This is a genomic window from Nocardia spumae (assembly GCF_020733635.1).
Lineage (GTDB): Bacteria > Actinomycetota > Actinomycetes > Mycobacteriales > Mycobacteriaceae > Nocardia > Nocardia spumae.
In genome coordinates this window covers 518,421-633,763 of sequence record NZ_JAJFZL010000001.1, presented here as the reverse complement: position 1 = coordinate 633,763, position 115,343 = coordinate 518,421, and the positions used below count along the sequence as shown (strand labels likewise).

Genomic DNA, 115,343 nt, shown 5'->3' with positions numbered 1-115,343 from the left:
GAATCCGCCGCGGCGCCGGCGGGCGAGGCGAAATCCGGCGACAGCGACGCCGGCGCCACGAAGTCCGAGGGGACCGAGGCCGGCGAGCCGAACTCCGGCGACAAGGACCAGGCCGCTTCGGACGCACCGGCCGAGGGGTCCGCGGCGGATTCCCCCGCGACCTCATCGGCGGAAAAGAGTTCGCCGGCAACCGGTTCCGCCGCCGCGGGTAATGCGAAAACGGCCGCCATTCCCACGTCCGCGGGTGCGGGGAAGGGCGCCGCGGCGAAGGACGCGAACAAATCCGGCACGGACACGCCCGGCGCGAAGAACACCGGTGGCACGAGCGCTCCCGCCGCGGCGGGTGCGACCGGCGCGGCGGCGAAGGCCGCCGACGCCGCCGCGGATGCCGGCCCGGCCGCGAAAGCCGCCGCGACCCCGGCGAAGACCGAAGCGGCGAGCGGCTCCGATGCGGTCGCGGATGCCGTGGACGACTCCAGAACGGTCGCGCTGCCCAAGATCTCCCCCGCCTCCGGCGGGACATCGCGCCGACAGCCGGGCGGGCCGCAGCAGACCGGACCGGCAGCTGCCGCGAAGACGCCGAAATCTCCGGCGCCACAGAACATTCCGTCGGTATCGAACCCCTCCGACGAGGCGACCACCATCCTGCCGGTACAGCAGCCGGATCAGGCGATCACCGAGAAATTGCGCGCCGCGCCGGGACAGCAGGGTTCCGGGCCGGAGGGTGCGCGCCCGGATGGTCCGAACCGCCCGGGCCCCGGCGGCCCCCAGGGCGGTCCGGGACCGCAGGGCCCGGGCAGTACGCCCGGCGGACCCGGTCCCCAGGGCCGTCCGGCCGGTCCGGCCGGTCCGGCCGCGGGCCTGGGTGCGGCCGCGGCAGGCGCCGGTGCGGTCGCAGGCGGTCCACCACCCACCCGGGGACCGGCGGGCGGCCCCGGCCCCCGCGGTCCGCAGGGCCCGGGTGGGCCGGGTGGGCCGGGATACCAGGGCCCGAACGGTCCTGTGCCCCAAGGACCTCCGGCCGGACAGCGCCCCGGTGGCGCACCGTCGCCCGCCGATACCAAGATGACCGAGCCCGCGCAGACGCTGTCCGCGCCGCCGGGTGCCGCACCCCGCCCGATGCCGCCGCGCACGGTCGCCGCGCCGCAGCGGGTACCGGCCGCGGAACCGGCGGCCGAGGCCGCGGGCGGCGGGCCGGGACGCGGTAGGCGCGGACTGGTGCTCGCGGGTGCGGCCGCGGTGGTGGTGGTCGTCGCGATCGTCGTGGTGATCGCCATGGTCGCCGGCGGTTCGGACAATTCACCGGAAGCGAAGGTCAAGGGCGCGGTCAACAGCTACACGGATGCGCTGGCCTCCGGGAAACTGACCGATCTGCAGGCCTCGACCTGCGGCAAGCTGCACGACTTCTACCAGAACATCGCACCCGATCAGTACGCCGGCGTGCACCAGCTGGCAGTGGATCAGAAGAAGATCCCGAAGGTCGCCGGGGTGGATGCCGTGCAGATCACCGGCGACAAGGCCGTCGCCCAGGTCGACGTCTACACCGACGCCGATCCGAGCAGGTCGACGGCACGCTCCTTCGATCTCCAGCAGACCGACAGCGGCTGGAAGGTGTGCGATCCGGCGGCCGCGACCCAGTAGGTCCGGCTGATCCATGATGCTCGTCACTGCGCTGTGACATCGCGCCCGCGATCCGCGATGAACGTCACAGATACCTGGTCAGCGCTGCTGGGCGCCGATAGCATGGCTCGGATTGTCGACACCCACCGCTGACCGGATTCTCCGGAGGTGGGCGTCACCGCCGTTTACGCAGTAAGAATTCGAGCAGGGAGCAAGGGACATGCCGGAGCTGGCACCCGACGCGCCGGCATCCACGGCACTGGCCGGTCGGCATTACCGCATTCGGGACCACTACGAGGTCGGCCGGGAGAAGGTCCGCGAATTCGCGCGGGCGGTGCAGAACCACCATCCCGCCCACCACTTCGAGGCCGACGCCGGCAAGTACGGCTGGGATTCCGTGGTGGCGCCGCCGACCTTCGCTTCGGTGATCGGCATGGTCACCACGCGGGCCCTGCTGGACGACGTGCTCAGCGAATACGACCTGTCGCAGATCCTGCAGACCGATCAGACCTTCCACATCCACCGTCCGATCGTGGCCGGGGACGTCCTGCGCAGTGAGGCCGAGATCGAGTCGATCCGCCACCTGCGCGGCAACGACTTCATCACGGTGAAGGCGACCGTCCTCGATGCCGAGGGAGCCGTCGTCCAGGTCGGCGCCGCCACCCTCGTGGCCCGGCTCGGCGGCGCGGTCGATGCCGATATCGTGCGTCAGGTCGAGGGTGTGGTCATGCACCGCCGCGATCTCGGCGCCGCGGACCCCGAGGTCCTGGTCCCGATCCCCGGTTCCGAGGCGACCGCCGAACCCACCCGCACCCCGTCGCGCCGCGACACCGGTCAGAGCACCCTGCCGCGTTTCGACGACGTCGCTGTCGGCGACCAACTGCCCACGGCGACAATGCGTCTCACCCGAGGCGATCTGGTGAACTACGCCGGTGTCGCCGGTGACCCCAACCCGATCCATTTCAGCGATCACGCCGCCACCCTGGCCGGACTGCCCACGGTGGTCGCGCACGGCATGCTGACCATGGGCCTGGGCGCGCACTATCTGACCTCGTGGCTCGGCGACCCCGGCGCCGTGCGGTCCTACAGCGTCCGGTTCGCCGGATTCGTTCCGGTGGACGCACAGTCGCCGGCCTTGATCGACTTCTCCGGCAAGGTCAAGGCGCTCGATCCGGAACGCCGTACCGCGACGATCCTGCTGGGCGCCACCTGCGCGGGCAAGAAGCTGTTCGGCCGGGCGCTGGCCGAAGTCGCACTGGCCTGACCGATCGCGTGCCCGGCCTGAGCGGCTACCGCAGCCGGGCATGCATCAGGTAGACGTTGTAGTCGCTCCAGGTGCTGATGGTGAAGTAGAGATCCGACGGCGTCGACCACGGGTGGATGAATCCGCCGTAGAGCTCCGGATATTGCGCCGACACGTGCAACAGCGGCGTACTCGGCGACCAGTCGCCCTGGGGTGAATTCGATTCCCGCAGCACGATCGCCGTCTTCGCGGTGTCCAGGTAGCTCATCTGCCATTTTCCGCGCGCGCTGTCGTAGCGCACCGACAACTCACCGGCCGGACCGTCGACTATCGGTGTGGCGGAGTCGGATCCGCCGACCGGCGTCCAGTTGCCCTCGCGCCAGTACTGGTAGGCCGTGGTGTTGAGCACCTGCTCCTTCGGCACCCGGGCCAGGCCCACCGAACCGAGCCGGGTATTGGGTGTGCCGAACAGATAGACGTAATCGCCCTGCGGAACCATCGCCGACACCTGGAAATTGGACAGCCCGAAGATGTTGTCCCAGTGTGTATGTGGATCCTTGGTCCAGGTCCGCCCGTGGTCGTCGGAATAGGCGATGCCGCCGTAGTTGGTGTAGAAGGTGCCGGGGATGCTGTTCCAGGTCCGAATCGACATGTAGCTCATGAACTGCCGGATGCCGTCGGCCGAACCCTGGTGCGGCAGAGTGAAACCCGAGGTCGGGATCGTGGTGATCTCGATATTGTCCTTCTTGCGACTGGACAGCACCTCGGCGGCGTGGCACCGATCGTCGGTGACCATACGGTCGATGATCAGGCCCTTGTCCAGCTCCCGATTGGTGCTGAAGGCCAGTAGATTGCTGCGCCAGTCCTCCCCCATCCCGCCGGGCGGATGGAAACCGTGACCGACGGTGTCACCGAACGCCGTCGCGATCTCCCCGGGCGCGCTCTCCCACATGATGCCGAGGTCGGTGCCATTGACCTGCCAGCGTTTATCGGTGCGGTTCACCGAATTCGCGCCCGTCTCCTTGGAAACCTCGCGGACCGCACCCACCCTCGGCGCCGGCGGCGCGGCGACCCTGGGCGCCGGTTCCGTCGGTGGTTCGACCCGCGGCGGCGGGGGCGGCCCGGGCTCGGGCTCGGGCGAAGGCCCCGGCGGCAGGGCGAAGTAGAACGGCTGCGGCTTCAGCAGCACCTCGGGCAGACCCAGCCGGCTCAACAGGCCGGGGGCGGGTGGCGGGCCGTCGGTCAGATCGGGGCACGGGCTCGTGCACGGATCGACGGGCAAGTGCATATCGGTGCGGACCGGGGTCGCCGCGGGCGGGCGCTGATCGACGGTGACCACCGGATACGGAATCGGCACCTCCAAGGTCTTGGGCACCACCGACTCGTGGACGGGCACCGGATCGGACGCACACGGTCCGGTGCCGGGAACCGTTGCGGCCGGTTCTCTTTCGGGTTCCGCGACGGCGGCCGGCCCGGGCAGCCCGACCAGCAGTCCGGCACCGAGCAGCACCACACCGACCGAAGCCTGCACGCGCACACCCATACGGAACCCCTCGCGAATGCGATCGACTGTTTCGCCCGCGTCCTCACCCCGCTGGCATGATTCGCAGCCGACCCTACCCGGACGACGCTCGTCATCGGCGTTTACCGACGAGACACGAGTGTCATTCGGTTTCCGCCTCGAAACTCAGCAGTGTCGACCCGATCCGGATCAGCTCGCCGCCGAACAGCATCGTGCCGCCGTCCACGACCTCGTCGTCGACGTAGATCCCGTTCGCCGAGGCGAGGTCCTTGATCAATATGCCCGCCCGGCTGGGCAGTACATGCGCGTGATAGCGGCTGACCTTCGGATCGTCGAGAATCAGATCGTTGTCGGTCATACGGCCGATCTTCAACCCGCCCTTGGCGATCGGCACCGCCCGGCCGTCCGGCATCCGCAGCCGCCCGGCCCGGGCGCTGCGCGGAGTCTCGGTGACGGTTTCGGTCATCGCCTTCGCCATCCGCTCGACCTGAGCGATCGCCAGCGTATTGAGTGGCTCCTGGCGCAGGACCCGCTTCTCCAGTTCGACCAGCGCCGGTCCGGGATCGATCCCGAGCTCGTCGGCGAGCACGGTCCGGACCCGGCGGCAGGCCTCGAGGGCGTCGGCTTGCCGGCCGGACAGGTACAGCGCGGTGATCAGCTGCACCCACAGCGGTTCCCGCATGGGATGGGCCGTGGTCATCGACACCAGTTCGCCAACCACCGAAGAGGCTCGGCCGCAGGCGATCTCGGCATCGATGCGTGCGGATGCCACCAGCAGCCGCTCCTCGTCCATCGCGGTGGCGAAGGTGTCGGCGAAGCGGGTTCCGGACAGGTCGTCGAGCGCTGTGCCGCTCCACTGTTCCAGTGCCGCACCGAACATCCGCGACGCCGTCTCGTGGTCACCGGCCGCGGCCGCCTCGGCCGCGGCCTTGCGGGTGGTCTCGAAGCGGCCCAGATCACAATCGTCGTCGGCCACCTCGAGCCGATATCCCGAGGACTCGGTGCGCAATACCGCGGCCGGATCGATCCCCGAATTGCGCAGGGCCTTACGAATATTGGAGACGAACACCTGCAGACTCGCCTGATAGGAGTCCGGCGGATCCTCGTTCCAGACGATATCGGCCAGTGCCTGCGAGGACACCGCTCGCCGCCGGTTGACCGTCAGCGCGGCCAGCAGGGCCCGTGGTTTCGGCCCGCCCACCGCGACGGATTCCCCGCCGACCAGTAGTTGCACCGGGCCGAGCAGCCTCAGGTCGAGACCGGTCGGAGACGGTGTAACAGGTTGGGGGCCGGTCGGATTGCTCACAGGTCCCGCGCTTCGTGCCGGCCGGGTCGCTGCCGGACCCGGCGAATTGCCCATGTGCTCACAGCAAAGATCATCGCGTGCGGTCCCGCTCGGGACAACCGGCGATGGGGGGTGATGCGCCGAGGGTGCGGTGACCGGACGGTCACCGCACCCTCGGTCGAGCGCCGGCTCAGCCTACTTCGCGCTCACCGATTTGCCGGCCGAACGCAGGTCGTTGCAGGCCTCGACGACCCGCTCGGACATCGCGGCCTCGGCCTTCTTCAGGTAGCTGCGCGGGTCGTAGACCTTCTTGTTGCCGACCTCACCGTCGATCTTCAGCACGCCGTCGTAGTTGGCGAACATGTGGCCGGCCACCGGGCGGGTGAACGCGTACTGGGTGTCGGTGTCGACGTTCATCTTCACCACGCCGTATTTCAGCGAATCGTCGATCTCGGACTTCAGCGAGCCCGAACCGCCGTGGAAGACGAAGTCGAACGGCTTGGCGCCATCGCCCAGGCCCAGCTTGGCGGCGGCCACGCGCTGCCCTTCGGCCAGCACCTCGGGCTTGAGCACCACATTGCCCGGCTTGTACACGCCGTGCACATTGCCGAAGGTGGCGGCCAGCAGGTACTTGCCGTTCTCGCCGGCGCCGAGGGCGTCGATGGTCTTGGCGAAGTCCTCGGACGAGGTGTACAGCTTCTCGTTGATCTCGGCCTCGACGCCGTCCTCTTCACCACCGACGACACCGATCTCGACCTCGAGAATGATGTTCGCCGCGGCGGTCTGAGCGAGGAGCTCTCCGGCGATTTTCAAGTTCTCGTCGATCGGAACGGCCGATCCGTCCCACATGTGGGACTGGAACAACGGGTTCTGCCCGGCCTTGACCCGCTCGGCGGAGATGGCCAGCAGTGGCCGGACGAAGGTGTCCAGCTTGTCCTTGGGGCAGTGGTCGGTGTGCAGGGCGATCGTGACGTCGTACTTGGCTGCCACCACATGGGCGAACTCCGCCAGCGCCACCGCACCGGTGACCATATCCTTCACACCCAGACCGGAACCGAATTCGGCGCCGCCGGTGGAGAACTGGATGATGCCGTCACTGCCGGCCTCGGCGAAACCGCGGATGGCCGCGTTGATCGTCTCCGACGAGGTGCAGTTGATCGCGGGGAAGGCGAAGGAGTTCTCTTTGGCCCGACCGAGCATCTCGGCGTAGACCTCCGGAGTCGCGATGGGCACTGAGTGACCTCCGTAAGTGTGCTGCGAACAACAATTCTGTCAGTGCATACCCTAAGTTCACGGTCCGTCGCCGCGAAAGGCGGGATCAGGTCGTCGTGGTATCTCCCAGCCCTGTCCGAAAATCGCCACCTCCTGAGAGGTTCCCGTGAGGTTCGGTGCGATCGGTAGGTGACCGGTACTGTGGGGCCCGTGACCATGCTGGCCATAACGAACACTCTCGCCGACGGATTCTCCGTCAAGCAGCTGCTCGACCCCATGTACCTGCTCGAACACACATGGCTGTCGAATGCGGTGCTGCCTGCCATTCTGGTCATCGTCTTCATCGAGACAGGGTTGCTGTTCCCGATCCTTCCGGGTGATTCGCTGCTGTTCACCGGCGGTCTGCTCGCGGCGACCGAGAATCCCCCCGTCTCCATCTGGGTCCTGCTGCCCGCGGTGGCGCTCACCGCCATCGCCGGTGATCAGTGCGCCTATTGGATCGGCCGGGCCATCGGGCCGGCGCTGTTCCACAAGGAGGATGGGCGCTTCTTCAAACAGCGCTACATCACCGAGACGCACGCGTTCTTCGAGAAGTACGGTCCCAAGACCATCATCCTGGCGCGGTTCGTCCCGGTGGTCCGCACGTTCATGCCGGTCCTGGCCGGTGTGTCGAAGATGGACTACCGCAAGTTCCTGACCTTCGACATCATCGGCGGCGTGCTGTGGGGCGGCGGCGTCACGATCCTCGGCTACTTCCTGGGCAATGTGTCGTTCATCCGCGATCACATCGAGGGCATCTTCCTGCTGATCGTGTTCGTCTCGATCCTGCCCGCCATCATCTCGGTGGCGAAGAAGCTGCGTAATCACGAACCCGTGCTCGAGGTCGAGGAGCCCGAGTTGTCCGTGTCGACGAACGAACCCACGCACTGACACCATTGCCTGCCACCCCGTTACCCCTCGCTCTGGGCGGATTCGATCCCCTGCACTCCGCCGGGCCGGCACTCGTGTGGACCGTGGTCCTGGTCTTCGTCTTCCTCGAGTGCGCGGTGATCATCGGGCTGTTCCTGCCCGGCGATTCGATGTTGCTGACCGCGGGCATCATCTTCGCGTCCCACGAGACCGGGCACACCCAGGTGTGGGGTCTGGTGGTGGCGACCATGATCGCGGCGATCGCCGGTAATCAGGTGGGGTATGTGATCGGCGCGCGAACCGGCCATCGCCTGATCGCGCGGAAGAACGGCAGATACGTCAATGCCGAGAATCTGGCGCGGGTCTCCGACCTCCTGCATCGGCACGGGTTCGCGGCCGTGCTGGTGGCGCGCTGGATTCCGTGGGTGCGCACGCTGTGCCCGCTGGTGGCCGGCGCCGCCGGTATGGACCATCGCCGCTACACCGTGGCCAGTTCGATCGGCGCGGTGATCTGGGCGCCGATTCTGCTGCTGCTCGGCTATTACACCGGCGGCTATCTGAACAAGGTCTCGTGGCTGATGCCGACGGTGAGCGGATCGCTCGTCGTGGTGTTGATCGTCGGCACCGCCCTCGGACTGCGGCAATACCGCGCCGAGATGGCACGGCCGACCGAGGACTTCGATCTCGATCTGGAGTGCGCTCCGGGCGAGGAGCACGCGGACACGGTGCCGCTGCGCACCGTGCGGTCCGAGCGCACGGTATCCGCGAGTCACACCCGCATCGTGTGGACCGACCCGCGGCACTGATCCACCGGCCCTAGAGTCCGGCGGCGGTCACCACCTGCGCCGCTTCCATCAACATCCAGCCCGACAACTGCACCGACAGATCACGCTCGGGAGTGCGCGACGGGCTGACCGAACCACCCGGAGTCGGCCGTCCCGCACCGGCCGTGCCGTGCGGCAGCCGGGCAGGGATTGCCCAGTCGGGCCCGAACAGCGGATCCCCTTCCACCTCGAGCCGGTGCTCCCAGGCCGCGCGGGCCGAAACCTTGACGATCGCGGCGGCCGATTGCCGGGCCAGGCGCTGCGTCGCGTCGTCACCCGGCAGCATGATCGCGACCAGTGCCAGATATCGGGCCAGGATCCCGTTGAACAACCCGCCGTCGCCGCCACTGCCGCCGGTGATCACCTTCTCGGCCGTCATCCGCTCCTCGACCGCGTGCGTCAAGCGCACCACCCGCTCGGCATGACGGATGTCACCGGTGTGCACGGCGAGTTCGGTTTCCAGTCCGAGCACCACGCCCTGACAGTAGGTGAACGTCGGCCGTTCGATCCGGCCCCCCGGCAGATGGATGCCGTCGAGAATCAACCCGGATTCCGGATCACGCAGAGTCGCATCGATCCAGTCGGCGATCCGCGCCGCGCGATCGTGATGACCCAGCCGCGCCAAGGCGATGGCGGTGGGACCGTTGGCGGGCGCGTTGAAATAGTCGTCGCCCTTACGCCACGGCACCGCACCGATCTCCGGTTGCCAGCCGGCCGTCAGCTGCTGCTCCAGCGCACTCAGCCCACCGCGGAGCTCGGAGCTGCCTCCGCTACGCTCGGCACGCTCCAAAGCGATTGCGAGCCACGCCATATCGTCGTAATAGTTGTTGGTCCAGCCGGTGATATTGCGCAGCCGATGGGTGCGGGCGAGGGTGGCGACCCGCGCGGTGCGGTCCGCGGTCGCCGCGCGATCGACGGCATCGACCGCGCAGTCGATGAGATGCGCCTGCCACCAGTAGTTCCAGGTGAAGAACAGCCGCTCGGCCGGGGTCGCGGGCCAGCCGACCACCCCCAGATCGGTCCCGGGCAGCAGCCACAGCCGCCGCAGATGCCGCGACACGACAGCGGATTCGGCCGCGTCCGCTCTGCGTCCCCAGATTTCGGCGCCCGGCTCAGCAGCGGAATCGACTCGTGCGCGCCCCCGCCGCAGAGGCGGACGCGGTTGCACGTCGTCGCTCCGCGAGTTCATGGGTACATGGTGCCAGTTCCACCCTCGATTTCGCGCCCGATTTGTTACGCGATCGAACCGTATCCGCGATCTGCCGGGGAGATGTCCCATCGGCCGGTCACCGGTCCGGCGGTGCCACGGCGGCCCGGTTCAGCCGAGCGGCCAGCACGCGACAGCGCTCGCGGTACTCGGCAGGCTCCTCGATGACGAAATCCGCTTCCAGGACACCGAGATTGAGGATCAACCACTCGAAGGAGTCGACCCAGGTGGTCAGCAGGCACCGTCGCGCATCGATCGATTCGATATCGCAGTCCTGGAATCGCAGCATGTCGGCGACGGTCGATGCCGGCGCCTCCACGGTGGCCACGACTCGATGCCGGCCCGCGGTGAGCTCGCGGCGCAGATAGGCCGCGGCCGATTCCGCCGGCAGCGGCCGGGGTTCGAAATGCGTTCCGGCGCAGACGATATCGCTGACCCGATCGAGGCGGAAGGTCCGCCAGTCGGCACGATCACGATCCCAGGCCAGCAGGTACCAGCGCAGATGCCGATACACCTGCCGATAGGGCTCCACGCGGCGGTGCGTAGTAGTACCGCCGCGGCTGCGGTAGGTGAAGTTCAGATGCTCGTGGTCGACCGCCGCCCGGGCGACGGCCGCGAGCCGTGCCGCATCGACGACCGGCGCCTCGACGGCGGCGGCCTCCACCGTCGCCCGCACCGCAATCGTTCGCGCCCGCAGGCGTTTCGGCAACAACTGGTCGATCTTGCCGAACGCACGCGCCGCGGCGACACCGATATCGGCACCGGACGGTGGCGCGGCATCGCGCTCGGCGACGCCGGGCTCCGGCGATCCGGTGGCGGCGAGCATTCCCAGCCCGACCACGGTGGCGATCGCCTCGTCGTCGTCGAACACCAGCGGCGGGAGCGTACGTCCCGCCGAGAGCCGGTAGAACCCGCCCGGACCGGGCTGGGTCGTGACCGGATAACCGAACGCGCGCAGTCGCTCGACGTCGCGACGGACCGTGCGCGGACTGGTCTCCAAACGCGCGGCCAGCTCGGCGCCGCTGAAACTGCGGCCCGTCTGCAGATATGCCAGGAGGTCGAACAGCCGTCCGGTGACAGTCATACCCCCAGCATCCGCCAATTGCGGCCGGAAAGTGACCACATCTGCTCCTAGCGTCGGTTTCATGACCTCGATCCGCATCCGCGCCGCACGCACCAACAACCTCGACAATGTGGATATCGACGTACCGCGACGAAGCCTGGTGGTATTCGCCGGGGTGTCCGGCTCCGGGAAGTCGTCGCTGGTCTTCGACACCATCGCCGCCGAAGCCGGCTATCAGGTCAACGAGACCTATCCGCCGTTCGTGCGCAACCGGCTACCGCGCTGGGACCGTCCCGATGTCGATCTGATCGACGGCCTCTCCCCGGTGGTGGTCATCGACCAGAAGCGCCTGGGCGGCAACATACGCTCGACCGTCGGCACCATCACCGACGCATATACCTATCTGCGACTGCTGTTTTCACGTATCGGACAGCCCCATGCCGGGGAGTCGAACCACTTCTCGTTCAACGATCCGGCCGGAATGTGCCCGGCCTGTTCGGGATTGGGGGAAACACTGGTCACCGACGTCGAACGGCTGCTGGACCCCGAGCTGTCACTGGAACAGGGAGCGATTCGGCTGCCGGGTTTCGCACCCGGGCAGTACTGGTACCGCCGATACACCGACCACGATGCCTTCGACCCGGGCGTTCCGGTGCGAATGTGGAGCCCGGCCGCACGCGCGGCGCTGCTGCACGGCAGCTCCGCGGCGGCGCCGGAACTGGGTCTGCCCGCGGACTACGAGGGAGTGGTGGCCCTGTTCGAGCGAATCCACCTGCACACCGCGGACACCCTCTCCGACCGCAAACAGGCAGTGCTGCAACGCTTCACCCATTCGGGTCCGTGTACGGAATGTGGCGGTGAGCGACTGAACCCGGCGGCGCGCGCGGCCCGGGTCCTCGGCCGCGGCATCGTGGAGATGAGCCGGATGGAAATCAGCGAGCTGGCCGAGTTGATTGCCGATGTGCGGGCGCCGGAGGTAATTCCGGTGGTGACCGCACTGCGGGAGCGGCTGTGCGCACTGGTCGCGATCGGGCTGGGCTATCTGTCGCTCTCGCGGCCGACGACCACGCTGTCCGGTGGCGAATCGCAGCGCATCAAAACCGTGCGGCACCTCGGGAGCAGTCTCACCGAAATGCTGTACATCTTCGACGAGCCCACCGTCGGACTGCATCCGCACGATGTGCGATCGATGACCGACATCCTGAAATCGCTGCGGGACCGGGGAAACAGTGTACTGGTGGTGGAGCACGACCCGGCGGTGCTACGCGTCGCCGACCGGATCGTCGAGGTCGGCCCGGGAGCGGGCACCGCGGGCGGGCGGATCGTCTTCACCGGAGATTTCGACACCCTGCGCGCGGCCGATACACCGACCGGTCAGGGCCTGCGCCGGCGGCGTCCCCGGCGGAAACCGCGGATACCGACCGGAAAACTGAGGGTGGACAACGCGACCCGCAACAACCTGCGCGACATCTCGGTCGATATCGCGACCGGTGTCCTGACCGTCCTGACCGGAGTCGCCGGATCGGGGAAGTCCAGTCTGGCGCGGGAACTGACCGACCGTTATCCGGCCACGGTGGTCGATCAGCGCGCGGTCAGTACCAACCGCCGCTCCACCCCACTCACCTACGCCGGCATCGCACCGGCGATACGCCGGTTGTTCGCGAAGCGGCACGGTGTGAGCGAAGCGCTGTTCAGCGCCAATTCCGAGGGTGCCTGCCCGGCGTGCGGCGGTGCCGGGGTGATCTACACCGATCTGGCGTTCATGGACGGCAGGGAGACGCCCTGCGAAAGCTGCGGCGGCCGCCGATTCGGCGCTCGTGCCCTCGGCTACACCGTGGACGGGCTGAGCATCGCCGATATCGACGAATTGACCATCGCGGAGGCGAATCACCGGCTGCCGGTACCGGCCGTCGCCCGCGCGCTGCGCCACCTCGACGAGGTCGGCCTGGGCTATCTGCGCCTCGGCCAGTCGCTGACCACCCTGTCCGGCGGCGAATGCCAGCGGCTGAAAATCGCCAAGGAGCTCGCTCGCGCCGACAGCAACACCCTCTACGTCCTCGACGAACCCACGACGGGACTGCATCTGCGCGATATCGACACCCTGCTCGAACTGCTCGACCGCCTGATCGACAAGGGCAACACCGTGGTCGTGGTCGAACACGATCTCGATATCGTCCGGGCGGCGGACCGCGTCATCGATCTCGGTCCGGGGCCCGGACGGCACGGCGGCCGGATCGTCTTCGAAGGCACCCCGGATCAGCTACTGCGGTGCGCGGAGTCGGAAACCGCGGCCGCACTGCGCGAGCGGTGACCGCTACCAGGCGCGATCGAGATCAGCGTGTTGAGTTATCCACGCGTGCATGGCGATTCCCGCGGCCACGCCGGCATTGATACTGCGGGTGGAGCCGAACTGCGCGATGGACACCGTCATGCGCGCGGCCTGTTTGGCGGCCTCGGTGACACCCGGGCCCTCCTGCCCGAACAGCAGCAGGCAGTCGCGGGGCAATTCGACGGTCTCCAGCGGGACCGAACCCGCGACATTGTCCACCGCGACAACTGTCAGATTCGCGCCGTCGGCGAAATCGAGCAGTTCGGCGATATCGCTGTGATGCACGATGTGCTGATAGCGGTCGGTCACCATGGCCCCGCGGCGGTTCCAGCGGCGCCGGCCGACGATGTGCACCGCCGCCGCGGCGAAGGCGTTGGCGGTGCGCACGACGGTGCCGATATTCGCGTCGTGCCCGAAGTTCTCGATCGCGATGTGCAGCGGATGGCGGCGGGTGTCGATATCGGCGACGATCGCGTCCCGGGTCCAGTAGCGGTAGGCGTCGACGACATTGCGGCGGTCGCCGTGCGCGAGCAGCTCCGGGTCCAGCCGGGGATCGTCCGGCGGTTCGGTGCCGAATTCGGTACGCCACGGGCCGACTCCGTGCGGATGCTCACCCCATTCGGTGGGACCGGGTCCGTGCTCGTCCGCGCTCACGAAGATGCCGCCGCGGCGTGGAAGTGACCGTGGGGCATCGGCGTAGGCGGGTAGTGCACGCGGGTCATCGTAGCGGCGCGCGGCACCGGCGGATGCGCTCGCGGTAGCGTCGGGGCGAGAGTGGTGCTGTCCACACCGTCGATTCGCCGGTCTCCTCCCTCGCCCCGGGGGTGGGCCCGCGACCAGCATGGAACCTATGACCGAGACCTTCGCCGAACCGACGCTCGTCCTCGACCGTCCCGACGCGCCCCCGCCGACCGCGCGATCGGTGCTGCGGGCGATCCTGCGCGGCCCGTTCGAGGCGCGGACCTGGAAAGAGCTGGCCTATCTGATCGTCGCCGTGGTGCTCGGCGGAATCGTCATGGCCTATCTGTTCGCCGGGTACGGGGCCGGACTGTGGACCTCCCTCATCCTGCTGGGCATTCCGCTCCTGGCCGGCGTGCTGCTCGGCGGCCGGATCTGGGGACGGATCTACCGTGCGGTGGGCGCCACACTGCTCGGCGCCGACCTGCCCGCCCCGCCGGATTTCCGGCCGCAGCCCGGATTCCTCGGCTGGTTGCGCGCCGCCTTCACCGACCGCACCTCGTGGCGGGCACTGGCCTTCCTGATCGTGGAAGCGACGCTCGGTGTCTTTCTGGGCTATTGGGTGCTGATCGTGATCGCGATGACCGTCTTCACCGCCATCTCCCCGATCCCCTGGGTGCTGTTCCATCCGACCAATGTGGACTCGCGAGGTCGCGAACATCATTCGCTGGCCCAGTTCGGCGACTATTTCATCGACACCTGGCCGCGCGTGCTGGGGATGGCGGCGGTGGGGATCATCGGCTGCTTCGCGCTGCCGTGGATCGTGCGCGGGGTGTGCTGGATTCACCGCGCCCTGATGCTGGCGCTGCTGACGCCGACCGCGCGTGATCGACAGCTGGTCGAACTGCAGGAGAGCCGCCGTGTCGCGGTCGAGGACTCCGCGGCGACCCTGCGCCGGCTGGAGCGCGATCTGCACGACGGCACCCAGGCCCGGCTGGTCAGTATCGCCATGGCCCTGGGGCGCGCGGAGGAGCGGATCGCCTCCGGCGGCGATCCGGCCGCCCTGATCGCCGACGCCCGCGCCGGGGCCAAGGATGCCCTCGCCGAACTGCGAGAACTGGTGCGCGGCATCCACCCGCCGGCGCTCGAGCTGGGGCTGGAACCGGCCCTGGAGACGCTGACCGCGCGCTGTGCGGTACCGGTCGAATCGCGCGTCCACCTACCGCAGCGGCCGAGTCCGGCCATCGAGGCGATCGCCTACTTCTCGGTCGCCGAACTGCTCACCAATGTGGTCAAGCACTCCGGTGCGAATGCCGCGTGGGTGTCGGTGGCACCGGCCGGTTCGTCGACCATGATGGTGAGTGTGCGCGACAACGGTCACGGCGGAGTGCGGCAGCCGGGTGCACTCGCCCCGGCCGCACCCGACGATGCGCCCACCGAGCGCCTCGTGGGCGGCGGATTGTCGGGACTGGCGGCCCGCGCCCGTGCCGTCGACGGCACCCTGACGGTCGACAGCCCGGCAGGAGGCCCGACGGTGGTCACCATCACGCTGCCGATCGCGGGCCCGCGATGACCTCCGCTCCCACCGCACTGCGCATCGTGATCGCCGAGGACAGCGCCATTCTCCGGGACGGGCTGGCCGGATTGCTGAGCGACCGCGGGCACGAGATCGTCGCGATGGTGGGCGACGCGACCCGGCTCACCGATATCGTGGCCGAGACCCGGCCCGATGTCGCGGTGGTGGATGTGCGGATGCCGCCGTCGTTCACCGACGAAGGCCTCCTCGCCGCCATCGCCCTGCGCCGCTCGTTCCCGGGAACCGGTGTGCTGGTGTTCTCCCAGTGGGTCGAAACCCGCTACGCCACCGAACTTCTCGCCGGCGGCGCGGGTGGCGTCGGCTATCTGCTCAAGGACCGGGTGGCCGATGTGCGCGAATTCGTCGACGCCCTGCACCGCGTCGCGACCGGCGGCACCGCCCTCGATCCGGAAGTGGTGAGTCAGCTGATGGGCGCTGCGCGACAACAGGATTCACTGGCCCGCCTGACTCCCCGCGAGCGCGAGGTCCTGGAACTGATGGCCCAGGGCCTGACCAACGCCGCCATCGCGGGCGCCCTCACCGTCACCGAGCGGGCGGTGGAAAAACACATCGGCAACGTCTTCCTGAAACTCGACCTCCCACCCTCCGACACCCACCATCGCCGAGTCATGGCCGTCCTGCGCCTGCGCGGCTGAGGGCGTGCGAGGCGAGGCGGGCCGACCTGCGACAACCTGCTCCGGTGGAACTCCGGTGCCGTGCTATCGGCCGTGGAGATCCTGTCGCCGGGATCCCGACGGACCGACCGGGTCGCCTAAGTTCGCGGAGTACGCCGAGGCCGGTGTCGACCGGACCTATCCTGGAGATACACGCGGGTGGTGGAGGCGGTTATGGACCACGCACGCATACTTCGGACCGTACTCGGAGTCACGGTCGGGTACGTGATCGTGCTCGCGGTGTGGCTGGGGTGGGTACATCAGCACACACCCCCGGGTACCGAGCCGTATCAGATCATGGCACTGGTCGGGGCGTTCGGGTCGTGTGTGGGGATCGGGATGATGGTCGCGCAGCGGCCGTCGCGGTCGGACCGGCGGCTGTTGCGGCACGGTTTGGAGGGGTGGGCGATCATCGAGGGCGTGCACCCGTTGCGGCCCACCGATCACCACACCGAACTGACCGAACTCGATCTCGAGCTGACCGTGCCGGGGTCGGAAACCTACCGGGGCACGGTGGTTTTCGATGTGGCGCCGATCGATCAGCCGAGAATGCATGTGGGCGAGACGATCTCGATCCGGGTGGATCCGGCGGACCGCGATCGGATCATGCTCTGTCTCTGATGCCCGGCGGTATCTCCGAGGCCGGCGGCGGGCGGTGAATCAGTCGAAATGGGTGGGGGCCGTCAACAGATACTGGGCGCCGGCGTAGGTGGCCAGGATGAACGCCTCGGCGGCGCGGCGCGAACGCGGGGTGCGGGCGAACAGGCGCCGCAGCACGATCGAGCCGTCGGACAGCGTGAACAGCAGCGCCCCCAGAGCCAGCCGACTGCGCGGGTCGCGGTTCGGGACCACGGTTCCCGCAACGGTTTTCGCGCCCGGCGCCAGCGCCGGATCGGAGGCCAGCGCGGCCGCGGCGCCCAGCGTCGCCCCGTAGGCCGTCAGCGGCGCCGCGATCTTCGGAGCCCGGGCTCGCAGCAGCGCACCCGCCCCCAGCCAGGCCAGTACCCGGGGCGCCACCACCGCGGCCCGTGGCCGTCCACCCCGCCGCCACCACAGCGCGGAGTATCCGGTCTGCATGATCGCGAACGCGGAGGCGCCCGCGACCAGGCGCCGATCGTCGTCGGGATCGATCAGCAATACGTCACCGACGGTCGCCGCGGCCAGCGATCCCAGCAGCACCCGTCGTTCGGTGTCCGGTAGCGCACCGCCGCTGTGCAGGACATCGGCGGCCAGCAGCGGCATCATCAGCGGTTTCGCCGCCCACTGCCAGCGGTCACGGCCGGTGGCCGCACCGGCGACGGTCACCGCGGCGGCCGCGACGAACCCAGCACGGAAGGGGCGCGGCATCAGAAACTGGGCTCGATCGGCTTGGGCGGCAATGTGACCACCTGCCCGGCGTAGCTCAGTCCGGCCCCGAAGCCCAGCAGCAGGGCCAGCTGTCCGCCCTTCGCCTTACCGGTGACCAGCATTTCCTCCATGGCCAGCGGGATCGAGGCGGCGGAGGTGTTGCCGGTGTTCTCGATATCGTTGGCCATGGGGATATCGTCGGCCAGGCCGAGGTTCTTCTTCATCAACTCGTTGATGCGGGCATTGGCCTGATGGGGCACGAAGACCTCGATATCCTCCTTCGCCACACCCGAGACCTCCAGCGCGGTCGACAGCGCCCGTGGCAAGGTGACAGCGGCCCAACGGAATACTCGCGGCCCCTCCATCCGCAGCGCCATCCGGCCGACCGGCTCCTCGGCCGGGTCGGTGCCCTGTAGCGCCTCTGCCCTGTTCATGTATGCGAGAAAGTCGACGTCCTGGGCGATCGCCTCGGCGCTCTCACCGTCACTGCCCCACACCGTCGGGGAGATGCCGTTCTGGTCGCTGGGGCCGATCACCACCGCGCCCGCGCCGTCACCGAAGATCATCGCGGTGCCACGATCGGTCGGATCGAGCCCGACGGTCATGGTCTCCGCGCCGATCACCAGGACGTATTCCGCCGAGCCCGCCCGAATCAGGTCCGCCGCGACGCCGAGCGCGTAGCCGAAACCACCGCAGCCGGAAGTCAGGTCGAAGGCCGGGATGCCGTTCATCCCCAGATCGAAGGCCACCGAGGGAGCGCCGTGCGGGGTCAGCTTCAGCCAGCTGGAGGTGGCCAGGATCAGCGTGTTGATCTTGGAGCGATCGATCCCACTGTTCGCGATCGCGCGCTCACCAGCGGCGACCGACATACTGCGCAGGGTTTCGTCCTCGCCGATCCAGCGGCGATTGCGGATGCCGGTGCGTTCGAAGATCCATTCCGGAGTGGAATCCAGGACCTCACAGACCTCGGCGTTACTGACGACGCGTTTCGGCCGGTATGCGCCGATGCCGAGCATCGCAACATTTGCGCGACCCTCATTGACTGCAATGCTCACCACTGGTGACTCACTCGACCCTTCACGCTCGGACACAAGATGCGTCCAGGCTAACCCAGGCCCAAATGTCAGCCCAGAGCCAGATCCTTGAGCCCGAGGATCGAGCGGTATTCCAGCCCCTCGGCGGCAATGACCTGGTCGGCGCCGGTCTCACGATCCACGACGGTGGCCACGCCGGCCACGGTGGCGCCGGCCTCACGCAGGGCCCGCACCGCGGTCAGCGGGGAGTTTCCGGTGGTGGTGGTGTCCTCGACCACGAGCACCCGCTTACCCACGATGTCCGGTCCCTCGATCTGGCGCTGCATGCCATGTGTCTTGGCGGCCTTGCGCACCACGAAGGCGTTCAGCGGGCGGCCGGGCGCGTGCAGCATCGCCAGAGCAACCGGATCCGCGCCCATGGTGAGACCGCCGACGGCCTCGAAATCCCAGTCCGACACCAGCTCTCGTAACAGCGTGCCGATCAGCGGCGCCGCCTGATGGTGCAGGGTCGCCCGGCGCAGATCGACGTAGTAGTCGGCCTCCTTACCGGAGGACAGCGTCACCCGCCCGTGTACGACGGCGAGCTCGCGGACCAGCTCTGCCAATCTGTCTCGGTCGGTGGTGGATTCGATCATGTGGGTTTACGTCCTTCCCCGTGCGTTGAATATGCCTCGGTTGAGCCGGGTCACCGCACTGCGCGGAATCAGTCCCGCCACCGCGGTGAGCGCCTTGTACTGCACTCCGGGCACACTGATCACCCGGTCCTTCTCCAAATCCCGCAGCGAACCGGAGACCACCTGATCCACGTCGAGCCACAGCGGTTTCGGCAGCGACGACATCGCGATTCCGGCGCGCTCGTGAAACTCGGTGTGCACGAATCCCGGGCACAGCGCCTGCACCCGGACTCCGGTCCCGGCCAAGCCACCGGCCAGACCCTCGGTCAAGGATATGACGTAGGCCTTGGAGGCCGAATAGGTCGATCCGCGGCCGGGCACCAGCCCGGCCACACTCGCCACATTCACCACCGAACCCTTGGCCGCGGCGATCATCGGCGGCAACGCGGCGCGAGTCAATTGCAGCACCGCGGTGACATTGACGTCGAGTTGGGCCTGCAATGCGGCCGGCTCCACCGTCCAGAATTCGCCGGTGAGCCCGAACCCCGCGTTGTTGACCAGGAATTCGACGCCCGCGCCGAGCCGCTCGGCGACCCGGTCCCGGTCGCTGGCCCGCGCGAGATCGGCGGGCAGGACCTCGGCGCCGGTACCGAACCGGCGGCCCAACTCGTCGGCGAGCGCGCCCAGCCGTTGTTCGTCCCGGGCCACCAGTACGAGGTCGTAGCCGAGGGAGGCCAAGCGGGTGGCGTAGGCCTGGCCGATACCGGAGGTCGGCCCCGTCACCAGCGCGACCGGGCGGCCGGCTCCGGGAAGTTTGGCGGCGGCCGAATCGCCGGACGGTGCGGTAGCGGGGCTATCGGTCATGGATCGTCAACCACCTGGTGTCGGGCGGACAATTCGAACTCCCCGACACCGGCTCGTACAACGGACCGGTCACCGGGGTGCGGGGCCCTGATAGGGACGGAACCCCGGGTGGAACGGACCGCCAGGACGCTTCGGTAGCTCGTCCTCGGCCGGGGGATCGTCGAAATCCTCTGCGGCCGAATCGGGTTCGTCACCCTCAGCGTATTCCTCGGCGGGCGGCCAGTTCCGGCGAACCCGATTGCGCGGATCGGGCACCACCGCCAGCGCTGGGCGGCGCGGCGGTTGCGGCTCGGAGTCGCCCGCGATATCGCCCACCGGCGGCGCCGCGATGACACCGGACTCGCGATCGGCCGCGTCGTGGGTGGCCCGGTCGTCCGCACGCAGCGGCTCGGCCGCCTCACGGCGAACGGGACCCGCCGCCTCGCGACCGTGACCGGCTACCTCGTCCTCGAGCCGGCCGCCGCGCGCGTCCGGCTGGCGAGGCGGAGTGGGCCGAACCTCGTCGCGGGGACGGTCGTCACGCTCCGGGCGGAAGGTGCCGTCGCGCTCGGCGCGGAAGTGGTCGTCGAAACGATCGGGGGCATCCTCGCCGAAGCGGCCGTCGAACCTGTCGTCCGGGGCGTCGTCGACATCGTCGTCGAAGTGCTCGTAGCGGTCGCCGGGGCGATCGTCGTAGTCACCGGGACGACGATCGGCGGCGGGGATGATCGCCTCGCCGCGATAGCGGTCGCCGTACTCGGCATCGGCGCCACCGGGGCCGCCCTCGACACTCTGCGGGCGCGGGCGGCCCGGATCGTGCAGATCGGACTCCACGCGGCGATCGCCACCGGCCACCGGCGGCAGCACGTGCAGCAGACCGGACAGCCGCAGCACGGAATCGATCGCGGCCTCCCAATCCTTGGCGGCGGTACCGACCGGCAGCATGCCCAGGGTCCAGTTGCCCTCACTCCAGAGCTGCTGCACCGTCGACGGCAGCGTCTCGATGAAGTGGACCATCCGCTGATCCACCGCATGGCGCGCGATATCGGGGTTCGTCGCGAACACCACGCGATCACCGATCGCACCGAGCAGTTCCAGATCGGCGTCCTTGGGCGGAGAGGCGGTCTTGAGGCGGAGGTCGATATCGATGTCCGAGCCGATCTGGCGGCGCACCGCGACCAGCGTCGCGGCATCCTCCAGATCGAACAGGACGAACTTCTCGCCCTTGCGATTGCCGGAGACCACATCGATCGCGGACAGATACCCCAGTTTGGCCATCGCGCCCCGCCGCCAGGTGGATGCCAGCGACGGTTCGACCGAAACGTAGGTGTACCCCTGGGATTTGGCCCAGACCTGCCGTACGTGTCCGGTCCGCTGCCGCTGCACGCGATCGAAATACAGCAATACGATCGCACCCACGAGTGCGATCGCCGCGAGGCCGAACCAGATTGCTGCTGTCATCGCCCCCGAGTCTAGTTGGTGCGGACACGATTGCTCGCGCCCGTTCGCCCCGCGGTTCGCGACATACCGCGGCCCGCCGCCGACGTGCCACCGCGCACCCCGAGGTTCTCGCCCGGGTCACCACCCAGGCGAACATTCCCGAGACGGTACTGGTTGGCGAAACGCCGCCGGAGCGAAGCGCAGGCAGACCTAGCGCGGCAGCTGGGTGCTGATGATGATCTTCGCCGTGATCGCGCCGTCGGGGCCCTTGTCGCCCTGCACCACCACCATGTCCCCCTGGTGCAGGTCCGACACCTTTCCCGCGCCCGCCGAGATGATCTGGGTATCGGCGTTGGTATGCACGGTGACGGAGGATCCGAGCAGGGACTGGATCACGATCGTGGCGCCGTCGTTGGTCGTGACCGTCCCCATCGTCGCGCCGATGCCGTCGATATCGCCCAGGCCCGGAAGCTGCGGCAGGCTCGGCTGCGCGCCGGAGGGGTTGGGCGGGACGATCGGGACGCGGGTGGGGGCCGGACGACCGGTCGCCGCGTCGGTGGAGGACGAGGAGTCGTTACCGGCGAGGAGCAGTCCGGCGGCGATGCCACCGAGCACGACCAGGACGAATACCGCCGCGGTCAGGGCTATCCACAGACCGGTCCGGCGGCGCGGTGACTCGACCGGCAGTCCGGTCGGGCCGACCGCTTGCCGCCGGCCATCGGCCCCGGCCGGACCGGAACCGTAGGGGGGATATCCGCCGGATTCGCCGTATCCGGATTCGTACCCGCCCCACTGACTGTCGTAGGGCGGAATCTCCCGGGTGGCGTTGGGCCCCGGCGACTGCTCGAAGTACTGCCGGCCCTGATAGTCCGGGTGCTCCGGGAACTCGTAGGCCTTGGTCTGCTCGTAGGGCCCGGGATGTCCGTAGGACAGCGTGCTCTGATACGGCTCGGGGCTCCGACCGTAGGCTTCCGAGTATTCCGTCGTGTGCGTCGGCGTATCGCCCGGATCCCGGCCCGACGCACCGAGCTTCTCGGTCGGTGTATCGGGCGAATCCGGTCGCTGCGCCCACGGGTCGCTCGGATTCGTCATGCCCACCAGGGTAGGTGCAGACGCGCGGAGTGCGAGTCGGTTTCACTCACACTCCGCGCGTGCCGGGTCCTCATCGGCCTACGATCAGCCCGTCACCGTCGGGGGCGACGTTGACCTTCACCAGGTCACCGTCGGTAACCTCGCCGGCCAGCAATTCCTTGGCCAGTGAATCACCGATGGCCTGCTGGATCAGCCGGCGCAGCGGACGGGCGCCGTAGACCGGGTCGTACCCGCGCACCGCCAGCCAGAACCGTGCCGAATCGCTGACGTCGAGCTTCAGCCGCCGCTGCGACAACCGCTTCTGCAGCTGCGCCAGCTGGATGTCGACGATGTCCTCGAGCTGTTCCTCGTTGAGCGCGGAGAACATCACCACATCGTCGAGCCGGTTGAGGAATTCCGGTTTGAACGCCGACCGCACGGCGTTCATCACCATGTCCTTGTCACCACCGGCGCCCAGGTTCGAGGTCAGGATGAGGATGGTGTTGCGGAAGTCCACCGTGCGGCCCTGGCCGTCGGTCAGCCGTCCCTCGTCCAGTACCTGCAGCAGGATGTCGAAGACGTCCGGATGCGCCTTCTCGATCTCGTCGAACAGCACCACGGTGTACGGGCGTCGTCGCACCGCCTCGGTGAGCTGGCCGCCCTGGTCGTAGCCGACGTATCCGGGCGGGGCGCCGACCAGGCGAGCCACCGAATGCTTCTCGGAGTACTCGCTCATATCGATGCGGGTCATGGCGCGCTCGTCGTCGAACAGGAAGTCCGCCAGCGCCTTCGCCAGCTCGGTCTTACCGACACCGGTCGGTCCGACGAACATGAACGAACCCGTGGGCCGATTGGGATCGGCGACCCCGGCCCGGGCGCGGCGCACCGCATCCGAGACCGCGGTGACGGCTTCGGACTGCCCGACCACCCGATGCCGGAGTTCGTCCTCCATCCGCAGCAACTTCTGCGTCTCGCCCTCGAGCATGCGGCCGACCGGAATGCCGGTCCACGACGAGACCACCTCGGCGATATCGTCCGGGCCGACCTCCTCCTTGAGCATGACCTCGTCCTCGAGGCTGCCGCTGCCCGCCTTGCCGGCGTTCTTCTCGGCCTCGGCGAGCTGCTTCTCCAGCTGCGGGATGCGGCCGTAGCGCAGTTCGGCCGCCTTGCCGAGATCACCGTCGCGTTCGGCTCGCTCGGATTCCCCGCGCAGCGACTCCAGTTCCTCCTTGATGGTCCGGACCGAGTCGATGGCCTGCTTCTCGTTCTGCCAGCGCGCCATCAGCTGATTGAGCTTCTCGCGGTCGTCGGCGAGTTCCTGGCGCAACTTCTCGAGCCGCTGCTTGGACGCCTCGTCGGTTTCCTTGGCGAGTGCGACCTCCTCGATCTCGAGCCGGCGCACGGCCCGCTCGACCTCGTCGATCTCGACCGGCCGCGAATCGATCTCCATCCGCAACCGCGACGCCGACTCGTCGACCAGGTCGATCGCCTTGTCCGGCAGGAAGCGCGAGGTGATGTAGCGATCGCTGAGCGTCGCCGCCGCCACGAGCGCGGAATCGGTGATCCGCACGCCGTGGTGGACCTCGTAGCGTTCCTTGAGTCCGCGCAGGATGCCGATGGTGTCCTCGACCGACGGTTCGCCGACCAGCACCTGCTGGAACCGCCGCTCCAGGGCGGCGTCCTTCTCGATGTGCTGACGGTATTCGTCGAGCGTGGTGGCACCGACCAGGCGCAGTTCACCGCGCGCCAGCATCGGCTTGATCATGTTGCCGGCGTCCATCGCCGATTCACCGGTCGCGCCCGCGCCGACGATGGTGTGCAGCTCGTCGATGAAGGTGATGATCTGCCCGGCACTGGATTTGATCTCCTCCAGCACCGCCTTGAGCCGTTCCTCGAATTCACCGCGATACTTCGCACCGGCCACCATGGCGCCGAGGTCGAGGGAGACCAGCTTCTTCCCGCGCAGGGATTCGGGGACGTCGCCGGCGATGATGCGCTGAGCGAGGCCCTCGACGATGGCGGTCTTACCGACACCGGGCTCACCGATGAGGACGGGATTGTTCTTGGTGCGCCGGCTCAGCACCTGCACCACCCGCCGGATCTCGGTGTCGCGGCCGATGACCGGATCGAGTTTGCCGTCACGGGCGGCGGCGGTGAGGTCGGTGGAGTACTTCTCCAGCGCCTGATAGGTGCCCTCGGGGTCGGCCGTGGTCACCCGGGTGTTGCCGCGCACGGCGGTGAACGCCTCGCGCAGGGCGTCGGCGGTCGCACCGTATTTGAGCAGCAGCTGGGAGATATCAGAGTCGCCCTCGGCCAGCCCCACGACGACGTGTTCGGTGGAGACGTATTCGTCGCCGAGTTCGGTCGCCAGGCGCTGCCCGGCGGTGATCGCGGCCAGGGCCTCGCGGCCCAGCTGCGGCTGCGTGGTCGCACCGGTGGCGCGGGGCAGCCGGTCGACGATGTCCTGCGCCTCGCGTCGCACCGTGGCCGGGTCGACCGCGACAGCCTTCAGCAGGGGGGCGGCGATGCCGTCGGTCTGATCCAGCAGCGCCACCAGCAAGTGCGCCGGGCGAATCTCCGGATTCCCGGCGGCCGAGGCCGCCTGCAGGGCCGCCGTCAGCGCCGCCTGTGTCTTGGTGGTGGGGTTGAACGAGTCCACGATCACCTTCCTACGTGTCGTATCGCGTGGTTGCCGGTCGGGTTCGTGCCGGTCGGATCGGGACGAGGCGCCGGACGAACTCTTCTGGACATTTCAACGCGGTAGGAGTTGAGTCTGTTCCGCTCAAGTTTGACATATTTCGGGATTCCGCGACGGAATGTGCCCAACGCTACGCGCCGGTCCGGAACCCGAGGCCGCCGTCCACACGTTTCACCCGCGACAGTGCTGGGTAACGTGTTCCGCCCATAACCGTGCGACCACCGCCTTTTCAGGGATACTGGTCTCCGGAGGCCGGCGATCGCCGGTGGCACAGCCCGCGGCACGGCTGTCGGATCGACCCGGCGGCACCGTCGCCGGATCACACCGAAGGAAAGGAAGCTCGACGTCGTGGATGCGCGTTCGGCAGCGCTGGTCCGCGCAAACTTCCGGTCGATCACCGAGGCCCCGACCGGGCCCGAACGATTGATCAGCGCGTTTTACAGTCATCTGTTCGCAGAGTCCCCCGGACTGCGCGATCTCTTCCCGCACACGATGGATATGCAGCCGAAACGGGTGGTCGCCGCCATCCAGTTCGTGCTCGACCATCTGGAGAACTGGGATCGGGCACAACGGTTCCTGGAGCAACTGGCTCTCGACCACCGCAAATACGGGGTCGAGACGGAGCATTACGATGCCGCCGGGCGCGCACTCCTCGCTGCGTTCCACAACTACAACGGCCCCTTCTGGAGCCGCGAGCTGGAGGCGGGGTGGCGCGATATCGCCATTCTGGTCTCGGCTTCGATGGCCATCGGCGCCAATTCCGATACCTCGCAACCGTATTGGGAGGCGAAGGTGGTCGGCCACCGGCGGGTGCTCGACGATCTGTCGATCGTGCGCCTGCAATCCGAGGAGCCGATCCCGTATCAGGCGGGCCAGTACGTGCCGGTGTGCATTCCGCAACGGCCGAAGATGTGGCGGTACCTGTCGCCGGCCATCCCGACCAATCCCTACGGGGAGATCGAATTCCACGTCCGCAAGGTGCGCACCGGCTGGGTCAGCCCCGCCATCGTCGGTGAGGCCGAGGTCGGCGACATCTGGCAGATCGCGAGTCCGCTCGGCGGTCTGCACGTCGACACCGAATCGGGCCGTGATGTGCTGATGATCGGCTCCGGCACCGGCATCGCGCCGTTACGGGCCCAACTGATCGAGATGGGGCGGCGCGGCGTCAATCCCCGGGTGCACTTCTTCATCGGCGGTCGCTACCCGTGCGATCTCTACGATGTCGAGAACATGTGGCAGCTGTCGCTGAGCAATCCGTGGCTGACGGTGGTGCCGGTCTGCGAGAGCGAATCCAACCCGTGGTGGCATCCGCATCCGCCGGCCGATCCGCCGTTCGGTATGCACCGCCGGCTGATCGGGAATCTGGGCGCGCTGGTGGCCAGCTTCGGATCGTGGTCGGATCGCCAGATCCAGATCGCCGGTTCGGCGCGCATGATCGCCGACACCAAGCGGGCACTGCTGGCAGTGGGCACACCGGAGCACGTGATCATGACCGATCCCGTGTAAGTCGGGCGAGATGCGGCAACCGGTAGGCAACCGGGCACGGACGGCGTAACTTGGTGACGTGCCGGAATATGCGGAACCGGTATCGGTACAAGGGGTTTCGGGCGCGGGGTATCCGCGGGCCAGAGGAGGCATGGTGAGCGACCGGCTCGCAGCGGCTCGCCATGCCGACCGGGCGCGGATGTCCCGGAAATTACAGGAGGAATGGTGACGCTGGGACCGGACCAGACCGGGGAGATCCGGCTCGATGCGCCGACGGAGTGGTCATCCACCGTGGTCGGCCACCACCGATTGCGCCACGATCTCGCGGTGATCCGGCTGATCGGCGAGTTCGTCCCGTTCGAAGCCGGGCAGTCGGTGGATGTGCAGGTCCCGCAGCATCCGGGCATGCGCCGCCGGTTCTCCCCCGCGCTGCCGCCGTCGCTGGACGGCAAACTGGAATTCCATATCCGCACCGTGCCCGGCGGCTGGTGCAGCGGATCGATCGTCAGCGATACCCGGCCCGGGGACGAGTGGCGGATCAGCGCACCCGCGGGCTGGCTGACCGTGGATGCCGACACCACCGACCTCGTGATGATCGCCGGCGGAACGGGTTTGGCACCGATGCGCTCGCTGCTGCTGGACTTGTCCCGCCGCCCGCAACCACCACGCACCCACCTGTTCGTCGGCGGCCGCACCCCACGCGACCTCTACGCCTCGGACATGCTGTATCTGATGGCCGGTGACATGCCCTGGCTCACTGTGATTCCCGTGGTGGAACGCGCCGACGATCCGAACTGGGTCGACCAGTGGTACGAAAGTTGCCGCGTGGACGTCGGATTCGAGGTCGACGAGATGATGGAGGGCACTCTCGCCGACGTGGTCGGCGATATGGGACCACTGCTGCATCACCAGGTACTGGTGTGTGGGTCGCCGGGCATGACCCAGGCGACACTGGACCGGCTGGTGAATACCGGAACTCCGGCGGACGCAATCTGTTTCGACGGCTTCTGAGCTGTCACATCGGTTGGTCCAACGATCCGGCACTGTCCTGGATGCGACGTTTCGGCGGCGTGTGAGGTTCGATCGAGTCAGCTGTCCGGCTCGCCGCGGAGCTTTTTGCTGTTCGCGCACCCAATCCTTGTGCTCGGTGCCCTCGAAGTCCTGGCCGCCGAATCGGTCCGACAGGCGGAATCGTCGCTCTTCCGGCACGTCAGCGCGGGCTTTTCGAATGCAGCGAAGGCGGCATTGATCTCGGCCATTCCTTCGGGGGCGCAGCACATACGCTCACCGGCGGATCGTACGACGCATGACGCCTCGAAGAGCGAAACGGTCTGTTGCCGAACCGAATGCGGAAAGCGGTCCTCATCACGCAGTCACAAATCGGCTCCAACGATGCGGCTGATCTCGTGGATCGCGACAGCGCGGGAGCCCGCAGGGGATCGAACGCATACCAGGGTGAGGTGAAGCTAGACTCATCTGCACGTTTCGTCCGAAATGAGGGGGGGTAAATGACCGACACCTTCAGAGCAGACCTGGATCAGCTGAATCGACTCAGCACCTCGGTCCGCGATCTGGCACGCACCGTGGGTGAGGTGAAATGCGAGAAGGGCGCGGCGGAGGCGTTCAACACCGGTAAGCCCGGTGGTGTCATGTCAGCTCACGAGGCAGCGATCGCGATCACGAAGAACGTGCTGCACGACGCACTGGTCAAGGGCGCCAAGGCACGACTGGAGGGCGTTGCCGATGCGATGTCCACTACTTTCAAGGCCTATCAGGCCAAGGATGAGCACTCCCGGGACGCCCTTGTCGCCACCCTGCGCCAGAGCACGGGCGCCTGGACGTCGGGAGCGGGCCAGTGAGCCTCTTGCCCGACCAGATCCGCGCCTGGCGTCCACATGACCTGGTCGAGGTCGCCACCGAGTGGAACACACTGGCCGACAAGCTCGACCAGAAGTTCACCGACTACCACGACGCGTTGATCCGCACCTCCGACGGCGGGTACTGGGAAGGCGCCGGAGCCGACGCCGCACAACAGTCAGCGCTCGACGACCGCAAACACATCGGCGAGGCAACCGAAGCCGTCCGCGGCCTGGCCCGCCTGCTCAACGACCAGTGGTACGGAATCGAGGCCCCACTCCAGCGCGCCAAGACCGCACTCGACGCCCTGGCCCGCGAAGGGTTCCCCCTCGCCGTGTCCGCCCCGGTCGCGGACCACTACGAGATCAGCGACAACACCGTCATCAGCGGCAAACCCTGGGGCGAGTTGGACGCGGCCAAAAAGGCCGAGATACAACAACTCCTGTTCGACCTCACCGACGGCGCAGCGGCAGCGAAGTCCGCCAACGACGCGCTGTGCAACCAGCTCAACACCGCCGCAGCCGGGCTACCCGCACAGTTCACCAGCGCCTCCGCACTGGGAACCGACCAAGCCAAAGCCGACGCCACAGACCTCGCCGCGGGCACCATGAGCCCGGACGACATCGCCCGCTTGATCGACGCCGGACAACTGTCACCCGAACAGCTTGCCGATCTCCAATCCGGTGGCGCGGCAACGATACCCGCCTCCCAGATGCAATACCTCACCGAACTGTCACGATCCCTGGACGGCAAAAGCCCCCAGGAGATTGCCCAGATCATGGACAAGCTGCCGCCCGACGGACGTCAAGCCCTCGCCAATGCCTTCCAACTGGTTTCCAACGAGCGAGTCGACGGCGGTTCGGCGGGCAAAGGCAACTTCGACAAACTTCCCAAAGAGGTTCGCGACTCGCTGACTCGCAAGGATCTGGTGAGCCAGGACTACACCTCGCGCACCAAATCCATCAACCTCAACGGTGTCGCCGACAACCAAACCATCGCGAATATCGTTGCGGCAGGCGACGACCGCTACAAGCAGGGCAGCACGCTCGACAACCACCTGATGGATGTCGGCCGCCAATACCTGGACGCCCAAGTCAAACACGAGCAGAACCCGCACAAGAACCTCGAGGCCCTCACCGCCGACGGCTATGTTCCCACCAATGGCCGTGTGACAGAACCGATCTTCCAAGCAGTCGGCCCCGATAAATTCGCTGTCGAGGCTGCCGTCACCGACAAAGCTCACGGCAAGGATTTCGTCACCGATGTCATGACTCACGAATGGAGCGACGACGGCAAAGCCGCGTCGAGCATGTTCAAGTTCAATGATGGCGACGCGGTGGTGACGGACCCGAGCAACCGGGCCGACGTCGCGACGGCCACGCGCGCGGGCCACATCATGAGCAAGTTCGGCGAGTATGCCTCAACCGAGGATCAGTGGAAGAAGTTCGCCGACGTCGGTGGTAACCAGTCCGCCGGGGAAAGAAATCCGGATCTGGTTCGCCAGCTGTCCCACAGCATGTCTCCATACATCGACTCACTAGCCGGCCAACCGCGTGAAGAGCTTCCGGGATTCCGAACTCGTACCGACGACGGCAAGAGCTGGATAGACCCCGCAGATAACCAGACATACGAGGGTTCGGAACGGATGTTCGCATTGATGAACACCGACAAGGAGGCAGGCGAGCAGTTCACCGGTGCGGCAATCGATCGCATCCTGCAGAACGAAGCCGAGTACGCCCGCGATCCGCACCGACCGGATGCAGACTCCGACTTGGCGACTGCGGGACGAATCAATGCGCTGTCCGATCGCGGGCTGCAGGACGGTATCCAGGCTTCCAACGAAAACAAGCACGATATCGCCAAGGAAGCCTACGACCGCAAAGCCCGCGTCTACGATGCGCTCAAAGCCGGGACCCAGTTCGGACTCACCATGACCGGCACCACCAACCCTGAATTCGCACCGGTCACCGAAGCCACCAAGAGCATCATCGACGGAGGAGGCGATTCGCTCAAGAGCGCGATTATCGGGTCTGCTCCGGGGGATACCGAGAATGCGAAGCTCGTTGCTCCGAACTTCTCCCAGCGCAACTATGAAGTCTTGAGCCGGATGGAAATTCCTCCGGAAGTCCAGAAGAATTACTCGATCTTGTTCGATCATGGCGTACTGAAACCCTGGACAGTAATTTTAGGTGATGGCTCTTATGAAAACCGAGACAGAAGTGATGTAGTCGATAAAATGATGAGCGAAGTGGGAAATCCTCAGGTTTTCCGAAACGCTTATGACGACGTGACTCGCACAGCGGCAAGGCCCAAGTGATGAAAGTCCGCTGCCTCATCGCTCGTACGGCCATTACCTTTATGCTCGTTGGAGCAGCGGGATGTTCGTCTACAAAAACACCCCCGAATTCGGAGAATTCCAAACAAGAACCCGCGATCTCATATACGCATGTATGGTCCGCAGACCAGGGCATTGACCTGTTCTCCCGTGGAGCAGAGCTGATTCGTGGCACATTCGAGGCCGGTTACCTCACGCAGTTCGTGGGAGTCGGCAAGTCATACCCCGGCTACACCGAGGCGGTCGGCGAACCTGCTTCATGGCGAGACGAGAACAAGTCGGAGAGATGGGTATGGTCCGAACCGGATCCGTACGTCAAAATGATCAAACCCGGGACTTACTACAGCCATATCGTCAACTACTCGGCAAGCGACACGCAGATCACCGCAGATGTATGTAGCTACGGACTCTCCGTGGCGCACAGTTCCCATCCAGATTCCCCGTGGGTGCTGGACGACTCGGCGCAAGTTCAGCTAACGAATATCGGAAATACTCCCGGGTTGCCTGGAATCCCCGACGACGACCCGGCAGGACACGCCACCAGCGGCCATCGGTCACCCAACTGGAACATATTTGACAGTTGGCATGTTACCCGGATCAAGAAATACGCGGATGGCGCTATCCCAGCTGCATGCGCCGACTGGTGGATACAACAATTCCCCACCTTTTCGCGATCGCCGGACGGTAACTTCGTCACGTCACCCCCGGACTTTCAAATACCAATCCATCCTGTCGCAGTGCAGTACCCGGAATGGATCGGGCCGTCCGAACAGCGATAAGGAAGTCCCGAAGCACTGAAGTCGACACGACAATGTGCGGGATGGGAAACCCTCAGATTTTCCAGATGGCTTACGATGAACTCACTCGCACAGCCTCGAGGCCAAATAATGAAATTGCATCGCCGCCACAACATGACTTTTTCGCCCATCGCTCTCATGCTCATTCTGGCCGTGGGCTGTTCATCGACGAAACAATCCTCCCATGCGGAACATACCCAACCGGAGCCCGCGATTCCGTACACGCATGTATGGTCCGCAGACCGGGGCGTTGACCTGTTCTCCCGTGGAGCAGAACTCGTTCGTGGCACATACGAGGCCGGTCGTTACACGCGTTACGTGGGAGTCGATCGTTCCTACCCCGGCTACAACCGGGCCGTAGGCGCTCCAGTCTCCTGGCACAATGAAGACAAGTCGGAAAGGTTGGTGTGGTCCGAGATCAATGACCCTGCCAACCCAGGGAGATGGACCTTCTACAACTACATCACAAACTTCTCTGCCAGCGAAACCCAAATCTCTGCAGATGTGTGCAGCTATGTCATCCCATCGGCAGCGGGGAAGCCAGATTCCCCTTGGGTGCTGGACGATTCGACGCAAATTCAGCTGACAAACACCGGAAAAACACCTGGGCCGCCGGGAATTCCCGATGGCAACCAACCAGGACACGCCACCAGCGGCCACTGGTCACCTACCTGGAATATATTCGGCAGCTGGCAGGTCACCCGCATCAAGAATTACGTGAACTATGCCAACCCCGATGCATGTATGGATTGGTGGATACAACAATTTCCCACATTCACCCGTCCACCGCATGGCAAATTCGTGACCTCACCACCGGACTATCAACCCCCAATCCATCCTGTCGCAGTGCAGTATCCCGAATGGATCGGCCCGTCCGAACAACGATAGGCGTGACAGCGTAGAACCACCCCAGCCAGAGCATCACCCGGGGCTCCCGCACTGTTGCGAGGATTTCTCATACGCGGTCATGCTCGAACCGCGATCCCTGAGGGATGAGGCTTACAAGAAAGAGTTCGAAGGATTCCAGTTCTGATCCGGTAGGAAACACTGATACCACAGGAGCAGTGCCCTAACTTGCTCGCACAGATCACCACGAACGCCCGGGAATCACTGAGGACCCCGGCACCCACCACCGACATTCGTCGGTAGTGGGTGCCACATCCGCTGAGCGCGGCTGGTCACGAGCGGTGGACGCGTCCTGCCTGCAGACCTGCGTTGAACGCATCCCACTGGTCGGCGACAAGAATCAGCGCCGGTCCGGTAGGATTTCTCGAAGCACGAACGCCGACAGGACCGTTGGTGAGCCAGGCGACCTCTACAAACTTCAAACCCTGTGTGTGGCAATAGTATTCGCCACCATCACGCGCTCGCTGTCATTCCCGCACCGGGATGGCATCGAGCTCGAGCAAGTTCGCCGTCGGCTCGAACCCGTGCCGGATGCCCTTACGCCAAGTCGAGAGCACCGTACGATGCGTTTTTCACGAAGGCGTCCCACTCGCCGGGAGTGAAAAACAACGCCGGACCGGCCGGGTTCTTCGAATCACGGACTCCGGTCAGTCCACCGTCCAGGAATGCTACCTCTACGCATTCCTTTGCTCCACCGCTGCGGCTGCTCTTGAACCAGTTCGCTTCGGACAGATCAATATTCATGCTTGCACTCCCTTGCTCCCACCCGCAACAGGTCCCTGGACGCGGCTTCACCCAGCGCTGCTTGTCGAAGCTGCGCATGAGCCTGTGCGTACCGTTCAACGATAGGTCGCCGGTCGGCATCCCGGCTGAATAGGGAAGTACCCGAACACTGACGTTCGGTCGAGTGCTGACATCGACCAGATGACGCAGCTGCTCGGCCATGATGTGACGGCTCCCGATAACACGATGCAATGCGCCCTCGGAAACCACCACGTCGATCTCGACCGGCATCCGCTTTCGAAAGATCAGATGCTGGCGATGTATTCGAGGCGCTACCCTCGCTTCGATCTCCTTGTCGGACTCGTCGGGAAACGCATCACGAACCAGCACCCGAGCATAATCGACGGTCTGCAGCAGCCCGGGCACGAGGTCGGGCTGATATGACGTCAACCGACGAGCCGCAGACTCGAGCCCCATGTACACACTGAAGGTGGGCGGTATCGAACTGCCGAACTCGTGCCACCACGACTTCTCCGCCGCCTCCTGCGCCAGCCCGCGCAGTCCATCGGCTTGTCTTCCTTCTATCCCATAGATTTCGATCAGGCCATCAAGATCGCGGATGCGAACTTTCTGGTTCTGCCCCTTCTCCAGACGCTGCAGGCTGCTCTTACCCCATTCCATCAGGGCTGCGGCATCTTCCAGGCGCATCCCGACTGCCTCACGGGCTTCACGAAGGTAGCGCCCCAACTGGCGGCGGGTGATGCTGCTGTCACGGTCGGTCATGGTGTTCCCCCCTTCGGGTGGTCATCGGCTCCCGAATCGGGAACCATTTCGCATGCGTTTCGGGAACCACCCTGCGCGTTCGCACCGATTTTCCGGGTCCCCATTTTCAGCCTCCACAAGGCTTCTACGCGCTGTTTCCTGTGTGCGGCCGAATCACCCCGCCGCCGCGTCGCCACTACGCGGACCGTGATCGCCACCGGATCGCTACCCCAACGACATTCGTGAGGTACCCATGAATCAATCGCCGGTTTCGGAACCGACCGATAGTGCGTACGGCAGACGCGACTTCTACCGAAAACGGTACGGCCTACCAGCCTCGGTTGAACCCTATGCTAACCGCATCGTCGTGAAAGTTGGTGTTATAGCAGCGATTACGATGCCGGAGCCTCTCGGCGGGCGTGTTTTGGACGCACTGACCGCACGCGGCACCGCGACCGGCCCGATCATCCTGCACACCCACAGCCGGCGATGGACCTTCCTGCTGGAACCGGATATCCCGTTCGAGGACTACGAACTGTATGCCGAGATGTATCGCCGCTCGGTCACCATCGCGCCGATCGGGGCCAGCGTCGCTCTGCCCGCGCCGACGGATCCCGAGGACGGCTATCGGGTGTGGAAACAACTGCCGCCCAGCGATTCTCGACCGTCGGCGGCTCTGGTGATCGAGCTCATCCGCGACTTCGCCCGGCAGCACTACCTCAGTGCGGGAGCAGACCTCGCGGCACCGGATGAGGTGAACTGATCATGTTCGTGATCACGACTGCGCTGATGGTGACCATGTGCGGCGTTCTCATCGGTGTCGGCTGCTGGTGGCCACCACGCGAGCCGGGCCTGACCGTAGCCACCGTCCAGCGACGGCTGGCATTCGAAAGTTACTGCCACCACCTGGAATCGCAATGGCCCGCGCGCACCGACACCGAACGCGACTACGAGCTGGTCCTGTCCAGACTGCATGAGATGTCGGCCGCGGATACCCGGCGGACGCTTGCACGGGAGTCGGGCCGCAATACAGGCCACCGGCTGGGAGCACGCCTCACCAACCCTTCAGTACTGCGACGGCACTCGGCTGGGTGTGGCAAACACTCTGCTGGTCCTGTCGCAGCCCGAACAGATCGTGCAAACCTCGACGAGATTCCGCGAAAACCCCATAATGAGGCGTGGTTTGCACGATTAGTTCGGGGATCACGTGGCCGGGGAATGCCGTTGCGGTATTGGGTAGAGGCGATCCGCCGTGATTCGCCGACCAGGAATCCGGGAGTAGGCCGTGAGTACACCTGCGAACAATGATCATCTTCACCGACGGCGTGAGCACACTCTCGAAGACCCCCGCATGACGCCCGCTGTGATGATCGCGTCCGAAGCTTCGCTCGCCGCGGCGGGTTCAGGCTGCAATGATGCACGGTATGAGCGCTCCCGACGGTCGGCGCGTAACGGCCGAAGAGTTCGCCGCAGGAGCAACCTCGGGCCTCGGTGACATCGAAATCGTGGACGGCCGTGTGGTCCGCATGATGGCACAGAGTGCGGTGCACAGCCGGGTGGTATGCAGATTGGCGGGGCTGCTGGAGGCGGCCAGGCGCGACGGGGGACCGTGCATGGTGGTCGATTCCGACGTGGCCGCCCGTTTCGCCGATGCCGAGTCCAGCGCGGCCGATCGGCGGTTGAACATCCGCTACCCAGACATCTGGATGCGGGACTGCGAGCCCTACGACGTGAATACCGTGCGGCAACACATTCTGCTGATTGTCGAAGTGACCTCGGAATCGACCATCGATGCCGATATCACCGACAAACGCATTCAGTACGCATCCGCGGGCATTCCGCGATATCTGATCGTCCGGCTCGATCAGAAGGAAGAACGGATCGAGGAGATCGAGGAATACCGCCTCGACTGGTCCGGCCGCCGATACCGGGCGCATGCGGTGCACCGACGGGTTCTGCTGCTCGACGAGCCCGTCGAAGTGACCATCCCCTTCGACGTTCTGGAACAGCCCTGAGATAGCGAACAGCGCTCCCGGGATGTCCGGGAGCGCTGTCGCACAGCCTATTTCGCCTACCGCCGTTTGTTGCGCGGTTGCCACACCACCAGAGCGGTGCTGTGCTGGGGCGGAACGGACCGGTGACCCGAGCGCAGCCGATCGACCTCGGCGGTCAGTTCACCCACGCGCTGCTGTAGCGCTTCGACCTGGTTGGTCAGTTCGATGATCCGTTTGACTCCGGCCAGGTTCACGCCCTCGTCCTGGGACAGCCGCTGCACTTCGCGCAACAGCTCCACATCCCGGGACGAATAGCGCCGCCCGCCGCCCGATGTGCGTTGCGGCGTAACCAATCCCAGCCGGTCGTAGGTCCGCAACGTCTGCGCGTGCATCCCCGCCAGCTGAGCCGCCACCGAGATCATGAAGTACTCGGTGCCGGTTGCCCGGTTCTTCGGATCACCGTTCATTACGCACCTGCCCAACCGGCACGGGGGTCGAACCCGCCGACCTTCTCCGCCTCCGCGTAGCGCCGCAGCGCCTCGGCGGCGTCGTCGTCCAGCTTCTGCGGTACCGCGACCTTCACCGTGACCAACAGGTCGCCGGCGCCGCCGCCGCGCTTGGGCACACCGCGCCCACGCACCCGCAACGTCCGGCCGTCGGCGGTGCCGGGTGGCACCTTGACCCCGACTCTGCCTTCCAGTGTAGGCACGGAAACCGTTGTACCCAGCACCAATTCGCTGTAACTGACGGGCAGCACCAGGGTCAGATCGTCGCCGTTACGGCCGAACACCTTGTCCTGGCTGACGTGCACGGAGACGTACAGGTCGCCCGCGGGGGCACCCCGCAGACCCGCCTCGCCCTGTCCGGCCAGCCGGATCCGCTGACCGTCGCGCACCCCGGGCGGGATACGCACGGTGATGGTGCGAGTCCGATTCTGGATACCGGTGCCATGGCAGTCGGTGCACGGATCGTCGATGATCGAGCCGGTACCGCGGCAGTCGTCGCAGGGTTCGCTGAACCCGAACGCGCCTTGGTTACGGCTGATCACGCCGCTTCCGTTGCAGTGCGGGCACACTCGCGGGCTGGTGCCCGGCTTGGCGCCACTGCCGTGGCAGGTGGTGCACGGCGACGGACTGGTCATCCGCAGCGGAACGGTGACGCCCTGTGCGGCCTCGCGGAAGCCCAGGGTCGTCTCGGTTTCCACGTCGCTGCCGCGCCGCGGCCGCGAGGTGGTCCGGGTACCGCCCCGGTTGAACAGGCCACCGAGGATATCGCCCAGGCCACCGTCGCCCGCTCCGGCGTTCGCGCCGCCGAAGATGTCACCCAGGTTGAATTCGTTCGAGAATCCGCCACCGCCGGTGTAGCCGCCGCCCGGGGCGTAGCCGCCGCGGCCGAAACCGCCGCTGGCGAACAACCGCCGAGCCTCGTCGTACTCCTTGCGCTTCTCCGGATCGGCCAGCACGGCATGCGCCTCGCTGACCGCCTTGAAACGCTCCTCGGCCTTGGTATCTCCCGGATTCTTGTCCGGATGCAGATCCCGGGCCAGCTTGCGGTAGGCCTTCTTGATCTCGTCGGAGGACGCGCTGGAGGAAATACCCAGCTCTTTGTAGAAGTCCTTTTCCAGCCACTCCCGATTCACCGGGCATCTCCTCCTTTCATGCCGTCGCGCGGCACAGCCGGCGGCTGTGTGTTACTCGGCACCGTCGGCATCTCGGCCGGCATTCGTAGTGTCCGATGTTCCGAGCAGATCCGCCACCCCGTCGGTGACGCCGACCAGCGCGTGGCGCAGGACGCGATCACCGAAGCGGTAACCCTTGCGCATGACCACACCGATCACCGGGTTGTGGCCCTCACCCTCGTGCTGCACGGCCTCGTGCAGGGTCGGGTCGAAAGGTTCACCCTCGACACCGAATTCCTCGAGGCCCTGCTTCTGCAGCGCGTCGGCGAGCTTGTCCGCGACCGACTTCAGCGGTCCGGACTCGAGATCACCGTGGGCGCGGGCGCGATCCAGATCGTCGAGTACACCGAGCAATTCGGTGACCACGCCGGCCTTCGCCGAATCGATGGCGGCCTTGCGGTCGCGGTCGACGCGGCGTCGGTAGTTGGCGTATTCGGCGGTCAGCCGCTGCAGATCAGCAGTGCGCTCCGACAATTCGGCGCTGATGGTGTCGGCGAGAGCCTCCTCGCCGGCCGAGGCCGCGGCGTCCTGGTCGGACGCCGCACCCTCGCTCACATCACCCTGCACTGCACCGTTCGGATCGATCTTGCGGTTGTCGACGATGGTGACCGGCTCCTCTTTCGGGTTCTGTTCGGTCACTTCTTCTCCGGCTCTTCCACGACCTCGGCGTCGACGACGGTGTCATCGGAATCGGAAGCGCCGGCGGCACCCTCGGCTCCGTCACCGGCCGCACCCTCGGCCGCGGAGGCGTCGTAGATCGCCTGGCCCAGGGCCTGCGACTCGGTGGCCAGCTTCTCCACCGCGGACTTCACCGCGGCGATATCGCTGCCCTGCAGTGCCTCCTTGGCTTCGGCGATGGCCGCTTCGACCTTCTCCTTGGTGTCGGCGGGCACCTTGTCGGCGTTGTCGGCGATGAACTTCTCGGTCTGGTGAACCAGCGACTCCGCCTGGTTGCGGGTCTCCGCCTCCTCGCGACGCGCCTTGTCCTCGGCGGCGTGCGCCTCGGCGTCCTTGACCATCCGGTCGATCTCCTCCTTGGACAGGCCGGAGCCGTCCTGGATCTTGATCGTGTTCTCCTTACCGGTGCCCTTGTCCTTGGCGGTCACGTGGACGATGCCGTTCGCGTCGATGTCGAAGGTGACCTCGATCTGCGGCACGCCACGCGGGGCCGGCGGGATGCCGGTCAGCTCGAAGGAGCCGAGCAGCTTGTTGTGCGAAGCGATTTCGCGCTCACCCTGGAAGACCTGGATCTGCACCGACGGCTGGTTGTCGTCGGCGGTGGTGAAGGTCTCCGACCGCTTGGTGGGGATGGTGGTGTTGCGCTCGATGAGCTTGGTCATCACGCCGCCCTTGGTCTCGATACCCAGCGACAGCGGGGTCACATCGAGCAGCAGGACGTCCTTGACCTCACCCTTGAGCACACCGGCTTGAAGAGCCGCTCCGACCGCAACCACTTCGTCAGGGTTCACGCCCTTGTTGGGCTCCTTGCCACCGGTCAGTTCCTTGACCAGTTCGGAGACCGCGGGCATACGGGTGGAGCCACCGACGAGCACGACGTGGTCGATGTCCTTGACCGAGATACCGGCGTCCTTGATCACCGACTGGAACGGCGCGCGGGTGCGGTCCAGCAGATCGGAGGTGATCTTCTGGAACTCCGAGCGGGTCAGCTGCTCGTCGAGGAACAGCGGGTTCTTCTCCGCGTCCACGGTGATGTAGGGCAGGTTGATCGAGGTCGACTGGCTCGACGACAGTTCGATCTTGGCCTTCTCCGCCGCCTCACGCAGGCGCTGCAGGGCCATCTTGTCTTTGGTCAGGTCGATGCCCGAGCTGGCCTTGAACTTGTCGACCAGCCAGGTGACGATCCGGTTGTCCCAGTCGTCGCCACCGAGGTGGTTGTCACCGGAGGTGGCGCGAACCTCGACGACGCCCTCGCCGATTTCCAGCAGCGAGACGTCGAAGGTGCCGCCACCGAGGTCGAAGACCAGGATGGTCTGCTCTTTGTCGCCCTTGTCCAGGCCGTAGGCCAGCGCGGCCGCGGTGGGCTCGTTGACGATGCGCAGGACGTTCAGGCCCGCGATCTGCCCGGCCTCCTTGGTGGCCTGGCGCTGCGCGTCCTCGAAGTACGCGGGCACGGTGATCACCGCGTCGGTGATCTCCTCGCCCAGGTAGGACTCGGCGTCGCGCTTGAGCTTCATGAGGGTACGGGCGCTGATCTCCTGCGCCGTGTACTTCTTGTCGTCGATCTCCACGGTCCAGTCCTCGCCCATGTGGCGCTTGACGGACTTGATGGTGCGATCGACGTTGGTGACCGCCTGGTTCTTCGCCGGCTGCCCGACGAGTACCTCGCCGTTCTTGGCGAACGCGACGACCGACGGAGTGGTGCGCGATCCCTCCGAGTTGGCGACGACGACCGGCTCACCGCCTTCGAGAACAGCGATGACCGAGTTCGTGGTCCCGAGGTCGATACCGACCGCACGAGCCATAGTGGGTTCCTCCTTGGTGATGTAACTGTGTGGGTGGTGCAGGGTGGGCCTGCTCGGCACGAAGGTCTCGCACCGGGTCGGACCTTGCCGTACCCGAGGGTCTTGCCGTACCTGACGGTTCGGCCCCTGACACCGCACGGAGCACGGTCCTCAGCAACACTGAGCGTGGTCGGCTCAATCCTGCACTCCGATCCGCTCGGAGTCAACCAGAGACTTGAGTCCATTACGCTCAACCTTGCGTTGATCAGCTCAACGAGCGGGGCCGGAAGTTCATTCCCGGCCGGACGGAAAATTTCGCGGATCGGATTCGAGGGACCGTGCCCGCCTCACCGGACGGCGCGGCGAAACCGCCCGCGACCTGCGCTTATCGCGGAATCACGTGGGTTTCTCACCCGGCCGCGGCGAGCACCCGGCCCGCGAGGTCCTGGTCGAGGCTCACCCGGACCAGCGCGGCCGCCAATTCGGCGTCGCGCCCCGCGCGGCTCAGCCGATCGAGGTCGGCCGGATCCTCGGACAGGTGCAGCAGGCCGGCGCCGCGGCGCGCCCGTTCGTCGAAATGCGGGCGCAGCCAGGTCCACACATCCTGAACCTCGCGCAGGAAGATGTCGGCGCCGGTCGGTCCGATGCCGTGGAACCGCTGCAGCAGCTCGGCCAGCCGGACCGGGTCTCGATCCGATTCCCCGACCAGTTCGCGCAGGTCACCGTGGTAGTGATCGAGGATCATCGACGCGTTGGCGCCGAGCCGGGTGGCGGTGGATTCGTCGTAGCGGCGATAGTGGCCGCGCCCCAGCGCGTCGACGAGCTCCTGCCAGTCGGCGTCAGCGACGCGCTGCGCGGTGCGGTATCCGCTCGAAACCAACTCGCGCGCCGCGGCCACCGCGATCCGCGCCGATATCCGGGTACTGAGCAATTGGGACAGCATCAGCAACTGGAACAGCGGGGCGGGCTTGTCGGCCAGCGATATCCCGGCCTCGGCGGCATAGGTGGTCCCGGCTCGGTCCAGCAGTTCCCGGGCGATCCGGTCGTCGTGCGCGCTCATCCCGTCACCTGCTCTCGTGGGTCCCGGCGATTGCTCTCGATGTGGTTCTACCCCGCGGCAACGGATGAAACCGCCGGCCCGCGCGCCACGTACCCGGCCTATCGGGCCTTGGAGACGTACAGCGGCTCACCGGCCAGGCTGGTCACCAGATAGCCACCGCGCGCGCCCTCGGTATAGATGGTGATGACGGGCTCCTTCCCGACGCCGAGCGTCGTGCGGTCGATGATGAGGTGACTGATCGGCGCCTGCGGCGCACCGACCGTGCGCGCGGCGCCGGCCATCAGCGCCGCCAGTTTCGGAACATCGATCGCACCGAGATCGATCGGCGCGAGGTCCGGCTCCCGGGTGCTGGTGGTCCAGGTGTCGAATTCGCCTTTGTAGGAGATCCTTTCGGACTTCGCCGGATCACCCTGTCCGGGTCGCTCGATCGACGCGTTGTCCGGATGCAGTGTGACATCGTCGGCCAACAGGTCACCGAAATGCGCGCGATAGGCGGCGAGGAAGGATTCGATACCCGCCGCGGTCGTCATATCCGCGGGAGCGGGCTTCCCGATCGGACCGCCCTCGCTGCTCACCCAGCCGCAGAACATGCCGATCAACGCCGCCCCGGCCACCACCGCGGCGGCCACGATCCAGCGACGCGACGACCGGCGCCGGGCTGGACTGACCACGGGCGAGTCGACCAAATTGGCCGGGATCTGCAGATCGTCGACAACGGCCTCCACCTCACCGAAGGTGCGCGCCCGCATCGCCGCGGCGGTACGGGTGGCATGTTCGGCATCGGTCAATTGCCCGTTGTCACGCGCGGCGTCCAGGAGTGCGCACGCATCCACTCGATCCGTATCGCGAACGCGCAGACCACTGTTGGCCGTCGATTCGTAAGCCGCCATCACATCCGCACCTATCTGCCGAACGGGTAGGCCCGGATCAGCTCACCGGCGGGGGTGGCCTCCAGGTAGCCGCTCTCGTTGAATTTGTTGCCGACATAGATGCTGATCGTCGGCACCTCGGTGCTGCTGTCGATGCCCATGTCGAGGTGGCTCACCGCACCGCCCTCGACCTTCAGCATCGGGACGGCGCGGGCGATCAGATCGGCCAGTACGGCCGCGTTCACACCGGCCAGATCGAAGATCGGTTTGTCGGCGGAGCGGGTCGTCGGCGCGCTGGTGGCCATGAAGCCACCGCGATACGAGTAGTCGACAACCCGATTCGGCTGTGCGGCCGACGTCCGGTCGATCGATGCGTAGTCGGGGAACAGGGTCACCTCGTCGACGGTGGTATCGCCGAATTTCGCCTGAAAGTCCCGGCGGAACTTCTCGAATCCCGCGGCCGTGGTGAGATCCGGGGTCTCGACCACGACGGGCGCCACCCGCTGCGGCACCGGCGCGGCCACCGGTTCGGGTACCGGCGCGGACCGATGCGTCAGCAGATAGCCACCCACCGCCGCGGCGACCGCCACCACCGCCGCCGCACCGGTGAGCCACGCCGCCCGGGTATTCGCCCGCGAACGCGGATCGATCGGCGATTCGGCCGGGCGCTGCAGATCTTCGGTCAAGGCCGCCAGATCGCCCAGGGTCTTCGCATCGGCGGTCAGGGCGGTCAGCGCCTCATGCTCGTCCGCGGACAACTGGCCGTCGGCCAAGGCGGCGTCGAGGGCGCGGCAGGTGCGGTCCCGATCCTCGGCCCGAGCCCGGATACGCGCCGGATACCGCCCTGTGCTCCGCGCGGCCCCCGGGCGGGGCGGTTCGGCCCAGCCCGCGACACCCGCGGGAGCTTGCAGATCCCCCACCAGCCGCCGCAGTTCCCCGATCGTCTTCGCGGCGTCGGCCCGGTCGGATCGATCGTGGTACTCGTCGGCGCCGAGCTGCCCCTCCTCATAGGCGGCGTCCAGCAGGGCGCGGACCCGAACCCGGTCCATATCGCGGGCCCGCATCCCCGGTGCGGCCGCACGCGGCGATTCAGGCATAGAGGACGATCGGGAGCTCACCCCTGGATGGTAGAGCGCCGGTGAACTGCGCAGGGCCGCATCGCACCGTTGAGGGATCCCGACAGCCGGCCGACCCGTCTGCGCGGGGTCCGCCTCACCGGAGGGCAACCCACGGATCCGGCTGTGCCACGAGCTCATTCGGGCAGTCGCCGGAGGCGCCGCCCCGAGGGGCCGGCTTCCGAGTGGAACCGGCCACAGTGGAGGTGGGCGAAGTCGCGGCAGCGCCACCCGACTGCGCGGTACCGTTCGAATATGAAGGCCGTGGTGTGTTCCGAAGGCAAGCTGGAAGTCGCCGACATTCCGGCACCGAGGCCCGGACCGGGCCAGGTGCTGCTGTCGGTGTCGCGCTGCGGGATCTGCGGTTCGGATCTGCACGCCCGTCTGCACTGCGACGATCTCGCCGAGCTCGCGGCGGCGACCGGCTACCAGAACTTCATGCGATCCGATCAGCGTGTGGTGCTGGGCCACGAATTCTGCGGGGAGATAGTCGAATACGGCCCGGACTGCCGCAAACGATGGGCGCCCGGCACCCGGGTGGTGGCGCTGCCGATCATCCGTAACGGGCGCGAGCCGGAACTGACGGGGCTGTCGCAGCGGGCGCCCGGCGGCTACGCCGAGCAGGTGGTCGTCCAGGAGTCGATGACCTTTCCGGTTCCCAACGGACTGTCGACCGATCACGCGGCGCTGACCGAACCGATGGCGGTGGCCTGGCACGCGGTGCGCAAGGGGCGGGTGGGGCGCAAGCAGACGGCGTTCGTCGTCGGCTGCGGCCCGATCGGCCTGGCGGTGATCAGCATGCTGCGCGCCTCGGGCGTGAAGAACATTGTCGCCAGCGACTTCTCACCACGGCGGCGTGAGCTGGCCCGGCAGTGCGGCGCCAATGTGGTGGTCGATCCGGCATTGGAATCACCGTGGCAGGCCAATCCCGCCAAGGGCCGGATCTCCGGCGTCACCGATGTGCTCAACCTCGGCTTCGACGCCATGGCGCGGTTGCGCAGTGTGCCGAAACTGCCCTGGTGGTATCTGTTCCGCATCGCCCACACCCTCGATGCCGCACCGACCGGTCCGGTCGTCTTCGAATGTGTCGGCGTCCCCGGCATGATCGACCAGCTCCTCACCGCCGCGCCGCCCTCGACCCGGATCGTGGTGGTGGGGGTGTGCATGGAGGTCGACCGGTTCCGGCCCGCGATGGCGATCAACAAGGAGATCGAGCTCCGCTTCGCCTTCGGCTACGACCCCGGCGAATTCCGCGACACCCTGCATATGCTCGCGGACGGCAAGGTCGATCCCGCGCCGCTGATCACGGGCACGGTGGGGCTCAGCGGTGTGGACAACGCGTTCACCGCACTGGGCAGTCCGGACAAGCACGCGAAGATCCTCGTGGATCCGGGTAGTTCAGTGATCGAGGTGTGACGCTCAGCGATCGAGCATCGGAAAACGTCCGGAGTTCAGCAGGCGCGCGATCGCGTCGAGCCGCGCCGGCGGCAGCGCGTAGTCGGGATGGGCGCGAAAGACCGATGCGGCGTCGTGCAAGCCGATCATCTGCTGTTCGGCTCGTTCGGCGGTGCGGCCACCGGCCGCGACCGGATGGGCCGCCAGGGCCGGACGATTCGCGTCGATCCGGCCGCCGGCGATCGCGGCCGGCACCCGGCGGGCACAGCGGCACGGCCCCGCCGGATTCACCACACCGCAGGTGGCGTTCAGGAAGTTGCCGAGCCGAGTTCTGGCTCGCTCCAGCCGTTTCCGATAGGCGGCGGCGGTAATGTCGAGGATCCAGGCCGCCTCGGCGGAACTCAGTTCGAAGACGTCGGCGAGGACGAACGCGATCCGCTCGTCCCGGCTCAGACACTGCAGCATCGCCTGACTGCACCCCAAACGCACCTCCCGGGTGAGCACGGTCGCTTCCGGCCCCCGGTAGTCGTCGTCGGCGAGCCCGGCCAGCAAACTGTCGCCGAAGACGTCGAGATCCAGCCGGGCCGCCTCCTGCGGACTGCGACGCCGCAGATTCAGCAGATAGTTCACGCCGATGCGATACGCCCAGGTCGACAGCTTCGCCTCACCGCGCCAGCTCGCCAGATTGCCGACCACGCGCAGCAGGATCTCCTGCACCGCGTCCTCGGCGTCGACGGGACGGCCGGTCATGCGCAGGGCCAAGCGGTACAGCGGATCCTGCAGCGTTCGCACGACCTCGGTGATCGCGCCGCGGTCCCCCGCGACGGCGCGATCGACCAGTTCGGTAGCGCGTCTGTGCTCATCGGCGGGGTCGGCGGTCATCGACCGATCGTCCGGCGATCTCCCGGACCGCGCAACCGCACAGGTCATCGAGTGCTTGTCAGCTCCCCGGCCGAATCCCGCCGGGTGGTGAGCCCGTGACGGCTCACCCACTCGGCGACCGCCGTGCCGATGGCATCGGGCCGATCCTCGGGCGCGTGATGTCCGGCGGGGCCGATGTTCGCGACCTCCACCGCGGCGAATGTGCGCCGCGCCCAATCGATCGACTCCTGCCCGCCCATCCCGACACCGTTGTCCACAGCCATCACCAGCTTGGGGATATCCGGGGTCGCGGCCATCCAGCGGCCGTAGTCCTCGATCACGGCGACGACATCGGCCGGTTCGCCGTCGAGCGGTAATTCCCTCGGCCACACCAGCATCGGCAGCCGCGACTCCGGCGTCGGGTAGGGGGCTCGATACACATCCAGATCGGCCGGGGTCAGGCTCTTCGCGCCGAACGGAAGGTTGAACTCGATGAACATATTGTCCTGCAAGATCATTCGCTCCCCCTCGGGTGACCGGAAGCGCCGGAACAGATCCTGACCCTGTTGCGGCAGATCCGACCAGGCCAGCGGCCGCAGGAAGGTCTCCAGCACCGCGATCCCGCGCACCCGCTCGGGATGGCGCGCGGCCCGGTCCATGGCCAGTGCCCCACCCCAGTCGTGCCCGACGAGCACCACCTCGTCCAACTCCAGCTCATCGAACCAGGCATCGAGATAGCGAGCGTGATCGGCGAACCGATAGCCGCTGTCGGGCTTACCCGATTCCCCCATCCCGATCAGATCGGGCGCCAGCACGCGGGTCAGCGGATCGACATGCGGAATCACATTGCGCCACAGATAGGACGAGGTCGGATTGCCGTGCAGGAAGACCACGGGCACCGTACCCGCACCGGTGTCGCGGTAGGTCATGAAGGAATCGAGTGTCGTCACGGTGGGCATGATGTGTCCTCGGATGGGATCGTCGACCGACGGTTTTCGGTCCTTACATCCGGTTTCGACACCCGAGGGGGAGCGCTGTGACAGCTCGTCGCCGTGACCTACGTCACGTGCGACCACTCAGCTCCGGAAGCGTGGCGGTCGCCGGACCTGCTGCAGTGGCGCGGTCTCCGGTTCCCGCAACTGCACCACCAGACCTTCCGCGCTGCGGACCGCGGTCAGGCACGCGTTGGTGGTGAGCTGATCCGCGAGGGGGTGGCGGGCGCGGGCCCGCCATTTGTTCACCGCCGCGACGGCACGGGTGCGCAGCATGTCCGGTGCGGAATCCACGGGTAGTCCGAGCCGCAGATGCGGCGCGATCCCGGCTCCGCCGATCAGGCGATGCAACTCCGCGAGATCGTCGGCGGGCAGGGGCAGTTCGTCGGTGCGCAGTCGGCCGAGCAATCGGAGTTCCGCGAATCCGTGCACATCCGCCAACAGCCTGTGGATGCGCGGTAGCAACTCGTCGGCACGAGTTCCCGGGTGCGCGGCCACGATGCGCGCGACCGCGGTCAGCGCCGAATGCGCCTTCAACTGATCGGCGCGCTGCGCGAATTGGGTATCGAGCACCGATCGCAACTCGTCCACACCGCTGCGCTGCGCCAATTCCGCCGCCAATGCGGCGGAATCGCGGACACCGAGCCGGATCAGGGTCACGGCCATCCGAATGCCGAACAGACCGAAGCGGGCGGCGAGGTGGGCGCGCAGTCGCGCCGGCACCGGCAGCGGCAGCTCCGGGTGCGAGAACCGGTCGGCCGACAGCAGCGCGACGCTCAGGTCCTCGGTCGACACACCGGCCAAGGCCTCGAAGGCATCGAATTCGCGTTGACGCAAGGTCGCGGCCGCGAAGGCGAGCAGGCCCGCGACCGGAATCACCTCCTGGCACAGGCCCGTTCGCTCCAGTTCGGTGGCGAAGCGGGCCGATACCTCCCGGGCCGAATGCAGGGCGTCGATACGGCCCGCACCGATCTCGTCCGCGCGGGAGACCACCCCGATCACTCCCAACGGACCCGAGATACCCTGCTGCTCTTCGTGTCCCGCACCGATGCGCTCGAGGAATCCGATATCGGCGGCGTCGAGGCGGCGCAGCAGATACACCACCGCGTCGGCCTCGGGCAGCGCCACCGCGGCATCCGGCTCCGGGGCGAGCAGCGTGGAGGTGCGCAGCGACACCTCACGCGACAGCGAGGACGTCCCCGGCGTATCGATGATGGTGGTCCGGGCCAGAGTGGCCGTCGGCCATTGCACGTCCAGGTGGTCGACCTCGTGATCGCCGGCGGTATTCCAGCGCAGAGCCGACAGATCGAAGCTCAGCCCGTGCGCACCGGGCAGGCCGTCGGCACCGGGTGTGCGGCGTACCGCCACATCGGCGTGCGCGCCGTCCGCGGCCAGGGCCGTCACCCGTGGCGCCGAACCGTGCCGGTACCAGGTCACCATCCGAGTGCACTCGGTGGCATCGGTCGGGGCGATGTCCTGACCCACCAGTGCGTTGAGCAACGTCGACTTTCCGGCTTTGAGCTGACCGGCCAGCGCCACGCGCAGCGGTTGTTCGAGGCGCCGCGCACAGTCGCCGAGCAGCCGCGCCGGGGCCGAATGCGGCGCGAAGGCCTGCCGCGCGGCCGCGACCAACAGGTGCGCTTCGCCCGCGATCCCGGGCGCCCGGTCGCTGACCTGGTAACTCACGCCGCTACGGTACCCGAGCGGGCCGGCGCCGCCGCCCGGGCGGCGGCGCCACCACTCGTTTCCCGGTGGGCACGGCCGGCTCAGGACGCGGGGGCGCTCGGCAGTACGGAGTCGGCGTAGCGCCGCAGTTCGGCCACCACCCGCAGCTGCCGATCGAGTTCCGCGCACCGCTGGTCGCGCTGCGCGGTCTCCACACCGGCCGCGTCCTGCGCGCCCTGCAGCGAATCGTTGATCGACCGCAGACTGCGATCGGCGATACCGGTGAAGTGATCGCGCAGGATGCGATGGATGCGGTGCAGGCGATCGCGGGACTCCTTACCCGCTTCGAAGCTCACGTCGTCGAGATAGCGGCGCACCGCCCCCTTCGCCTCGCTGCGGCGCCGGGCCAGCCGTTCCCGCTTGTCGTCGCGGAAGGCCTTGCTACCCAGCAGAACTCCCGCACCCAGCGACACCGGGTTGATCAAGGCCAGTCCGGCGACGGTACTGGCCAGCCCGACCATCACCATGCCGCCGTAGGAACCGCGCATTCCGACGAGCAGTTTGTGCCCGAGGCCGAGATCGGGTTCGAGATCGGCGAGCGTCACCGCGGCCACCCGTGTCTCGCCGGCCGCGGATCCGGACCGCACCGAGGGCAGATCCACCGCACCGAATTCGAGGAAATGGGCGGCCACCCGCTCGGCGAGATGGATCGCGCGCTGGTGGGTCCACAGCAGGTTGTCGCCGACAGCGGTGTCGGTGGTCTGCGTCAGCCACTGCTCGAGCTGCTCCCACAGCCGGCCCGGATCGTTGTCGTCGATCCAGTCCTCGGCTGTTCTGCCGATGGTGCGCAACCGATCTCGAAGATCGTGGTCGATATCGCCGGCCAGATCGGTGATGCCGTCGCCGAGGGTCTGCTGCCAGGCCGCCGTGCGGCGATGCAGATCCTCCGCCTGCGCCTTCGCGGTTCGCAGTTCCCGGATGGCCGCCGCACCGCGCGCGGGGTCGCGCAACGCGACCAGTTCGCTGCTGAGCGCCAGCGCGAGATGTTCGGCGGCGGCGGAGATGTCGAGTGCCACCGCGCGCCGGGCGGCGGCCTGATCCCGCGCCACCACCTGTTCGCGCAGGAAATCGAACAGCACCCCGAATCCGGATTCACGGCCCAGCTGTTGATCCTGCAGGCGCACCGCATGACTGCGCAGCACCGACGACACCGGAACGATCGGCAGCACCAGCCGATGTCGCTCCAGATGGGATCGGTCCGCCTCGAGCACCTGACGCCAGTGCGGGTACAGATCGATCTTGCTCAGGACCAGCGCCACCGCGGGGCACAACTGCCGCACCTGGCGCAGGAACTCGACCTCGGGTTCGGTGAGTTCGGTGGACGCGTCCGACAGCACGAGCACCGCGTCGGCCGCCGGAGCGAGCGCGAGCACCGCCGCCGACGTGGCCGTCGCATGGCCGCCGACCGGCGGGGTGTCGATGACGACGACGCCGTCGGCCAGCAGCGGATTCGGCAGCTCGACCTCCACCCGCAGCACCCGGCCGTGTGGCGACCGCGCGCCGACGGCGCGAATCTCCTCGAGCGGCACCGGTATTCGCCGGAGATCGCGCTCGTCACCCGAGGCGCCCGCGATCACCAGCTGCGCGCGGGCCTGGGAACCGTGCGCGAGCACGATCGGCACCGTGGTCGTCGCATCGTCGCCCACCGGGCTGATCTCGAGATTCAGCAGGGCGTTGACGAATTGACTCTTGCCCTGATTGCCCAAGCCCGCCACCACGATCCGGCGGCGGGGATCGCGGATCCGGTCGGCCAGCACCTCGAGCCGGCCGACCAGATCGTCGCGATCGGCGGCACGGGCGGCGGCGATGGTTTCGGCGAGAATGCGCGACAGCGGCGAGGCCGGTGCCTCCGCGGTATCCGCCGCGACCACAGTGTTCATATCCGTTGCCACCCGATCCCTTTCGTCGTCCGCACGGTGATCAGTGCAGGAATCCGCCGGTGATGTCACCGGCGGCATGGGTATCGGTGACCGTCGACGCATGACCGGAGGTATCGCCGAACAGGCCCGAATCCGCGTGCCCCGCAGTGTCGATGCCGCCACCGAGCGAGCTGTGGGCACTTCCCGACAGCGTGCTGTCGATACCGGATCCGAAGGCATGGGAGACGTCCACGCCCGACCAGGTCCCGGCTGAGCCGCCCAGTGCGGAATCGCCGCCCGGCCCGGCGTGCGCGGTGCTCGCGGCCGTCGATCCCAGATCGCCGCTCGCCGAGCTCGCGGCGGACGACGCGGCATCGCCGACCGAGTGCAGCCCGGCCCCGGCCGCACTCGACAGCGCCGACGAGGTATCGGTTCCGGCATGCAGCCCGGAATCGGCCGAGCCGGACAGGTTCGTCGACAGTCCACCGCCGAACCCCGACAACGCGGTCGATGCGTCGGCACCGGTGTGCAGAGCCGAATCGGCCGAGCCGGACAGCGAACTCGACAGGTCACCGGCCGAATGCAGACCCGATGCGGCAGTGCCCGACAGCGATGTGGAGAGATCACCGGCGGTGTGCGCGCCCGCCGCCGTACCACCGGACAGCGCACCGGACAGGGCGGAACCGATCTGCGAACCGCCGTCGATCCCGCCCTGCACCCCGCTGGTCAGGCCGGTCTCGAGCCCGGTGGAACCGGTCGCCGCCGCACCCAGCCCGGCATTCGCGGCACCGTCCAGCACGGCGCCCACATCCGTGCCGGCCTGTGCGGCGCCGCCGAGAGCAGCGCCGAGATCGCCGACCTGCGTGGCGCCGTTCAGCACGCCGCCCAGTCCCGCACCGGCCGCGGCAACGGCGGCTCCGGACAGACTCGTCTCGAGTCCCGCGCCCAGCCCGGTTCCGGCGCCGAGCGCGCCACCGATCCCCGCACCGGCCGCACCGCCGAGTGCGGCACCGAGACCCGCACCGGCCTGGGCCGCGCCTTCGAAGGCGCTGCCCACCTGCGCGCCCAGCCCGGCGCCCGCCTGTGCGGCACCGCTGAGCGCGCCACCCAGCTGCGCGCCGAGGCCGGCGCCGGTATCCGCGGCAACGTCGATTCCGGACTGGATACCGGCGCTGAGCTCGGCGGACAGGTTCGCACCCGCTTGGGTGACGGCATCGGCGACGCCGGTCGCTCCGGCCGAGAGACCGAGGTCTATTCCGACCTGCCCGGACCCGGACACCGCGGTGCCCAGGCCGACCGCGACTCCGGTCAGCGCTCCGAGCCCCGCGGTGAGACCGGCTTCGAGCCCGGCACCGACCGACGCCGCGGCACCGAGTCCGGTGGCCAGGCCCGCGCCTAGATCCGCCCCCAGGCCGCCGCCCGCCCCGAGCCCGATGCCCAGTCCGGTCCCGGCTTCGATGCCGGTCTCACCACCGAGCGCGGCACCCGCGCCCAGATTGGCCTCGGTGGTCGCGGCCGCGGTACCGCCGGCGCCGGCCGCGACGCCCGCACCACCGCCCGCCGCCACGATGGCCGCCAGCTGCGAGCCGCCCGTGACCAGGGCGGATTCGGCGACCATCGGCGCGACGGCGGCGATGTCCTCCGGCGTCACGGCCTCCAGTCCGGCCGCGCACAGCGATTCGGATGGATTCGCGCAGTAGCCGACCGCGGCCTCGTGGTCGCGGAGCAACGTGAGGATGAATTCGAGAATGGCGTTGGGGGTCATCGCAGATCGTCTCCTGGATCGGCGGACCATCGGGCGATCCGCAGCAGTCGAATTGCCTTTCACGCTAAGAACGCCCGGCGTTACGTGAATCGGGGTGAATCCCTCAATTTCCACAATGGGCGCGATAGGGGAATCCGCGACATTAGGGGAATTTCCCTGAACCTCGCGGATCGGCGGTAACGCCCGCACTCCGGCAACCGACACCGGTGTTAGGTCGTGACGACCGCGAATTTCAACGACAGGGGTTCCCGAATGACTCAGGGCCTGACGCTCGGCATCACGGTCGGGTCGTCGCGCACAGTGGCCGCGACCGGCTCCGCGACCGCGAGCGCCGACCCGGAAAATATCTCTGTTCACATTCGCCGGCATCGCGCCGGATCGATGCCGGAATTGTCGGAGAATGTGTTGTCCCGCGTGGGCGATCCGGTCGACATCCTGCTGCCCGACGGTTCCTCGGTTGCCGCCGCCGATCTCGTGGCGGACACGATCAGCCAGGTCGTGGCCGATTTCGATCCGGTGTCCGCGGTCGCCACCGTGCCCGCGTGGTGGTCGGCGCACACCGTCGAGGCCCAACGGCAGGCACTCGCGCGGGCCGGATCCGATGCGGTGGTACTGGTCCCGGAACCTCTCGCCGCACTGCGCCGGGCCGAAGCCCGGACCGCACTCCCGCCCGAGACCCCGGTGGTCGTCTACGATCTCGGCGCGACCGGCACGACGGTGTCGGTGGTGGGTTCGGGCCCACACTCGGGCCTACTCGGCGAGCCTGTTCGCGCGACCGGCATCTCCGGCGCGGAATTCGATCTCCTGACCATGCGCTACGTGCTGGCAAACGCGTTGGGAGAAAGGGATTTCGACCCCTTCGACCCGGTTGTCGAACAAGAATTGGCGGTCCTCAGAAACCGTTGCGCCGCCGCCAAACACCACCTTTCCGCCAATACCGCGACGACCGTCCCGGTGCGGCTGGCCGGCACCGCCCGTGACGTCCGGCTGGTCCGCGACGAGTGGGAGGACCTGCTCCGCGCCCCGCTGACCGAATCGATGGCGCTCGTGCACGAGGCGGTACGGCGGGCGGGTATCGGCATCGACGAGGTCGGGCGAATCCTGCTCACCGGCGGTGGCGCCTCGATCGGCCTGCTGACCGAGGTGGTCTCCGGCGCATTCGCCGTTCCCCTGGCCCCGATCGACGATCCCGGATCGATCAGCGCGCGCGGCGCCGCGCTGCTCGCCGCGGATCTGTGGTCCGAAACCGAAGCCGCCACCCCGGCGACACAGGCGCTGGCGGTCTCGGAAAGCGCCATCCCGCAGATCGTTTCGGATGAGGTCCAGACGACGGCGCCGGCCCCGATCGACGCCCGGACCACGATCGAACCGCCGCCTGCCGATACCGCCGCCCCGGGCGGTTCCGGCCGGTGGCGGCGAGCCACCTTCCTCGCCGGAGCCGCGATCGCGGTGGGTGCGCTCGCGACCGGGACCCTGGCCTTGGGCACCGCGAGTGGCCCCTCGTCGACACCCGCGCCCGCGGCGGCCACCTCGGTGGCGCCCACGACCGCCTCCGCACACTCGGCCGTTGCGGGGGTCGTTCCCGTGCAGGATGCGAAATCCGGTGCGCCGCAGGTCGATTCGTCCGGCCGGAACCCCTCCGTCCCAGGTGCCGCCGCGCCCAACGCGGCGACGGTGAACACCCCGGCGGCCGATGGCCCGGGCACCGTGGCGGCGCCGAACGCGGCGGCGCCCGCCCCCGCGGCGGACGTGCCGGCGCAGAACGCACCCGCTCCCAACGCACCCGCACCGAACTCGCCGTCACCGCAGTCGCCCCCGCAGACGGCCGCACAACCGCCATCGGTGCCGTCGGCGCCGTCGGCGCCCTCCCAGCCCTCGCAACCGAGTGCGCCCGGCAGTTCGCTGGGCAACACCCTGAACAACGGGTTGGACCAGGTCGGCAACACCGTCGGCACCGTGTTGCAGGTGCCGGGCAAAGTGCTCCCACACCAGGACAACTGAGGAAACGAGGACCGTGGCCGGTACCGTGACGCTCGCACTCGGCGCCCTGCCCGGCGCCCGCGACATTCTTCGTGAGCTGGATTCGGAGTCTCCGGATCCGCTCGTCTATCTGATCCGGGGCCGCTGCGGTACCGGGAAGTCGGAGTTGCTCGCCGCCATCCGGAATCGATTGCGCCGCCGGGGTATCGGCTGCCGCGACGACGCGAGCGCGACGACACCCGCGGACGCCAACTCCGCGGTCATCGTCGACGATGCCCACACCCTGGACCAGTTCCAGATGGACAAACTGTTGGCCGCGGTGGAATCGGATTCCCGCACCCTGATCATCGCCACCCGGCCGCAGCCGCACGACACCGCGCTGCGCGCCCTGTCCGATGCGGTGTCGCGGCGCGGCCGGATTCTCGAGCTCCGCCCGCTGAGCTTCTCCGATATCGGCCCGTTCGCACGGGAATTGGGAATGACGGTGCCGCGTCCGGTCGTCGAACACGTCCACCGGCTCACCGGCGGCATTCCGGGCGGCGTGACCGCGGCGCTCACCGCTGCCTGCGCCGCCCGGATGGACGGCGGTATCGAGGCGGTCGAGGAGGCGGTAACCGCCTGGGCGCGCACTCTTCTCGACGACACCGAACCTCGGCTACTGGAGGTTCTCGCCGTCGCCACCACCGGCGCCGGTCTGGATCCCGGCGAACTGGCCGACGTGCTCGCCATCGACGAGGACGTCGCGATCGGATTCGTCGACCGGGCCCGTGCCGGCGCCCTGATCACCGATGCCGACCTGCTGCTGGCGCCGGCCATCGAACCGCTGCGCACCCTGGTCGGCGAGCGGCGCTTCGTGTCGATCCAGCGACGTCTGCTCGCCGCCCGGCTGGAGTCCGGCCTGCTGCGCGACCACACCGCGCTGTTGCTCGCCGAATCCGGTGTGCGCGATGACCGACTCGCCGAATTCCTGCGTGCCGCGGCCGAGAACGCCGGCGACGAGGCGAGCCGCTACTACACCGCGGCGGTCGCGGGAGGCTATCCCGCCCAGGCGATCGCGATCCCGCGCGCGACCGCGGCGGTGCGTGCCGGTGACGACGAGGGGGCCCTGCGCTTGGCCGAGCCGGTCCTGGACGCCGACGACACCACCGATGCGCAACTGTCGGCCGCCGTGCGGATCTGCGCGAACATCCAGGCCCGGCGCGGACTGGTCGATCGCGCGGCGCACCTGTACTCCTGGCTCGCCGCGACCCGCTCCGACGCGGATCGCAGCGATGCCGCGGCGGTGTTCTACTTGCGTGGCGCGGCCGACGAGGCGATCGCGGCCTCGGGCGCGGCGGCACAGCGGCCCCCGACCGAGACCAATACCCGTGCCGACCGCTTCACCACCGCACTGGCACAGACGGTCACCGGACGATCCCGCGGTGCGGCAACCGCTGCCGCGGCCGCCCTCATCCAGCTCGCCCGCACCGAGACGATCGCGGACCGGATGCTGCCGTGCCCACCGGTGACGGCCGCGACCCTGCTCTGCCTGAGCATGGGCGAGCCGCGCCGCGCCGCCGACGCGCTGCGTGACGCGCATCCCGCCGATCCACCGGTCCGGGTCCTGACGGCGTGGACGGCGATGCTCGGCGGTGACGAACAGCTCGCCGCCGAGACCCTGGTCGGCCTGGCACCCGAGACGCTGCCACCGCGCGATCGTCTGCTCGCACATGGTGTCCGGGTGGGTCTCGCCCGCCGCGCCGGTGATCCGGGCGTCCTGCAGCGGGCCTGGGAAGCGGCCCTGCCGACCTGCGACGAGGTCGATGTCGATCTGCCCGCACTGTTGCCGATCGGGGAACTCTGGCTGGCCGGTATCCGGCTCGGCGATCAGGAGCGGATGAACCGGCTGGTGGAGGCGGCACGAGAGGTGTTGCACCGCTGCGGTAATCCGCCGGCCTGGGCGAACGTCTTCCACTGGTACGAACTGCAGGCGGCCATCGCGCACGAGCGCCCCGACGAACTGATACCGCCGGCGCGCCGGTTGAAATCCGCTGCGCAGGAGGGTGATCCACACGCCGCGATCCTGGCCGACGCCGGACGCACCTGGGTGCTGGTCCTGCGCGGCGAGGTCGCCGAGGATCGGGTGACCGCGGCGGTGCGGCGGCTGGCGGCGATCGGGATGGTCTGGGATGCCGCCCGGCTGGCCAGCGAGGCGGCCCTGAGTTCCCGGGATCCCGCGACGGCCACCGCACTGCTGAAGCTCGCTCGCACAGTCCGCGCCGACGCCCGGCCGTCCGCGGTGCCCGATCGGGCGCTCGCACCCGACGGGGCTCCCGCCGATTCGGCCGTGTCCGTACTCAGCGACCGCGAACGCGAGGTCGCCGAGCTGGTCCTGCTGGGCCTTACCTACCGTGAGATCGGCGCTCGGCTGTACATCTCGGCGAAGACGGTGGAGCATCATGTCGCGCGGATCCGGCGTCGGATCGGGGCCGGATCCCGGTCGGAGCTATTGTCGATGCTTCGCGCAATGGGGCACGGTTCGCCTGCCGTGTGATTCCCGCGCTCGAGACACCGAAGCGAGGTATTGACGATGGCCACAGGGGTGGGCCTGCGGATCGCCGAGGACGAGTGCATCGCGGCGATAGTCGCCAGTGGTGGCGAATCCGATGACACACCCGAACCCCTGTACATCACCCGCGAGTCGGTTCTGCACATGTCCGACGACGGGGATACCGCGCTCGGTGGTGAGGCGCCCCCGGGCCATTCCCACTCGATCACCGGATTCGTCCGCGCTGTGGGCGATCCCGCCGGTATCCCGGTGGACGCGGGTGAGGCCTACCGTGCCGAGGATCTGCTCGCGACCGCCATCTTCTGCCTGATCAACCTGGCCGCCGATCATTTGAACGGACCGGCGGAGTTCTACGCGACCCACCCGGCCGACTGGCCGCCCGAGCATATTCGCGGTGTGCGCGAGGCCCTGGACTACCTGGGCCTGCGCTCGGTGGTCCTGGTAAGCGAGGGCGATCTGCCGGCGGCCGAGGACGGCCGAGGCCACGCCCGCGATGCCGCCCGCGCCGCCTTGGCCGCGGTCCTGTCGACCCCGGCCGGCGCCACCCCACCCGATCCGGCCGGCGCCGAGAACGCGCTGGTGGTCACCGATGTCCTGCCCGCGGTACCGGCGCCCGCCGCCACCGCGCAGGCATATTCGGCGGCGATTCCGGTGCCGCAGGAAACACCCGTACCGGAGCCGATGACCGTCGCGGCCACCAAGGCGGCCCCGGCGGAGGTACCGGCCGAACCGAAGAAGAATCGCCGCACCCCGCTGCTGATCGCCGCGGCCGCCGCACTGGTGGGCCTGGCCCTCGGCGGGGTCGCCGCCGCTGTACTGCTGCCCGGGGACACCGCGTCACAGCAGCCCGGCACCTCGGTCTCCGGTGAGGCCGAGGCGCACCCGTCGATCACCACCACCGTCCAGGCGCCACCCCCGCCCCCGCCGCCGGCCACCGCGGTCGCACCGGAACCGGCGGCGCCGGAATACACCGAGGCGCCGACGACCACCACCACGCCGGCACCCCCGCCGACGAGCACCGTCGGCCGGACTCCGACCACCACACCGGAATCCACCACCCGGCAGCGGCCCTCCACCCGACCGCGAACCACCACGACCACCCCCGACCCGTTCGATTCGGTACCGGGCTTCGAGTGGCCGTCGGGTGTTCCGGAACCGTGGAAATCAACTCCCTGATGGTTTCGTAGCGAAACTCACGCCGTTGTGCCCTAAAGTGATGCGCTGACCGGTCGTAGGCGTACTACCCGCCGGAGGAGCGGTCTGCTTGATCGTCGAGGGCTGTTGCCACCCAATGGTTTACCGCCCACGGGTGGCCGGCACGAAATGTGCCTGACGAAGGGACTCCATGCGCAAGTTGGCGGCGCGTCGCGCCAAGGTCGGACGCGCCTCGGTGGCACGCGCGTCGGTGAAAGCAGCGGCTGCCGCCCTCGCTTCGGCCCTTCTTCTCGGCCCGTGGATCGCCACCTCGCCGGCCCTCGCGGATCCGGCCGTGGCCCAGCTGCCCGCCGATCAGCTGCCGCCCGAACTGGTGCAGGCCATCGGCCGCGATCTGAAGATGTCGCCCGCCGAATATCTGGACCGCGCCGCCCGCGCACAGCAATTGCGTGACTACGCCCACGGATTCCGCTCCGAACATCCCGAAGCCTTCGCCGGTGCCTGGATGGGCGCCGACGGTAAGCCCATCATGGCGGTCACCTCACTCGACGCCGCCCGGATCGCCAACTCCGCCGGTTATCAGACCCGCTTGGCGCCGATTTCGGCCGATAATCTGGAGACCTCGCTCGATCAGCTGGTCAAGTGGGTCGGCGGGCTGCCGCGCGAGCTGTCGTCCGGAATCAACTCGGTCGCCATCGATTTCCTGAACAGCCAGCTCGTACTGACCATGGCCAACACACCCGCCGGACATCTGCTGAACCTGCCGACCCTGATCGCCAACATCAAGGTCGTACTGTCGCCGGACGGCGGCGGTCCGGTCGAACACCGCCCGATGGGGGGTGACACCTACATCAGCGCTCCCACCTCCCTCGACGATTCCGCGTTGAAGTCGGTGGATGTGTGCTCGTTCGGATTCAACAGCGTCGACGCCGCCGGGAACGCGCTGAATATCAGTGCCGGACACTGCGATCCGAACCTGGGCAAGGGCGACGGCACGGCCGGTGTCTATCTGCCCAATGTGCGCAATCTGAAGGCCAGCCAGCAGTTCGGCACCTTCGTCAAGGCGCAACTGGGCGGCAATACCGGACTCGACTACTCGGTGATCAAACTCAACGACAAGGCCGTGGGCGCGGGGATGGACCAGCCGTCGGTGCGCGGCGCCAACGGCACCACCGTGACGGTCACCGGCACCGCCGAGCCGATCACCGGCGCTCCGATCTGCAAGTCCGGCCAGTCCTCGACGTTCACCTGCGGTTACGTGGTCGCCGATCGGGTCGAGACACAGTTGTTCACCACGGAGGGCGAATCCAAGACGGTCCGCGGTTTCGCGAGTTCGGCCTGCACCCTCGGCGGTGACAGCGGCGGCGCCATCGTCTCGGGCACCCTCGCCCTGGGTATCACCAGCGGTTCCAACGCCGCCGACGCACCCGATTGCCGGTCCGCGAACATGGATCTGGCGGCCTACGGCGGTACCGCGACGCTGGGCATCCCGATCCGGCAGATCCTCACCGATATCGACGCCAATTCCGGCGGCGGGCTCGGCTCGGGAATCACCGTCCGGACGCGGCCGAACGCCGGCTGATTCCGGGGTCGCGCGGCTGGTCTACCGGTGATGTCGCGTGCCCGCATATCCGGTACTCCGGGTGTGGTTACGGCCGAACTCCGCGACAAGTAGGCATAGCCGCGCAAACCCCATATAGTCGCCTCATGCTCCTGCCACGCATCCGACTGTCGTCCGCCGCGGGACGAGCCCCGCGCACCCGCCTCCGTAGCGCGGCTGTCGCCGCCTCGGCGGCGGTTCTGGTTCTCGGGCCGCTCGCGGCGACCTCGTCCGCCGACCCGGCGCCCGCTCCGGCCCCGAACCTGCCCGCCGACCTGATCTCGGCAGTGCAGCGCGATCTGAAGATCTCGCCGCAGGAGTATCTGCATCGCGCGGACGTGGCCCAGCACCTGGGGACCTTCGCGACCACCGCACAGCGTCAGTTCCCGCAGGCGTTCGCGGGCGCGTGGCTCGACGACGCCGGCAAGGCCGTGGTCGCGCTGGCTCCGGGCCAGGGGTCCGACGACGCCAGGAAGTCCGCGCAGGACGCCGGATTCGCCGTGAAGGACGTCGCCAAGAGCCAGACCGTGCTCCGCAGCGAGAAGAACGCTTTCCAGCAGTGGCTGTCGGGCCAGCCGGAGGCGGTCGTGCAGGCGGTGCGCGGAGTGGTCGTCGACACGGTCAACAACAGCATCGCCGTGCGCGTGGACAAGGCCGGTGTGCCGATGCCGGGCTTCGTCGACCCGGCGCACGTGATCGTGATGGCGGCGCCCCCGGTGGGCCCGCCGGAGTCCGATCCGCAGGCGCAGCCGATCGCCGGTGAGCAGCCCAACGCGCCTCGTGCGGGCGGCGACGCCTACGCCTCGGTGGCCGGCAAGATGCAGCTGGTCTGCTCGACCGGCTTCAACGGTGTGGACCGCAACGGCAATCCGGTGAACATCACCGCCGGCCACTGTGATCCGAACATCCCGGCCGCCGGCACCGCGAACGCCCCGGCCATGTTCGAACTGCTGCCGGGCAACCACGTCGGCGCGCAGCTGGGCACCTTCCAGAAGTCGGTGCTGGGCAACCAGGACTACTCGATCGTCTCGATCGATGCGGGCGCGCGGGACCGCTTCGCCAACAACCTGGTCCGAGTGCCGGGTGCGGCGCCGATCGCGATCACCGGTGTGGCGGATCCGGTGGTGGGCGCCCCGGTCTGCAAGTCGGGTTCGCGCACCGGATTCAGCTGCGGCGTGGTCAATGCCGTGGATCAGACCGTGCAGGTCGGCGACCGGGATCTGACCCAGTCGTTCTCGGCGAACATCTGCGCGCTGCCGGGTGATTCGGGCGGCACGATCGTCACCGGCACCATGGCCCTGGGCATTTCCAGCGCCTCCTCGGTGGCCGACTACCCGATCTGCGAGATCCCGAACCTGATCGGCGCGCTGACCGGCGACGCCCCCCAGCTGTTCGCGCAGCCGGTGAATCAGGTGCTCTCGGACAACCCCGGCCTGCGGGTTCGCACCAACTGAGCTATCCAGCCCGACGAAGGCCCGGCGGCACTGCCGGGCCTTTGTCGTGTTCCAGGCCCCTTCGCGCCGGAGGTGAGGCAGCTCAGCGGCAGTATCCGGGTGGTACTGCGACAGCGGTGGCTGGTGCATGCTGGAAATATGTGTCTGGTTTTACTCGGGTGGCGCGCACATCCGGATCTCCGGCTGATCATCGCGGCCAACCGAGATGAGTTCTACACGCGCCCAACCGAATCGATGCGGTGGTGGCCGGAGCGTCCCGGCCTCCTGGCCGGCCGCGATCTGGGCGCCCCGAGCGGCGTCCCCGGTACCTGGCTGGGGCTGGTTCCGGAGGCCGGGCGGTTCGCCACCGTCACCAATGTGCGGGGCCCGGCCGAGGGGCGCACCGATGCCCGCTCCCGCGGCGCCCTGCTGATGGACTATCTGAGCGGGTCCCCGGCGCCGGAGAAGTTCGTCCGAGCCACCGCGGCCGATACCGACGACTACAACGGATACAACCTGCTGGTCTCGGATCTGGAGACGCTGTGGTGGCACAGTAACCGCAGCGGGAACACACCGCTGGAACTGCCGCCGGGCCTGCACGGACTGTCCAATGCCGCGCTGCTCGGATCGGCCGGCCCCGGTGCGGCATCGCTCGAGGTCCGCACCGATACCGGCGCCGCCGCCTGGCCGAAGGTCCGCGACGGATTGCGCGATCTGGACGCGGTCCTCGGCTCCCGGGACGTGAACGACTATTTCGACGTGCTCGCCGACCGCACCATCGCGCCGGATACCGAACTGCCGCACACCGGACTGCCATGGGACCGTGAGCGATCGGTCTCGGCCCGCTTCGTGGCCGACACCTGGCACGGAACCCGTTGCAGCACGGTGCTCCTGGTCGGCGAGGATGGGCAGTTCGTCATCGCCGAGCGATCCTTCGCCGAACTCGGCGAACCGCTCGGCGAGGTGCGCTTCAGCGGCCGGGTGGCGCTGGATCGCGCCCGGGAGGATTGAGACCGACCGCGCAGACGCCGACGGCCCGCCTCCCCGGGGGAAGACGGGCCGTCCGGTGTTGGTGCTGTGTTACTTGGGCTGGTTCGCGGGCTGCTGCTGGGCAGCGGCCTGCTGACCGGCCGGCTGCTGACCGCTGGCCGCCGCCATGGCCGCATCCGACCACTGGGTGGTGCCGTCGGCCGCCTGCATGGTGCTGAGCAGGTCGACACCTGCGGCGACCAGGGTCGGGCCACCGGCCGCGACGGTGCCGACGATGCCGCCGACACCGGCGCCGGTCACCAGACCGGGGATGCAGCCGACGGGCAGCGTGACGACACAGCCGATTGCCGCGCCGATCGCGGTGCCGACGAAGCCGCCGATCGCGGTCGCCAGGCCGAATTTCGTGGCGAAGTCGCTCATCGCCCGCTGATCCTCGATCGGCGAGGCGACATCCTTGAGCACCGGCTTATCGGCCTTGATGGCCGTCTGCTGACCGGCCTTGGTGTCCACGACAGCGGCCACCGGGGCCGCGGCGACCGGCTTGGTCAGATCGACATTGCCGGGCTTGTCCGGGGTCAGTTCCAGGACGGTGCCGGCTTCCTTGAGCACCGACTTGACCGGAATCGGTATCCCCGCGATGCGGAAGTCGACCGGCATCTCCAGCGCGACATTGCCGGCCGGATCCTTGATGTCGACGACCTGCTGTTTCTGGTCGGGAGTGGCACCTTGCTTCTCGACGAGTTCGAACGTGCCGTTCTTGAGCTTGGTGACAACCGTCTTGTCGACCAGCTTGGCCGAGTAATCGATACCCGGCTTCGCGGCGTCGGGCGCAGGCGCCGGAGCCGGCACCGGGTCGGCGTTGGCGGTTCCCAACGCGGCGGTCATTGCGCCGATGACCATAGCGGCGACCGCAGTACCTCTGCGGAGCTTCATTCGGTTTCCAATCCGTCATCAGGGTTTGCCACACGCAACTTCTCCGCGAGAGCCCACGCATCCATCAGGCTGCGAAATCCCGATTTCAAACCCGACGGACCTCCCCGAGCAGTGTGAAGGTGCACACAGCAAGCAGGACGCCGTGAGCTTAGTCGAATTCCCCGACAGAAAGCGAGATTTGTTATGCGCCCTAACAATTAGCGCGGAATTTCCTGACGATTCGGACCCGGGTCGACTAAGCCTGTCCTGGCTCGTCGGACGGATTTGCCGGGATTTACCGTATGAGTCGACCGCGGCCACACCGAACCCGCAGAACAAGGCGTGAGTCCGGTCACACCGCAGCCGCGAATGGGCCACACCACCTGCGCTGGGTCATTCGCGATCATAGGGTGGACAAATAAGTTACCGGCGGGTAACTTACTGCCCGTTACGATACGTGCAACCAACGGCGACCTCAGCCCGGTCGCCGAAATGCTCGTGGAACCGAAGGAAGGTCGCGACATGAATGCCCTGACAGTGACGCTGGGCACGATTGGAGCGCTGCTCAGCCTGGTGGCTTGGGCCGCGTTCATCAGCGGCGCGTGGAAGATCGTCAGCGCGATCCGGGTCGGTCAGCCCGCGCCAGATCGCTGGCGGCCGTTCTTCCCGCGTTTCAAACAGATGCTGGTCGAGTTCATCGCGCACACCCGCATGAACAAATTCCGGACGGTGGGCTGGGCCCACTGGCTGGTGATGATCGGCTTCCTCGCCGGCGCTCAGTTCTGGTTCGAGGCCTACGGTCAGACCTTCAAGCCGACCTTCGCCTGGCCACTGATCGGCAATACCTGGTGGTTCCACCTCGGTGACGAGATCCTGGGCATCGCGACCGTGGTCGGCATCGTCGCGCTGATCATCATCCGCCAGCTGAACCATCCCCGTGTTCCACAGCGTCTGTCCCGCTTCAGCGGCTCCAAGTTCGCGCCCGCGTACGTGATCGAGGCGATCGTCCTGTTGGAGGGCATCGGCATGGTCATGGTGAAGGCGGGTGTGCTCGCTCTCGAAGGCGAACACCACTGGACCGACTTCTTCACCGGGCAGATCGCCGAACTGCTTCCCGCCAACGTGACGATGGTGTCGATCTTCGCCTTCGTCAAGCTGATGTCGGGTATGGCGTTCCTGTACTTCGTGGGCCGCAACATCACCTGGGGTGTGGCGTGGCACCGGTTCGCGGCCTTCTTCAACATCTACTTCAAGCGCGAGGACGACGGTGGCGTCGCCCTCGGTGCGGCCAAGCCGATGATGTCCAAGGGCCGCGCCCTGGATATGGAGAACGTCGATCCCGATACCGACACCCTGGGCGCCGGCCGGATCGAGGACTTCTCCTGGAAGGGCTGGCTGGACTTCACCACCTGCACCGAATGTGGCCGCTGCCAGAGCCAGTGCCCGGCGTGGAACACCGCCAAGCCGCTGTCGCCGAAGCTGCTGATCATGTCGCTGCGCGACCACGGTGCGGCCAAGGCGCCGTATCTGCTCGCGGGTGGCCGCAAGGATATGGGCGGCGACGAGGTCGGCCTGGTCGACGCCGAAGGTAAGCCGGACGAGGCCGCGCTGGCCCGGATCTCCGAGGCCGCGCGCGCCGAGGCCGAGCGTCCGCTGGTCGGTGGCGAGGACGTCAGCGGCATCATCGATCCCGAGGTGCTGTGGAGCTGCACCACCTGCGGCGCCTGCGTCGAGCAGTGCCCGGTGGATATCGAGCACGTCGACCACATCATCGATATGCGCCGCTACCAGGTGCTGATCGAATCGGAGTTCCCGTCCGAGCTCGCCGGGCTGTTCAAGAACCTGGAGAACAAGGGCAACCCCTGGGGCCAGAACGCCAAGGACCGGCTGAACTGGATGTCGGAGCTGGACTTCGACATTCCGGTGTTCGGCCAGGATGCCGAGACCTTCGAGGGGTACGAATACCTGTTCTGGGTCGGCTGTGCCGGTGCTTACGAGGACCGGGCGAAGAAGACCACCAAGGCGGTCGCCGAACTGCTCGCCACCGCGGGTGTGAAATTCATGGTGCTGGGCGCGGAGGAAACCTGTACCGGTGACTCGGCCCGGCGCGCGGGTAACGAATTCCTGTTCCAGCAGTTGGCGATGCAGAACATCGAGACGCTGAATTCGGTGTTCGAGGGTGTCGAACAGTCGAAGAAGAAGATCGTCGTCACCTGTGCGCACTGCTTCAACGCGCTCAACAACGAGTACCCGCAGGTCGGCGGCAGCTACGAGGTCGTGCACCACACTCAGCTGCTGAACCGTCTGGTGCGGCAGAAGCAGCTGATCCGGGTCAAGCCGGTGTCGGAGAAGGTCACTTACCACGACCCCTGCTACCTGGGCCGGCACAACAAGATCTACAACGCGCCCCGTGAGCTGATGGCCGCCTCCGGCGCGGCCGTCACCGAGATGCCGCGGCACGGTGAGCGATCCATGTGCTGTGGCGCCGGTGGTGCCCGCATGTGGATGGAGGAGCAACTCGGTAAGCGGATCAACCTGGACCGCACCGATGAGGCACTGGCGGCCCTGAAAGACGCTGCCGGCGGTTCCGATTCTGGCCTGATCGCCACCGGCTGCCCGTTCTGCCGCGTGATGCTCACCGATGGCGTGACCGCTCGCAAGGACTCGGGTGAGGCCGGCCAGGCCGTCGAGGTCGTCGATGTCGCGCAGCTGATGCTGAATTCCATCGAGCGGGTCGAACCGGCCACGCTGTCGGAGAACCTGAAGGTGATCCAGCAGCCGAAGCAGGCTCCCGAACCGGTCGCTGAGACACCTGCCGAAGCCCCGGCCGAGGCCGAAGTGGCCGAGGCGGCAGCGGAACCCGCCGAGCAGGCCGCACCGGCTGCCGGGAAGGGCCTCGCGATGAAGGGCGGCGGCAAGGCACCCGGCGGTGGCGGCTTGGCCATGAAGGGCGGCGGTAAGGCACCGGGTGGCAAGGGCCTGGCGATGAAGGGCGCGGCCAAGGCTCCGGGCGCCGGCGCGCCCGCGGAGACGGAGGCCACGGAGACCACGGAGGCCACGGAGACCTCCGAGGCGCCCGCCACCCCGACCGCCAAGCCCGGTGGCCTGGCCATGAAGGGCCCGGCGAAGGCACCTGGCGGCAAGGGTCTGGCCATGAAGGGCGCGGCGAAAGCCCCGGGCGCCAAGGCGACTCCGGAGCCCGCGCGGGAACCCGCGGCGGAAGCATCCACGGCCGAGACTCCGGCCACGGAGAGCTCCGAGGCGCCGGCCGCGCCGGCCGCCAAGCCGGGCGGTCTGGCGATGAAGGGTGCCGCCAAGGCTCCCGGTGGCAAGGGCCTGGCCATGAAGGGCAAGGCCAAGGCTCCGGGCGCCAAGGCGGCCGAGGCTCCGGAAGCCGAGGTCGCGAATACCGCCGCACCGGAAACCGCTGCGGCCGAGGCACCGTCGAGGGAGACGACATCGGATGCGGCGACTCCGGCCGCCTCCGGTCCCACCGAGACCAAGCCCACGGTGGCACCCAAGGGCTTGGCGATGAAGTCCGGCTTCAAGCGCCCCGGCCCGAAGGCTCCGGGTGCGGCGAAGCCCGCCACCGAGCCCGCTCCCGCAACGGAATCCGATAGCGCCGGCAACGGCGCGGGCGCCGCGCCGGCGAGCGCGGAGCAGACCCCGGCGACCCCGGCGACCCCGGACGCCGAGGATTCGACCGCGAGCACCGAATCGGCCGGCGCCGAGGGCAACGGATCCGTGGCGCCCCCGGCCGCCAAGCCGGGTGGCCTCGGCTTCAAGGCCGGAGCGAAAGCCCCGGGCCGCAAGAAGTAACACCGCGAACCGAGTCGGGGGCGCTGCCGATACGGCAGCGCCCCCGATCTCTTTCACCGCCCCCGATCTCTTCACCGCCCCCGATCTCTTCACCGCCCCCGATCTCTTCACCGCCCCCGATCTCTTTCACCGCCCGCGCTCTCCGAACAGTCGCGCGGCAGCCGCCACCACCTCCGCATGTGGCACCTCTCGGACCTGCCGGCCGATATTCCATCGGTGTCCGAACGGATCCTCGACTTGGCCGTGCAGCTCCCCCCAGAACGTCTCCTGCAGCGGCGTCCGGACTTCGGCACCGGCGGCTACCGCCGCGGCGAATGCCGCCTCCGCATCGGCCACCTCGAGCGCGAGTACCACCGCGGTGCCGCCGATGGACGGCGGCGCGAGCACACCCATCTCCGGAAATTCATCCGCCAGGTGCAGCCGTCCGTCCCCGATGCCGAGTACCACCGACATCAACCTTCCGTCCGGGGTCGGAATTCGGCTGAGCTCCTCGGCTCCGAAGGCCCGGTGGTAGAAGGCGGCGGCACGGTCGGCGCCCGCCACGACAATATGCGCTGTGATCGACATGGACCGAAAAGTAGGCCGATCGGAATACCCCGGTCTTGAACGTTATTGATGTCGGTATGAGCGCGTCGGCCGTGGAACAGGTCCGGATCCGGCGTCCGCCGGACGCGGGCCGCATCCTGCTCATGGCCGGTCGAACGACGGGTTACGGGATCGAACCGCGCGGGGAGTACGTCTTCGGCGTCGTCGCGGGGGAAGCGATGGTCGCACGCCGGGGGCGGGAACGCCGGACCGTCGCACCGGGCCGAGTGGTCGCCTGGGATCCGTCGCACGCGCATTCCGGCACCTCGGTCACCCACCGGCCGTGGTCGTGCCGTCTGATGATCGTCGAGCTCGCCGATCTGGCGCATCTCGGCGGTGAACAGGACGTACTGGCAGACGTCGCCTTTCCTGATCCGGTTCTCGACGATCCCCGGCTCGCCGCCGAGTTCGTCCGGCTGCACCACGTGCTGGAGAAGCCCGCGACAAGGCTCGAGCGTGACGAACGGCTCACGGTATGGCTGCACACCGTCATCGGGCGCCACTCGGCGAAGCGCGGGTCACCGTCGACCACGCGCATGCGCGATGACGGGCCGTTCCGGCTCGCTTGTGACTATCTCGGCGACAACTCCCCGCGCAATATCGGTCTGGACGAACTCGCCGGCGCCGCGGGTATCGATAAATTCCGCCTGATCCGTGTTTTCCGTGAGCGCACGGGAACCACTCCCCACGCCGTGCAGATCGCGCACCGCATCCGGCTGGCCCGCAGGCTGTTGGAGAACGGTTACCCTCTCGCGGACACCGCCACCGCTACCGGTTTCGCCGACCAGAGTCACCTGCATCGCCATTTCCGGGCGAGCACGGGTATGACGCCCGGCCGGTATCGGGATCGGCTCACGGCCGAGCGCCGCGCCGCGGGTAGTCCGAAACCGGTTGGCCGGCCGCCCCTTTCGGGAACGACCGGCCATCGTGCGGATCGAACTGCTTGATTATCCCGTGGGCTGCTGGGCCCACTTACTGGTTCCCGGTGCGGCCTGCAGGGTGCTGACCAAATCCATTCCGGCGATGCCCAGCGCGGGTCCGCCGACGGCGATGGTGCCGAGGATGCCACCGATTCCCGCGCCGGCGATCGCGGCCGGAATGCAGCCGACGCCCAGCAGCGGCAGGCCCAGGACACAGCCGATGACGCCACCCACGACCACGCCGATGGCGGTGCCGACGAATCCGCCCACCGCCGTGGCGATTCCGAACTGAGTGGAGAAATCGTTCATCGCCCGCTGATTCTCGACCGGCGACGCGATCGGCTGGACCACGACGGGGTGATCGGTGGTCATGGTGCGCTGCGGAGTCAATTCCAGCACGGTGCCGTTGTTCTTCAGCACCGGCTTCACCGGAATATCGGAGTGCTCCACTCGCACGTCGGTGGGCAGTGACACTACGGTCGCGCCGTGGGAATCGGTGACGGCATAGGACTTTTCGTCCTGCGCCAAGTGGAAGGTTCCCCCCTGCAAGGTCGCCACGACCGTTTTATCCACGAGTTTGACCGAGTATTTGATCCCGGACTGATCCAGCGCGGGAGCCGGATCGGCGTGGGCGGTGGTCAGCCCGGCGGTCATTGCGCCGATCAACACGGCGGACGCCGCGGTGAGGCTGCGGATTCTCATTCGAATTTCCCATTCCGTCATCGGATTTCGGCGTTCGCCCCCTCGACGAACACCGCCGCCCTGCGGATCGGGTGATTCCGGCCGGAGTCACCACTCAGCGTCACGCAGGTGCGCCCGATACACTATGTGACCCGCGCGCGCAGGCGAAGCCCCAATACTGGGGATAATCACAAATGCGGAATTCGGATCGGGTACGACACCCTGGCGCCCCGATCCGCGCCGTGAAAGTTACTTGTCGTCAGCCCATTTGGTGGTGCCCGGGGCCGCGGACAGCGTATTGATCACATCGAACCCGGTGATCGCCAATGCGGGCCCGCCGATCACGATCGTGCCCAGCACTCCGCCGATTCCGGCGCCCGCGACGGCCGCCGGAATGCAGCCCAGACCCAGCAGCGGCAGGCCGAGAATGCAACCGGTGATGCCCCCGACGATGGCGCCGACGGCGGTCCCCAGGAAGGTGCCCACCGCGGTGGCGATACCGAAATTGGTGTCGAAGTCGTTCAACGCCTTGTGGTTCTCCATCGCGGAGGCGATCGGCCGCACGGCACTGCCGGGGTGTTCGACCGTGACGGTGCGCTCGGGAGTCAGTTCGAGCACGGTGTCGTCGTGGCCGATAACCGATTTCACCGGAATCGCGGTGTCGGCGAGCCGGATCTCGGTCGGCAGGGAGACGACGGTGGCACCGTGGGCATCGGTGACGGCATAGGACCTGCCGTCCTCGGCAAGCCGGAAGGTGCCGCCCTGCAGGGTTGCCACCACGGTCTTGTCGACGAGCTTCACCGAGTACTTGATGGCCGACGGTGCGGGCGCGGGGCCCGGATCGGCATGCACGGCGGCTGTGCCGGCGGTCAGGGCGCCGACGACCAGAGCGGATACCGCGGTAAGGCGCTGGAGCTTCATCGGTCAATCGTAAACAGTGTCGTGTCACAATTGGGCCGAATCTGAAATATCTCATGTTCCGAATCCGGGTCCGCCTCCGACAGGCAACGAGACGGACCCGGATCCGCGGCAGCGAGAACCGGTCTGCGGGTTCAGTCCTCGCCGCCTCTTCCCACCGCCAGTGCAGTCGTGACGACTTTCGAAAGGGGTGGAAGTTCGAGATCGGGCGCCGGCGCCACAATCCAGTGACAGCCCTCGCGGGTCCATCGACCCAGGCTGGTGGGCATCATGATCTCGCCGCCGACCGAGGGAATGCCGATATCGAGGCGCTGCAATATGTCCGAGACCTGCCCGCCGGGCCGGCCGTCCGGAATCACCAGGAAACTCCAGCGGGCCCGCCGGGCCAGCACCGGACCGCACCCGCCGTGCTCGGACAGTGATCCGCACACTCGTTCGGCACGGTCCGACGGCAGATGAACGATACCGACGCTGCCGGTGACCGGCAGCGTCACGAAACCGCCACGCTGGATGCATGTCAGACCGGCTCGGTGCCGATAGAACATCACCCAATCGTCGGCGGTCCTGAGCTTCTCGACATTCACGGCGACTCCCTCTATCCATTCAAGGGTCCCGCCACTGCGTCGGCCCCGAAACGCCCCCACACGCGCCCAGCACTGCCCTTTCACTGCCCAAACTTCGTAGACCTGGGAATTCCCGGATACCAGGTCGATTTCGGATGTGGCTGCGATCACCGTCCGCTCGTACTCTGGAGACCAGTTCGCGCGGAAGGGATGACATCGTGGTCCGGCAGTGGTCAGGTAAAGAAGCCCGTGCCCTCCGCGATGCCAAACGAATGAGCATCAGGGAGTTCGCGGCCCATCTGGGAGTACACGAACGACTGGTCTCCAAATGGGAGGCCGGGGGTGCCAGAGTGCATCCGCGCCCGGTCAACCAGGCCGCGCTGGACACATCATTGGCCAGGTCCGACGAAGTCGTGCGGGCACGGTTCGCGGCAATGATCGATCAGCCCGTGGTCGATCATCCCGAGCCGGAATTCGAGGTGCGCCACCATCATTCGGCGCACGGCAAGTATTCGAGCGACGCGGAACTTTTGGCACTCGTAGACGCCGGTGCAATGAGAGGTGATGCGTTAGCCGAGATTTCGGAGAGGGATCTGATCATGGCGGCTGCCCACGAAGCCAGCGAGCACGCCGGTCGCGCCGAGGCCACCAATGTCGGCGCCTCCGCGCTGGAACAGCTCGACGCCGATGCCACCCGCATCGCCAGAGAGTATGTCCATGTGCCGCCGGTTCCGATGATGGTGGAGATGCTGCGGGTGCGCCGGCGCGTGTACCGACTGCTCGAGGGTCATCAGAAGCCCGCGGACACAAGCCATTTGTATCTGCTGGCCGGAACGCTGTCGGGCCTGCTGGCCAATGCCAGTACCGATCTCGGTCATCTCGACGCCGCCGGAGAACAGGCCCGGGCGGCCTGGGCCTACGCGGAACTGTGCGGCCACAACGGTTTACGCGCCTGGACACGCGGTATGCAGGCACTGATCGAATACTGGTCCGAACGTCCGCGCCGCGCGGTGATGCTGGCGCAGCACGGCCAGCGGTACGCGGATTCGGTGACAGCCCAGGTGCGCCTGCACAATATCGAGGCGCGCATCTGGTCGAAACTGGGCAGCGCCACCGACGCCGAACGCTGCATCCGGGCCGCCGACGCCGCGCGAACCGGCAACACCACCGACGAATTGCACGACGAGACGGGTGGTGTTTTTGGCTTCCCCGAGGCCAAGAGCCACTACTACGCCGGCGCGACCTACATCCATCTCGGTCAGGCGGAGCCGGCGCTCACCGAGACCCAGCGCACCATCGAGTTGTACAGCGGCGGCCCGCGCGAGCAGCGCTCCTACGGCGCCGAGGCACTGGCCCGCGTCGACAATGCGGCGGCCCAGCTCATCAACGGCAGCCTCGACGGCGCCGGAGACGCGCTGAGCCCCGTCCTCGAACTGTCCGAGGACCGGCGCATCGCACAACTCGAGGAGCGGCTGACCGGATTGCGGCGCCGCATCGCCACCCCGCAGTTCCGGGATGCGGTCGAGGCCCGCCGCCTCGACGAGCGGATCGAGGAATTCTGCGGCACCACCGTCACCAGCGGGATGCTGCCCGCCAATCCACCGGCCTGAGCACGAGCCCGTCGGCGCCGGCGCGTTCACCCGGCGCGGCGCCGCCGCGTTCACCCGGCACGGCGCCGGCGCGTTCACCCGGCACGGCGCCGGCGCGTTCACCCGGCGCGGCGCCGCCGACGGGCCTCCGATAAGCACTTGCGACGCGGTGGCACCATTGATCGGGTGAGCCCTACCAGCCAGTCACCGCATCAGCCCCCACGGATTCTGGAGCAGTCTCTCAAGCTCCAGAACGTTCTCTACGAGATCCGCGGACCGGTACACGCACATGCGGCACGGCTGGAGGCCGAGGGACATCGCATCCTCAAGCTGAACATCGGCAACCCGGCGCCGTTCGGATTCGACGCGCCGGATGTGATCATGCGCGACATGATCGCCGCGCTGCCGTACGCGCAGGGCTATTCCGAATCCAAGGGCATTCTGCCCGCGCGGCGCGCCATCGTGACCAGGTACGAACTGGTCCCCGGCTTCCCGGAATTCGACGTCGACGACGTCTACCTGGGCAACGGCGTCTCCGAGCTGATCACCATGACCATGCAGGCCCTGCTCGACAGCGGTGACGAGGTGCTGATCCCGGCCCCGGACTATCCGCTGTGGACCGCGATGACCAGCCTGGCCGGCGGTACCGCCGTGCACTATCTGTGTGACGAGTCCAACGGCTGGCAGCCCGATGTGGCCGATATCGAATCCAAGATCACCGACAAGACCAAGGCCCTGCTGGTGATCAACCCGAACAACCCCACCGGCGCGGTGTACTCGACGGAGGTACTGCAGCAGCTGGTGGACCTGGCGCGCAAACATCAGCTGCTGCTGCTCGCGGACGAGATCTACGACAAGATCCTCTACGACGACACCAAGCACATCTCGCTGGCCTCCCTCGCCCCCGACCTGCTGTGCCTGACTTTCAACGGCCTGTCCAAGGCCTACCGGGTCGCGGGATACCGGTCCGGCTGGCTGGTGATCACCGGCCCCAAGGAACATGCGGCCGGATTCCTCGAGGGTATCGATCTGCTGGCGTCCACCCGGTTGTGCCCGAATGTGCCCGCGCAGCACGCCATTCAGGTGGCCCTGGGCGGATACCAGAGCATCGAGGACCTGATCCTGCCCGGCGGCCGGCTCCTCGAACAGCGCGATGTCGCCTGGGAGAAGCTCAATATGATCCCCGGTGTCTCATGTGTGAAACCCAAGGGCGCGTTGTACGCGTTCCCGCGGCTGGACCCCGAGGTCTACGAGATCCACGACGACGCCAAATTGGTGCTCGACCTCTTGCTGCAGGAGAAGATCCTGATGGTGCAGGGCACCGGATTCAACTGGCCGCAGCACGACCACCTGCGCATCGTGACGCTGCCGTGGGCCAGAGATCTGTCCGTGGCGATCGAACGATTCGGGAACTTCCTCTCCAGTTATCGGCAGTGATCAGGCCGAACCCCGGTAAAACAAACCGGGAGTACGGAAACCAGGGGTTTTAGAAGATTCGCTAGTGCAAACATCGGATTTTTGTGTACAGTAGTCCTCGGCACTCACAGTGCCCGGCCGAGCCGCCTACCCCCCCTGGGCCGCTCGGCCCTGGATTCGACCGCCTACCCCCCTGGGCCGTCGGATCCCTTCGGGCGGCGGAGACATCCCCCTGCTCTCCGCCGCCCGCTCCCACTGTTTCGCCATGCCACCCGCACCGCTGATCTCGCGCGAGCACATGGGTCACTCACCGGATACGGACCGACGGAACCGGTCGACCGAACCGCCGGCCGCCGACGCGCAGGAGCCCGCGCCTCTGTCGGGCCGAAATTCGCGGAGAGGCGGACGGTCGAATACGGCCGAAAGGGACGACGCGGCGGTCCGCCCTGCTGTTGAAAATGAAATCCTTTAAGCTCGGCGCGGTGAGCGAGCATCACCACCACCATCACGATCATTCCGGGCCGATCGCCATCGGGGCCACCGCGGCGCGGGTCGTGGTCGGTCTGCTGACCGGGATCGGGGTGATCGTGGTGATCGCCATGATCTGGATGTGGCCCAGTCATCAGCATGTGGATATTCCGCTGCCGATGCAGAACGGTGGCGGCGGCGCGGTACAGACCGAGGCCGGCACCGTGGTGATGCAGGACATCGGCCCCTGCGGCAGTGCCTCGAACGGGCGCGCGTTCGCCGACACTCCACAACCACCGCCGACCAATGCCTACACCTGTCAGCGCAGTCTGGTGTCGATCGAATCGGGACCCGGTAAGGGCAGCCGCACGCTGCTGGAGATCGCGCCCGGGCCGGGACAGCCGGATCTGCACGCCGGCGATCACATTCGCCTGGTCCGGCAGGACGATCCCTCCGGGACCACCGTCTACTCGTTCGACGACTATTCGCGCGGGATGCCGCTGCTGCTGATCACGCTGGTCTTCGTGGTGGTGATCGTGGCGGTGGCGCGGTGGCGCGGACTACGCGCGGTACTGGGTCTGGTGTTCGCCTTCGGTGTGCTCGTGGTGTTCATGCTGCCCGCACTGCTCGACGGACAACCCGCCCTGCCGGTCGCGCTCGTCGCGGGAGCGCTGATTCTCTACGCGGTGCTGTATCTGGCGCACGGCATCAATCTGCGGACCAGTTCCGCGTTGCTGGGCACGCTCAGCGCGATGCTGCTCGCGGCGGCGCTGTCCTGGGTGGCATTGAAGATCACTCACCTGACGGGTCTATCGGAAGAGCAGAACACCAACGTCGCGACCTATATCGATCACGTCAGTATCACGGGGCTGTTGTTGGCGGGCTTCATCATCGGCTCCCTCGGTGTGCTCAACGATGTCACCATCACCCAGGCATCGGCCGCATTCGAACTGGCCGACATCGATAAGGGCGCCACTCGCCGGGAGGTGTTCGCGGCCGCCATGCGCGTCGGCCGCGACCACATCGCCAGCACCGTGTACACCCTGGTCCTCGCCTACGCCGGCGGCGCACTGCCATTGCTGCTGATGTTCTCGGTCGCCGGCCGCTCCATCCGTGATGTCCTGACCGGCGACGCGGTGGCCATCGAGATCACCCGCTCCGCGGTCGGCGGCATCTGTCTGGCCCTGTCGGTACCGCTGACCACCGTCATCGCCGTACTGCTGGCCCGCCCGTTCGGACAGCGCGCCGATGTCGACGACGAGCCCGAACCGCGACCCCGGCGCGCCCGGACCCCGGTTCCGGCCGGTCGGCGCGGCGGCAACGACGCCGACACCACGGGTAGCCACCGGCGCGTGCCCGACGGCGCCCGGCCATCCGCCGGGCGACGCCGCGACGCGGAGACCACGGGCGCCCGCCGACAGGTACCGGGCCGCAGCGCGGAACGCACCGGCGGGCAACGGCGTGTCGACCGCGGCGCGGAGACGACCGGGAGCCACCGGCGCATTCCGGATCGAGCGTCCGAGGCGACCGGCGGCCACCGGCGCACCGACGGCCGAGGCGCGGAGAACACCGGCGGGCAGCGGCGTGCGGAAGGCTCCCCCGACACGACCGGCGGCGCCCGCCGTATCCCCCGCCGTCCGCCTCGATCGGGCGAACCGCCCGAACGTTCACGCCCCAACCAGAATTGGCCCACCACACGCGACCCGCACCCCGACCGCCATCCCACCGGCGAGGGCCCGGGTCGCGCCCGGCCCTCCTGGCCGACAACCGGTTACGGGGACTGAGCTCCCGATCGGACAGGTGTGATCGGCCCGGACCGCGGCGCGGGCGCGGATACGAACAACGCTGTCCAGCAATCGAATTCGACGAAACTCGATCAGTCGACGGGTAGGCCCATCGCCGTGAGTACGCGATCCGCGTAATCCGGCCCCAGGGGCGCCCCGCTGATCAGCAGGCGGTAGTACAGCGCGCCGTAGATCAGGTCGACCGCGGCTTCCGCGTCGAAGTCCGAGGGGAGTCGGCCGCCGGCGATCGCGGCCGACAGGACCTCGTTCACCTCGGCACGGCGGCCGGCGATGAATCGCTCCCGCAGTGCCGCGGCGAGTTCCGGATCGTGCTGGGCCGCGGCGACCAGTGCGACGAACGGCCGGCGCGCATCCGGATCACTCATGAGGCTCGCGACGCGACGGACCGTGGTTCGCAGCCGGGTCAGCGCATCACCTTCGGCGGGGACGGTCATGCGCGCGGCGAAGGCGTCGGTGAACGCGTCCATCAGTACCGCGGCTTTGGTCGGCCACCAGCGATAGATGGTGTTCTTGCTGACCCCCGCGCGGGAGGCGATCTCGTCCACGCTCAGCCCGGGTAGTCCGCGATCGGTCAGCAGATCTCGCGCCGCCGCGAGCACCGCCCGGCGCGATCGTTCGCTCCGGGGCCGCCCCGGCCCGCGCCCATCCTTCGTCTCCGCCATGGCACGAGCCTACACTTTTGGATACGATACGATCAGTATCCAAAATATAGCCTGTCGAGGAGCACACAATGAGGACACGCAAGGTGTGGCTGGTAACCGGCGCATCGTCGGGATTCGGCCTGGCGCTGACCCGGGCGATCGCGGCCGCGGGCGGGCGGGTCGTGGCCACGGCCCGGGACCCCGAGGGCGCGCACTCCCTGCGCGAGGTGGCGTCCGCACATCCCGGGCAGATCGTGATCGCCCCGCTGGACGTCACCGACCCGGAACAGGCCCGGCGGGCGGTCGCGCGGGCGAAGGCGGCTTTCGAGCGGATCGACGTCGTGGTCAACAATGCCGGCTACGGCGTATTCGGCGCGCTGGAGGAGATTCCGGACAGCGAGGTGCGAGCGGTATTCGAAACCAACGTCTTCGGGTCACTGAACGTGATCCGGGCGGCGTTGCCGGTACTGCGCGAACAGCGCGGTGGTCACCTGGTACAGATTTCCTCGATTGCCGGTATCACCGCCCCTTCCCCCGGCCTGGGGCTCTACGCCGCGACCAAATTCGCGGTCGAAGGTATGAACGAGGGGTTGATTCGCGAGGTGAGTCACCTGGGCATCGGCGTCACCATCGTGGAGCCGGGCATGTTCGGCACCGGTTTCGTTGCGGCCCTGGGCATGACGCCTGTCCGGCATCCGGACTATCGAGCCAGCGTCCAGGCGGCCCACGATCGGCTGTCACAGCTGGGGCCCGGCGTCTACGGCGACCCGGACGACGCCGCACGGCAGATCATCGCCGCCGTCGACTCGGCCGATCCGCCGCTGCGGCTGCCGCTGGGGCAGGATGCGATCCACGCGATCCGCACCAAGCTGACCGCCGAACTCAGCGCCCTGGATGCCCGGGAGCCGGCCGCGCAGGGCGCCGGGTAGCGCTCTGCGGCACGGCGAGTATCGGCGGACCGAGGGGCCGAGGAGGGCGTGATACACCCGCCGAACCCGGGCCGGGAATCCGGGTGGCAGGTGTACCCGAATGCCGCTAAGGTCGGTGCGTTCTGTCGGCACGGTGCCGATGGAAATCTTCAACGGGGGTGGGCCACATGGCGTTCCGCAAATCGACCATTCAGAAACAACTGGCCGCGAAGCTGGCCGAATTCGCACCGCAGGGTGAGCAGATGCAGATCGCCTTCCAGGCGATCACCGGACCGAGCCCGTGGGTGGACGATCTGCCCTACGTCCGGTTCGCCATGTTGTTCGTGCGCAAGTACTACTTCGTGGTGCTGACCAATACCTCGGTCGTCATCGTGGAGGCCAACAAGTGGAGTGGTCGGCCCGCGAGCCTGGTCTGCGCCGAACATTTCAGCACGGCCCTGTTCACCGAGATGCAGATCAATACGATCTGGTCCAAGGTGTACTACCGGCTGCCGCACACCGGCACGCCGGAGCGCCTGAACGTGCATCGCCGCTGGCGCGAGGAACTCGACGCTCTGGTGGCCCGGCTTCCGCAGCGCCCCACCGTGGCCGCCTGACGAACCGCTGTTTCCTTCGGATCGAGGCGAGCGCTACTGCCGCGGTTTCGGTCCGGGGAACTGCGGCAACACATTCGGCGGGATGGTCGGCACCACGATCGGGGGCAGCCCGGGGACGACGATCATCGGCGGGCCGGGCGGCGGCGGCGAGCCAGTGGTCGTCGGCGCCTGCCACTCGGGGCTGGGCGCCACCACCGAGGCATTGGTGGCATCGGTCGTGGGCGGCCCCGCGGTCACCGACGGGGTCCGCACAGCGGGAACCTGCACCGACGTCGAGGCGGAGGTGTTGCTCTGGGAATCACCGCTCAGCACCGATTGGCCCCAGCCCAGGCTGATTCCGAGGGCCGCGACGACGACCAGAGCACCGACCGCGACTCCGGCGATGCTCAGTTCGCGTCGCCTGCCGGCGGGGCCACCGCCCTTACCGCGCAACAGTTTCCGGCCCCGCCCCGCCGAACTGTCCGCGAGCCAGACCGGCGCCAGCTGCACGGTGTCGTCGGCTGACCCGGTACCGGGCGCGGACACCGGCGGAACGGATGCGGGGGTGGCCACCCGGGCGGGGCGCGCGAGCAGCGCCGCACCGCGCACGATGACCGTCTCCGGATCGGCGGGCACCAGGACGGGCATCCCCATCCAGCGCTCCAGGATCCGCGCGATCAGCGGGATCCGGGCGCAGCCGCCGATGACGAACACGGCCTGCACAGCCTGCTCGGACCGCGTGATGACATCGCGGGTCATCCGGGCCGAGGACTCCACCGCCAGCATGATCAGTGCTTCGAAGTTCTCCTGCGACAGCAGTACCAGGCCGTGTTCGGACGGCACCGCCACCGCGGTGGTGCTCGACAGCTGCTCCTTGGCCTGCCGGCACATCCCGTCCAGCGCCGCCAAACCCTGCGCGGTGGGTGGATGTTCGATCCGGCCCGAGGCGATCTGCTGTTCGCGGATCAGCGAATCCAGATAGTCACCACTGATATCGCTGGTGCGTTCACTGTGGCCGACCTGCCCGGACGCGACGTCGACCACGCTGACGGTGAGCCCGGAAGCGCCCAGATCGTAGAGGGCGACGGTGCGATAGCCCTGCAGTTCACCGGTGGCCCGCAGGAATTCCCGCGCCGCCGCCACTTCGGGAACCAGCTCGTAGTTGGTGAGCTGCCGGCGCGCGAGCGCCGACCGCAGCATGCGCGCATGCTGTTCGCCGCGGTAGGCGATGGCGGTGGCGGCGATATCCGGCGCCGAACCCAGTACCGCGCCGACGGTTTCGGCGGCCACATCGTCCATCGACTGCTGCTCGCCGACGGGCAGTGCCTGTACATCGAACCCGGTGGCGACGAACCGTTCGGCGGAATTTCCGGGATGCGGGTGTGCGACACGAATGGCACCGGCCCCCACCGAAACCCCCAGTACCGAACTCATCTGCCGCCCACCTCGTTTCACGCCTCACGACCGGTATGCCCCGGCCGCCACCCGACGGCTGCTGCCGGGCCGTTCGGGGGTCTCCGAGCCGCCACGACCGGGCCCGATGCTCATGCCGCAGGGTGCCTCACTGTACCCGGCTCCCGCCACCCTACGGCGTGCCGAGTCCCGCGTACACCCATCCCGCGTCCGTCCAGCGGGACCGCTCGAGGCAGTTGCGGCCGTCGATGACGGAGCGGCCGCGCACCACCGTTTCCAGATCTCGTGGCGACAGCGCGGTGAACTCCGCCCATTCGGTCAGGACCAGCACGACATCGGCACGATCGCAGGCCTCCGCGACCGAGGTGGCGTAGTTCAGCGTGGGGAAGACACGGCGCGAATTCTCCAAGGCCTTCGGGTCGTACACGGTGACCACGGCGCCGTGCAGCTGGATCATTCCGGCCACGTTCAGGGCCGGTGAATCGCGCACATCGTCGGACTCGGGTTTGAACGCCGCGCCCAGTACCGCGACATTGGCCCCGAGCAGTGATCCGCCGCAGGCCTTGGCGGCCATATCGACCACCTTGGTGCGGCGGCGCATATTGATGTTGTCGACCTCACGCAGGAAGGCCACCGCGTGGTCGGCGCCGAGTTCACCGGCGCGCGCCATGAAGGCGCGGATGTCCTTGGGCAGACAGCCGCCGCCGAAGCCGAGTCCGGCATTGAGGAAGCGGCGGCCGATGCGGGCGTCGTGGCCCAGCGCATCGGCCAGCACGGTGACATCCGCGCCGGTGGCCTCGCACACCTCGGAGACCGCGTTGATGAACGAGATCTTGGTGGCGAGAAAGGCATTGGCCGATACCTTCACCAGCTCCGCGGTGGCCAGATCGGTGAGCAGGAACGGCACCTGCGCCGCGATCAGGTCGGCGTAGATCTCACGCACCTGATCGCGCGCCCAGTCCGCGCGCTCGCGCCGGTCGTCGACGCCGAGAACCAGTCGGTCGGGCCGCAGGGTGTCGCGGACCGCGAAGCCCTCGCGCAGGAATTCCGGATTCCAGGCCACCTCGACATCGGTCCGCGCCCGGGTCCGCATCCGGCGGCCCAGCTCCGCCGCGGTGCCGACCGGCACGGTGGACTTGCCGATCACCACCGCCGGCCGCTCCAGCAGCGGCGCCAGGGAATCGGCCACGGCGTGCACATATTTCAGATCCGCGCCGTACTCCCCCTTCTTCTGTGGTGTGCCGACTCCGAGGAAATGGGCATCGGCATGTGCCGCGGCCTCCTCGTAGGAGGTGGTGAAACGCAACCGGCCGAGATCCAGGTTGCGGCGCAGCACCTCCTCGAGTCCCGGCTCGTAGAAGGGCACGACGCCGTCGGACAATTTGGCCACCTTGCCGGGGTCGATATCGACCCCGAGCACCTCGTGACCGAGCTCGGCCATGCAGGCGGCATGGGTGGCTCCCAGATATCCCGTCCCGAACACCGTCAGACGCATAATCGATTGATACGTGCCCGGCATGGCCGGTCCGCATCCACGAGGCGAGGCCGCAGGCAACAGTGGGTGTACAGGGGGAAACCGCTGCCCATCAGCGAATTCACCAGCACATACCATCGCAGGGTGCGGAAACGGTGGTGGTTACGCGGTGCGGTGGGCGTGCTCGTGGTCCTCGCGGTGGCGGGCGCGGCACTGTGGCCGGTGTACGTGCGGCCGCGCACCGACCGTCCGCAGCCGGCCGACGCCATCGTGGTGCTCGGTGGCGCGCACGACGGGCGGGAGGAACTGGCCCTGCGCCTGGCGCACGACGGGTACGCGCCCCAGGTCCTCTTCTCCGATCCCTACGACAGTTCGCCGCTGATCAATCGAATCTGCCACGGCGGCTACAGCTTCCGGGTCGCCTGCTTCGACCCGGATCCGCGCACCACCCGGGGTGAGGGGCGGGAGCTGGCGGCCCGGGCCGCCGCGCAGGGCTGGCGGCGCGTGATCGTGGTGACCTTCACTCCGCATATCTCCCGCGCCCGCTATGTACTCGGAAAGTGCTGGGGCGGTGACATTCTCGTGGTCGACGCCGCACCGCACATCGGGGTGGGGCGATGGGCCTACCAGTACCTCTACCAATCGGCCGGCTACGTCAAGGCGGCGTTCGAGGACTGCTGAGCCGTGTCACCGCGGTGCGGGACCGGAACGGGCCAACTCGTCGAGGCGGTCGCGGATCCGGCGTATCCGCTGGTCCGGGGTGACCGGTGGCGCCCAGGCCGAGACCGACAGGGCGTACAGGGCCGCCGCGTCCGATACCGGCGGCCGCCGCGTCCGCAGGGTGACACCGAGATCCGGTCCGTATCCGAGATCGACCGCGGTCCGGTCGGACCGGAATTCGATGCGGCGCACGATCGGCACCAGTGCGCAGGCCGCCACCTCGGGGGCCAGCCGCAGTACCAGTGCGGCGGGCAGGCCGACGATCACCGTCGATGCCGCGATCACCGGACAGGCGACGAGGATCCGGCTCACCGCACTCCAGCCGACGCCGACCGGGCGGGCCACCCGCCGAGTCAGTTGCCCGGTCAGCCACGCTCCGGCCGCGGCCGGACCCGACAGGAAGATCCGCTCCAATCCCACCACCGGCAGGTTGTAGACGCGGAATATCAACTGGCATAAGGCGGTCCGGTGACGCAGACGACCGCCGAGTGCCTGCGCGAGCACCGCTTGCAGTTCGGTCGGCGGCCGGTCCGGGGTGGACACCGCGATCATCCGAGGCGGCAGCGCGAGATCGCGGCCGTCGGTGCGCACCCACAGCGAATATGCGGACGCCGCCACCCCGGCCCGGGCCGCCACCTGCTCCCAGGCCGACCACAGGGCGGGCTGCTCGTCGTGGATCGGCGCCCGCACCCCGAACCGCGATGCCACCCACGGCCGCTCGGCGATCGGAAAGGCGCCTACAGCGACGGCCACACAGATCAGCAGCCAGACGATCGCCAGGATCCCCGGAACTCCCAGCCCCAGCGCGAGTCCGAGGCCGTAGAGCAGGACCGTGAGTACCGCCGCGGACGGTAGCGCGGCGAGCAACAGCCCCGTCCAGGCCCGGATCCGATCGGCCACCGAGCACCGCACGGCGGCGCTCGGAGCGGGTGGATTCACCTTCGCAGGTACGTCGGAGGTCATGCACCACGGTAAAGGGAGGCGGCAAATCCGCACGTCGCGGGGTGTTACACGGCGGTAACCGGCCGGCAAAACGGACACCACATCCCGGCTGCACCCTCGAGGGGCCGTGCTGAGCGCGGAAACGATGAGGAGTAGATCGTGGTAGATGTGCAAACGCGTCCGGCGACAGCTGTCGCCGCGACGAAGGAAACCCTGGAGGACTACACGCTGCGCTTCGCACCGCGCAGCTATCGCAAGTGGAGTCCGGCCGTGGTCGGCGTCTCCGCACTGGGCGGTATCGCCTATCTCGCGGACTTCTCGATCGGCGCCAATGTCGGCATCGCCAACGGCACCGGAAACGCTCTGGTCGGGATCGGGATATTCGCGGTGATCATCATGATCACCGGCTTTCCGCTGGCCTACTATGCCGCGCGCTACAACATCGACCTGGATCTGATCACCCGCGGCAGCGGATTCGGCTACTACGGCTCGGTGATCACCAATCTGGTGTTCGCCTCGTTCACCTTCATCTTCTTCGCCACCGAGGGTTCGATCATGGCGCAGGGGCTGAATCTGGGCCTGCACATACCGCTGTGGCTCGGCTACCTGGTCTCGACGCTGCTGATCTTCCCGCTGGTCATCTACGGTATGAACACGCTGGCGAAACTCCAGGTGTGGACGACGCCGCTGTGGCTGCTGCTGATGGTGCTGCCGTTCGCGTTCCTGCTGATCCGCCATCCGGATTCGATCGATTCGTTCTTCGCCTACGGCGGTAAGGACGGCAGCGGGGTCAGCCTCTCCGGTGCGCTGCTGGCCGCCGGTGTGTGCCTGTCACTGATCGCCCAGATCGCCGAACAGATCGACTATCTGCGCTTCATGCCCCCGAAGACACCGGAGAACGCCCGTAAATGGTGGGGCTGGATGCTGCTGGCCGGTCCGGGATGGGTGATCTTCGGCGCGATCAAACAGGTCGTCGGACTCTTCCTGGCGGTGTACCTGATCGCGAGCCTGCCGGGTGCGCAGGACATCGCCAATCAGCCGGTGCACCAGTTCCTGGAGATCTACCGGGATATGGTCCCGTCCTGGCTGGCGATGACCCTCGCGGTGGTGCTGGTCGTCATCTCGCAGATCAAAATCAATGTGACCAACGCCTATTCGGGCTCCCTGGCGTGGACCAACTCCTTCACCCGCGTCACCAAGACCTATCCGGGGCGGCTGGTATTCCTCGGCGTCAATCTGGCGATCGCGCTGGTCCTGATGGAAGCCAATATGTTCGACTTCCTCAACGACATCCTGGGCTTCTACGCCAACTGCGGCATCGCCTGGATCGTCACCGTCGCAACCGATATCACGGTCAACAAGTATCTGCTGAAGCTCTCGCCGAAGCAGCCGGAATTCCGGCGCGGCATGCTCTACAACTTCAATCCGGTCGGCCTGGTCGGATTCGGGTTGTCGGCGGTGCTGTCGATCATGACGTTCTTCGGCCTGTTCGGCTCGGCGCTCAAGCCGTATTCGCCCATCGTCGCCGTGGTGATCGCACTCGTCGCGACCCCGCTGACCGCGGTGGTCACCAAGGGCAAGTACTACCTGCGCCGCAGCCACGACGGTATCGAGCTGGATATGTTCGACGAGCACGGGAATCCGTCGGGTGCAACGCTCACCTGCCACGTCACCGGCATCGATTTCGAACGCCCCGACATGATCGCTTCCGCGGTCCCCGGACCCGAGGGCGAAATCCAATACATCAGTTCATTGGCGCTGTCCACGGACAAATCGGGAAGCCACGTACTGCCCCCGCAGTAACCGGCGCACGATCACGGCGAATGCCGCGTCCGCTCCCGCGGGCGCGGCATTCGGTCCGTTTCAGGACTCCGCGGAGGGCGGCACCGCGTTCTCGGGCAACGGGAAGTTCAGATAGGCGCGGGACGGGGTGGGACCGCGCTGACCTTGATATTTCGATCCGGCCGCGGCACTGCCGTACGGATGTTCCGAGGGGCTGCTGAGCCGGAACAGGCACAACTGGCCGATCTTCATTCCCGGCCACAGCGTGATCGGCAGATTCGCCACATTCGACAATTCCAGCGTGATGTGACCGCTGAAGCCCGGATCGATGAAACCGGCCGTGGAATGGGTGAGCAGGCCGAGCCGGCCCAGACTCGATTTACCTTCCAGCCGCCCGGCCAGATCGTCGGGCAATGTGCACACCTCGAGCGTCGAGCCGAGGACGAATTCGCCCGGATGCAGGACGAACGGTTCCCCGTCGCCCGGTTCGACCAGGCTGGTCAGTTCGTCCTGCCGTTGCGCGGGATCGATATGCGTATATCGGGTGTTGTTGAACACCCGGAACATTCGATCCAGCCGCACATCGATACTCGACGGCTGAACCAATTTCTCGTCGAACGGTTCCAGCCCGAGCCGCCCGGCGGCCAGCTCGGCACGAATGTCGCGATCGGATAGCAGCACGGCGGTCAGCCTAGTAACCGCGTCGCGGTGATTCGCATCCGCACCTCACCGAAGGTCCGGGCCGATCACCGCCTCACACCGCGGTGGCCACACCGACCGAGGCGGCGTCATCGGCCGGCCGCGGCCGCCGCAGGCCCACGGCTATCACCGCGGCCACCACACAGACGACGGCGGCACCGAGCCAGATGTCGTGGAACGAGTCGAGCGGATTCGAGCCCACCTGCGCGCTCAGATAGGACACGCAGGCAGCCACTCCCAGGACGCCACCGAGCTGGCGCAACGCGCTGTTGAACGCCGTCGCGGTGGCGAAACGCTCACCGGTGACCCCCTGGACCGACCCGGTCGCCAAACTGGGCCACACCAATCCCACGCCGATACCGCTGATGATCGCACCCGGCAGCCAACCGACCGGAAAATCCGCATGCGCGTCCGCCAGCAACGCGTAGCACAGCAGGCCGGCGCCGACCAGGACCGCGCCGGTCGACGCGATGAAACGGCCGCCGAACCGGTCGTAGAGGAGGCCGGCCGGTCGAGCCGCGAGGGTGGAGAACAACGGCGCGGGCGTCATGGCCAGCCCGGCCCGCAAGGTCGAGTAATGCCACACGGAAGTGAGGAACAGGACGTTCGTGAGCAGGTAGGCGTAGAAGGCCGCCGCGAAGACGAAGGTGCTGGCGCTGGCCACGGCGACCGTCCGGTCGGCCAGAATTCTCGGCTCGATCAACGGCGCCGGATGGGTCGCGCATCGGCGCGCGACCACGAGGATCAGCACCACCCCGGCCAGCAGCGCCGCCGCGGTGCGCCAATCCGTCCAGCCCCAGTCGTTACCCTTCACGATCCCGAGCGCGATCAGGCCGAAACCGCCCGCCGAGCACACAACGGCGATGCCGTCCGGATTGCGGCGCCCGCCCGCTTCTTTGGCCTCGTCCAGCCACAGGACCGCGGCGACGACCGTCAGGATCCCGATGGGGACGTTGACCGCGAAAACCAGCCGCCAGTCGGCGATGTCGATGAGAAATCCACCGAGCGCGGGCCCGATACCGGCGGCGAGTGCGGCGGTAGCGGCGAACAGCGAGACCGCTACCCCGCGCCGGTTCTCCGGGAAGGACGGCAGCAGTAACGCCAGTGCGGACGGAACGATCAGCGCCGCGCCGACCGCTTGAAATCCGCGAAAGACTATGAGGAACAGGCCATCCGGCGCGACAGCGCACATCAGCGAGGTCACCGCGAACACGCTGAGGCCCACCACGAACGACAATTTGCGCCCGAAGCGATCCGCGTAGCGCCCGGCCGGGATCAGTAGTGCCGCGAACACGATGTTGTAGATATTCATGATCCACGACAGCGATTCCAGCGACCAGGAAGAGAAATCCGCGTGGATACTGGGGAACGCGATATTGACGATTGTCGAATCGAGGAAGGCGATGAAGCCCGCCATCGACGTCACTGCGACAACGGTGACGGTCCCCGCCTTGCCGGCGGGCCGCTGGGCCACGGTGTCTTTCATATCCATCGCACTTCCTACACCGTGTCCCGCGGGGACCGACGACGACTCCGAATCGAGTCGAACCACAGAGTAGGAAAAGCTCGATACCTGTCAATGGATCTATCGCCAACAGTGAGAACAGCCGGATGTCCCCCAGTGACACCGGGGCCGATATCGAAACCTCAGGTAACCGTCACGAAAACACCTGTTCCCAGGAATGGCACAGGCAGAAACCGACCGTTAAGTTCAGCCCATGAGTTCAGCATTTCCGCGTCTGCTCTCACCGCTCGAGATCGGGCGCGTGACGCTGCGCAACCGCGTGGTGATGGGTTCGATGCACACCGGCCTCGAGGACCGGAATTGGCATATCGACCGCCTGGCAGCCTTTTTCGCCGAACGCGCACGCGGCGGCGTGGGGCTGATCGTTACCGGTGGCTACGCTCCCAGCCGCGAGGGCTGGCTGTGGCCTTTCGCCTGCGCACTGCTGGACGAAACCGATGCCGAACGGCATCGCGCGATCACCTCGGCCGTACACGAGGCCGGCGCCAAGATCGCTCTCCAGATCCTGCACGGTGGGCGCGATTCGAATATTCCGGGCAATCTGGCGCCCTCACCGATCGCTTCGCCGCTGACGGCATTCGAGCCGCGCGCATTCAGCGAGGAACAGATCGAATCGACTATCGCCGATCACGTCCGCTGCGCGGAATTGGCGGAACTCGCCGGATACGACGGCGTCGATGTGATGGGCGGCGAAGGCTTCCTGATCAATCAATTCCTGGCCCCGCGCACCAATACTCGCACCGATGACTGGGGCGGATCGGCGGCTAATCGGCGACGGTTTCCGATCGAGGTCGTCCGGCGCATCCGGGCCGCGGTGGGCGAGCGGATGTTCATCATGTTCCGGATGTCTCTGGCCGAATTCGTCGAGGACGGGCAGACATTCGACGAAATCGTCGAGCTGGCGCGAGAATTGGAAGCCGCCGGGGTAGACGTCATCAACACCGATATCGGCTGGCACGAGTCGCGAGTTCCGACCATCGTCACCTCCGTACCGCGCGCTGCTTTCGTCGATTACACCGCGAAAATCAAACAGCACGTGCGGATTCCGGTCTGCGCGTCGAATCGCATCAACATGCCCGAAATCGCCGAGCAGATCCTCGAAGACGGCAACGCCGACCTGATCTCGCTGGCGCGCCCACTGCTGGCCGACCCGGAATGGGTCGACAAGGCCGCTTCGGGACGGGTCGACGAGATCAACACCTGCATCGCCTGCAACCAGGCCTGCCTCGACCACACCTTCACTCGTCAGACCGTGTCCTGCCTGGTGAATCCGCGCGCCTGCCACGAGACTCTGCTGCAACTGCTGCCGACCCGGCACACCAAACGCGTCGCCGTCGTCGGCGCGGGCCCGGCGGGCCTGTCCGCCGCCATCGGACTCGCGGAGCGTGGCCACCACGTCGAGTTGTTCGAGTCCGAAGATCACATCGGCGGCCAATTCGATCTCGCTCGACGCATTCCTGGCAAGGAGGAGTTCGACGAGTCCCTCCGATACTTCCGGCGCAAGCTCGAAATCACCGGTGTCACAGTGCATCTGAACACCCGCGCCGACGCGGCGGGACTCGCCGCCGGCGACTGGGACGAGATCGTGGTGGCCACCGGCGTTCGTCCACGGACCCCGGATATCCCGGGTATCGCCCACCCGATGGTGCTGTCCTATCCGGAGTTGATCCGCGGTGATCGGCCGGTCGGCGACCGTGTGGCCGTGATCGGCGCGGGCGGCATCGGTTTCGACGTCAGCGAGTTCTTGACCGTCGGTGCGAGCTCCGCGCTGGACTTGCGCGAGTGGCGCAGGGAGTGGGGTGTCACCGACGACCCGCGTGCCCGTGGCCAGCTGACCACCCCCGTGCCCGCCGCGGCCGTGCGCACAGTGACTCTGCTGCAACGGAAGTCGGGTCCGTTCGGGCTGTCGCTGGGCAAGACGACCGGCTGGATCCATCGCGCATCGGTGGAGGGCAGGGGCGTCGAGCAGATCGGCGGAGTCAACTACGAACGGATCGACGACAACGGCGTGCACCTCAGCTTCGGTCCGCATCGTGAGGGGCATCGGATGATCGCGGTCGACAACGTGGTGATCTGCGCGGGTCAGGAATCGGTCTCCGACCTCGCGGAGCAGCTCGAAAGCCGGGGTGTGCGAGTACATCTCATCGGCGGGGCCGAGGAGGCCAAGGAGCTCGACGCCAAACGCGCCATTCAGCAGGGGACCGAGCTGGCGGCCGCGCTGTGAGTCGCCGATAGGCGATGCGGCCCAGGGCGAAAGACTCTGGGCCGCATCGTTTTCAGGCGCCGGCGCCGCCGATCCGGACGAAGGTGGCGGTAGCGGTCGCGTAGATCTTGTCCGAGGTGTCGACGAGGCGGGCTTCGGCGGTCGCGGTGGTCCGGCCGACGTGCACCGCCTCCGCGACCGCCCGCAGCGGCCCCTGCAGGTGCGAAACCCCGCGCAACAGACTGGTATTCATATTCACGGTCGTGATCATGGATTTGTCGTCCACCGACAGCTGGACCGCACCCCACATCGCGACATCGAGAACCGAGGTGATCACGCCGCCGCCGACCACCCCGAGGAAGTTCACGTGCCGCTCGTCCGGGGTGAGACTCAATGTCATGTGACCGGGTTCGGCATCGACGACCCCGATATTGAGCACCGTGGCCAGCGGCGGCAGCGGAAGTTCACCGGACCGCAGCCGCTGCACCAATTCGTCTCGCGACAATTGCGCCAGGCTCAGTACGGCGACCGAGGGATCCTCCCATTCCAGCCGAAGCGTCCTGGTGCCGTCCGCGATCTCCACGGTCCCGGTGTCCTGCTGTGTCATGACCTTCCCTACTTTCCGGCGATCTGCTGATCGATGAGCGCGAAGAGCTCGTCGGCGCTCGACGCCGCTTCGACGGCGACACGATCGTGATCGCGTTCGACAACGGGCTCGGGGTCGGGGTCGGGGGCGAATGCGCCGAGGGCCTCGTCGACGGTCGCGGTGATGCGCTGGGCCAGGCGCGTTCTGTCGTCGACGGATTGCACGGCCGTCAACAACGAACGCAGTGCGGCGATCTGATCGTCGATCGCCGAGGTGGCCGAGGACTCCTCCCACTGCGACCGCAACAACTTCGCGACGGCCGCCGCGGTCGGATAGTTGAAGACCAGTGTCGACGGGAGTCTCGTACCCAGCTCCTCGGCGAGCCGGTTGCGCAGCTCGACACCGCCGAGGGAGTCGAATCCCATATCGCTGAACGGCCTTTCGGGATCGACCTCGGCCGCCGATGGATACCCCAGCACCGCCGCGGCCTGTTCCCGGACGAATGCGAGCACGATCTCGTCCCGCTGTTCGGCCGCGGCGGCCGACAGCCGCGCGGCCAATCCGCCACCCGAGACGGTGCCGGTGACTTCCCGCCGCACCCGCACCGGCACCAGGCCGGTCAGGACATCGGCCAGCAATCCGGCACGGGCCTGCGCCCCCAGCGTCGGCTTGTCGAATCGGACGCACGCGAGTACGGCCTCGCCGGCGACGACCGCCGCGTCCAGCAGCGCCGTCCCGTCGTCGTCACCCAACATGCGCAGACCGATCCGCTCCAGCCGCGCCAGCGTGGCACCGTCCATCTCACCGGTCATCCCGGTGTCCTGGTTCCACAGGCCCCAGGCCACCGACAGCGCCGGCAACCCCGCCGCGCGGCGCGCGTGCGCGAGTCCGTCGAGGAACGCGTTCGCCGCCGCGTAGTTGCCCTGCCCCGGTGATCCGAGAATCGCCGCGGCCGAGGAGAAGACCACGAACGCGGACAGTGCGTGGCCGCGCGTCAGATCGTGCAGATTCAGCGCGCCGTCGATCTTCGGTGCCAGGACCCGATCGATTCGGTCCGCCGACAGATTCTCGATCGTGGCATCGTCCACGAGGCCGGCGGAATGGATCACCGCGGTCAGCGGATGCTCCGGTGCGATCGAGTCGATAACGGCCGAGACGGCCGCCCGATCGGCGACATCACAGGCCTCGACCCGGGCATGGGCTCCCCGCCGGGCCAGGTCGGCGATCAGCTCGGTGACGCCGTCGGCCGCCGCGCCGCGCCGCGACAACAGCAGCAGCTGCCGCACCCCGTGCCGGTCGGCCAGATGCCGGGCCGTCAGCGCTCCCAGTCCACTGGTACCGCCGGTGATCAACACCGTCCCGTCCCCGAACACGGGTGCGCGATCCGAATCCGTTGCCACCTCGCCACTCTCGACCAGACGAGGCAGATAGATCCGCTGCTCCCGCACCGCCGCGTGGGCGTGGCCGGTCGCCATGACGCGGCGCACCAGTTCGGCGCTCACCTCGCCGTCGTGATCGAGCACAACGATCCGCCCCGGCTGTTCGGACTGGGCGCTGCGGATCAATCCCGTGACGGCGGCGCCGTGCAGATCCACCGGCTCACCGTTCAGCCCCGCTGCCCGGCGGGTCACCACCAGCAGGCGCGTGTCGGCGAGGCGATCGGCCGACAGCCACCATCGCAGCAACTGCCACGCACGGTGCACCGAGGCGCGTACGTCGGCGGGCCGGACATCGCGGTCGCCGGCGGAGCCGACCGCTTCGGGGACGGTCCAGACGATCAGGTCCGGTACGGTCTCGGCCTCGGTCGCTTCGGATATCTCGGCATAGTGCCGTTCTATTCCGGGAATCCGGGCGTCGCCCACCGTCGCGACCGTTCCGCCGTACACCGAGGCCGGTGCGGCCTCGGACTCGATCCACCGCAGGCGCAGCGGTGACGCGTCCGGACCGCTCTTCGACAGGTGCACCGATCCGATATCGATGGGCCGCGATCCGACCGCACCGACGGTCAGCACCGTAGCGCCGCCCTCGTCGACGACATCGACGCGCACCTGCCCGTCGGCACCGCGGGTGATCCGCGCCCGCGCCGCCGCGCCGCCCGGACGCCACAGTCGCATTCCGGTGAAGGAGAACGGCAGCGGAATCCGCCCGTCGGGCACCTCGGCGATCAGCTCGTCGAGCGCGGCGTGCAGGCAGGCGTCCAGCAGTGCTGGATGGATGGCGTAGGTGGACAACGCCTCTCGCGTCGAATCGTCGAGCGATACCTCGGCGAAGGTCTCGGCGCCGCGGGTCCAGATCGCGGTCACCCCCTGGAAGGCAGGCCCGTAGCCGAACCCTCGCTCCGCCAGCCGGTCGTACAGCTCGGCGCCCTCGCCCCGCGCGGCGCCGGCCGGCGGCCACGCCCCGACGTCCCACCCGGACACCGGGTCACCACTGCCGGTCAGCACTCCGGTGGCATGCAACACCCAGGAATCCTGCTCGCCCGCTTCCGGACCCGCGGCGCGCCGGGAGTGGATTCGCACATCCCGTCGGCCGTTCTCGTCCGCGGCCGCGATGCTCACCTGCAATTCGATCTCGGTGTCCTCGCCGATCACCAGAGGTGCGTTGAGTAGCAGCTCATCGACGACACCGGTGTCCAGTGAGGCACCGGCGCTCATCGCCATCTCCGCGAAGGCCGTTCCGGGCAGCAGTACCGAGCCGAATACCGCGTGATCGGCGATCCACGGGTGGGTGCGGGTAGAGAAGCTCCCGGTGAACAGCCACTCGTCCCTGCCCGCGAGCGGAACCGCGTGCTGCAGCAGCGGATGACCGAAGGATCCGGCGCCGGTATCGACCGTCGGCTGCACCCAGTAGCGCTGACGCTGGAACGCGTAGGTGGGCAACACTTCCCGGCCGCCGGCGCGTTCGGGAACCAGCGGGCTCAGGTCGACCTCGGCTCCGGCCGCGAACGCCTGGGCGAGACAGGTGACGAATTGCACCGTCTCGTCGGCCGACCGGCGCGACGACGCCACCACCGCGGATTTCGCCGCCATCCGGCCGGCGTCGGCGAGACACTCTCCGATCATCGCGGTCAGCACGGCGTCCGGGCCGACCTCCACGAACCGGACCACACCCGATTCGACCAGGCTGCGCACGCCCGGAGCGAAACGCACACAACTGCGCACCTGCGACACCCAGTAGTCCGGCCCGCGAACCTCGTCGCCGGCCCGCGCGCCCGAGACGTTCGACACGATCGCCAGCTTCGGCGTGTGGTAGGTCAAACCCGCTGCTACCGCACGGAATTCGTCCAGGATGGGTTCCATCAGCACGGAATGGGAGGCATGCGAGATCCGCAATCGCGTATTCCGGTGCCCCGCTTCGGTCAATCGCCGCTGGATTTCGTCGACGGCCTCGGCGTGACCGGAGAACACCACCGACTCCGGGCCGTTCACCGCCGCCAGCGACACCCGGTCCTCGAAACCGGTCAGCAGCCGCACCGCCTCGGCCTCCGATATCGCCGCCGCGTGCATCGCGCCGCCCGAAGGCGCCGAGCCCATCAGCCGGCCGCGCGCGGACACCAGGACGCAGGCGTCCGCGAGCGACCACAATCCCGCCACATGGGCCGCGGTCAATTCGCCCAGCGAATGGCCGGTGACCACATCCGGTGTGAGACCGAATGATTCGAGCAAGCGGAACAGCGCCACCTCGTAGGCGAACAAGGCCGGTTGCATCCAGTCCATCCGGTCCAGCACGCCCTCCGGATCGGTGAACATCACCTCCAGCAGGGAACCGCCCAGGTGCTGGTCGAACTCCGCGCACACCTCGTCCAGTGCGGCCGCGAACACCGGGAATGCCCGATACAGATCCGAACCCATTCCCACCCGCTGCGCGCCGCCGCCGGTGAACAGGAACGCGGTCGTGCCCGAGGCGGCGACACCGTCGGTCACACCCGCCGCCGGAGAACCGGATGCCAGCGCGGACAGGCCCGCCAGCAATGCGGAATGATCACCGCCGACGACGACGCCCCGCCGGTCCAACAGCGCCCGCGAATCCAGCAGCGACCGCGCCACCGCGCCCGGATCCGCCGACGGGCGATCGGCCAGCCAGGTCCGCAATCGTTGCGCCTGCGCCCGCAGCCCCGCCTCGGATCGCGCCGAAACGACCAGCGGTACCAGCGATGTGCCGCCACGCGCGACGTCGGCGATGGTTTCCGGCGCCGCGGCCGGCCGTTGGGGTGCCGCGGGCGCCTCCTCGATGATCACGTGCGCGTTGGTACCGCTGATGCCGAACGACGACACTCCCGCTCGGCGCACCCGCGACCCGGCCGGCCACGGTTCCGGCTCCGACAGCACCCGGACCGCGCCCGAGGACCAATCCACATGTGGCGACAGTTCATCGGCGTGCAGCGTCGCCGGCAAACGCTCGTGCCGCAACGCCTGCACCATCTTGATCACGCCGCCCACGCCGGCGGCCGCCTGGCTGTGGCCGATGTTGGACTTCAGTGATCCGATCCGCAGCGGTTCGCCGGCGCGACCCTGCCCGTAGACCGCGATCAGGGCCTGCGCTTCGATCGGATCGCCCAGCGTCGTCCCCGTCCCGTGCGCTTCCACCGCGTGCACGTCCCCGGCATCCACTCCGGCATCGGCCAGCGCGGCCGCGATGACCCGCTCCTGCGAGGGGCCGTTCGGCGCGGTCAGGCCGTTGCTCGCACCGTCCTGGTTGACCGCGCTACCGCGCACCACGGCGAGGACATCGTGGCCCAGTCGACGTGCGTCGGAGAGCCGTTCGACGACCAGCACCGCCGCACCCTCCGCCCAGGCCACACCGTCGGCGGCGGCGGAGAACGATTTGCACCGGCCGTCCGGGGCCAGGCCGCGCTGCCGGGAGAACTCCACGAAAACCGTCGGGGTAGCCATGACCGTCGCGCCGCCCACCAGCGCGAGCGAACTCTCACCCTGGCGCAACGCCCGGCAAGCCAGGTGCAACGCCACCAGCGACGACGAGCAGGCGGTATCCACTGTCATCGCGGGGCCTTCCAGCCCCAGGGTGTAGGCCACTCGCCCGGAGACGACACTCGCCGCGGCGCCGGTTCCGACATAACCCTCGGTCTCATGTCCGGCCTGCCGGGTGAGGACCTCGTAGTCCTGGTACATCACACCGGTATAGACACCGGTGTCGGTGCCTCGCAGCGAGGTCGGGTCGATGCCGGCCTGCTCCAACGCCTCCCACGAGACCTCGAGCAGCAGGCGTTGCTGCGGGTCCATCGCGGTCGCTTCCCGGGGGCCGATACCGAAGAATCCGGCATCGAAATCCGCGACGCCCGTGAGGAATCCACCCTCCCGCGCATAGGACGTCCCCGGATGTTCGGGGTCGGGATGGATCAGTCGATCCAGCTTCCAGCCGCGATCGGACGGGAACTCGCTGATCGCGTCGGTACCCGAGGCCACCAGATCCCACAGTTCGTCGGCGGACGCCACACCGCCGGGATATCGGCAGGCCATTCCGACGATCGCGATGGGCTCATCGACCCGGGTCCGGCGCGGTGCCCGGCTGACGGACGCACCGTCGCCGGCTATCCGCGCACGCAGATACCGGGCGACCGCCGCGGCTGTCGGGTGGTCGAAGGCGAGGGTCGAAGGAAGTCGCAGTCCCGTGGCCTTGGTGAGGCGATTACGGAACTCCACGACACCCAGGGAATCGAAACCCATTTCGCTGAAGGGCTTTTCGGCGTCGACGAGGTTTCCCGACGCGTGCCCCAGCACCTCGGCGACCTGATCGCGTACGAAGGCCAGCACGATCCCGTCGTGCTGGTCCGGCGCGGCCCCCGCCATCCGCCGGGCCAGATCGCCACCGCCCTCGGCGCGGCGCGATCGAGGGACCAGCGATTGCAGCGCACCCGGGAGCAGGCCCGCGCGAGCCTGCACCGACAACGCCGCCGCATCGAAGTCCACCGCGGCGAGGTACGGGGCGCCCGCAGCAGCGGCCAGATCGAACAGTGCGAGTCCGTCGGCGGCGGCCAGTGCGCGAAAACCCATGCGGGACAGCCGGAGAATCGCCGCCGCGTCCAAGTCGGCGGTCATGCCGCCGTCGCTGCTCCACGGTCCCCACGCCACCGACACCGCGGGCAGGCCCGCGTTCACCCGCCGGCGCGCCAGGGCGTCCAGAGCCGAATTCGCCGCCGCGTAGTTGCCCTGCCCGGCCGAGCCCAGTACCGCCGCGATCGAGGAGAACAGGACGAAGGCCGACAGGTCCAGATCCAGCGTGAGCTCGTGCAAGTGCAGTGCCGCATCGACTTTCGGCGCGAGCACACGATCGACCCGTTCGGGCGTCAGGGTATCGACGGTGCCGTCGTCGAGGAGGCCCGCCGCGTGGATGACGGCCGTCAGCGCCGGCCCCTCGGAGATCTCCGCCAGCATCGTTCGCACGGCGGCGCGATCACCGACATCACAGGCCAGCACTCTCGTGCGGGCGCCGAGCTCGGCCAGCTCGGCGACGAGTTCGGCGACACCGTCGGCGGTCGCACCGCGCCGCGAGACCAGCACCAGCTCACGCACTCCCCGCTCCGCGGCCAGATGGCGAGCCACCCTGGCGCCCAGACCGGAGGTGCCGCCGGTGATCAGCACCGCGCCCGAACCGAAGTTCGCCGGCTCGGCGGTATCCACGTCGGCGTGCGGAGTGAGCCGCGGGGTCAGCAGGACGCCCGAACGCTCGGCCAGCTGTTCCTCACCGGAATCGAGCGCCGCCGAGAGCACCGCGGCGCCCACCTCGGCGCCGCGGGCGGCGTCGAGCAGCACGATGCGACCGGGATGCTCCGATTGCGCGCTGCGCAGCAGCCCCCACGCCGCCGCGGCGGCCGGATCGGGATCCTCCCCCGGCATGCCCACCGCAGCACGGGTCACGACGACCAACCGGGTCTCGGCCGCGGACGGCCGGCGCAACCAGGAGCGCACCGTCGCCAGCGCGGTGTGCACCGCGCGATGCAGAGTCTGCGCGGATACCGTCGCCGACGAATCGGATTCGTCTTCGCCGGCGTCGGCGAACCACGCCACCGCCTCGGGGAGGGTCCCGTCGATCGCCTCGATCTCGGCTCCGGCATCGGAGTCCGGTCCGAGCACCACGATCCGCCGCGACTGCGCGGCCGTCCGGGCTTCGACCGGAACCCACCGCAGATCGTAGAGAGCCCGGCGGCCGATGGACCGGTCCTTGCCGAGCGTCCGGCTGTCGACCGGCCGGGCCCGCAGCGCCTCGACCGTCGCCACCGCGGCGCCCGTGTCGTCACGCAGTTCGAGCCGGACGCTGTCGCTGCCGGTGCGGCGAATTCGCGCCCGCACCGCCGACGCTCCGCGCCGGTACAACCGCACGCCGTGGAACGAGAACGGCAGTGGCACAGTTCCGTTCGGCAGATCCGCGCCGAGTTCGTCCACGGCGGCATGCAGTGCGGCGTCCAGCAGTGCGGGGTGCAGGCCGAATCGGGGCGCGTCCGCGGCGATCTCGGCGGGCAGCGTCACCTCGGCCAGCACATCGGCACCGGCGCGCCACAGCCGGCGCACCCCCTGGAACGCGGGCCCGTACCCGAGCCCGCGCGCCGCCAAATCGTCGTACAGCGCATCCGCCGGGCTCGCTTCGTCGTCCGCCCACGGTTCGGCCTCCGCGACACCGATCGGATCGTCGTCGGGCAGGCCCGCGAAAACACCGTGCGCGTGCGTGATCGCGCCCGCACCGGTGTCCTCGTCACCGGCGGGCCTGGACGTGACGACGAATCGCCGCCGTCCGGCGTCGTCGGGGGCTTCGACGCTGATCTGAATATCGATCTCGGCCCGGCCGTCCAGCCGCAGTGGGGCCTGCAACACCAATTCGTCGACGATGTCGACGCCGAGCCGGGCGCCGACCGTCGCCGCCAGCTCCACGAATCCCGTGCCCGGCAGCAGGATCGCGCCGAAGACCGTGTGATCGGCGATCCACGCCTGCGATGTCGTCGACAGCCGTCCGGTGAACAGCCACTCGTCCTTACCCGCCACCGCGACGGCCGCGCCCAGCATCGGGTGGTCGATCGACAGGAGACCGGCACGGCGCACGTCACCGAGGCCGTCGACGGGCGGCAGCCAGTAGCGCCGACGCTGAAATGCGTAGGTGGGCAACGGAATGCGCCGGTCGGATCGGTCGGCGTACAACCTCCGCCAGTCCACATCGAGGCCCGAGACGTGCGCGCCGGCCAGGAAGGCGATGAACTGCGCCGCCTCGTCCGCACCGCGCCGGGCCGCCGCCGCGACCACCGACCGGTTCTCGATATCGGGAGTCTCGGCCAGGCATTGGCGAGTCATGGCCGCCAGCACGGCATCCGGGCCCACCTCCAGGAAGCGCCGCGCCCGGGCGGCCACCAGCGCGTCGACACCGGGAGCGAACCGCACCGCGCGCCGAACCTGGCGCACCCAGTAGGCCGGGTCGCTCAGCTCGTCGTCGGCGACGAGCGCACCCGTCACGTTCGACACGATCGGAACCGACGGTGTGCGGTAGGTCAAACCTGCGGCGACCGTGCGGAATTCGTCCAGCATCGGCTCCATCAACACCGAGTGGAATCCGTGGCCGACCCGCAGCCTGCTGGTCTTGGCACCCCGGCCGGCGAGCGCTCGCTCGATCTCGCCGATTGCTTCCGCGGCACCGGAAAGCACCACTGCCGCAGGGCCGTTCACGGCGGCGACCGATAAACGATCGCCGTAGCCGGCGATCAGCGCGTTCGCCGCGTCCTCGGATACCGCCGCCGCCAGCATCGCCCCGCCTCCGGGCAACGCGCCCATCAACCGCCCGCGCGCCGCGACCAGCGCGCACGCGTCCGGCAGCGACCACACACCCGCGACATACGCCGCCACCAACTCGCCGATGGAGTGGCCGAGCAGCAGATCCGGTACCGGGCCGAAGGATTCGATGAGCCGGTACAGCGCCACCTCGAAGGCGAACAGTGCCGGTTGCGTGAACTCCGTGCGATCCAGTAGCTCCGAGTCGTCCGCGGCGAACATCAGATCCCGCAGCGACCGCCCGAGCAGCGGATCGAAGACGGCGCATATCTCATCCAGCGCGCTCGCGAACACCGGGAAGGCCGCGTACAGGTCCTTGCCCATCCCAGGGCGTTGCGCACCCTGACCGGTGAACAGAAAGGCGGTGTTGCCGGGGACGACGCGCCCGCGGACCACCTCGGCCGCGGACGTGGTTGCGTCCGCCAGGGCGCCCAGCCCGGCCTCGAGCTCCGCGCGGCCGCGTCCCACGACCACACCACGCCAATCCAGCCGTGCCCGTGTCGTGGTCAGCGAGTACCCGATATCGCACGGGTCGGCATCGGGCGTGCCGGCCAGCCACTGCCGCAAACGATCGGCCTGGGCCGCCAGCCCCGGTTCGGAGGCCGCCGACACCGGCCACGCCACGATGTCCGAGTCGATCGCCGGGCCGGAAATCGTTGCCGCGGAATCGGTGTGCTCGGTCCGGTCCGGGGACTCCTCGCGCACCGGATCCGCCGGTGCCTCCTCGAGGATGACATGCGCGTTGGTGCCGCTGGCCCCGAAGGAGGACACGCCCGCTCGGCGCGGTCGATCGCCCGCGGGCCACGCCGCACTGTCCTGCAGCAGCCTCACCGTGCCGGCCGACCAGTCCACATGCGGCGTCGGCGCATCCACGTGCAAGGTCTTGGGCAGCAGGCCGTGGCGCATGGCCTGAACCATCTTGATGACACCACCGACACCCGCCGCCGCCGAGGTATGCCCGATATTCGACTTCAGCGACCCCAGCCACAGCGGCGTCTCACTACTGCGCGCACCGTAGACACCGATCAGCGCCCGCGCTTCGATCGGGTCACCGAGCATGGTGCCGGTGCCGTGGGCCTCCACCACGTCGATATCCGCCGGCTTCATCCCGGCATTGGCCAGCGCCTGCGTGATGACGCGTTCCTGAGACGGGCCGTTCGGCGCGGTCAGTCCGTTGCTCGCGCCGTCCTGATTGACGGCGCTGCCGCGCACCACCGCCAGCACGGTGTGGCCGAGCCGTCGCGCGTCCGACAGTCGCTCCAGCACCAGCACGCCGAGACCTTCGGAGAAGCCCGTCCCGTCGGCGGCCGCCGCGAATGCCTTACACCGGGCATCGACCGACAGCGCGCGCTGTCGTGCGAAGGCGATCAGCAGCGACGGATCCGACATCACGGTGACACCGCCGGCCAGGGCCAGCGAGGTATCACCGTTGCGCAACGCCTGGCAGGCCAGGTGCAGGGCGACCAGGGACGACGAGCACGCGGTGTCGACCGAGAGGGCCGGACCGGTGAGACCGAGGGTGTAGGCAATGCGCCCCGACAGCACACTGTTCGAAACACCGAGGTAGACATGGCCTTCGGTCTCGGCGGTGATCGCCGGTGAACCCACCGCCGGTCCGTAGTTCTGGTGCGCCACCCCGGCGAACACACCGGTGTCGCTGCCCTGCAACGACAGTGGATCGATCCCGGCGTCCTCCAATGCCTCCCAGGACGCCTCGAGGATCAAGCGCTGTTGCGGATCCATCGCGGCGGCCTCACGCGGACTGATCCCGAAGAAGTCGGCGTCGAAATCGGCCACCGACTCCAAGAAGCCACCACGGCGGGTGTATATCGTGCCCGGTACATCCGGATCGGGGTCGAACAGCCGCTCCAGATCCCAGCCCCGGTCGGTGGGATAGTCCCCGACGGCATCCACACCACCCTCGACCACCCGCCACAGCTCCTCCGGTGACCGCACATTCCCCGGGTAACGGCACGCCATACCGACGATCGCGATGGGCTCACGGGCACGGTCGTCGAGCTCGCGCAGTTGTTGCTTGGTCTCGTACAACTCCAGGGCGGTCTTCTTCAGATACCGGCGGAGTTCGTCGTTGTCGGCCATCGGTGGGGCTCCTGCTCGTGCCAAGTCAGCTGAGGTTGTCGATGAAGTCGAAGAGTTCGCTGTCGTCCGCGGAGGCGATGGCGTGTGCCGTGTCCTCGCGGTCCACGCCGGCGGGCGGGGTGTCCGGTTCGGGGGCGACGAGCTCGCCGCCGTCGAGCTCACGCCACAGCGCCAGCACTCGGTTCGCGAGTTCCGCACGGTCCGCCGGCGAGATATCGGCCGCCGCGCAACTGCGCGACAGCGATTCGAGCTCCGCGGAGATCCGCTCGGTGGCGTCGTCGGCGGGCACGAGCTGCGATCGCAGGAATTCGGCCAGGGCCGCCGGGGTCGGATAGTCGAACATCGCGGTCGCCGACACCGGCACGCCGAGCGACGATTTGAGCCGGTTGCGGAACTCCATGACGCCGAGCGAATCGAATCCGATATCGCTGAACGCCTTGTTCGCCGCGATGAAGTCCGCGTCGTCGTCGCCGAGTACCGCCGCCGCCTGAGCCCCGATCACGTCGAGAACGATGCGGGTCTGCTCGGCCGTCGACCGTCCGGTCAGCCGTGCCGACAGATTCGGTGACCCGCCCTGGGGGTTGCTCACCCGGCGGCGCGGCGGCCGCGCCAAGCCGCGCATGACCGCCCGCAGTTCGGTACGGCCCAGCTCGTCCAGCGCACTCCGGTCCAGGCGTACCGCGGCGAACGCCGGTCTCCCTGTCGCCAGCGCGGTATCGAACAGCGTCATACCGTCCTCGGCGGTCACCGGGACGAAACCTTCCCGGCGCCAGCGGGCGAAGTCGGCGTCGCCGAGACCACCGGTCATCCCGGTGCTCTCCTGCCACGGTCCCCAGGCCATCGACGTCGCGGGCAGGCCGATCGCGTGCCGGTGCTGTGCGAGCGCGTCGAGGAACATATTGGCGGCGGCGTAATTCGCCTGTCCCGCACTGCCGATCACACCCGCGATCGAGGAGTAGAGCACGAACATCGACAGATCCAGATGCTCGGTCGCCTCGTGCAGATTCCACGCCGCGTCCACCTTCGGCCGCAACACCGCCGCGATCTGCTCCGATGTCAGGCCCGTGAGCAGGCCGTCGGACAGCACCCCGGCGGTGTGCACGACTCCGGTCAGCGGGCGATCCGCCGGAATCGACGCCAGCACCGCATCCAGCGCATCTCGATCCGCCACGTCGCAGGCGAGGACCTCCACCCGCGCGCCGAGCGCGCGCAGTTCGTGGCACAGTTCACCGGCTCCGGGGGCGTCGGGTCCGCGTCTGGTCACCAGCACCAGATTGCGCACCCCGTACCGAGAGACCAGGTGCCGAGCCGCCACCGCACCCAACCCACCGGTACCACCGGTGATCAACACCGTCCCATCCACCCGCAACGGCGCCGGCACCGTCAACACGTTCTTACCGACATGACGAGCCTGACCCAGATACCGGAACGCCTCCGGCGCCTGTCGCACATCCCACGCCGTGATCGGGGAATGAGTCAGTACCCCGGATTCGAACAGCTCGACCAGGGACCGGAGGATCTCGCGCAACCGGTCCGGATCCACGTCCATGAGCATGAAGCCGTGGTAGTGCACGCCGGGATGTTCGGCCGCGACCTCGGCCGGGTCACGCCGGTCGATCATGCCCATCTCGATGAAGCGGCCGCCGCGCGGCAGCAACCGCAACGACGCGTCCACGAACTCACCCGCCAGCGAATCCAGCACGATATCCACACCACGACCACCGGTAACCCCGAGAAACTTCCCCTCGAAACCCAGACTCCGCGAATCACCGATCTCCGACTCACCGAAACCCAAGCCACGCAACACATCCCACTTCGGCTCACTGGCCGTCGCCAACACCCGCAACCCCAGATACCGCGCCAACTGCACCGCCGCCATACCCACACCACCAGTCGCCGCATGCAACAACAACGTCTCACCCGACCGCGCCGCAGCAAGGTCGACCAAGGCGTAATACGCCGTCGCGAACACCGCCGGCACCGACGCCGCCTGCGCGAACGACCAACCCACCGGCATCGGCGCCAGCAACCGCCGATCAACCACCGCCACCGAACCGACACCAGCGACGAATCCGAAAACCCGGTCGCCCACCGCGAACTCGGACACATCCGGAGCCACCTCGACCACCACACCGGCAGCCTCGACACCGATGCGGGCGGCCGGATCCGGATAGGTACCGAGCGCGACGAGTACATCCCGGAAGTTGAGGCCCACCGCACGCACACCGACCCGGACCTGACCCGCTCCCAGCGATGCGAACGGCGCCGGATGATCGCGCAGGCCGAAGTTCTCCGCCGCCAGGGTTCCCTTGCCGAGCAGACTCAACGCCCAGTCCCGGGAGTCCGATCCCACCACCCCGACCAGCTCCGAGCCGATCCCGACATCGCGGCCAGCACCGTCGACACGCTGCAGCCTCGGCGCGTGCGCCGTCCCCCGGCGCACGGCCAGCTGCGGCTCGTCTCCGATGCTCACGGCCGATACCGCACCGTCGCGATAGTCCGCCCAGGAGTCGACATCGACGAGGAGGATCCGGTCCGGGTACTCACTCTGCGCGCTGCGCAGCAGACCCCACACGGCCGCGGCGGCCAGATCCACGGACTCGCCGGGATGCACCACCACCGCCTGCCGGGTCACGACGACGACGAGGCGATCCTGGTCGAGCAGGTCCCGCACCCGGCCAGCCGACGCGATCACCGAATCTCGCACCGCCGCAGGCACACTCGCCGTGGGTACCGTGCCGGGCAGTCGCACCACCGTCACCGCACGGCCGGACACCGTCACGACCTCGTCCTCCTCGAAAGGGCTCCAGACGGCGGAGTCGTTGTGCGCCGGTACCGGGACGGTGATCCAGTCCAGGCCGTACCCGGCGGCGCCGGACCGGTCCGGCGCCGCACCCAGCGCCGCCACCGGTAGCGGGCGCAATGTCAACGCGCCCATCCGCGCCACCGGCGCGCCCGTGGAATCGGTGAGCCACACCGTGATTCGCTCGGCGCCCGAGCCCGCCTCCGATACGGTCGCGCGCACCCGCACGGCCGTCGCACCCGTCGCGTACAGCGCGACGTCCTCCCAGGAGAACGGCACGGCGATCGTGCCGGACGGGGTGGCCGGAACCAGCCCGCCCAGGAGCAGCGCGTGCAGTGCGGCATCCAGCAACGCGGGATGCAGATCGAATTCCACGCCCGCCGATCGGGCTGCCTCCGGCAGCACGACCTCGGCGAACACCTCGCCCTCACGCCGCCACAGCGCGGTCAGGCCCTGGAAGGCCGGACCGTACTCGTAGCCCAGCTCGGCCAGCTGCGGATACCAATCGATCTCGACCGCCGCCGCTCCGGCGGGCGGCCAGCTCATCGCAGCGGCGTCGGTTCCGAAGACGTCTCCGGCGGAGTCCGGCCCGGCCACGACCGTGGCGGTCACGTGGCGAACCCAGGGAGCGGAATCCGCGTCGGCCGAATCGTTGTCACCGGTCGCGCGGGATCGCGAGTACACCGATACCGTCCTGGCTCCGGATTCATCGGGGCCGCTCGCCACCGCTCGCAGTTCGACGGTTCCGGCGGGCGACACCGGCAACGGCGCCTCGATCACCAGTTCCGCCAGCTGTGGGGCTCCGACCGTCGACCCCACGTGCAGGACCAGTTCCACGAAGGCCGCGCCGGGGAGCAACGCCACGCCGGCGATGGCATGATCGGCCAGCCAGGGATGCCCGGCTCGGGACAACCTGCCTGTGAACACCACATCCTGGGAATCGGGCAGACCTACCATCGCACCGAGCAGCGGATGCCCGGCGGCGTCGAGTCCCGACTGCCACACGTCCTGGCCCCCGGCCGGTGCCAGCCAGTACCGACGGCGCTGAAACGCGTAGGTGGGCAGCGATATCCGATTCTCGGCGGGTCCGGTGACCAGCGCCGTCCGGTCCACCGGCAGTCCGACCGCATCGGCCCACGCCAGGGCGGAGACGAACTGGACGGCTTCCTCGGTCCCACGCCGGGCGGCCGCGACCACCGTGGCCTCGGACTCGACGGCCGGGCTCTGCGCCAGGCACTGCCGAACCATCGCGGCCAGCACGGCATCCGGCCCGATCTCCAGGAAGCGCCGCACTCCGGCGCCTACCAGCGTGTCGACACCCGGCGCGAAGCGGACAGCCCCGCGCACCTGTGACACCCAGTACTCCGGATCCGTCAACTCGGCCCCGGCCTGTGCCCCGGATACGTTGGACACGATGGGCAGAGTCGGCGGCCGATAGGTCAGGCCCTGTGCGATGCGGCGGAATTCGTCGAGCATCGGCTCCATGAGCGCCGAGTGGAACGCATGGCTCACGCGCAGCCGCGAGGTCTTGACGCCCTGGGCGGCGAAGCCCGCGGCGATCTCGTCGATGGCGGCCGCATCGCCGGACAGCACCACCGATGCCGGGCCGTTGACCGCGGCCGTCGACACCTGGCCGCCGGTTCCGGCGAGTACTGCGGCCACCCGTTCCTCGGGCACCGCCACCGCGAGCATCGCCCCGCCTCCGGGCAGTGCGCCCATCAACCGTCCGCGTGCCACCACCAGCGCACACGCGTCCGGCAACGTCCAGACTCCCGCGACATACGCGGCGGCGAGTTCCCCGATCGAATGTCCGATCAGCACATCCGGGACCACTCCGAAGGACTCCGTCAATCGGAACAGCGCGACCTCGAACGCGAACAGCGCGGGCTGGGTGTACTCGGTGCGATCCAGGAGCGCCGCACCGTCGGGGTCGAATACCAACTCCTGCAGCGACCGGCCGAGTAGCGGGTCGATATGGGAGCAGACCTCGTCGAACGCCGCCGCGAACGGGTCGAAGGCCGCGTACAGTCCGGCGCCCATGCCCGGGCGTTGCGCACCCTGCCCGGTGAACAGGAAGGCGGTCCGGCCCGATCCGGCGCCCGCCTCGATGACCCCCGGCGCGCCGGCCGCGAGATCGGCCAGCCCGGCGAGCAACTCGTCTCGATCACGACCGACCACCGCGCCGCGCCGATCGAACCGGGCCCGCGAGGTAGCCAGGGCGGAGGCGATATCCGCTACCCGGGCCTCGGGATGGTCGAGTACCCACTGCCGCAACCGATCCGCTTGCGCGCGCAGGGCCGACTCGGACTTCGCCGACACCAGCCAGGGCACCGCCACCGGAGACGAATCCTCGGTCACCGCGGCCACCGGTGCCGGTGCGATCGCCGGTGCTTCTTCCAGAATCGCGTGCGCATTGGTCCCGCTGATGCCGAACGACGACACCCCCGCCCGCCGGACCCGGTCGCCGGACGGCCACGGCCGCGCCTGCGACAGCACCCGCACCGCGCCCGCCGACCAATCCACGTGCGGACTCGGCTCTTTCGCGTGCAATGTCTCCGGCAACATCTCGTGCCGCAGCGCCTGCACCATCTTGATGACGCCGCCCACGCCCGCCGCCGCGATGGTATGCCCGATATTCGATTTGATCGACCCGATGTGCAGTGGCCGGTCGCGATCACCGCCGTAGGCGTTGATCAGGGCCCGGGCCTCGATCGGATCCCCGAGCGTGGTGCCGGTGCCGTGCGCCTCCACCGCATCCACATCCGCGGCGGCCACACCCGCATCCGCCAACGCCGCCGCGATCACCCGCTCCTGCGACGGGCCGTTGGGCGCCGTCAGACCGTTACTCGCGCCGTCCTGATTCACCGCCGTCCCGCGTACCAGCGCCAGCACGTCGTGACCGAGACGCCGCGCGTCCGATAGTCGCTCCAGCACCAGCACACCGACGCCCTCGGAGAAGGCGACACCGTCGGCGGCGGCGGAGAACGCCTTGCAGCGCCCATCCGCCGCGAGCCCGCGCTGCCGCGCGAAATCCACATAGAGGTAGGGACTGGCCGCGACCGAGACACCGCTCGCCAACGCCAGCGCCGACTCGCCCAGCCGTAGTGCCCGGCACGCCTGGTGCAGTGCGACCAGCGACGACGAGCAGGCAGTGTCGATGGTGACGGCGGGCCCCTCGAACCCGAAGACGTAGGACACCCGGCCGGAGATCACGCTGTGTGTGGTGCCGGTGAGGCGATACCCCTCCAGCTCACCGGTGACCCGATCGGAGTAGCCGGACGAGCTGGCCCCGACGAACACACCGGTGTCGCTGCCGCGCAGCGTCGTCGGGTCGATTCCGGCATCCTCGAACGCTTCCCACGACGCTTCCAGCAGCAGCCGCTGCTGCGGATCCATCGCGGCGGCCTCGCGGGGGCCGATACCGAAGAAGCCCGCGTCGAAATCGCCTGCGTCGTCGAGGAATCCGCCGCGCCGGGTGTACGAGGTGCCGGGCCGATCCGGGTCCGGGTCGAACAGCCGGTCCAGCTCCCAGCCGCGATCCGAGGGGAAGTCGCCGGTGGCGTCGACACCGGACGCGAGCAGCTCCCACAGCCGCTCGGGCGACGAGGCACCACCGGGGAACCGGCAGCTCATGCCGACAATGGCGATCGGGTCATCCGCCGAGGCGCGGCTCGGACCGCGCTCGACGGGCGTGTCCGCGACAGGTGGGGCGATCAGCGATTGCACCAGCTTCGCCATCGCCGTCGCGGTCGGATAGTCGAATACCAGGGTGGACGGCAATTGCAGACCGGTGGCCTCGGCCAGCCGGTTGCGGAACTCCATGGCGCCGAGCGAGTCGAATCCGATGTCGCGGAACGGCTTGTCCACGGCGATCGAGTCCGCGCCGGCGTGACCCAGCACAGCGGCGGCCTGGGCACGGATCATGTCGAGAACGAAGCGGTCCCGCTCGTCCGCCGAGCGATCGCGCAGCTGCGCGGCCAACTTCGGCGAGTCGGCCGCCGCACTGTCCGCCCGGCGACGCGACGGCCGCATCAGGCCGCGCATGATCGGTCGAGTGTGTCCGGACCCGGCTTCGGCCATCGCGGACCGGTCGAGCCGGACGCCGACGAATTCGCCGGCGCCACCCGCCAGGGCGGCGTCGAACAATGCCATGCCGTCCTCGTCGCCGAGCGGCGCGAACCCCGCTCGCCGCAGCCGGGCGATATCGGCCGCACCGAGGGCGCCGGTCATACCGGTGCCCTCCTGCCACAGCCCCCATGCGATGGAGGTCGCGGGCAGACCGGTGACGGTTCGCTGGTGGGCGAGCGCGTCGAGGAAGACATTGGCGGCGGCGTAATTCGCCTGTCCGGGGTTGCCGATCACACCCGCGATCGAGGAGTAGAGCACGAACATCGACAGATCCAGATGCTCGGTCGCCTCGTGCAGATTCCACGCCGCGTCCACCTTCGGCCGCAACACCGCCGCGATCTGCTCCGGGCTCATCGTGTCGAACAGGCTGTCGGACAACATCCCCGCCGCGTGGACGACTCCGGTCAGCGGGCGATCCGCCGGAATCGACGCCAGCACCGCATCCAGCGCATCTCGATCCGCCACGTCGCACGCGACCACCTCGGCCCGGGCGCCGAGGCCGAGCAGCTCGGCCCGCAGTGCGGCCACCCCCGGAGCCTGGGGTCCGCGTCTGCTCACCAGCACCAGATTGCGCACCCCGTACCGAGAGACCAGGTGCCGAGCCGCCACCGCACCCAACCCACCGGTACCACCGGTGATCAACACCGTCCCATCCACCCGCAACGGCGCCGGCACCGTCAACACGTTCTTACCGACATGACGAGCCTGACCCAGATACCGGAACGCCTCCGGCGCCTGTCGCACATCCCACGCCGTGATCGGCGAGTGGGTGAGCACGCCGGACTCGAAAAGTGCCGCGACAGCGGTCAATATCTCGTGTAGCCGATCGGGCGCCAGCTCCGGCAGTACGAAGCTCTCGTAGCGCACCCCCGGGTGTGCGTCCGCCACTTCGGCCGGGTCACGCAGATCGGTCAGACCCAATTCGATGAAGCGGCCGCCGCGCGGCAGCAACCGCAACGACGCGTCCACGAACTCACCCGCCAGCGAATCCAGCACGATATCCACACCACGACCACCGGTAACCCCGAGAAACTTCCCCTCGAAACCCAGACTCCGCGAATCACCGATCTCCGACTCACCGAAACCCAAGCCACGCAACACATCCCACTTCGGCTCACTGGCCGTCGCCAACACCCGCAACCCCAGATACCGCGCCAACTGCACCGCCGCCATACCCACACCACCAGTCGCCGCATGCAACAACAACGTCTCACCCGACCGCGCCGCAGCAAGGTCGACCAAGGCGTAATACGCCGTCGCGAACACCGCCGGCACCGACGCCGCCTGCGCGAACGACCAACCCACCGGCATCGGCGCCAGCAACCGCCGATCAACCACCGCCACCGAACCGACACCAGCGACGAATCCGAAAACCCGGTCGCCCACCGCGAACTCGGACACATCCGGAGCCACCTCGACCACCACACCAGCAGCCTCGACACCGATCGTCGCCGTCGCGTCCGGGTACATGCCGAGCGTGACGAGCACGTCGCGGAAGTTCACCCCCGCCGCGCGCACGCCGACCCGGACCTGACCGGGCTCGAGCGCTCGCGATCCGGCCGACGTTTCCGTCAGCGCCAGGTTGTCGCCGGCCAGCGTGCCCCGGCCGAGATGGGTCAGCGTCCAATCCTTGTCCCGCACCACGTCACCGGCCCGCACGGTATCGCCGACGCCGCGCCGCAGACGCGGAACGTAGGCAGTGCCGGAGCGCAGCGCCACCTCGGGCTCGGCACCCAAGGCCAGGGCTCGTGCCACGTCCTGTCGGTAGCCGGCCCAATCATCCACGTCGACAAGCAGAATGCGGTCCGGGTGCTCGCTCTGCGCGGTGCGCAGCAGACCCCACGCCGCGGCCGCGGGCAGATCCACGGGCGCCCCGGGATGCACTCCCATCGCCGCGCGGGTCGTCACCACGATCAGCCCGTCTCGCGTCAGCAGCCGTCGCACCCGGGCCGCGAGATCGGTCACCACCGCGCGCACCGTCGCCGCCGTGTCGCCCGCGACGTCCACCTCGTCCACGCGGATCACCGTCGCGTCCAGATCGCCGACGGCGACGGTTTCACCGTCCTCGCCGCGACTCCAGACTGCGGGCGCGGTGGGCTCGGTCTCCGCCGCCACGACCCAATCGATGGAATATCCATTGCCGTCGGTCCGCGGCCGGCCTGCCATCAGCGCATCGGTCGGCATCGGGCGCAGCATCAGTGCCCCGACCTCGGCCACCACCGTGCCGGCGGTATCAGCGAGGGTCAGCGCGATCCGGTCATCGGCCGGCCCCGACGCCACCGCCCGGACGCGCAGCACGGTCGCACCAGTCGCGTACAGCGCGACCTCCTGCCAGGAGAACGGAACCGCGACCTCCCCGACCCTGGTGGCGGGGGCCATGCCACCCAGCAGCACAGCGTGCAACGCGGCATCGAGCAATGCCGGATGCAGCGCGAATTGCGCTGCCGCGGAACGAGCGAGCTCGGGTAGCGCGACCTCCGCGAACACCTCGCCGTCACGTCGCCACAGCGCGGTCAGCCCCTGGAACACCGGTCCGTACTCGTAGCCCAGCTCCGCCAGCTCGGCATAGGCGTCATCGATCGGGACCGCGGTCGCGCCGACCGGCGGCCAGCTCGCCCCACTCGCATCGCCGGGCGTCTCGGCCTCAGGTGTCATCGACGCGACCGCGTGGCGCACCCACTGTTGTTCCTCCACACGGGAATACACCGAGACGGAGCGGAAGCCGGCGGGGTCGGCGCCGCTCGCCACCACCCGCAACTCCACGGCCGCGGTGGGCGGCAGCGGCAGCGGCGCCTCGATCACCAACTCGGCCAGTCGCGGGCATTCCACCACCGATCCGACGTGCAGGACCAGTTCCACCAGGGCGGCGCCGGGCACCAGCACCACACCCGACACCGCGTGGTCGCCCAGCCACCCGTGACTACCGCGTGACAGCCTCCCGGTGAACAGCACTTCCGGGGAATCCGGCACCCGCACCATCGCGCCCAGCAGTGGATGACCGGCGTCCTCCAGTCCCGACTGCCAGACGTCCGGCACGGTATTCGGCCGCAGCCAGTACCGCTCGTGCGCGAACGCGTAGGTGGGCAGATCCACCCGGGCGGCGGCCGGAGCCAGCGCTCGCGCCGACACCTCGATCCCGGCGCAGTGCGCCTGCGCGAGTGCCGAGGTGATCTGCTCCGGACCGCCCCGGTCGCGCTTCAGGGTGCCGACGGCGACTACCCGATCGGCCATGCCGATGGCGCCCGCGGTCAATTCGACACTCATCGTCAGCACCGGATGGGGGCTCACCTCGACGAACGCGTTCACGCCCGCGCGCTGGAGCTTTTCGATCGATTCCGCGAATCGCACCGGCTCGCGCAGACCGCGGTACCAGTAGGACGCGTCCAGCGTTTCGGTATCGATGTACTCCGCGGACACCGTCGAGAAGAAGGGCACCGAACCAGCGGTCGGTGTGACCGCGTCCAGCTCCGCCAGCACCCGATCCCGAATCGATTCCACCGCAGGCGAATGCGATGCGTAGTCCACCGGAATTCGCCGGGCCCAGACACCGTCGGCAGCACAGCCCGCCAAGAATTCGTCGACCGCCGTCGCCTCTCCCGACACCACCGTCTGACCGGGGCCGTTCATCGCCGCGATAGACAGCCGGCCGCCGAACCCGCTCAGCCGCTGCGCGACCGTCTCGGCGGACGAACCCACCGACGCCATGCCACCGTCCCCGGCCAGATGTTCGGCGACCACGCGGGAGCGCAGCGCCACCACTCGCGCCCCCTCCGACAGCGAAAGCCCGCCCGCCACCACGGCTGCCGCGATCTCACCCTGTGAGTGCCCGATCACCACGGCCGGTTCGACCCCGCTCGCGCGCCACACCCCCGCCAGCGACACCATCACCGCGAACAAGGCGGGCTGCACCACATCCACCCGCTCCAGCGACGCTGCTCCCGGCTCGCCGCGCAGCACCGCCGTCAGCGACCAATTCACGAACGGTGCCAGCGCCGCTTCACATTCCGCGATCGCATCGGCGAACACCGCGCTCGCAGTGAGCAATTCCGCCGCCATTCCGGGCCACTGGCCGCCCTGGCCGGGAAATACGAAGGCCACCCGGCGCGTCGCCGCGCGGCCCACCACGACTCCGAGCCCATCGGACGAGGGGCGCGGCATCTCCGCGATGCCGCGCAACCCGGATATCAGATCGCCCGGTTCTCGCCCGACAACCGCGCCACGCCATTCCAGCTGCGCCCGGTGCCGCAGCAAGGAGTGCGCCACCTCCGCCACCTCCACCGCGTCCCGCGAATCCAGCCATTCCGCGAGCCGGACCGCCTGCTCCCGCAATGCCTCCGGACTTCGCGCCGACACCACCCAGGCCGTGTCGGCCAACCGGTCGACATCCGTATCCTGTTCGGCGACAGTGGATTCGACCGGCGGCGCCTCTTCCAGAATCAGATGCGCGTTGGTGCCGCTCATGCCGAACGACGAGACACCCGCGCGCCGAACCCGGTCACCGGCCGGCCACGGCTCCGATTCCGTCAACAGGCGCACCGACCCCGCCGACCAGTCCACATGTGGTGTCGGTGCGTCGATGTGCAACGTCTTCGGTAGCGTCTCGTGCCGCAGCGCGGCCACCATCTTGATCACTCCGCCGATGCCCGCCGCCGCGACGGCATGGCCGATATTCGACTTGACCGAGCCGATTCGCAGCGGCCGTACCCGATCGGCTCCGTACGCCGCGATCAGCGCCTGGGCTTCGATCGGATCACCCAGCGTCGTCCCGGTACCGTGCGCCTCCACGGCGTCCACGTCCGCGGCCACCACGCCGGCGTCGGCCAGCGCGGCCGCGATCACCCGCTCCTGCGACGGACCGTTCGGCGCGGTCAAACCGTTACTCGCGCCATCCTGGTTGATCGCACTGCCGCGCACGAGCGCCAGCACATCGTGACCGAGACGCCGCGCATCCGACAGCCGTTCGACCACCAGGACGCCGACTCCCTCGGACCAGGTCACGCCGTCGGCGGCGGCGGCGAACGCCTTGCACCGCCCATCCGCGGCCAGACCTCGCTGCCGGGAGAAATCGACATACAGCGACGGGCTCGCCGCGACGCTCACACCACCGGCCAGGACCATCGACGCCTCGCCCCGGCGCAATGCCTGACAGGCCAGGTGCAGCGCGACCAGCGACGACGAACACGCGGTATCGATGGTGACCGCGGGGCCCTCGAGCCCGAGCAGGTAGGCGACGCGACCGGAGATGACGCTGGGAGAGGTTCCGGTCAGGCGGAAGCCCTCGTACTCGCCGGTCACCGCGCGCGAGTAGCCCGAGGATCCGGCACCCATGAAGACCCCGGTGTCGGTGCCGCGCAATGCGGTGGGATCGATTCCCGCGTGCTCCAACGCTTCCCAGGCGACCTCCAGCGTCAGCCGCTGCTGCGGGTCCATCGCGGCGGCCTCGCGCGGGCCGATACCGAAGAAGGCCGCATCGAACGCACCCGGATCGTTCAGGAAGCCGCCTTCGCGGGTGTAGACGGTCGACGGCTTGTCCGGGTCCGGATCGAACAGCCGCTCGAGGTCCCAGCCGCGGTCGGTCGGAAACGGAGTGATCGCGTCGACTTCCCCGGCGACGAGGTCCCACAACTCCTCGGCCGATCCGACACCGCCGGGGAAGCGACAGCCGATTCCGACGATCGCGATCGGCTCCTCGGAGTGGTGCTGCCGAACCGGCCGCGCCGCGACGAGTTCCACTCCTTCCGCACGGGCGCGCACGAGCCGGGCAACCGCACTCGGCGTCGGGTGATCGAACATGAGCGTGGTGGGCAGCGCCACCCCGGTGACCCGCACCAACCGGTCGCGCAGTTGAACTCCGCTGACCGAGTCGAAGCCGAATGCCGTGAACGGCAGATCGGGGTCGATGGCATCGGACGATTCGTGGCCGAGAACCGCCGCGGCCGCCTCCGCCACCATGCCGAGCACCAGCGCGTCGCGGCGCTGTTCCGGAAGTGCGGACAGTCGTGCCGCCAGCGGTCCCTCCGCCGCCGCGCGGCGCCGCCGGATCGGCTCGGCGTCTGCCGCCGGCCGTGGATCGGCCGCTACCTGGCCGGCCACCTCGACCGGGTGGGCGACCAGTGACTCGATGGTGAGGATCGGCTCGTCGTCCTCGGTGACCGCGGTCGCCCGGAAGGTGGCCTCGCCGAGTCGGTCGATGCGGACCCGAGCCACCGTCGCGCCCGCGCGATACAGCCGAATGCCGTTGAACCGCAGCGGTATCGCGATGCTACGAGCGCCCTCCCCCACGGCGAGCAGGTCCGCCGCCGCGTGGGTCATCGCGTCCAGCAGCGCCGGATGAATCACGAACCGGGCCGCACGATCGCCGACCGTCTCGTCGAGCGACACATCGGCCAGCACATCGTGCGCCCGCTGCCGGGTCGCGGTGACGCCCTGAAATGCCACCCCGTAGCGAAATCCGCGGGCGGCCAACCGGTCGTAGAGCGCGCCGGCCGTGTCTTCCTCGATCCCCAGCGAGGGCCACTGCACGTTCGCCCACGACGGCACGCCCTGCGGCTGTGGGGTGAGCACACCGGTCGCGCAGAGCTGCCACCGGGCGACCGCGCCCACGGTGTCGGAATCGGGCCGGGCGTGGACGGTGCAGACGCGGCGCCCGCGCTCGTCGGGCGCCGCGATATTCACCTGAATATGCAGTGCCGCGAGGCTGGACGGCAGTGCTGCCTCGACTCGCAGTTCCTCGACCGCCGCGCAGCCCACCTGCGCACCGGCGCTCAGCGCGACCTCGATCCAGACCGCCGCGGGCACCACCGCGGAACCCGCCGGCCGATAGTCGGCCAGCCAGGGGTGGGTTTCGGGTGCGAGACGGCCGGTGAACAACCACTCGTCGCGGCCCGCGACCGGTACCGCTGCCCCGAGTATCGGGTGATCGGTCGCGATCAGCCCGACGCGGCCCACATCGGCCGGACCCGCCGTGGCCTCCGGCGTCCAGCACCGGCGGCGCCGGAAGGCATAGGTCGGCAGGTCCACGCGAGGCGCGGGCGGAGCCAGCACCTCCGCCACCGTGTCGACGCCGGAGCAGTAGGCGCGGGCCAGCGCGGTGGCGAACTCGTCGGGTCCACCGTGGCCGCGCCGCAGGGTGCCGATCGTCGCCGTCCGGTCGGCGCCCACCGATTCCGCCGTCGACTCGATCGCCGACACGAGAACCGGATGCGGGCTCGTCTCCACGAATGCGGTCGGCTCCGACCGCAGCAATACTTCGATCGCCTCGGCGAATCGCACCTGTTCCCGCAATCCGCGGTACCAGTAGGCTGCGTCCAACTCGGCGGTGTCCACGAAGTCGGCGGTGACCGTGGACAGGAACGGAACCGAACCGGTTCCGGGGCGAATCGGCGCCAGATCGGCCAGCACCCGATCCCGGATCCGTTCCACCGCGGCCGAATGCGACGCGTAGTCCACCGGAATCCGCTTCGCCCACACGCCGTCCGCGGAGCACCGCGCCAAGAACTCGTCCATCGCCGCGGCGACGCCCGATACGACGGTCTGTCCCGGACCGTTCACAGCGGCTACGGACAGTCGACCCTCGAATGCCGCCAGCCGGTCCGCCACCGAGCCCACGGGCAGCCCGACCGATGCCATCGCGCCGGAGCCCGCCATCACCTCCGCCACGGCCCGCGACCGGGCGGTCACCACCCGGGCGCCGTCGGACAGGGACAGACCGCCCGCCACGACCGCGGCCGCGATCTCACCCTGCGAATGCCCGACCACCGCGGCCGGTTGCACGCCTGCGGCCTGCCACGATCGAGCCAGCGACACCAGCATCGCGAACAGGACCGGCTGCACGACATCCACCCGCTCCAGTGACGCGGACCCCGGTTCTCCCCGCAGTACCTCGGTCAACGACCAATCGACGAACGGAGCCAGCGCGGTCTCGCACTCCGCGATCGACTCGGCGAACACCCCGCCCGCCGCCAGCAGCTCCGCGCCCATTCCCGCCCACTGGCTCCCCTGCCCCGGGAACACGAACACCACGCGGCGCGGCGCGGCGCGACCGGTCACCGCACCGGACTCGATCTCGGCCGACTCGCCCTCCGGATCGGCCAGCGCGGCCAGCCCGGCGCCGATCGTGGCGAGGTCACGCCCCACTACCGCGGCCCGGCAGGCCAGCGGCGTGCGGGTGCGCGACAGCGAATACGCCACCTCGGCGACCCGGATATCCGGATGCGCCGCCGACCATTCACGCAGCCGAACGGCTTGGTCTCGCAACGTCTCCGGACTCGGCGCCGACAGCATCCACGCGACCGGCAGCGAATCATCCCCTGCCACCGCCGATGTCGTCGCTTCGATGGCGGGCGCCGCCGCCGGCGCCTCCTCGATGATCACGTGCGCGTTGGTGCCACCCATGCCGAACGACGACACACCCGCACGCCGTAGCGCCGCGGCGGGCCAGGGCCGCGCGCTCGTCTGCACCCGTAACCGGTTGGCGTCGAGGTCGATTCGTGGATTGGGCGCCCGGAAGTTGAGGCTCGGCGCCAGCTCGCGGTGCCGAAGGCACAGGACGGTTTTGATCAGTCCCGCGATACCCGCGGCACCCTCCAGGTGACCGATGTTGGTTTTCACCGAGCCGACGGCCAGTGGCTCGTCGGCTCGGCGCGCCGCACCGTAGGTTTCGCCCAGTGCGGCCGCCTCCACCGGGTCACCCGCCGGGGTGCCGGTGCCGTGGAGCTCGACATAGTGCACCGAGCCGCCGTCCACCTCGGCCGCCGCGAGGGCGGCGCGGATGACCGCCGACTGAACCGCGGCGCTCGGCGCACTCAGCACCTGGCGATCGTTGCCGTTGTTGACGGCGCTGCC

71 protein-coding genes and 3 pseudogenes (2 of these 74 cut by a window edge) are annotated in these 115,343 nt (G+C 68.3%); 32 read left to right on the top strand and 42 right to left on the bottom strand.

Annotation, left to right across the window (positions count from 1 at the left end; translation table 11 throughout):
• On the top strand, window positions 1-1,641 hold the 3' portion of the coding sequence (locus LKD76_RS02630; protein WP_227979326.1) for an Rv0361 family membrane protein. The gene continues 309 nt to the left of window position 1, outside the view; the window shows 1,641 of its 1,950 coding nt (coding positions 310-1,950); its start codon lies off the left edge, out of view; its stop codon occupies window positions 1,639-1,641.
• Between the two features lie 199 nt (window positions 1,642-1,840).
• On the top strand, window positions 1,841-2,884 hold the full coding sequence (locus tag LKD76_RS02625; RefSeq protein ID WP_227979325.1) for a fused (3R)-hydroxyacyl-ACP dehydratase subunits HadA/HadB: 1,044 nt from the start codon (window positions 1,841-1,843) through the stop codon (window positions 2,882-2,884).
• Window positions 2,885-2,909: 25 nt separating this feature from the next.
• Here LKD76_RS02625 and LKD76_RS02620 read toward each other — a convergent pair whose 3' ends face one another.
• The 3 genes from LKD76_RS02620 to fbaA form a co-directional block, all read right to left on the bottom strand.
• Complete coding sequence (locus tag LKD76_RS02620; protein WP_227979324.1) at window positions 2,910-4,406, bottom strand: glycoside hydrolase family 183 protein; 1,497 nt, start codon at window positions 4,404-4,406, stop codon at window positions 2,910-2,912.
• 121 nt (window positions 4,407-4,527) lie between these two features.
• Window positions 4,528-5,619: a BTAD domain-containing putative transcriptional regulator gene (locus LKD76_RS02615; protein ID WP_227979323.1), complete on the bottom strand. Its 1,092-nt coding sequence runs from the start codon at window positions 5,617-5,619 to the stop codon at window positions 4,528-4,530.
• A gap of 246 nt (window positions 5,620-5,865) precedes the next feature.
• Entirely contained in the window at window positions 5,866-6,903 is a 1,038-nt protein-coding gene (gene fbaA, locus LKD76_RS02610; protein ID WP_227979322.1) for a class II fructose-bisphosphate aldolase, read from the bottom strand.
• 195 nt (window positions 6,904-7,098) lie between these two features.
• On the opposite strand from fbaA, the gene LKD76_RS02605 reads away from it, so the two are divergent.
• Window positions 7,099-7,812: a DedA family protein gene (locus LKD76_RS02605; protein WP_227985066.1), complete on the top strand. Its 714-nt coding sequence runs from the start codon at window positions 7,099-7,101 to the stop codon at window positions 7,810-7,812.
• A 5-nt stretch (window positions 7,813-7,817) separates the two neighbouring features.
• Window positions 7,818-8,597, top strand: coding sequence for a DedA family protein (locus LKD76_RS02600; RefSeq protein ID WP_339428640.1), 780 nt, complete (start codon window positions 7,818-7,820; stop codon window positions 8,595-8,597).
• A 10-nt stretch (window positions 8,598-8,607) separates the two neighbouring features.
• Here LKD76_RS02600 and LKD76_RS02595 read toward each other — a convergent pair whose 3' ends face one another.
• Both LKD76_RS02595 and LKD76_RS02590 read right to left on the bottom strand, forming a co-directional pair.
• A complete protein-coding gene (locus LKD76_RS02595; protein ID WP_227979321.1) occupies window positions 8,608-9,804 on the bottom strand; it encodes a glycoside hydrolase family 76 protein in 1,197 nt (398 codons plus the stop codon).
• Between the two features lie 97 nt (window positions 9,805-9,901).
• Window positions 9,902-10,906 carry a helix-turn-helix transcriptional regulator gene (locus tag LKD76_RS02590; protein WP_227979320.1) on the bottom strand — a complete coding sequence of 335 codons (1,005 nt, stop codon included), beginning with the start codon at window positions 10,904-10,906 and terminating at the stop codon, window positions 9,902-9,904.
• 61 nt (window positions 10,907-10,967) lie between these two features.
• Here LKD76_RS02590 and LKD76_RS02585 point away from each other — a divergent pair, with 61 nt between their 5' ends.
• Window positions 10,968-13,196: an ATP-binding cassette domain-containing protein gene (locus LKD76_RS02585; RefSeq protein ID WP_227979319.1), complete on the top strand. Its 2,229-nt coding sequence runs from the start codon at window positions 10,968-10,970 to the stop codon at window positions 13,194-13,196.
• A gap of 3 nt (window positions 13,197-13,199) precedes the next feature.
• On the opposite strand, the gene LKD76_RS02580 is transcribed toward LKD76_RS02585, so the two are convergent.
• Entirely contained in the window at window positions 13,200-13,868 is a 669-nt protein-coding gene (locus tag LKD76_RS02580; protein ID WP_227979318.1) for a TrmH family RNA methyltransferase, read from the bottom strand.
• Between the two features lie 196 nt (window positions 13,869-14,064).
• On the opposite strand from LKD76_RS02580, the gene LKD76_RS02575 reads away from it, so the two are divergent.
• The 3 genes from LKD76_RS02575 to LKD76_RS02565 all read left to right on the top strand — a co-directional run bounded on the left by LKD76_RS02575 (window position 14,065) and on the right by LKD76_RS02565 (window position 16,763).
• Window positions 14,065-15,465, top strand: a complete 1,401-nt coding sequence (locus LKD76_RS02575; RefSeq protein WP_227979317.1) for a sensor histidine kinase — start codon at window positions 14,065-14,067, stop codon at window positions 15,463-15,465.
• Window positions 15,462-16,124 (top strand): response regulator transcription factor, encoded by a 663-nt coding sequence (locus tag LKD76_RS02570; protein WP_227979316.1) that lies wholly within the window; start codon window positions 15,462-15,464, stop codon window positions 16,122-16,124. Before LKD76_RS02575 ends, LKD76_RS02570 begins: the two co-directional genes overlap by 4 nt.
• A gap of 192 nt (window positions 16,125-16,316) precedes the next feature.
• Window positions 16,317-16,763: a hypothetical protein gene (locus LKD76_RS02565; protein ID WP_227979315.1), complete on the top strand. Its 447-nt coding sequence runs from the start codon at window positions 16,317-16,319 to the stop codon at window positions 16,761-16,763.
• A 39-nt stretch (window positions 16,764-16,802) separates the two neighbouring features.
• Here the strand turns inward: LKD76_RS02565 and LKD76_RS02560 are convergent, their stop codons facing one another.
• From LKD76_RS02560 to clpB, 7 genes are all read right to left on the bottom strand, one after another.
• The gene (locus tag LKD76_RS02560; RefSeq protein WP_227979314.1) at window positions 16,803-17,489 is read right to left on the bottom strand and encodes a lysoplasmalogenase; all 687 of its coding nucleotides are present in this window, start codon (window positions 17,487-17,489) and stop codon (window positions 16,803-16,805) included.
• Window positions 17,489-18,547, bottom strand: coding sequence for a beta-ketoacyl-ACP synthase III (locus LKD76_RS02555; RefSeq protein WP_227979313.1), 1,059 nt, complete (start codon window positions 18,545-18,547; stop codon window positions 17,489-17,491). Before LKD76_RS02555 ends, LKD76_RS02560 begins: the two co-directional genes overlap by 1 nt.
• 65 nt (window positions 18,548-18,612) lie before the next feature.
• The gene (gene pyrE / locus LKD76_RS02550) at window positions 18,613-19,158 is read right to left on the bottom strand and encodes an orotate phosphoribosyltransferase (RefSeq protein ID WP_227979312.1); all 546 of its coding nucleotides are present in this window, start codon (window positions 19,156-19,158) and stop codon (window positions 18,613-18,615) included.
• Window positions 19,159-19,164: 6 nt separating this feature from the next.
• Window positions 19,165-20,001, bottom strand: coding sequence for an SDR family NAD(P)-dependent oxidoreductase (locus tag LKD76_RS02545; protein WP_227979311.1), 837 nt, complete (start codon window positions 19,999-20,001; stop codon window positions 19,165-19,167).
• Between the two features lie 69 nt (window positions 20,002-20,070).
• Entirely contained in the window at window positions 20,071-21,441 is a 1,371-nt protein-coding gene (locus LKD76_RS02540) for a TtfA family protein (RefSeq protein WP_227979310.1), read from the bottom strand.
• Between the two features lie 189 nt (window positions 21,442-21,630).
• Window positions 21,631-22,512, bottom strand: coding sequence for a DUF5666 domain-containing protein (locus LKD76_RS02535; protein ID WP_227979309.1), 882 nt, complete (start codon window positions 22,510-22,512; stop codon window positions 21,631-21,633).
• 70 nt (window positions 22,513-22,582) lie between these two features.
• Window positions 22,583-25,150 (bottom strand): ATP-dependent chaperone ClpB, encoded by a 2,568-nt coding sequence (gene clpB / locus LKD76_RS02530; protein WP_227979308.1) that lies wholly within the window; start codon window positions 25,148-25,150, stop codon window positions 22,583-22,585.
• 387 nt (window positions 25,151-25,537) lie between these two features.
• On the opposite strand from clpB, the gene LKD76_RS02525 reads away from it, so the two are divergent.
• The 5 genes from LKD76_RS02525 to LKD76_RS02505 all read left to right on the top strand — a co-directional run bounded on the left by LKD76_RS02525 (window position 25,538) and on the right by LKD76_RS02505 (window position 32,551).
• On the top strand, window positions 25,538-26,695 hold the full coding sequence (locus LKD76_RS02525) for a globin domain-containing protein (RefSeq protein ID WP_227979307.1): 1,158 nt from the start codon (window positions 25,538-25,540) through the stop codon (window positions 26,693-26,695).
• Between the two features lie 204 nt (window positions 26,696-26,899).
• Entirely contained in the window at window positions 26,900-27,685 is a 786-nt protein-coding gene (locus LKD76_RS02520) for an FAD-binding oxidoreductase (protein WP_227979306.1), read from the top strand.
• Window positions 27,686-28,182: 497 nt separating this feature from the next.
• Window positions 28,183-28,533, top strand: a complete 351-nt coding sequence (locus LKD76_RS02515; protein WP_227979305.1) for a type VII secretion target — start codon at window positions 28,183-28,185, stop codon at window positions 28,531-28,533.
• Window positions 28,530-30,848 (top strand): TPR repeat domain-containing protein, encoded by a 2,319-nt coding sequence (locus LKD76_RS02510; protein ID WP_227979304.1) that lies wholly within the window; start codon window positions 28,530-28,532, stop codon window positions 30,846-30,848. The genes LKD76_RS02515 and LKD76_RS02510 overlap by 4 nt, the downstream gene beginning before the upstream one ends.
• A gap of 905 nt (window positions 30,849-31,753) precedes the next feature.
• Entirely contained in the window at window positions 31,754-32,551 is a 798-nt protein-coding gene (locus LKD76_RS02505) for a hypothetical protein (RefSeq protein ID WP_227979303.1), read from the top strand.
• Between the two features lie 290 nt (window positions 32,552-32,841).
• On the opposite strand, the pseudogene LKD76_RS02500 reads toward LKD76_RS02505, so the two are convergent.
• From LKD76_RS02500 to LKD76_RS02490, 3 genes and pseudogenes are all read right to left on the bottom strand, one after another.
• Window positions 32,842-32,997: pseudogene (locus LKD76_RS02500) on the bottom strand (DUF397 domain-containing protein); the annotation flags it as partial.
• Between the two features lie 109 nt (window positions 32,998-33,106).
• Window positions 33,107-33,313, bottom strand: coding sequence for a DUF397 domain-containing protein (locus LKD76_RS02495; RefSeq protein WP_227985064.1), 207 nt, complete (start codon window positions 33,311-33,313; stop codon window positions 33,107-33,109).
• A 168-nt stretch (window positions 33,314-33,481) separates the two neighbouring features.
• A pseudogene (locus LKD76_RS02490) lies at window positions 33,482-34,000 on the bottom strand (helix-turn-helix domain-containing protein); the annotation flags it as partial.
• A gap of 307 nt (window positions 34,001-34,307) precedes the next feature.
• On the opposite strand from LKD76_RS02490, the gene LKD76_RS02485 reads away from it, so the two are divergent.
• Together LKD76_RS02485 and LKD76_RS02480 are read left to right on the top strand one after the other, a co-directional pair.
• Window positions 34,308-34,817, top strand: coding sequence for a DNA-directed RNA polymerase subunit beta (locus LKD76_RS02485; protein ID WP_227979301.1), 510 nt, complete (start codon window positions 34,308-34,310; stop codon window positions 34,815-34,817).
• Between the two features lie 661 nt (window positions 34,818-35,478).
• Window positions 35,479-36,069, top strand: a complete 591-nt coding sequence (locus tag LKD76_RS02480; protein ID WP_227979300.1) for a Uma2 family endonuclease — start codon at window positions 35,479-35,481, stop codon at window positions 36,067-36,069.
• Between the two features lie 56 nt (window positions 36,070-36,125).
• Here LKD76_RS02480 and LKD76_RS02475 read toward each other — a convergent pair whose 3' ends face one another.
• The 7 genes from LKD76_RS02475 to LKD76_RS02445 all read right to left on the bottom strand — a co-directional run bounded on the left by LKD76_RS02475 (window position 36,126) and on the right by LKD76_RS02445 (window position 43,214).
• Window positions 36,126-36,515: a heat shock protein transcriptional repressor HspR gene (locus LKD76_RS02475; RefSeq protein WP_227979299.1), complete on the bottom strand. Its 390-nt coding sequence runs from the start codon at window positions 36,513-36,515 to the stop codon at window positions 36,126-36,128.
• A complete protein-coding gene (gene dnaJ / locus LKD76_RS02470; protein WP_227979298.1) occupies window positions 36,515-37,687 on the bottom strand; it encodes a molecular chaperone DnaJ in 1,173 nt (390 codons plus the stop codon). Before dnaJ ends, LKD76_RS02475 begins: the two co-directional genes overlap by 1 nt.
• Before the next feature lie 51 nt (window positions 37,688-37,738).
• Window positions 37,739-38,365, bottom strand: a complete 627-nt coding sequence (gene grpE / locus LKD76_RS02465) for a nucleotide exchange factor GrpE (protein ID WP_227979297.1) — start codon at window positions 38,363-38,365, stop codon at window positions 37,739-37,741.
• Window positions 38,362-40,209 (bottom strand): molecular chaperone DnaK, encoded by a 1,848-nt coding sequence (dnaK, locus tag LKD76_RS02460; RefSeq protein WP_227979296.1) that lies wholly within the window; start codon window positions 40,207-40,209, stop codon window positions 38,362-38,364. Before dnaK ends, grpE begins: the two co-directional genes overlap by 4 nt.
• A 388-nt stretch (window positions 40,210-40,597) precedes the next feature.
• A complete protein-coding gene (locus LKD76_RS02455; protein ID WP_227979295.1) occupies window positions 40,598-41,248 on the bottom strand; it encodes an HhH-GDP family DNA glycosylase in 651 nt (216 codons plus the stop codon).
• A gap of 98 nt (window positions 41,249-41,346) precedes the next feature.
• Window positions 41,347-42,138: a DUF1707 SHOCT-like domain-containing protein gene (locus LKD76_RS02450; protein WP_227979294.1), complete on the bottom strand. Its 792-nt coding sequence runs from the start codon at window positions 42,136-42,138 to the stop codon at window positions 41,347-41,349.
• Window positions 42,139-42,149: 11 nt separating this feature from the next.
• Window positions 42,150-43,214, bottom strand: coding sequence for a DUF1707 SHOCT-like domain-containing protein (locus tag LKD76_RS02445; protein ID WP_227979293.1), 1,065 nt, complete (start codon window positions 43,212-43,214; stop codon window positions 42,150-42,152).
• 273 nt (window positions 43,215-43,487) lie between these two features.
• On the opposite strand from LKD76_RS02445, the gene LKD76_RS02440 reads away from it, so the two are divergent.
• On the top strand, window positions 43,488-44,648 hold the full coding sequence (locus tag LKD76_RS02440; RefSeq protein WP_227979292.1) for a zinc-binding dehydrogenase: 1,161 nt from the start codon (window positions 43,488-43,490) through the stop codon (window positions 44,646-44,648).
• Window positions 44,649-44,651: 3 nt separating this feature from the next.
• Here the strand turns inward: LKD76_RS02440 and LKD76_RS02435 are convergent, their stop codons facing one another.
• The 5 genes from LKD76_RS02435 to LKD76_RS02415 all read right to left on the bottom strand — a co-directional run bounded on the left by LKD76_RS02435 (window position 44,652) and on the right by LKD76_RS02415 (window position 51,829).
• Entirely contained in the window at window positions 44,652-45,509 is an 858-nt protein-coding gene (locus tag LKD76_RS02435) for an RNA polymerase sigma factor (RefSeq protein ID WP_227979291.1), read from the bottom strand.
• Window positions 45,510-45,553: 44 nt separating this feature from the next.
• Window positions 45,554-46,447: a haloalkane dehalogenase gene (locus tag LKD76_RS02430; RefSeq protein WP_227979290.1), complete on the bottom strand. Its 894-nt coding sequence runs from the start codon at window positions 46,445-46,447 to the stop codon at window positions 45,554-45,556.
• A gap of 117 nt (window positions 46,448-46,564) precedes the next feature.
• Window positions 46,565-48,166 (bottom strand): dynamin family protein, encoded by a 1,602-nt coding sequence (locus LKD76_RS02425; protein ID WP_227979289.1) that lies wholly within the window; start codon window positions 48,164-48,166, stop codon window positions 46,565-46,567.
• An 80-nt stretch (window positions 48,167-48,246) separates the two neighbouring features.
• Complete coding sequence (locus LKD76_RS02420) at window positions 48,247-50,085, bottom strand: dynamin family protein (protein ID WP_227979288.1); 1,839 nt, start codon at window positions 50,083-50,085, stop codon at window positions 48,247-48,249.
• A gap of 40 nt (window positions 50,086-50,125) precedes the next feature.
• Complete coding sequence (locus LKD76_RS02415) at window positions 50,126-51,829, bottom strand: IniB N-terminal domain-containing protein (RefSeq protein WP_227979287.1); 1,704 nt, start codon at window positions 51,827-51,829, stop codon at window positions 50,126-50,128.
• A gap of 252 nt (window positions 51,830-52,081) precedes the next feature.
• On the opposite strand from LKD76_RS02415, the gene LKD76_RS02410 reads away from it, so the two are divergent.
• The 6 genes from LKD76_RS02410 to LKD76_RS02385 all read left to right on the top strand — a co-directional run bounded on the left by LKD76_RS02410 (window position 52,082) and on the right by LKD76_RS02385 (window position 61,556).
• A complete protein-coding gene (locus LKD76_RS02410; protein WP_227979286.1) occupies window positions 52,082-53,830 on the top strand; it encodes an Hsp70 family protein in 1,749 nt (582 codons plus the stop codon).
• Between the two features lie 13 nt (window positions 53,831-53,843).
• Window positions 53,844-56,342: a LuxR C-terminal-related transcriptional regulator gene (locus tag LKD76_RS02405; RefSeq protein ID WP_227979285.1), complete on the top strand. Its 2,499-nt coding sequence runs from the start codon at window positions 53,844-53,846 to the stop codon at window positions 56,340-56,342.
• A gap of 36 nt (window positions 56,343-56,378) precedes the next feature.
• On the top strand, window positions 56,379-57,533 hold the full coding sequence (locus LKD76_RS02400) for a hypothetical protein (protein ID WP_227979284.1): 1,155 nt from the start codon (window positions 56,379-56,381) through the stop codon (window positions 57,531-57,533).
• Between the two features lie 169 nt (window positions 57,534-57,702).
• The gene (locus LKD76_RS02395; protein ID WP_227979283.1) at window positions 57,703-59,094 is read left to right on the top strand and encodes a S1 family peptidase; all 1,392 of its coding nucleotides are present in this window, start codon (window positions 57,703-57,705) and stop codon (window positions 59,092-59,094) included.
• 125 nt (window positions 59,095-59,219) lie between these two features.
• Window positions 59,220-60,566 (top strand): S1 family peptidase, encoded by a 1,347-nt coding sequence (locus LKD76_RS02390; RefSeq protein WP_227979282.1) that lies wholly within the window; start codon window positions 59,220-59,222, stop codon window positions 60,564-60,566.
• Between the two features lie 138 nt (window positions 60,567-60,704).
• Window positions 60,705-61,556 (top strand): NRDE family protein, encoded by an 852-nt coding sequence (locus tag LKD76_RS02385; protein ID WP_227979281.1) that lies wholly within the window; start codon window positions 60,705-60,707, stop codon window positions 61,554-61,556.
• A 69-nt stretch (window positions 61,557-61,625) separates the two neighbouring features.
• On the opposite strand, the gene LKD76_RS02380 is transcribed toward LKD76_RS02385, so the two are convergent.
• A complete protein-coding gene (locus LKD76_RS02380; RefSeq protein ID WP_227979280.1) occupies window positions 61,626-62,420 on the bottom strand; it encodes a DUF8020 domain-containing protein in 795 nt (264 codons plus the stop codon).
• 549 nt (window positions 62,421-62,969) lie between these two features.
• Between LKD76_RS02380 and LKD76_RS02375 the strand changes: the two genes are divergently transcribed.
• Window positions 62,970-66,266 carry a (Fe-S)-binding protein gene (locus tag LKD76_RS02375; RefSeq protein WP_227979279.1) on the top strand — a complete coding sequence of 1,099 codons (3,297 nt, stop codon included), beginning with the start codon at window positions 62,970-62,972 and terminating at the stop codon, window positions 66,264-66,266.
• Between the two features lie 126 nt (window positions 66,267-66,392).
• Here LKD76_RS02375 and LKD76_RS02370 read toward each other — a convergent pair whose 3' ends face one another.
• Entirely contained in the window at window positions 66,393-66,833 is a 441-nt protein-coding gene (locus tag LKD76_RS02370; RefSeq protein ID WP_227979278.1) for a VOC family protein, read from the bottom strand.
• 56 nt (window positions 66,834-66,889) lie between these two features.
• Here LKD76_RS02370 and LKD76_RS02365 point away from each other — a divergent pair, with 56 nt between their 5' ends.
• Window positions 66,890-67,798 carry a helix-turn-helix transcriptional regulator gene (locus tag LKD76_RS02365; protein WP_227979277.1) on the top strand — a complete coding sequence of 303 codons (909 nt, stop codon included), beginning with the start codon at window positions 66,890-66,892 and terminating at the stop codon, window positions 67,796-67,798.
• On the opposite strand, the gene LKD76_RS02360 is transcribed toward LKD76_RS02365, so the two are convergent.
• The 3 genes from LKD76_RS02360 to LKD76_RS02350 form a co-directional block, all read right to left on the bottom strand.
• On the bottom strand, window positions 67,799-68,473 hold the full coding sequence (locus tag LKD76_RS02360) for a DUF8020 domain-containing protein (protein WP_227979276.1): 675 nt from the start codon (window positions 68,471-68,473) through the stop codon (window positions 67,799-67,801).
• 228 nt (window positions 68,474-68,701) lie between these two features.
• Entirely contained in the window at window positions 68,702-69,373 is a 672-nt protein-coding gene (locus tag LKD76_RS02355) for a DUF8020 domain-containing protein (RefSeq protein ID WP_227979275.1), read from the bottom strand.
• Between the two features lie 131 nt (window positions 69,374-69,504).
• Window positions 69,505-70,104, bottom strand: coding sequence for a hypothetical protein (locus LKD76_RS02350; protein ID WP_227979274.1), 600 nt, complete (start codon window positions 70,102-70,104; stop codon window positions 69,505-69,507).
• Between the two features lie 101 nt (window positions 70,105-70,205).
• Here LKD76_RS02350 and LKD76_RS02345 point away from each other — a divergent pair, with 101 nt between their 5' ends.
• From LKD76_RS02345 to LKD76_RS02335, 3 genes and pseudogenes are all read left to right on the top strand, one after another.
• Window positions 70,206-71,543, top strand: coding sequence for a helix-turn-helix domain-containing protein (locus tag LKD76_RS02345; RefSeq protein WP_227979273.1), 1,338 nt, complete (start codon window positions 70,206-70,208; stop codon window positions 71,541-71,543).
• Between the two features lie 156 nt (window positions 71,544-71,699).
• On the top strand, window positions 71,700-72,959 hold the full coding sequence (locus LKD76_RS02340) for a pyridoxal phosphate-dependent aminotransferase (protein WP_372465967.1): 1,260 nt from the start codon (window positions 71,700-71,702) through the stop codon (window positions 72,957-72,959).
• Between the two features lie 437 nt (window positions 72,960-73,396).
• Window positions 73,397-74,695, top strand: a pseudogene (locus tag LKD76_RS02335) (YibE/F family protein); the annotation flags it as partial.
• A gap of 587 nt (window positions 74,696-75,282) precedes the next feature.
• Here LKD76_RS02335 and LKD76_RS02330 read toward each other — a convergent pair.
• Window positions 75,283-75,873 carry a TetR/AcrR family transcriptional regulator gene (locus LKD76_RS02330; RefSeq protein WP_227979271.1) on the bottom strand — a complete coding sequence of 197 codons (591 nt, stop codon included), beginning with the start codon at window positions 75,871-75,873 and terminating at the stop codon, window positions 75,283-75,285.
• 68 nt (window positions 75,874-75,941) lie between these two features.
• On the opposite strand from LKD76_RS02330, the gene LKD76_RS02325 reads away from it, so the two are divergent.
• Both LKD76_RS02325 and LKD76_RS02320 read left to right on the top strand, forming a co-directional pair.
• Window positions 75,942-76,781, top strand: coding sequence for an SDR family NAD(P)-dependent oxidoreductase (locus LKD76_RS02325; RefSeq protein WP_227979270.1), 840 nt, complete (start codon window positions 75,942-75,944; stop codon window positions 76,779-76,781).
• Window positions 76,782-76,948: 167 nt separating this feature from the next.
• Window positions 76,949-77,377 carry a hypothetical protein gene (locus tag LKD76_RS02320; protein ID WP_227979269.1) on the top strand — a complete coding sequence of 143 codons (429 nt, stop codon included), beginning with the start codon at window positions 76,949-76,951 and terminating at the stop codon, window positions 77,375-77,377.
• Window positions 77,378-77,410: 33 nt separating this feature from the next.
• Here LKD76_RS02320 and LKD76_RS02315 read toward each other — a convergent pair whose 3' ends face one another.
• Both LKD76_RS02315 and LKD76_RS02310 read right to left on the bottom strand, forming a co-directional pair.
• Complete coding sequence (locus LKD76_RS02315; RefSeq protein WP_227979268.1) at window positions 77,411-78,790, bottom strand: DUF7159 family protein; 1,380 nt, start codon at window positions 78,788-78,790, stop codon at window positions 77,411-77,413.
• Window positions 78,791-78,941: 151 nt separating this feature from the next.
• Window positions 78,942-80,264 (bottom strand): UDP-glucose dehydrogenase family protein, encoded by a 1,323-nt coding sequence (locus LKD76_RS02310; protein WP_227979267.1) that lies wholly within the window; start codon window positions 80,262-80,264, stop codon window positions 78,942-78,944.
• Between the two features lie 123 nt (window positions 80,265-80,387).
• Between LKD76_RS02310 and LKD76_RS02305 the strand changes: the two genes are divergently transcribed.
• Window positions 80,388-80,924 carry a YdcF family protein gene (locus tag LKD76_RS02305; RefSeq protein WP_227979266.1) on the top strand — a complete coding sequence of 179 codons (537 nt, stop codon included), beginning with the start codon at window positions 80,388-80,390 and terminating at the stop codon, window positions 80,922-80,924.
• A gap of 6 nt (window positions 80,925-80,930) precedes the next feature.
• Here the strand turns inward: LKD76_RS02305 and LKD76_RS02300 are convergent, their stop codons facing one another.
• Window positions 80,931-81,863, bottom strand: coding sequence for a hypothetical protein (locus LKD76_RS02300; protein WP_227979265.1), 933 nt, complete (start codon window positions 81,861-81,863; stop codon window positions 80,931-80,933).
• A gap of 201 nt (window positions 81,864-82,064) precedes the next feature.
• Between LKD76_RS02300 and LKD76_RS02295 the strand changes: the two genes are divergently transcribed.
• Window positions 82,065-83,708 (top strand): purine-cytosine permease family protein, encoded by a 1,644-nt coding sequence (locus LKD76_RS02295; protein ID WP_227979264.1) that lies wholly within the window; start codon window positions 82,065-82,067, stop codon window positions 83,706-83,708.
• 60 nt (window positions 83,709-83,768) lie between these two features.
• Here LKD76_RS02295 and dcd read toward each other — a convergent pair whose 3' ends face one another.
• Window positions 83,769-84,368, bottom strand: a complete 600-nt coding sequence (dcd, locus tag LKD76_RS02290) for a dCTP deaminase (protein ID WP_227979263.1) — start codon at window positions 84,366-84,368, stop codon at window positions 83,769-83,771.
• A 73-nt stretch (window positions 84,369-84,441) separates the two neighbouring features.
• Window positions 84,442-85,878 carry an MFS transporter gene (locus LKD76_RS02285; RefSeq protein WP_227979262.1) on the bottom strand — a complete coding sequence of 479 codons (1,437 nt, stop codon included), beginning with the start codon at window positions 85,876-85,878 and terminating at the stop codon, window positions 84,442-84,444.
• 226 nt (window positions 85,879-86,104) lie between these two features.
• Here LKD76_RS02285 and LKD76_RS02280 point away from each other — a divergent pair, with 226 nt between their 5' ends.
• Entirely contained in the window at window positions 86,105-88,135 is a 2,031-nt protein-coding gene (locus tag LKD76_RS02280) for an NADPH-dependent 2,4-dienoyl-CoA reductase (protein ID WP_227979261.1), read from the top strand.
• Window positions 88,136-88,187: 52 nt separating this feature from the next.
• On the opposite strand, the gene LKD76_RS02275 is transcribed toward LKD76_RS02280, so the two are convergent.
• The 3 genes in view from LKD76_RS02275 to LKD76_RS02265 are tightly spaced (at most 25 nt apart) and all read right to left on the bottom strand, a layout consistent with a single transcriptional unit that may run on beyond the window.
• Complete coding sequence (locus LKD76_RS02275) at window positions 88,188-88,721, bottom strand: PaaI family thioesterase (RefSeq protein ID WP_227979260.1); 534 nt, start codon at window positions 88,719-88,721, stop codon at window positions 88,188-88,190.
• 8 nt (window positions 88,722-88,729) lie between these two features.
• Entirely contained in the window at window positions 88,730-99,568 is a 10,839-nt protein-coding gene (locus LKD76_RS02270) for a type I polyketide synthase (RefSeq protein WP_227979259.1), read from the bottom strand.
• A gap of 25 nt (window positions 99,569-99,593) precedes the next feature.
• Window positions 99,594-115,343: the 3' portion of a type I polyketide synthase gene (locus tag LKD76_RS02265; protein ID WP_227979258.1), read on the bottom strand. The gene runs 750 nt beyond the window's last position; the window shows 15,750 of its 16,500 coding nt (coding positions 751-16,500); the start codon falls outside the window, past its right edge; its stop codon occupies window positions 99,594-99,596.

Bases quoted from the DNA above. Each gene is read 5' to 3' on its own strand.
- LKD76_RS02625 (WP_227979325.1), top strand. From the start codon at position 1,841: ATGCCGGAGCTGGCACCCGACGCGCCGGCATCCACGGCACTGGCCGGT.
- LKD76_RS02620 (WP_227979324.1), bottom strand. From the start codon at position 4,406: ATGGGTGTGCGCGTGCAGGCTTCGGTCGGTGTGGTGCTGCTCGGTGCC.
- LKD76_RS02605 (WP_227985066.1), top strand. From the start codon at position 7,099: ATGCTGGCCATAACGAACACTCTCGCCGACGGATTCTCCGTCAAGCAG.
- LKD76_RS02595 (WP_227979321.1), bottom strand. From the start codon at position 9,804: ATGAACTCGCGGAGCGACGACGTGCAACCGCGTCCGCCTCTGCGGCGG.
- LKD76_RS02590 (WP_227979320.1), bottom strand. From the start codon at position 10,906: ATGACTGTCACCGGACGGCTGTTCGACCTCCTGGCATATCTGCAGACG.
- LKD76_RS02585 (WP_227979319.1), top strand. From the start codon at position 10,968: ATGACCTCGATCCGCATCCGCGCCGCACGCACCAACAACCTCGACAAT.
- LKD76_RS02575 (WP_227979317.1), top strand. From the start codon at position 14,065: ATGACCGAGACCTTCGCCGAACCGACGCTCGTCCTCGACCGTCCCGAC.
- LKD76_RS02570 (WP_227979316.1), top strand. From the start codon at position 15,462: ATGACCTCCGCTCCCACCGCACTGCGCATCGTGATCGCCGAGGACAGC.
- LKD76_RS02565 (WP_227979315.1), top strand. From the start codon at position 16,317: ATGGACCACGCACGCATACTTCGGACCGTACTCGGAGTCACGGTCGGG.
- LKD76_RS02560 (WP_227979314.1), bottom strand. From the start codon at position 17,489: ATGCCGCGCCCCTTCCGTGCTGGGTTCGTCGCGGCCGCCGCGGTGACC.
- pyrE (WP_227979312.1), bottom strand. From the start codon at position 19,158: ATGATCGAATCCACCACCGACCGAGACAGATTGGCAGAGCTGGTCCGC.
- LKD76_RS02545 (WP_227979311.1), bottom strand. From the start codon at position 20,001: ATGACCGATAGCCCCGCTACCGCACCGTCCGGCGATTCGGCCGCCGCC.
- LKD76_RS02540 (WP_227979310.1), bottom strand. From the start codon at position 21,441: ATGACAGCAGCAATCTGGTTCGGCCTCGCGGCGATCGCACTCGTGGGT.
- LKD76_RS02535 (WP_227979309.1), bottom strand. From the start codon at position 22,512: ATGACGAATCCGAGCGACCCGTGGGCGCAGCGACCGGATTCGCCCGAT.
- LKD76_RS02515 (WP_227979305.1), top strand. From the start codon at position 28,183: ATGACCGACACCTTCAGAGCAGACCTGGATCAGCTGAATCGACTCAGC.
- LKD76_RS02505 (WP_227979303.1), top strand. From the start codon at position 31,754: ATGAAATTGCATCGCCGCCACAACATGACTTTTTCGCCCATCGCTCTC.
- LKD76_RS02495 (WP_227985064.1), bottom strand. From the start codon at position 33,313: ATGAATATTGATCTGTCCGAAGCGAACTGGTTCAAGAGCAGCCGCAGC.
- LKD76_RS02485 (WP_227979301.1), top strand. From the start codon at position 34,308: ATGAATCAATCGCCGGTTTCGGAACCGACCGATAGTGCGTACGGCAGA.
- LKD76_RS02480 (WP_227979300.1), top strand. From the start codon at position 35,479: ATGAGCGCTCCCGACGGTCGGCGCGTAACGGCCGAAGAGTTCGCCGCA.
- LKD76_RS02475 (WP_227979299.1), bottom strand. From the start codon at position 36,515: ATGAACGGTGATCCGAAGAACCGGGCAACCGGCACCGAGTACTTCATG.
- dnaK (WP_227979296.1), bottom strand. From the start codon at position 40,209: ATGGCTCGTGCGGTCGGTATCGACCTCGGGACCACGAACTCGGTCATC.
- LKD76_RS02455 (WP_227979295.1), bottom strand. From the start codon at position 41,248: ATGAGCGCGCACGACGACCGGATCGCCCGGGAACTGCTGGACCGAGCC.
- LKD76_RS02450 (WP_227979294.1), bottom strand. From the start codon at position 42,138: ATGGCGGCTTACGAATCGACGGCCAACAGTGGTCTGCGCGTTCGCGAT.
- LKD76_RS02445 (WP_227979293.1), bottom strand. From the start codon at position 43,214: ATGCCTGAATCGCCGCGTGCGGCCGCACCGGGGATGCGGGCCCGCGAT.
- LKD76_RS02440 (WP_227979292.1), top strand. From the start codon at position 43,488: ATGAAGGCCGTGGTGTGTTCCGAAGGCAAGCTGGAAGTCGCCGACATT.
- LKD76_RS02435 (WP_227979291.1), bottom strand. From the start codon at position 45,509: ATGACCGCCGACCCCGCCGATGAGCACAGACGCGCTACCGAACTGGTC.
- LKD76_RS02430 (WP_227979290.1), bottom strand. From the start codon at position 46,447: ATGCCCACCGTGACGACACTCGATTCCTTCATGACCTACCGCGACACC.
- LKD76_RS02420 (WP_227979288.1), bottom strand. From the start codon at position 50,085: ATGAACACTGTGGTCGCGGCGGATACCGCGGAGGCACCGGCCTCGCCG.
- LKD76_RS02415 (WP_227979287.1), bottom strand. From the start codon at position 51,829: ATGACCCCCAACGCCATTCTCGAATTCATCCTCACGTTGCTCCGCGAC.
- LKD76_RS02410 (WP_227979286.1), top strand. From the start codon at position 52,082: ATGACTCAGGGCCTGACGCTCGGCATCACGGTCGGGTCGTCGCGCACA.
- LKD76_RS02400 (WP_227979284.1), top strand. From the start codon at position 56,379: ATGGCCACAGGGGTGGGCCTGCGGATCGCCGAGGACGAGTGCATCGCG.
- LKD76_RS02395 (WP_227979283.1), top strand. From the start codon at position 57,703: ATGCGCAAGTTGGCGGCGCGTCGCGCCAAGGTCGGACGCGCCTCGGTG.
- LKD76_RS02390 (WP_227979282.1), top strand. From the start codon at position 59,220: ATGCTCCTGCCACGCATCCGACTGTCGTCCGCCGCGGGACGAGCCCCG.
- LKD76_RS02385 (WP_227979281.1), top strand. From the start codon at position 60,705: ATGTGTCTGGTTTTACTCGGGTGGCGCGCACATCCGGATCTCCGGCTG.
- LKD76_RS02380 (WP_227979280.1), bottom strand. From the start codon at position 62,420: ATGACCGCCGCGTTGGGAACCGCCAACGCCGACCCGGTGCCGGCTCCG.
- LKD76_RS02375 (WP_227979279.1), top strand. From the start codon at position 62,970: ATGAATGCCCTGACAGTGACGCTGGGCACGATTGGAGCGCTGCTCAGC.
- LKD76_RS02370 (WP_227979278.1), bottom strand. From the start codon at position 66,833: ATGTCGATCACAGCGCATATTGTCGTGGCGGGCGCCGACCGTGCCGCC.
- LKD76_RS02365 (WP_227979277.1), top strand. From the start codon at position 66,890: ATGAGCGCGTCGGCCGTGGAACAGGTCCGGATCCGGCGTCCGCCGGAC.
- LKD76_RS02360 (WP_227979276.1), bottom strand. From the start codon at position 68,473: ATGAGAATCCGCAGCCTCACCGCGGCGTCCGCCGTGTTGATCGGCGCA.
- LKD76_RS02355 (WP_227979275.1), bottom strand. From the start codon at position 69,373: ATGAAGCTCCAGCGCCTTACCGCGGTATCCGCTCTGGTCGTCGGCGCC.
- LKD76_RS02345 (WP_227979273.1), top strand. From the start codon at position 70,206: ATGAGCATCAGGGAGTTCGCGGCCCATCTGGGAGTACACGAACGACTG.
- LKD76_RS02330 (WP_227979271.1), bottom strand. From the start codon at position 75,873: ATGGCGGAGACGAAGGATGGGCGCGGGCCGGGGCGGCCCCGGAGCGAA.
- LKD76_RS02325 (WP_227979270.1), top strand. From the start codon at position 75,942: ATGAGGACACGCAAGGTGTGGCTGGTAACCGGCGCATCGTCGGGATTC.
- LKD76_RS02320 (WP_227979269.1), top strand. From the start codon at position 76,949: ATGGCGTTCCGCAAATCGACCATTCAGAAACAACTGGCCGCGAAGCTG.
- LKD76_RS02315 (WP_227979268.1), bottom strand. From the start codon at position 78,790: ATGAGTTCGGTACTGGGGGTTTCGGTGGGGGCCGGTGCCATTCGTGTC.
- LKD76_RS02310 (WP_227979267.1), bottom strand. From the start codon at position 80,264: ATGCGTCTGACGGTGTTCGGGACGGGATATCTGGGAGCCACCCATGCC.
- LKD76_RS02285 (WP_227979262.1), bottom strand. From the start codon at position 85,878: ATGGATATGAAAGACACCGTGGCCCAGCGGCCCGCCGGCAAGGCGGGG.
- LKD76_RS02280 (WP_227979261.1), top strand. From the start codon at position 86,105: ATGAGTTCAGCATTTCCGCGTCTGCTCTCACCGCTCGAGATCGGGCGC.
- LKD76_RS02275 (WP_227979260.1), bottom strand. From the start codon at position 88,721: ATGACACAGCAGGACACCGGGACCGTGGAGATCGCGGACGGCACCAGG.
- LKD76_RS02270 (WP_227979259.1), bottom strand. From the start codon at position 99,568: ATGGCCGACAACGACGAACTCCGCCGGTATCTGAAGAAGACCGCCCTG.